The following is a 115,343-nucleotide window of genomic DNA, read 5'->3' on the forward strand; positions in this document are numbered from 1 at the left end:
ATAGCTAACTCCAGCAGTTGTTCTGCTAGTGTATCCTGTGACAAATTTTCAGAACCCATGACCCTCGGTGAATTGTGGATTTTGGATCGTGAACCGCACATCAACGCAGATCATTATCCCAAATCATTAGCTATATATCCGCGTAAATTAGCATTTGCCAAATTCGCAATGCACACGGACGCAGATAATTATCCCAAATGATTGGTGTTTCTCAGCATTTATTAGGGAATAGGGTGCAGGGGGCAGGGGGGCAGGGGGGGGCAGGGGGCAGGGGAGCAGGGGGCAGGGGGCAGGGGGCAAGGGGAGACAAGGGGGACAAGGGAGACAAGGGAGATTTTTACCCCAATGCCCAATGCCCAATGCCCAATTCCCCATGCCCGCATTAAACCACATTCATCTCTTGTAAAAGCCAAAATCCAGCGAAAGCTTCCGCTTCAGGATCAGATTGCACCCCTAGAAAATGTACTCCATTAGCTTGTTGCTTGGCGGCTTCAAAACCTTTGGCTTCCGCGAGGGTGGTGGGATTTTTGATATTGGCTAAAATCCAACTTTCTGTAGTACCAGTTTCTAAAACTAATCTCGTGCCTTGCTTGCTATCAATCCTCAAAAATGCTAACTCTAAACCAGACATCCAACCAGCCAAGGGTAAGGCTCTCGGTGAAAAAATCAAGATGCCAGGAATGCGGGTTTCTGGTGATAATTGTGCCAACTCTAAAGGAAAGGCTTCACCAAAACCAATCTCCCACTCTGGCATCTCAGCTAACTCCCCAGCAGATAAGGAGACAAATACCCATTGTTGCCCTTCTAAAGCATCAGGTAATCTTTGAGGTAAAGGATTTTCCAAACGCACTGAAGGATTTGTTCCTCCTTGATAGCCAGGCTCTTGGGGATAAACCTCATCCATACGCTGTTGCAGCCATTGGTTCAGTATCAAAGTCCGACGGCTAGACAGGGCAGGAACACCCAAATCTTCGCAAGCTTTGATAATCATATTATTCATTTGGCGGCGGAAAAAGCGAATTTTGATAGGTGCTTCCCCAGCTTTATCTATTGCCTCCTGTAATGCTGTCCGTAACCAACCTGAGTTCACCTGTGTACTAGGACAATATTTTGCATACCGGAATAAAGAATCTAAGTTTGTGCGGATATCTAAAGGGCTTTCACAAACCAAGACTTCCCAAACTTTTTTTTGATTTTCGTCCAAAATCGGACGCGAGTAAAAATCTATTTCCCAAATACTACCCATGTTTTGCCGTAAAAATCTGGCGAGTTGATATTTTGCTTATACTCCCACTCTACCCCTTTGGGGCAATTCAAAATTCAAAATTCAAAATTCAAAATTCAAAATTCAAAATTCAAAATGGGCATTGGGCATTGGGGTAAAAATCTCCCCTGTCTCCCTTGTCTCCCCTGTCTCCCTTGTCTCCCCTGTCTCCCCTGTCTCCCTTGTCTCCCTTGTCTCCCTTGTCTCCCCTGCCCCCTGCCCCCTGCCCCCTGCCCCTACGTATTCTCCGAACTGAGTAATTAAGCGTACATAGTTAAAAACTAGTGACATTTAATATAAGTGATGTAAAATTAGCGCAATTATCATTCATTACAAAAAGGAAAAAAATATTGTTAATCGTATTGCAGTTAACACTTCCAATCCCGACAGCCAAAAGAATCTTCTAGAATTAAAAAGAGTGATTAAGTACATATACCAAGGGAGGATAGAATAGCTCATGGCTGGTGGCGAGTCTCAGACCCCTGTTAGTCTGTCAGACAGAGAACTGCAAATTATCGACTTAGTGGCCGCTGGCTTAACTAACCAAGAAATTGCAGCAAAACTGGAAATTAGCAAACGCACAGTTGATAACCATATCAGCAACATTCTCGACAAAACCCGAACTGAAAACCGAGTGGCTCTTGTTCGCTGGGCTTTACAGTGGGGTAAGGTTTGCCTGAATGATGTTAATTGTTGTCCTCTACCTAACCCAGACGAATAACCTACTTGTAGACGCTTTCAAGTGCATCTAGCATGGCAATGAATTTCGTCTGGCATCCAGCATCGCTGATTTTGACAGATCATTAGATCATTGTTTTCTCCTCACCCATTTTTTGTGAATCTCTAGCGCAAGTCTCACAAAGGTCAAAATCCAGCAGAACGTAAAACTTCTCTGTTTAGTTATTTTGGGTTGCTATTTTCCCCCGTTGGTACAGTTCCTTACAAAACTGTGCCAACGGGTAATTTTGCTGTATGTCAATATGGGGTGTGGGGAGTGTGGGGAGTGTGGGGAGTGTGGGGAGACAAGGGAGACAAGGGAGACAAGGTAGACAAGGTAGACAAGGGAGAACTTGTTTTAGGAGTTAACTGTTAAATGTCAACAGACATCAATCAACATCACAGGATATAATTTGCTAGTCCATAATCAGCTAACAACAAAAATTAGCAACAATTCTCTGCCTCAGACGCTACATTGGTAAGAAATCTATTTTGCTCCATAACTTGGGAAGCGATGTTTCTATGAATACTTCTGCTGATTTTATTGATAACTCATCTCCCTTTGATTTTTTGAGTTTTGATTTTATAGCACCTCAACCAACACAAGATACTGACTTACTTAACCAGTTGTCTTTTATACCTGGTTTAAAAGAGATTTTAATGGTGCGCCAAGTTCACGCTTTGGAACACGCTACTGTTTGGATGTTAAGTGAAGTGAAAAACACTCTGTCCCCTACAGCAAGACCAAGTAAAATTCAAATTGATGACGAATTATTAGGTGGCTTGTCTACAGATCAGGGGTTTTATCTCTATGGAGAAGTAAATATCAGTGATTTGCGGCGCGCCGTTACTGTGGCTCTACACCGCCTTACTCATGGCGAATGGGATTTGGCTCTACATCCTCGTTGTGGTACAAATTTATCAGTAGCTATGTTATTAACTGCTGGCCTAGCTGTAGGTGTAAATCTGATTTTACCACTGCGGCCTGTTGAGCAATTGATTGGTTTGGGATTGGCAGCTACTACAGCCTCAGAACTTGCACCAGATTTAGGTTTAATTGCTCAACGATATATTACCACTGCTATTCCCTTTAACTTGGTGGTAGAAAATATTACTGTTTCTCGTGATGTTTGGGGTCGTCAGGCGCATTTTATCAAGGTAAACTGGCAGGAAAATAATTTGTAATTCGTAATTCGTAATTCGTAATTCGTAATTCGTAATTCGTAATTCGTAATTGGTAATGCGAAAACTTTACTTTTTAGTTCCAGGCACTACTGGTAAATTTGCTTGTGGTGGTTTGTGGGCAGAGTTGAAAGCTGTTAAACTTGCTCAACGGGTTTGTAGTGCTGAGGTGGTGACTTATCGGCAACGGGAAACAGATAAGTTATTTTTAGATGATCTGTTGCAAGATTCTAGTTTAGATGATGTAATTTTTGTCATTAGCTGGGGATTTGATATAGCTAAATTAGCGAAAAAACTCCAGTCATATAATGTTGTTTATCATGCCCACAGTGCTGGTTATAAGTTTAGTTTACCTGCAAGTATTCCTATAATCACTGTTAGCCGTAATACAATGGGTTATTGGGGACAAAAAGCACCCAATTCTATAATTTATTATTTGCCTAATGAAATTAGTGATGAATTTAAAAATTTATATTTAGAACGAGATATTGACGTACTGGTGCAGGCGCGAAAATCTTCTGAATATTTGCTAAAACAACTAATTCCCACTTTGCAACAAAAATGTAAAGTTGAGGTAGTTAATTCTTATGTAGAAGATTTACCTGGATTATTTAATCGAGCCAAGGTTTATCTTTATGACTCGGCTGAATATTGGGCGCAACAGAATGTAAGTGAAGGTTTTGGGCTACAACCAATGGAAGCTATGGCTTGTGGTTGTCAGGTTTTTTCTAGTATCAATGGTGGACTTTCAGATTATTTAGATCCTGGATTTAATTGCTATAAGATTGCTGGATATTCAACAGAGTACGATGTTGACAGGATTTTAAAGGTGATCAATTCTCCTATATCACCTACTGTATCTGAATATTTTTTTAGTGAGTATCGACAGGAAAATATTATTAAGCGTCTGCAAATAATTATTGCAGAAGTAAATCAATTCTTTGACCATAAAAAAAATTATCAGAGTAACATTCCCAGTTTGAGTAGATGGCGTTTATTTAAGCTGTTGATACAGAGAGTAAATAGCAAGTTTCGTAAAAAATATTTTCAGGGTTTATGAACTTAAGATAGTGATGGAATTAGGCTATTTAACTGGAGTATCAAACCCAATACTCGATTTTATTCCACCTCCCACGCAGCAAATCAACAGCGAGATTTTTCGTAATGCTGGGGTGGAAGTATCTGTATTGCGTCTTGATTTAATGCACCCTTGGGTAAATGGTAATAAATGGTTCAAGTTGAAATATAACTTGTTAGCAGCTAAAGCACAAAATTACACCACAATTCTCACTTTTGGTGGTGCTTATTCTAATCACATCTATGCAACGGCGGCGGCTGGTAATCTTTTGGGTTTTCGGACTATTGGTGTAATTCGGGGTGAAGAAAGGCTACCGTTAAACCCCACTTTAAGTTTTGCTGTGGCACAAGGGATGCAGTTAGTCTATGTTGATAGGGAAACTTACCGTCAACGAAACACACCAGAATTATACGCAGACTTACGCCAGCGTTTTGGGGAAGTTTTTATCATTCCTGAAGGGGGTTGTAACCTGAATGGTGTGCGGGGATGTACAGAGATATTGTCTGATGTTATGGCAAACTTTGATACTATTTGTTTAGCTTGTGGGACTGCTACTACTTTAGCTGGGTTGATACTTTCGCTACAACCAAAACAGCGATCGCTTGGTTTCCCTGTGTTAAAAAATGGTGAGTTCCTTAAACATGATATCACTAAACTACTTACCCAATACCTCGCTTCTGGACTACCTACACCATCTAAAAATCCTGGTTCTTGGGAATTAGTCTGTGATTATCACTTTGGGGGTTATGCCAAGGTAAATCATGCTCTTGTATCATTTAGTCACGAATTTACCGAAATTCACGGTGTCCCTCTTGATTACGTATATACCGCAAAAATGCTTTATGGTGTGATGGATTTGATACGTAATGGACAGATGAAGGGCGATCGCTTGTTACTAATCCATACAGGCGGTTTACAGGGAAATCAAGGTATTACAGCACGGTTACAAAGGTAATTTACATTAGAGTAGCCACTTTGCTCAATATTAGGTTAACTTGGTATGGAATTTTACTACCAATAACGTAAAATTAACCAACTTTATTCAACATTGAGCAAAGGTAAACTTCATGTCTACATACACTGATCGTATTAATCCCAATGATCTCAGTATAGGTCACTATTTGGAAAATCTCCTAGACAGAAAGTATCAAATCCCTACTTTTCAAAGAGATGTTGTTTGGGAAAAAGATAATGTTAAAAAGCTATGGGATAGTATTTATAAATTTTATCCTTTAGGCAGTATATTAATTTGGAAAACGAAGACCAAATTGGAAAGTCATCGAGAAATTGGTGGTCTTCAACTGACTGATAATTATTATTCTAAAGAGTACCAATATATTTTAGATGGACAACAAAGAACAACCGCCCTATTAACTTCAATATATGGAGGAAAAATTGCTGATAAAGAAAATTTTGATCCGACTTTATATATAGATTTAACGATTGAACTCACAGATGTAACTGATGATATAAGTTATACGAAAAGATTTTTATTTTGGGATGAAATAGATGATAAGGATGGTCAATGGAGAGTTAATTCTGGTAAAAAGAAAGTCTATGAGCAAGGATTAATTATCAAACTTCAAGATATTAAACACAAGTATGATAGTATAGACAAACGTCTTTATGAAAATGGTTTTATTGAATTTGACCATCCATATAGACAACAATTGAGAAGAATTAGGCAAATTTTTGATAATTACAGACTTTCTTTTATTGAATTACGAGGTATTGAAGTCGCTGAAGTTTGCCAAATATTTGAAAGAATTAATCAAGCTGGAAAGCCATTAAATATATTCGATATTGTAGTCGCTAAAACTTTTCGCCCCAGTGTCCCAGAAAATAAAAACTCTGGTTTTTATCTACGAGAGTTGATTACTAGTTTTAGAGAATCTATTGCTGCAAGTCAATATACCAGTATCGATGATTGGACAATACTACAAATGTTAGCTGTAGTAGTAAAAATTTCATTTCCTGAAGCGGGAGTACAAAATATTACAGACAGATATCTCAATGAGTTAAAAACAGAAAATATTGAAGCTGTGTGGAGTAATTTTCAAACAGCTATGACAAAAACTTTTGATTTTTTTGATAACTGTTTACATCTCAAGGGTACAAAGTTAATTCCTTATCGATATTTATATTTGACGATAACAGCATATTTTTATCGTAACAGTAACCCCAACTATAATTTTTTAGAAAAATATTTTTGGTATTACAGCTTCCACAATGATGATTTATTGACTAATACAACTCATCTGTGGCAGCATATCGCATTTCTTAACCATGAAAAAACATATCATGATTTTTCATTTAATCCCTTTCAAATTGATAAAAATCGTCTACGACAATCTACATATAGTTCTAGAGGTAGGTTATCAAGGGCAATATTATCACTGTATGCTAACCAGAGGCCAAAAGATTGGTCAAAACCTCACAAAGATGTTTTATATGATGTTTATTACCTGTTAACAGATAAGCCAAACTTACATCATATATTTCCTATGAATTTTATGAAACAAAGTGGTCTAGCAACTTCAATAGAATGTGATAGTTTGATGAATATTGCCTATCTTTCACAAATTACTAATTTGAAAATCAGTGATAAAAATCCCTTAGATTATCTCAAAGAATACGATTGCCTAGGTTTAGAAGTCGTGCTGTCTTCACATCTCATACCTAATATTATTCTTGAATGGTCAAGAAGTGATAAATTACCTGAAGCAGCCTTAAGTATCTTTATTGAAGAAAGAATCAATATTGTATTAGACACGTTAAGGCAAAAATTAGACAGTATCATATTTAACGTTTTTGACCTAGTAAACCACTGAAATGAAGTGATACCATTTCTGCATGAAGCAACAATCACAGGATGCTTAAAAAATGCAGCTTCATAAAGGATTGGTATTACCCTATAAAATCACATAAAATCCTATAGCTAAATAGATTTTGGGATGACATGATACATACATATCAACCTTGAACAAGTCAGTTAAAACCAAATAATTAATTCATCGATGATAACTTAAAACATTGGTTTTCAAGGAAAGATATTTACTTTGTTCTCTACTTATTTATAGAGGTAATAGACAATGATGAATACTTTCGTTCGTAGAACTATTAGTACAAAATTAGCTGTTATTAGTGCGATCGCACCATTTTTCTTCGCTACATCTCCTACATCTGCTCAACAAAGCAACCGAGGCAGAAATTGTCGAGGAGTTTATGTCAAAGCTAACAACAATACAGGTAAACAAATTAAGATTATTGGCTTACGATATTCCAATATTAACGCTTATACCAAATTGGGTGAATGGAAAGTAGAATTTACCCGCAATCAGGTGATTCCTAATGGACAACCGTGGCAAACTACCAGAAATTTAGAAGGCGTAAATAACCTGCCTACCCAAATCAAAATACGATATCGGACTCTCAAAAGAACGACTAGAAGAGGCGCACCCGTGTGGGGTTTAAAAGTTCATGAAGTGTTATCTTCAACAAAAGTTTGTACCAGAGGTCAGCAGTATGAGATAAATATTTAGATAAAGCAAAGCATCATTAATCCTGATTTTTCTGTCGAATGATGAGCATATTATGACCTGACTTTTCACGGGATATGGAAAACCCCTCTCCATAGAGCAAAGCTCTTCTCGTAGAGTATCTCTCCTCTGCAACTGTAGAGACGTTGCATGCAACGTCTCTACTTTGATTCTTGCTCCCCTTCCCTGGTAGGGAAGGGGTTGGGGGTTAGGTTTCATATTAACTTTTGCACATAGCAAGAAAAGTCAGATTATGACACATTGAACTCAACTATCATTTCTATTTCATTTTACTGAAAATAGGGATGATAGTTCATTTTAGTTAAACAAATAAACCTATGTCATTTCCTCACTCTCCCTATCATCATCTTGGCGGTAGTCTTCCTGCTGAAGATCCTACTTATGTAGTGAGAAATGCAGATCAAAAACTATATGATTCACTCCGTCAAGGAGAATTTTGCTATGTGTTAAATTCTCGACAAATGGGTAAATCAAGCCTTCGGGTTCGAGTCATGCAGAGATTACAGGCTGAAGGATTTGCTTGTGGTGTAATTGATTTATCGGCAATGGGTACAGAAAGTACCGCAAATGCTTGGTATAAGGGAATTACTTATCGTATTTTACGCAATTTTCCTGCTACTCGTTCTTTTAATTGGCGACAATGGTGGGAAGATCATAATTTTCTTTCCCCTGTTCAGCAGTTGGGAGAGTTAATTAGTGAAGTATTATTGACAATGGTTGAAGAGAAGATTGTCATTTTTATTGATGAAATTGATAGTGTTTTAAGTTTAAATTTTCCCACTGATGATTTTTTTAGTTGGATTCGTTCTTGTTATAATCATCGAGCAGATAATCCAGACTATAACAGACTGATTTTTTGTTTATTAGGGGTTGCTACTCCATCTGATTTAATTCAAGATAAAAAAAGGACTCCTTTTAATCTAGGACGAGGGATTGAACTTAATGGTTTTGAGTTTAAACAGGCTCAAAATTCTCTAGAGAATGGACTGATTCAAGCTTCAATTAATAATCCTGCCCAAGTGTTAAAAGAAATTTTAACTTGGACAGGGGGGCAACCTTTTTTGACTCAAAAACTCTGTCAATTAGTGGTGACTTACGGAAAAGATTTAACGGTAGCAGAAATTGTTAATACCTATATTATTAAGAATTGGCAGAGTCAAGATGAACCAGAACATTTACGGACAATTTGCGATCGCATTTTTAGCCATCCTGGGCGCACCAGTCGTTTACTAGGTCTATATCAGCAGATTTTATTGCACAATGCCATTGATAGTGATGATAGTCCCGAACAACAAGATTTGCGTCTAACGGGACTGGTTGTTAAACAAAATCATCAACTCCGAGTATTTAATTCTATCTACAGCACAATTTTTAATCAAGAATGGGTTAGCCAAGCTCTCTCACAACTCCGCCCCTATGCACCACTGCTGAATGAATGGAGTAAGTCGGAGGGTAAAGATACAACTCAACTTTTGACAGGAATTGCTCTGCAAACAGCTTTAGCATGGGCTAGGGGCAAAAGTCTGAGCGATTTAGATTACAAATATCTTGGTGCTTGTCAAGAAGCAGAAAAACAACAAATATCAGAGGCTTTGCAGATAGAAGCTCAAACCAAACAGGTTTTACAAGTCGCAAATCACAAAGCCAATCAGCGAATTAAATTGGGTATGGGTATTTTGACATTAGCTGGGGTGGTTTTGGCTAGTTCCTTGATTTTTGCTAGTCAAACTATTCAATCAGCACAGTCGGAAGCTATAGAAGAACGCAATAAAACTCAACAAGCCCAACTAGAAGCAAAGAAAGCTGAATCTGCAATTAAACTAGCTCAAATAGAACTAAAAAGAAGTCAAGATGTTGTCAAAAAAGAACGCCAGAAAGCAAAACTAGCTCAAAATGAAGTAGCCACAGCCCTCAAAGAAATTGCAGAGGCGAATCAGGTAATTAAACAAGCCCAATTAGAAGCTAAACAGGCAAAATTAACTACTCAGAAAGCTAGATTAGAAACAGAAAATGCGATCGCACAGCGTCAACAAGCCGAATCACAAATAATCATAGCTCAAAAAACCCTCAGCGAAGCTAGAAAAAAAATCACCCAGGCTGATAGAGAACTTCATTTACTTACCGTTGGTACTCGGTTAGAAAAATCAGCTTTAGCCCTACTCAGAAATTTTCCCCATCCTAAATTAGACAATTTAGTCAAGGCAATTGCTTTAGCAAAAGAACTGCAATCTTTAGTTTCAGAAAAAACTCCCTTAATCGACTATCCAGCCATAACTCCCTTATTGGTATTACAAACTTATTTAAATCAAATGCCTGCACGCGGAGTTTTTCCTAGTTCATTCCCCATTGATATCACCTTAGAACCATTAAACGGAATTTGGTTTAGTGCTGATGGAAAAAGATATATCACCTTACATAATTATGATGGTGCAAGAAAATTATATTGGCAAATTTGGGGTAGTGACGGAAATCCCGTAGGCGAACCTGTGGAAATTCATGATTCTTATTCCCCATTCCCCGAATCTATATATTTGAAGTCTGCAACTCCTAATACTGGACAAAAAGATAAGGATTTATTGGCTTTTCATTGTGGTGATTACAAAACTATTTGTATTAAAGATTTTACTAACAGTAAAGTGGAACAAGTGCAGGGTATGAAAGCCGCATTTAATCCTGAAAGAAAAGAATTAATTACCATTGATTCCCAGTTAGTATTGAGAAGGTGGAGTTTGTTTGAAGGAGATAAATGGCTAGGAACAAAAATCGCAGAAACTCAGTTACCATTTGATAAACAAAGAATGCTCCTTCATGAAACAGTAACAGAAGTTTACTTCACTACATCAGGTGAGCTTTTGTTGATGGTAAATAAAGGTAATAACACTATTGAAGTGTTTGATTTAGAGGGAAATTCAGTAAATGTATTTAATCAATCTCAAGATATTAGTATATACGATCAACCGTTCCCGTTTGTGAGTACATCGGGAAATACTATCAAAAAGGTTGAGTTACAAAATTTAGTAGGACAGGGAAGTCAAAAGTTTTCCTTACCGTTGAATAATCCTCAAACTGTGGGCTTATTTGCTAAGGGCGATCGCATAGCAACTATTCATCAAAATCCTAACACAAAAACAAACATTTTTCGGATTCTCAGCAGAGATGGACGATTAATCCATGAATATCAAAGTAATACCAAATCGCCATCTATGGAAGTCTTATTTCAACCCAATGGCAATCATTTAGTAACGGTAGAATGTTTATTATTACCAAAAAGAGAATGTATTGCTAAAATTTGGAATCATCAGGGAAAACAAATTAAAGAAATTATATTTAGTAATCAAGCGAGAATTGAATGGACTCCTGATGGTCAATATCTAGCCCTGTCTGATTTACGAGTTCTTCGTTTGATATCCTTAAAGGATTTAAACACCAGAACTTATAGAACTAATGGACAGGTAATTTCTTTTCAACCATCCCAGAAAAATAGCCCAGAAATTTATTTTTGGACTCGTTATGGGGGAGGTGCAAAGCTTTGGCATAGCTCAAAACAATCTCCTATTGCTCAAGTTTATCCTCCGGGAATGAACTCTCTAGTAACAAATGCTTGGTATGCTCAACAGGAGCAAAAAATTACCGTCACAACTCTGCATCCAGAGTTAGGAAATTATATCTATCAATGGAATTTGGATCAAATTGATGAATTTCCCACTACTTTGTTAAATGCTCAACGTTGGAGCAGTAGTTGGTTTAGTCCTGATGGTAGTAGTGTGCTTCTCGTTCAATTCAATGGAGATATGGAGTTACGCAGTAAAACAGGAGAATATTTAACCAGTTTTATCGGTCATAAATATGTGGTTAATATAGTTAAATTTAATCCTGATAAATCTCAAATTATGACCTATAGCCAAGAAGAACAAATCGCCAGAATCTGGGATATGCAGGGTCGCCAAATAGCTCAATACAACAGTATTCAGACTCCTTCAATGAATGGTGATTGGACTGAGATTATGACTTTAGAGCCTGTGCCGAAACTTGTTTCTAGTCTTCCTGATGCTCAAATTAAAATTTGGTCTATTGATAGTTTAGATACTTTGCTTACTAAAGCTTGTAAACGTCTGCAAGTTTATCAAAACTTTTACGAATTTGATCGCAAATTATGTGACGATAAATTATATATTAAAAACGGCTGAGAGCTTTACTTTTAAACGCAGAGGGTCGCTGAGGTAAACGCAAAGTTACGCAGAGGGTTTATTCTGGGAAGTCGAAAGATTAACTGTTTCTAGTATAATTGATAATGGGTTCAAGCTTTTACATACTATAATTTTTTAGTGTAAAAGTTATGAGAATTGTTGATGGATGTAAATAGTGAATTAACTTGGACGCTTGCCAAGACTACGGTAGATCAGCTATTGGTGGCTGAGACTGGGAAACATTTAACTGATATTGAAACTCAGGTATTACAAGGAGCATGGGAAGGCAAAAGTTATAGCGCGATCGCTGAGGAACTAGGTTATACTATTGAATATATTAATGGTGATGTGGGTAATCTCCTTTGGCATAAACTTTCTCAAGCCGTTGGTGAAAAAGTAACTAAGCGCAACTTTCGTGGAGCATTAGAAAGATATTTACTCTCCTCACAATTTCACCCTGCTACTCCAGAAACAAAAAATTTCAGTATTAACGAAACTGATAGCAAGTACATTGAGCGTCCTCCCATCGAAAAACGCTGCTTTGATGCTATTGTTCAACCTGGAGCATTAATCAGAATTAAAGCCCCCAAAAAAATGGGTAAAACTTGGCTAGTTGATCGCATACTTGACTATGCCCAACAACAAAATTATCTCATTGTCCCCATTAATTTACTGAAAATTGAGTCAGAAGTAATTAGTGATTTAGGACGGTTTTTAAAATACTTTTGTAGTCGTGTAACTCGCAAGTTAAATATAGAAAATCAACTCAATAGTTATTGGGATGAAGATTTAGGAAATAATACCAGTTGCACAGAATATTTTGAAGACTATATTTTTAGAAATTGTGATGCTCAAATCTTAGATAATCATCCTCGTCCCATTGTCTTAGCTCTCGATAATGTTGATAGACTTTTTCCCTTCACCGAAGTAGCGGCTAATTTTTTTAGTTTGTTGAGAGCGTGGTATGAAGATGCTCGTATCTTACCTGATTGGCAACGATTGAGGTTAATTGTTGCCCATTCAACGGATATTTATCCTACCTTAAATGTTAATCGTTCCCCTTTTAATGTTGGTTTACCTGTAGAACTCACAGAATTTACTTCAGAACAAATGCTTCAGTTAGCCCAAAAAGTTGGAATTGCATCAGATTTAAGTCATGCTCAACTCCAAAAACTTTTTGAATTAATGGGGGGACATCCTTATTTATTACATGAAGGATTAGAAAAATTACGTTTAGATTACAGCCTTGATATTGAACAATTTTTGGCAATAGCACCGACAGAAGCAGGAATCTATGCCCAATATTTCCGCAGTTTATTAACTCATCTGCAAGATAACCACGAGTTAGGCACTGCCATGAAAACTGTACTTGAGGCTTCAGCACCAGTTAAAATCAAGTCTGAACTCGGCTTTATGCTCCACAGTTTAGGGTTGGTGAAGTTTCAGGGAAATGAGGTGGAAGTTTCTTGTCCACTTTATCAACGTTATTTGTGCGATCGCCTTGAAGATTTTTAAGTCAAAGTTTTAACCCCATCTTTAGAATAGTCCTCTTTTTTGAGAAATATATGAGACTGTCGGTAATATTACCAAAATTCCTATTTCTTCTGTGGCCGAGGGCGAGTAAAATTAGAAGGTCGCTTGAAGTTCTCAACTGGTACATTTTTAAGTGCATTTCGCATAAAATCACGCCATATAGGAGCAACTGTGCCACCACCTGTTGCACCGTAACCTAGTCTTCTGTTGTCGTCTCTTCCTACCCAAATCGCAGTGGTCAACTGTGGTACACTACCCACAAACCAAACATCCCTTTCTGATGAAGTTGTTCCTGTCTTACCAGCAGCCGGACGACCTATAGCCGCCGCTCTACCTGTACCATTATTAATTACAGACTGCATCACATCAATCACAGATGCAGAAGCCCAAGGATTTAAAACTAAACGGGGTTGAGGTGTATTGTCTATCACGACATTGCCATTGCTATCACTGACACGGATGATTAATGTAGTCGGTGATTGCCAGCCATAGTTAGCCAAAGTAGCGTAGGCACTAGCCATTTCTACAGGCGTTAAACCGATTGCACCTAAAGGCAAAGACGTTACAGGTTGCATCGGACTCGTAATACCCAAAGTCCGAGAAGTTTCAATAACTTTATTTAAACCTACAGCTTTGCCAAGTTTGATTGCCGGAATATTCCGAGATAGTGATAAAGCTGTACGAATTGGTATTGCTCCCATGAAACTATTGTCATAGTTGCGTGGAGAGTACCAACCATTGCCATCACGATATCTGACTGGAGTATCCTGCACTATTGTATTGGGTGTGAACTTGCCGCTAGCAAAGGCAGTATAGTAAACAAACGGCTTAAAAGCAGATCCTGGTTGACGACGTGCTTGGGTTGCTCGGTTGAACTCGCTAGTTTTAGCATCTACACCACCGACTAAAGCTTTAATAAAATGGGTGCGCGGATCAATAGCTACTAAAGCTATTTGATTATTTCTTAGCCCTTGCCGTTTTAGCCTTTGATGCCAGCGTTTGACTGTTTTGTTAGCCATCATTTGGAATTTAGCATCAACAGTTGTTTGCACCCGCAGTCCACCTTTAAGCAGTGCATCACGTCCAAACTTTCTCACTAATTCTTGCGCTACGGTATTAGTTATATAAGGTGCAGCACTACCTTCTAAAGTTCTCTTTTTATTTAGTTGAATCTTTTGCTTGAGAGCCTGATTATAATCTTGCTGGCTAATCCAGTTTAATTCCAGCATTCTTAACAGCACTTCTTTTTGTTTTTGTTTTGCTAATTCCAGGTTAATAAACGGACTAAAATTTTCTGGTGCTGGAAGTAATCCTGCCATCATAGCTGATTCCGCTAAGTTTAAATTTGCGGCTGACTTATTAAAGTAATAACGTGCAGCCATTTGGATACCATAGTTGTTATCACCCCAATAAACTTGATTGAGATACAGATCCAATATCTCATCCTTACTGAGAACTTGTTCTAACCGAATTGCCAGCACAGCTTCTGCTATTTTGCGTGTAAAAGTACGCTCTTGATATAGAAATAAGTTTTTCACTAATTGCATGGTGAGAGTAGAGCCACCTTCTTGCACTTCTCCAGCTTCCAAGTTAACCACTAAAGCACGCCCTACTCCCACAGGATCGATACCGTGATGGTTGTAGAAAGAACTATCCTCGCTGGCTAATACTGCTCGTTTCAGGTGAGGAGAAATTTTCTTTAAAGGAACTACTTCACGATTAACTTGCCCATGAATACTTGCTAATAACCTGCCTTTAATGTCATAGATATAAGTTGTTTCAGCAGGTACAAAATTCCTGATTCTTCTAACACTTGGTAAATCACGGAAGCTAATAGCTAAACCAAGCAATCCCCCAGCTAGTACAGAACTTGTCAGGATGGTGATTGATAAAAGAGTAAAACCAGTAACTTTACCCACCCCTTTCCAAAACTCTAAACTAGGCGAAGTCGAGATTTGCGGCTCTTTATCTTCAAAAGTTCTTAATGAAGACATGGTAATTTTATTTCCTCATTGAACTGCAACTTATTCAGCAAGCCAAGCAAATAATTTTTGGCTAGTGATAATAGTTTGATAGTTATGAAGAATTTACAGCAGATTCGATGTTTATGAGGTAAAGCAAATGATTGAAAAAAAGTAATGAGTAATGAGTAATAAATTTACTTACTACTTAATACTCATGGTGTACCTCATACCGTTTCTTGATGTAGCTTGCCTGGCGTAGCCATAGATGCACTTTATTCTGTACTGTAGAGACGTTGCATGCAACGTCTCTACATCATTTATTTGGCGCAACTTCATAGAGAATTGGTATCACTTACTTCAAAAGTGCTGTATATATTCCTAGGTAACATAACTCAATCAACTTTTAGATTATAAAGATTACTGAGTAGCATATCTTCTACTTAGAGGTAGAATTGTCTTATACCGTAAGCTTTGATTAAATACAAAATATCCTTCAGCAGAATTTACCTGAGTGATGCGTGAAGACGGTTAATACTTGTTTTTATCCCACAAAGCCTATATAAGTATATTTCTATACTATGTTTAAAGAGTTTCAATAATCTCAAGGAATAATTGGTCAATGCCCAAGTTCTATCAAAAACCTTCAGGCATGACTATAAAATATAAAATTAAGCGTGTAGGTTAGCTTGTTCTTGTAACCAAGGATCTACAGCTTGTCCATCTTTACGGCGCAACTCAATTTCTATTACCATGACTTCCTTTGAACCGGGAGGAGCAGGTTTTTGATGGAAAATAATGTCATAATCTAAAGGATTTTGATTACGTTCTTTTAACCATTCTTGTACTTTAGTGGTAGCAAAGAATGATTGTCCTTGATCAAACATTCGTGTAATCTGCATTTGCAAGGTGTAGGGATTAATTCGGCTCATATTTTGCTCCCTTTGTTAAGATATTTTAAAATTAATCAAGATAGTTGTACTTATTGGTAATAGCCTGGGGCTAGGCTAAAGGGTACGTAATTGAGAAAGTCAGATATGATCTAGGTTTCAGGGTTTGAATGTGTGAGCAGATTTTAGCGAGTTGGTATTACTTAGTAGAACAAAATCCAAAGTCTAATTATGACATAAATTTATGGATGCGGTAGTAATATCTAAGGATTTTGGACTATGAGCAAATCATGTTTAGCCGTAACGCACCACCGTCATAAGGTGCGTTACGCGTTATCTCTAAGGTATGTTAATTATTTCAGGGGTTCGGTAAACCTCATCGTCTAAATTGTAATATTTAGTAGCGATCGCTAATCTATGACTAGAAAAAGCCTATTTTCTACTTAAGTACGGTAAATAGCCATACAAAACCGATGAATATCCTTTAAAATTGAAGCTAAAAGATAGATGAGGAGTTATCAGAATGACAGAAGCTTACAATTCCGATAAACGCAAATTGCTATCATCTCTCTGTCATGGGGCGATTTTCTTTAGTACAACATTGTTTTCTATCGGAGTTCCTATTGTTATTAACATAATTTCCGATGACCCAGTTGTCAAAAGTAACGCTAAAGAATCAATTAATTTCCACTTTAATGTTTGGTTTTGGGCAACAGTTATAGGTGTACCCCTAGGGGTTATCTCTTGGCTAACTTTTGGTTTAGGTGGTATTTTGTTTTTCCCAGTGGTGGCTTTTGGCTTCTTGTTACATTGGGGATTAACAATTTGGGCTTTATTTCATTGTCTGACTCAGCCTGATGAACCTTTCCGTTATCCGTTTATTTTTCGAGTTATTTAAAATGGATGAAAGTTATTAGTCAATTCTTCAACAATTGGTTGAATGATGAATTGGTACTATAGGACAAATTTGCAATCCTACGGGAGTGTTTAAGATGGCTACTTCTACCCCTAAAACTTCGGCTAAGTTTTCTGGGGTGAGGACAATTTCTGGTTCTCCTACAGCAAAGATATTACCTTGATATAGCAAGGCGATGCGAGAACTATACCTGGCAGCTAAATTGATTTCATGTAAAACTGTGAGAATAGTTATGCCAGATGTTTGATTGAGTTGCTGTAAGAGTTCTAATAATTCTAACTGATAGCGAATATCTAAATAAGTTGTGGGTTCATCTAATAATAAAACTTGGGGATTTTGTGCTAAGGCTAAGGCTAAAAAAGCTCTTTGTCTTTCACCTCCAGAAAGTTGCTCTACGAGGCGTTCTTGATAAGTTTCCATTTGGGTTAAATGCAAGGCTTCTGTAACTTTTTCTCTATCTTCTCCATTTAAATCCCATTGCCACCAAGGTTGGTGGGGAGTACGTCCTAATGATACCAATTGGCGGACTGTTAGTCCAGGGGGAATTGGTTGTTGTTGGGGTAATAAAGCTAATTTTTGGGCAACAACGGCGGCGGGTTGAGTATGAATGGCTTTACCATCTAATAAGACAATTCCTGTTTGGGGAAGTAGTAGACGGCTCATCAGTTTTAGCAGCGTAGATTTGCCAGAACCATTTGCACCTACTAAACTCAACCATTCTCCTTTTTCAATAGCTAAAGATATGTTTTTAACTACTGTTTTGGTTGTATATCCACCAGTTAGGTTTTGTGTTTCTAAGGGCATGATAAAATAATTCGTAATTCGTAATTTGTAATTTGTAATTTGTAATTAAGAGATTTAAATTCTGGTTTGACGGCGATAAAGTAACCAAATAAATAGGGGTGAACCTAATAAGGCGGTGACTGAACCTACAGGAAGTTCTACTGCACCTAAGCGGGATAGTAAGTCTGCAATAGTCATGACTACTGCGCCTCCTAATGCGCTGAGTGGTAAGACGGCGCGGTAGTCTGTTCCTACGAGGAGGCGGATACCGTGGGGTACGATTAAACCAACAAAACCAATTAAGCCGCCGATGCTGACAGCACCTGCGGCTAATAGTGTAGCAATTCCACCGATAAAAATGCGCGATCGCGTTAGTGAAACTCCCAAACTTACGGCTAATTCATCACCTAAATTTAATAAATTCACCGATCGCGCTAACAAACATCCCAATACTAATGCCACACTAATATAAGAGCCGGCTGTAGTTATTTCTGTCCATCCCCGACCATTTAAACTACCGATAAGCCAATTGAGAGCAGTTTGGATACGTCCATCCTCTGCTAAAAGTAGTAATACAGATTGTATTGCCCCGAACATCGCGCTTACTGCCACGCCACCTAAAATTAACCTTTCAACAGCAACACCATCCCCAGTTCTGGCTAAAAAATACACAACTACTGTTGTTAATACACCCCCTAACCAAGCCGCTAAAGGAATCCAAGCTACGAATACTCCTAGGCTAAACATGGCAATTGCCACTAAACCAGCCCCCGCAGAAATACCTAATAAAAACGGGTCGGCTAGTCCGTTACGTAACATTCCTTGCAGTAGTGAACCCGCCATACCCAAGGCTGCACCCACCAAAATCGCTGCTACAGTTCTCGGTAAGCGTAAATCCCAAAGTATAGTTTGATAAAGTGATTCTCCCTGTCGCCAAATAGCTTGCCACAATTGTTCAGGAGTCATGGCGACAGCACCAAAAGATAAGGAAAATCCAACTGCCAATACTAGAAGAATCACTAAAAATAAACTTGCTAAAATTACCCGCGCTTCATTTTTAGAAGCAGCGTTAAAACTTCTAAATTGCTGCTTGAGTTTCATGTGATTGCTATAAATGGGTGATTTGAGCTAAAGTTTGGGCAATTGTGGGATTGTGGGGTGTGAGCTTCCTTAAATATGACACGAATTAATCGGATTTATGCTGCATGGTTGCCCATCCTTTCACCGCTTATGGCGATCGCTTCTGCCCTGATGGTAGGTGCTATCCTTATATTAATAGCTGGGGCAAATCCGATTACAGCCTACACAGCCTTATTACAAGAATCCTGTTTTAGTTACTTTGGGTTTGGCAATACCCTGACAAAGATGACACCCCTATTATTCACCAGTTTAGGGGTATTAATCGCCTTGCGGGCGGGTCAATTTAACATTGGTGGGGAAGGACAAATTTACCTGGGGGCATTGGGCAGCACTTTAGTAGGATTATATTTACCAGAAATATCCCCATTCATTCACATTCCCCTAGCAATGGCGGCTGGCTTTCTTTTAGGTGGGGTATGGGGTGGCATTCCTGGTTATCTCAAAGCCGTGCGGGGAGTCAACGAAGTCATTTCTACATTGCTACTAAATTACATCGCCATCAATTTAGTCAGTTACTTAGTTCAACACCCCTTAAAAGCACCAGCCGCACCTAGTCCTTATTCCCCATTAATTGCCAAATCTGCCCAATTACCGATTATTTTACCCCAGAGTCTAGCCCATGCCGGGATTTTAGTAGCATTGATAGTAGCGGGGATATTGTGGGTATTGTTAGTGCGATCGCCTCTAGGATACCAAATTGCCGCCGTCGGATTTAACCCCATCGCCGCCCGTTATGCCCATATTTCCGTAGAACTTACCATTATTTTAGTCATGTTTTTAGCCGGTGGGTTAGCTGGGTTAGCGGGTGCGTCAGAAGTAATGGGGTTGAAATATCGTTTATTTGAACAAGTTTCCCCTGGTTATGGATTTGATGCCATTGCGATCGCCTTTTTAAGTCGTGGTAGTATTGGCGGTGTCATCTTAACTTCCTTATTTTTCGCCGCTTTGCGTAGTGGTGCAAACGTCATGCAGCGCAGTGCCGGAGTTCCCGTCACCGTAATTTACGCCATTCAAGGTTTAACAGTATTATTTATTGCCATTAGTCTCGCAATAGAAACAAAAACGCAAAACATCGCCAAGTAACCTCTGCGTTGCCCTTAGCGTGCCTCTGCGTTTAAAACTCAGCTTATGCTCACTGATTATCTACTTGCTAGTTTAAGTTTAGCCGTACCCTTAGCCTTTGCTGCCCTTGGGGGTATGTATTCCGAACGCTCAGGAGTCTTAAATATTGCCTTAGAAGGAATGCTCTTAACTGGTGCTTTTACTAGTGCTGTAGCTACCTTTTACAGTGGAAACCCTTGGTTCGGTGTATTTGCTGCTGTGATAGCTGGAGGATTAGTTGGTTTACTCCATGCTTTTTTATGTGTGAGTTTATACGTCAATCAATTAGTTTCAGGGTTAGCAATTAATTTAGTAGCGGCTGGAGTCACTTCATTTTTAGCGCGACTGGTATTTAATGGTGCTAGTACCCAAAGATTGCCAGGAATTGAGCCGATAGTCATTCCCGGTTTAGCGCATATACCCATACTAGGGGAGTTATTGTTTCAGCAAGATATTCTAGTTTATTTATTGTTGGTGTTGGTAGCTGGGAGTATGTATGTTTTATTTCATACTAACTTTGGTTTAACCTTACGCGCCGTTGGGCAATATTCCCAGGCGGCAGCCACCTCTGGAGTATCAGTATCCAGAGTGCGATATTTAGCAGTAATAATCAGTGGTATTCTCGCTAGCTTGGGAGGAACTTATCTAAGCCTAGTACAGATAAAATTCTTTACAGAAGGGATGAGTGCTGGTAGAGGATTTATTGCGATCGCTGCTTTAATCTTTGGTAGATGGCATCCTATTGGTAGTACCTTAGCTTGTTTGTTATTTGGCGGGACGGAAGCTTTACAGTTACGTATTCAAGCCTTGGGAGCAAATATTCCCTATCAATTTTTGGTCATGTTACCATATGCGATCGCCTTAGTCGCATTACTCGGACTAACCGGTAAATCCAAGCCTCCCCATGATATTAATTCGTAATACCGCTACGCGGAAGCAAGCTACGTAACGATGCTCCCCCCCGCTACGCTAACGTAATTAATAAGAAATACTTATACGGTTTCTTGATGAATATGCACTTTATTCTTTACTGTAGAGACGTTGCAGGCAACGTCTCTACATCATTTATTCGGCGCAACTTCATAGAGAATTGGTATTACGTATTGAGCCACTCCCCCGTTTTTAAAACGGGGGATTCAGGCATCAGACAGAGATTGCAGTCTGGGACTGTCTAACATCTCCTACGCCTAGAGTCGAACTCCCGACTCTGTAAAATCCTCTTTCCCCCTGCCCCCTGCCTTATTTCTGAGGAGCAGGCGCACTGGCGGCACACCACCCGCTATGAATGAAAGAAACACTTTTTTCTTCCCCTATACCCCTATACCCCTACACCCTTACACCCCTGTTTCTTGAAACTTCCGTGAAGAAAGGCAGATATCAACCCGGTTTTGGGGTTTGCATCTGTTGCTGAACATGGGTGAATTAGTTTAAGTACCGCTAAAAGCAAGAATACGGAGTTTGTAATTTTTTGATGAACTATTATTTACTGAATCTTTATTAAATAGCGATGGTGAGTTTGTGTTTTTCAAAGTTTTGATATTGTCCTGAGTAATTGCGGATAAGTTTATATACTTAAGTACAGAATAATAGTGTTTCTTGATACATTAAAATTCCCACAAATTGCTGAATCAAAAATTTTGTCAGTGGAATTTTTAAGATGAATTTAAAAATCAAAGCAGCAAACTTATACGAAACTTGATACCTTGATACAAGGAGACAATTACTGAAAATTGCCAAGTTTAAATTCATGGATTCTTTATCAATTAGCTCTTTACTTGAAGATTTAAAAAATCCTGATGCTTTAGTCCGGGATCAAGCAACAAAGAAACTCTGGCGTATTTGGTTTCAGCAAAAGGGAGTTTACGGGCTAGAAAAAATCGATCAAAGTCAAAAATTGCTTGATGCTGGGGAAACTACTGAAGCGGAAAAAATTCTTACCGAACTCATCAAAGAACAACCTGACTTTGCCGAGGCTTGGAATCGTCGTGCTTTTCTCTACTACAGTATAGGTGATTATCGTAAATCCCTAGGCGATTGTCAGATGGTAATGCAGATTAACTCCGTACATTTCGGCGCATTACATGGGATGGGTTTATGTTACGCCGCTTTAGGAAAATACAGTAAAGCTATCAAAGCTTTTAGACGCGCGTTAGAGATTCAGCCCTACTCTTTGGTAAATCAAAAATTAATTTTAGAATGTACACTCAGACTGAGCTAAAACATCAGCAGGGAGCAGGGAGTGGAGAGCAGGGGGCAGGGGGCAGGGAGCAGGGAGCTTTGCAAACGTAGTGGGTAGGGTGCGTGAGTATAAATAACTTCTTGGTATAGTTAGGTTTTATCAAACTGACGCATCCTAGATTTTGGATATTTTTTATTTGGGAGTCCCTTACAGCAATTCTCCAAAATTAAGCAACATATCCAACCTACGAAAGCACAGAAAAATTATTCACTATCGCCACATCCCCGATTTCTTGGAGAAGTTGGGGATATTGTTTTTAAAGCATAAAATCACCCCAAAAATATCCAAAATCACAATTCTTAATTACGTAAAGCCTGCGGCATAGCTGCGCTTAGAGCGTAGCGGGGGGGAGCATCGTTACGTAAAGCCTGCGCCCCACTACACTCTCAGGGTAGCCAATTACGAATTACGAATTACTTAACCATTTGCTAGTAATTCCTTAATGTAGCTGGGATAATTTGAAATTTAACAATCCGAATAAATACTGAATTAAGGTTTATTGCTGTTTTTTTGGCGATCGCCTTAATTTTCTGTGTGAGTGTTCCTACGTAAAAACTAATTAATGCAGATATCCAGCAATTAACTATCACTCTTTGCTGCACTCATGCCTGTTACTCCCAATCCAGCCATAGATGAAAAATTAAACTTCTTGCGGCAAAAAGCTCTCTAAAGTGGGAATTTTTAATTAATATTATGACGACTAAACCAACAATCCGCATTTCCCAGTTCAACGCTTCTCTCAACCGTAATAGCGAAGGCCAGTTAGTCAGTGATTTATCTACGCCTAACAACGCTCAAGCTCAGGCTGTGGCGGAAATTATTCAGCGCAATAACCCAGATGTGTTGCTGATTAATGAATTTGATTATGTTGTTAGTAATCCACTCCAACCAGTTCAATTCTTCCAACAAAATTACCTCAGCGTTAGTCAAAATGGTGCAACTCCTGTTGAGTATCCCTACGTTTATATTGCACCTTCTAACACAGGTATACCATCAGGGTTTGATTTAGATAACAACGGCTCAGTTGGCGGCGGGAATGATGCCTTTGGTTTTGGCAATTTCCCCGGACAGTTTGGGATGTTGCTGTTGTCTAAATATCCCATAGACACCGCAAATATACGCACCTTCCAAAACTTCTTATGGAAGGATATGCCAGATTCCTTATTACCTACAATTAAAACTGCTGGCTCAGATACTCCTTGGTATTCTCCAGAAGAACAAGCAATTTTGCGGTTATCTTCCAAAAGTCACTGGGATGTACCCATCCTAGTCAATGGTGAAACAATCCATGTATTGGCCAGTCATCCTACACCCCCAGTATTTGATGGTGCAGAAGACCGCAACGGTAAACGCAACCATGATGAAATTCGCTTTTGGGCAGACTATATCACCGCCGATAAAGGTGATTATATCTATGATGATGCAGGTAATATAGGGGGTTTAAAGTCTGGGTCAAGTTTTGTAATTATGGGGGATCAAAATGCTGATCCTTATGATGGTGATAGTTTTGACAACGCTATTAGGCAACTGTTACAAAACCCCAATATTAATACCAACTTCATCCCCAGCAGTCCCGGCGCACCCCAGCAAGCGGCTTTACAAGGTGGTGCAAACGCGAACCATCGGGGTAATCCCTACTTTGACACAGCAGATTTTGCTGATGGAAGTCCAGGGAATTTGCGGAGTGATTATGTTCTACCCTCTACAGATTTGCAAATTACTAACTCAGCCGTATTTTGGCCTGTAAATACTGACCCAGAATTTGCTCCTGTAGGAACTTTTCCCTTTCCTAGTTCCGACCATCGTTTGGTGTGGGTAGACGTAGAAGTAGGGGCAACACCAGCCGGAAAAACCGTTCCTGATGCGGAATTTGTCGAACAAACCACCTTTCCTACAGGGTTGATTCCTGGAGGTGCAGCCGGGACTGTAGATGGTGTACCGACTCAGGTAGGGGGGTTATCTGGTGTCACCTATGATGCTACTAATAATGTGTATTATGCGATTTCTGACGATCGCTCTCAAATCGCCCCAGCCCGTTTTTATACCTTCACAGACAATGGCGATGTAGAATTTACCAACGTCACCACCCTCAAAGACACTAATGGTAATACCTTTCCTATTTTCAGCCTTGACCCGGAAGGTATCGCTTTAACCAAAAATGGCACGGTATTTATCTCGTCAGAAGGGGAAGCCAATATTAACGCTGGTCGTGTTAGCAATCCTTGGATTAAAGAATTTGACTTAGCTACTGGTCAAGAATTACGCTCTTTACCCGTACCTGTGAAGTTTTCCCCCACTGTAGAAGATACCAACGGTAATAGTGTTATTGATACAGGTGATACCCAAACATCAGGGGTGCGGAATAACTTAGCCTTTGAAAGTCTGACTATTTCCCCCGACCAAAAAACCCTCTACACAGCTACCGAAAACGCCCTCTTTCAAGATGGGGAAAGAGCCTCTTTAACTAGTGGTAGTCCTTCCCGCATCCTGCAATACAACTTACTTAGCGGTCAACCAGAAAAAGAATATCTCTATATTACCGATGCGATCGCAGATGTTCCCAATCCCTCTACAGGTTTTGCAGATAATGGCTTAGTTGATTTATTAGCAATTGATAACCGGGGTACTCTCCTCGCTGTCGAACGCTCCTTTGCTCTTGGGGTAGGTAATACCATCAAAATCTATGAGGTGTCTTTGCAAGGTGCAACGGATATCAGCACTATTGACTCCCTGAATAACTTGAGTGAGGCAGAATTAGCAGCCCTCAGACCTGCTAGTAAACGCCTGGTGTTGAATTTAAATGACCTGAATTTACCCACCGGTACAGATAACATCGAAGGTATTACCTTCGACCCCAAATTAGCTGATGGTCGTCAATCAATTGTCTTGGTGAGTGATAACAACTTCAGCACAGCCCAATTTACCCAAATTCTGACCTTGAGTGCAGAGGTAATCCCCACAGTTACCCCCACCGTAGAAACTCGTCCCGATTTATTGGATGATGACGATGCTAGCATCCCAGTAGTTGACCAAGATGCCGATGCTGATGACCCTGCAATTTATGTCAATGCTAGCGACCCTTCAGCCAGCTTGGTATTGACAGCAGTGAAAAATGCCGGAGTTAGGGTTTATGACTTATCTGGGAATTTACTCCAAACCGTTAACCCTGGAGATGTTCGTTACAACAACATAGATTTGCAATACGGATTTAACTTGGGTGGTGAATCTGTAGATATTGCCGTGGCGAGCGATCGCAATAACGATAAACTGGTATTCTTTAAAATTAACCCCAACCCTACTACCCCCGGTGAATATCTCCAAGACATCACCGACAGCAGTATCGGGACTCTGTTCCAGGATGCACCCTTTGAGCCACCTTACTCATCCGATGAACGCAGTGCTTACGGGGTGGCTTTATATCGTAGTCCTGTTAGCAATGATTATTATGTCTTTGTCAATCGTCGGGAAACGGGTGATGTAGCGCAATTCCGGCTGATAGACCAAGGTAACGGTAAAATTGGCGCGGAACGGGTGCGAGAGTTCACCATCCCCACCGATGCAGGCATTGACCCCCAAACCGAGGGGATGGTTGCAGACCAAGAATTGGGATACCTCTACATCGGTCAAGAAAATGTGGGGATTTGGAAATTTGACGCTGAACCCAACGGCCAAAACACTGGCAAGTTAATAGATAAAATCAAAGATTTGGGTGGCTCTAATCTTACCCAAGATGTAGAAGGCTTGACGATTTACTACGGTAAAGATGGTACAGGTTACTTGTTGGTATCTAGCCAAGGTGACAACACCTTTGCTGTCTACAGTCGTGAAGGTAATAACGAATATTTAGGTAGGTTCGCTGTTGGGAATAACGGCTCAATTGACAGCGTCCAGGAATCTGACGGTGCAGATGTGGTCAACGTCCCCCTCGGAGCAAATTTCCCCTTCGGTTTATTTGTCACTCAAGACGGTTCTAACGACCCCGCCAGACTTGTAGAAGATGACGGGGAACTCGAAAACGTCAACACCAATTTTAAATTTATTCCTTGGGAAAACATCGCCCATGCTTTCCCCCAACCCCTAGCAATTGATACAACGAGTTACAATCCCCGGACTCCAATGGCACAACCAAAGCTGACTGTCTACGAATTTAATGATCTACCAAAGTTAGGGACAACTACCTCTGGTGAAGATATTTTCCTTGGTGGTTTCTCTGGACTTTACTTCCAAGGCATTGCTGCTAACGGTAACTTAAAGTTTGTCACCCACACCGATAGAGGCCCCAACGGCGAAAACGTCAACGGTAACAGACCTTTCCCCCTGCCAGACTTTCAACCAGAAGTAGTTAGCTTTGAATTGAACCGCAGCACCGGAGAAATTACCATCACCAAGAGAACAGGCTTATTGCGTCCCGATGGTATCACACCCTTAACTGGACTACCTAACCTGCAAGCTGGTGCTAGCGGTACAGCCTACACCGATGAAAATCCTGTAGATTTGAATAGCCAGCCCCTACCGAATGACCCCTTGGGGGCAGATTTAGAGGGTATTGTCGTTGCACCCAACGGTGATTTGTGGATGGTGGATGAATATCGTCCCGCAATTTACCACTTTGACAGTAACGGAGTATTGCGCGATCGCTTCATCCCTATTGGTGATGCTACGGACTCCAGCCAAAACGGTGGTACTTTTTTTGGCACACCTGTATTCCCGGCAGTTTACGCCCAAAGACGCAGCAATCGGGGCTTTGAAGCTATAGCACTGGAAGGTAATAAACTATATGCCTTTATTCAAAGTGCCATTGATAACCCAGATGTCGGTAATGATGCCACCTCTAGAAGTTCTGTAAATCTGCGGATTTTGGAATTTGACGTTATTTCTAAACAGGTTACAGGTGAATATCTCTATCTCCTAGAAGATATTTCCGGTAGTGGTAACGCCAGAACCGACAAAATCGGTGATGCTGTCTCTCTAGGTAACGGTAAATTCGCCGTTGTTGAGCGAGATGATTTAGAAGACAACACCTCCAACAAGCTGATTTTCCAGATTGATTTGGCAGGGGCAACCAATATTAATGATCCTGCTAACTTGGCAAACTTGCCTCCTGGTAAAACTATTGAACAGTTAACGGTGGCTGAGTTAGCGGCGGCGAATATTATGCCTGTTAATAAAAGCCTGATTGCCAATGCGGCTGAACTCGGTTACACGGGAGTTAGCAAACTCGAAGGCTTGGCTTTAGTAGACTCCAAAACTCTAGCTTTAGTCAACGACAACGATTTTAGTATTGTCGGGACTCAGACAAATTCTGATGGTACGATTGGCGTTACCGTTAATTCCCCCAGTTTGCCCTCAAAACTCGGCTTACTAGAACTACCCTACACCTTGGATGGGTCAAAATTAACCCTCAAAGGTTTTGCATCCCTGCCGGCTGATAGCTTTGCAGAAGGGCCAACCTCTGGAACTGCAATTACAGGTAACACCAACGGTAGGGATGTACCCTTTATTGATAAACAACCCATTCAAGGCTTTAGTGCGGTACAAGTTGCTGATGATAATTCCTACTGGTTATTATCTGACAACGGTTTTGGTAGTAAGGCTAATAGTCCTGATTACCTGCTGCGGATTTACCGGGTTGACCCCAGTTTCCGGGGTACAGAACAAGGGGATGGTAGCGTTAATGTCTTGGATTTTATCCAATTATCTGACCCAGATAACAAAATTCCCTTCCAGATTGTCAATGAAAATACTAGTGACAGACTCCTAACTGGTGCAGACTTTGACATTGAATCCCTGACAATCGCCGCCGACGGTACACTGTGGATTGGTGAAGAATTTGGCCCCTACCTACTGCACTTTGATGCTACTGGTAAGTTATTATCTGCACCCATCCCTACACCCAACATTACCAATCTCAATACTCTCAATGGTCAAGCACCAATTGTCATTGGACACCGGGGCGCAAGTGGTGAACGTCCAGAACATACCCTAGAATCATACAAGTTGGCAATTGAGCGCGGTGCTGACTTCATTGAACCGGATATAGTAGTGACAAAAGACGGAGTGTTAATTGCCCGTCACGAACCCAACTTAATTAACACTACCAACGTTGCTGATCTGCCAGAATTTAGCGATCGCAAAAAGACTAAAAATGTTGATGGTAGAGATGAAGAAGGTTTCTTTGCGGAAGATTTTACCCTAGCAGAAATCAAAACCTTACGGGCAAGAATCCAGCCTGGTTTCCGTGATCAATCCTTTAATGATTTGTATAAAGTTCCCACACTAGACGAAATCATTGCTCTAGTGAAACAGGTAGAACTTGATACAGGTAAAAAAATCGGCATCTATCCCGAAACCAAGCACCCAACTTACTTTTTACAGCAAGGCTACGATATTACTCAAAAGTTAATTGATACTCTCCTAGCTAATGATTTTACTGACCCATCACGGATATTTATTCAGTCCTTTGAGACAGCGAATCTCAAGGCATTGAATGATGTAATTATGCCTGCGGCTGGGGTTGATTTACCTTTAGTGCAGTTACTAGACGCATTTGATGTCAATCTGGATGGCTCATTACAAGAGGTACAACCCTACGATTTTGTAGTCAGTGGTGATACTCGCACCTATGCAGACTTACGCACAGCCGCAGGTTTAGCGGAAATTGCCACTTACGCCGATGGGATAGGCCCCTGGAAACGGATGATTAGATCCGTGCAAGGTGTGGATGCTAACGGTGACGGAGCAGCAGATGATGTCAACGGCGACGGTTTAGTTAACGATGCTGATAAAACCCTGACTGCACCCACAACTTTAGTCCAAGATGCCCATGCAGCAGGCTTATTAGTCCATCCTTACACCTTCCGTAACGAAGGACGTTATTTAGCAGCAGACTACAACAACGCCGAAGCAGAATACAGAGATTTTATTCAGCTAGGTATTGATGGCTACTTCACAGACTTCCCAGGTACAGGCGATCGCGTTCGTGATTTGTTCGCCGGTGAATTTGTGCGATCGCCTGATCACCCCGATTTTCTCACAGAACCATCCAATCCTAACCTGTCTCGCTCCCGTGGCTTTGAGGGTATGGCTATCAGTCTCGATAAGCAAACCCTATATCCCATGTTGGAAGGGACTGTTACTGGTGATCCTGCTAACTCTATACGCATTTACAAATTTGATGTTGCATCTAAGCAGTATCAAGGTTTAGTCGGCTACTACTTCCTAGAAAATCCCAGTCATGCGATCGGCGATATCACCGTTATTAATGAGAATGAGTTTATAGTCATTGAGCGTGATAATGGGCAAGGTGCAAGCGCGCAATTCAAGAAGTTATTCAAAGTTGACTTCTCGAAACAAGATGCTAATGGATTTGTCAGCAAAGAAGAAATCGGCGATTTACTCAATATCGCTGATCCTCAAGATGTGAATGGCGATGGTAGTACTAAATTTAACTTCCCCTTCGTCACCATTGAATCTGTAGTGGTTCTAGATGAAAAAACCCTACTACTCGCCAACGATAATAACTATCCCTTCTCTATCGGCCGTCCCCCAGAGATTGATAACAACGAGTTTATCATTCTGGAACTAGACAAGCCTCTCAACTTACCTACTCCGGTAATTAGTATCACTGCTCCTACTGCTAATGCTACGGAAGACGGACAGCCCGGAGTCTTTCGCATTTCTCGCGTAGGCAATACTAGTAAGTCCCTCACCATTAACTACAGCCTTGAAGGCACTGCTAGCAGTGGTAGCGATTACGACAATCTCACAGGTATTGCTACCATCGCCGCCGGGCAAACCTCCGTTGATATCACCGTCACCCCTGTTAATGATGCCTTAGTAGAAGGGAATGAAACCGTCATTCTCAATATCATAGATGGCAGTAAATACGATTTGGGTACTAACGCTAGTGCTACCCTCACCATCCTTGATAACGATTTCAATAACTTTAATGGTACTGGCAGCCGTGATCCTATCACCGGTACTGCGGCTAACGATCGCATTGTCGGCGGTACTGGGCGCAAAACCATTACTAGTGGTGAGGGTAATGACGAATTTGTCTACACCAGCCTCAGAGAAGTAGGGCATACCATCACTGATTTTGAGGTAGGTAGCGACAAAATAGTGCTGACACAGTTACTAGATAGTTTAGTTCCTGGTGGCTACAACGGTAGCGATGCCATTGCTGATGGTTATGTGCGTTTAGTCCAAGGTAGCACTAGTAACAGTACCATTTTGCAAATTGATAGCGATGGTTCTCTAAACCCCGGCATTTTCCGCCCATTCTTAATTTTAGAAAACGTCACACCAACAGCGATGAATAATCTGCAAAACTTCGTGTTTTAACGTTAACTCTGCCGTGTACACACAAGTTGCTGCATCGACATTGCCAATGTATCGCCTGACATTGCCAATGTATCGCCTGACATTGTGAATGTATCGCCTGACATTGCCAATGTATCACCTGACATTGCTAATGTATCACCTGACATTGCTAATGTATCACCTGACATTGCCAATGTATCACCTGACATTGTGAATGTATCACCTGACATTGTGAATGTATTGCCTGACGTTGTGAATGTATCGCCTGACATTGTGAATGTATTGACTAACTCTAAAAAATTTGTGTGTACACAGTTGGTAGAAGTGGGTTTTGGGCTTACCCAATGCCCCATGCCCCATGCCCCATGCCCCATGCCCCATTATTAAATTCACCAACCATTAAAAACCCATGCTCAATTCCGTCAAAAATTCCTTTCTCACCGCCAGTCTATTAAGTATCAGTGCTATGGCAGTAGCTAGCCCCAGTTATGCTGCTAATCTAGATTTATCTACTTGGGATAGTGTTGGTGATGTCAACCTCACATCAACTCAAGCTACTCTCAATTCCGGTACTTTCAATACTGCCTTGACTGGCGGTAGTGTCGGTAGTGTAGAAGATTTTCTTGGTATCCCTGGGGGAAGTTTAGATCCTGTGGGTTCGTTCTTTGGTGCAACCCAAGGTTCTGCAATTAAAACTACTTTGGCTAGTGTGAAAGCTGGTGATATTTTTAGCTTCGACTGGAGTTTTGCAACTAGTGATAGTGACACTGCTTTTGTCACCATTAATAACTCAGTCTTATCTTTAACTGGCAACTCACCATTTAACTATGTGTTCCAAGCGGCTGGAGACTATAGCGTCGGTGTTGGTGTTGTGGATGTAGACGATAGCATTGGTGAGTCACAGTTAACCCTCAGCAATGCTAATTTTACCAAAGTTCCTGAACCTACCACTACCCTAGGTGCGATCGCAGCTTTAGGAATTGGTATGACTATCAAGCGTAAATTCCATCACAAAACACAGGCTTAATTAAAGTTTATTCCTCTAGAGAGATGTATGATTGTACATCTCTCTTTCTTTTTGTCTTCTTCACTGGAAAGGGGTGTAGGGGTGTAGGGGTGTAAGGGTGTAAGGGTGTGGGGGTGTAGGGGAAAGAGTATTTTTGATATTATGAATATAAAATTTTCTTATAGAGCAAGTAATGATAACGTGAGTTCGACGACTGGAAAAACCACTCTCCATAGCTTGCTTCTCGTAGAGTACCTCTCCCCTGCAAGGATAAGCCACTGCGTTGGGGGGGTTTCCCGACTTGTAGCAAGTGGCGTAGAGGCTTTAAAACCTTGCTTTTTCCTTGATATATCATGTTTTTACTCCCCTCTCCGCGTCGGAGAGGGGTTGGGGGAGAGGTCACAAAAGACTTGTCGAACTCACGTTAATGATAAGCGTCTCTTGATGTTGTGAGATGATGTATTTCAATACGTGAGTCTCCAACCGAGGCACACGTTTAAATAGGCTGCATCCTTTAAAGATCAAGAGAGGTATCAATGAACTGGGTTAAAGTGATTCCCGCAGATGAACTACCACCAAACGCCCGTAAAGTGGTGAAAGTAGAACAACGCAACATCTTGTTACTTCACCACAATAATCAAATCTTTGCCGTAGAAAATTCCTGTCCCCACCTCAAGTTACCCTTACAGAAAGGCAAAATTACAGATGATGGTGCAATTGTCTGCCCATTCCATCGTAGTGCTTTTGACTTATCCACAGGTAATCCTAAAGAATGGACTCCCTTTCCCCCCGGTATTGGCAAGGTAATGGGCATGATTTCCAAAGAAAAACCAATATCTGTATTTCCCACCCGCATTGAAGAAGGTAGTATTTGGGTGAGTGTCTAGCTAATACCAATTCTCCAAAATAAACCTACACATAGACGGCAGGGGGCAGGGGGCAGGGGGCAGGGGAAGACAAGGGAGACAAGGGAGACAAGGGAGGAGGGAGTGTGGGGGGAAAGATTTGTTCTCCAACATCCCACACCTCACACACCAAGCACACCAAGCACACCCTTCCCTGACGAGGTTTCAGCTTAACAAGCGTGCCATGCCCAATGCCCAATGCCCAATGCCCAATAATTAGGAATTACGAATTACGAATTACGAATTACGAATTAAAATAGTCTTTCCCCGCACCATATTTCCAACTATCAATTAAGCGATGCCAATAATATTGCTGTGGGGTTGGTAAATTTTTTATCCATGCTTCTAATATTGGGCTAACAGCAAATAAGACAGAATAAACACCTAAATTGCTGTAATGCAATAACCAATCTAACAAGTTAATGAAACCCACTTGCGGGATTATTTGAGCAACTAAACCCGGATGATTTAAACCAGTTTTTACTAATGTTTGAGTTAAAGCAGAAAACTGCACTATATCTTGTAAGAATGGCTTTAAAACTGGCATTCCTAACTGCTGCATTTCCTCAAATACCGCCGAAAGTAATTGATTGATTCGCTCTGGTGGAATTGTCTGATTCACACCAACACTCATAGCTTTTTGAAATAACCAAGTTACACTTAAATTAGGTTGATATGGTTGCAATTGCGCCAACGCTTTTGCAGATATTTGCTCAGTTTTTAATGCCTCATCAATGCCAATTGTTAATCGTTGAAGATGGCGTACCATTGCACCAAAACCACCAAAACTTAAAGGTGACTGATTTCCACTACTATCTCCCACTGGTAAAATGCGATGCCAAGGAGTTTGCAGGGGACTTTGGCGATAACTTGGGAAGAAACCAAACAAAGCACGTTGAAATTTTAGCTGTTGTAATTCCACACCCTGATATTCTGGTAATAAACGCAGATATTCACCAAACAAATCTTCTAAGCTCAAGCGTTGGGGATGGGCATCCAGATATGTAAATAAATACGTCGTTCTACCATCTCTAGCCGGGAATGCTTCCCAAAAATACTGACATTGATGCTGTAAAGATGTAAATGATAAAATTAAATCTCCAGTATTATTTTCTGGAAAACCTTGAGCGCAACTTCCTACTACTAAGCACAGGGCATCAGGTTTTTTACCTTGACGTGCTTGTTGGGTAATGGGGGAAAGATGTCCCATTGCATCAAGTAATAATTTAGCTTTGTATTGATGATTAACTATTACCCCATCTGGGTGAATTACTACATCGCTAAAGGGGGTATTTTCTAATAATACACCGCCAGAGGCGATAAATTTGGTTTTCAGGGTAGCTAATAAATAAACTGGATCTACACCAATATTCAAGACATTTTCTACCCAAACCTCTGCACCATCTTTAAATTTAACTCTAGCTGGATTGTATTGTGTTGCGATCGCACTTGCCAATTCTTCCTCACTCAGCAAGTTCAATTCCACAAATACCTCTAATTCCTGACGGGAAATATTCCACTCCTGTTCTCTCCCCTGTAAAATACCCCTTTCCAGCAACGCCACCCGTAGTCCCCGCACCGCTAAGGCGCAACCAATTAAAATCCCTAATGTACCACCACAAATAATTACATCCCAGTCTACAGCACCTAAAGACTGTTGGTTTTCTTTCACTACTAAAGGAACTGGTGCAGTATTTTCTCTGATAGATTTGAGGATACTATCAGCACGACGCAAACCGCCTAAAACATTACCAGGTAGTTGGGAGAGAATCTCTTCAGTCAGGGACATAATAATATACTCATTTATTAAATGTGCTACAGGAAATTTATCTTAAAATATATCCATAGTCAGATTATTAAATTTTTTATTGAATAATAAAAATAATTCTTTTATACTCAATTTATGTTAATGATTAAACAATCAGAGTAAATAAGATTATGCAGGTTTAATATAGATTTAGCATATGCTAAAAATCAATTGTAAAAATCACGACAGATTTCTATATTAACCAATTGTATACTAAACTTAAGACTTTTTTTGTCAAACAATCTGAAAAATACAAAGTAATAGTAAGTTGCCTTCAAACATAATAAGCTGTTACACCTATCAGTTACATCATTTCATTTGTCTAAAAAAGCTGTAAACCCTTGCCCCCTGTCCCCTGCCACCCTGCAATGTGAATATGCAAATTAAATGTCGCCCCGTCAGTCTTACTCCATACTTCCCAGTTACAGCCTAAATTACTCTCATGGAGAATACCTTTGTATAAATAAAGTATTCGCATCAAGACAGATTTAAGATGAAAGACAGAGAATTAATATGCCCAAGCAAGTTTCGATAATTATACCTTGTTTTAATGCTGAGAAATGGTTAGCTGAGGCAATTGATAGCTGCTTACAACAAACCTATTCTCATCTTGAAATCATTGTCATCGATGATGGTTCTACAGATAATTCCTTAGAAATTATTAAAAGCTACGGCGATAAAATCATTTGGCGTAGTTATCCCCATAAAGGAGGTAATTACGCTCGCAATCGAGGCTTTGATTTATCTCAAGGAGAGTACATTCAATACTTAGATGCTGATGATTATATTTTACCGGATAAGATAGAACAGCAAGTCAATTGTTTAGAAGCAACAGGAGCAGATGTTGTTTATAGTGACTGGAGACATCAGCATCATTTATCTGATGGTTCTATTTTCCTAGATAAAATAGAAATCTCCGCAGTAAAAAAAGACATTTTAGCTGCTTTATTAGCAAATTGGTGGGTAGCTTTAGCTAGTTTAATGTATAAGAGGAGCGCAGTTCAAAAGAGTGGGGGATGGGATGAAAATTTAGCTGCTGCACAAGATAGAGATTTTTTTCTATCAGTGGTAATGAATGGAGCTAAAGTTGCTTATCAACCAGGCTGTTATGCTATCTACAGAAGGCATGGTTCTGTAACAGTTTCCACGGCTTCTAAACGTCGTTGGTTAAAAAGTCACCATCTAGTATTGCAGAAAGTAGAACAGAAACTATTGCAAAGAAATCAACTATCAAGAACATATCGCCACGCATTAGCAAAATCATATTTTGAACTAGCTAGAGAAGCTTTATTCTTGGATTATGCTCAATACTTAATGTTCTTAGAAAAAGCTTTGGTAATGTTCCCAGATTTTAAAGCTAACAGTCAAAGAACATTTTATAGGTTGCTGCAAGATATTTTAGGCTTTCGGCAAACTGAACGTATTGCCTGTTGTATCTTGTTTGTCAAAAAGTTTATTTCTTCTAGCGTTGCTAATCCGAAACAAAAATTTGGAATGCTATTTTAATTCGTAATTCGTAATTCGTAATTTGTAACGATACTCCCTCCGCTACGCTCTAAGCGCAGCTATACCGCAGGCTTTACGTAATTCGTAATTACAGAAGAAGGAGAAGGAGAAACATTTTTCTCCTTTCCTAAGATACCAACAGCCAAGGTAAGTAGAACGACTTGAAAAAACCAAACTATGTAAAGTAATGTAAAAAAATTGAATTTAGTTCGTAGTGAGGACTTTAGTTTTTAAGATAGGACTAAAGTCCTTACTACAAACCTTTAATTATTTACACCGTTCTACTTAGTTATGAGGAAATAATTAACTGATCACTGATAACTGTTAATTGTTAACTGTATCTGTCACCTCTATTTCTAAAAAGTTAAGGATATAAACCCCTATCACGCAATGCTTGGGCTACTCTACCTACCCCCAGGGTATAAGCTGCTAACCGCAAGGGAACTTGCCGCATTTTTGACTGTTTCACTACCTGTTGATAGGCTTGCACCATTAAGTGTTCCATTTCGTGGTTCACACGTACTTCATCCCAAAATAGGTAAGAAAGACCTTGCACCCATTCCAGGTAACTTACCACCACACCACCAGCGTTGGCTAAGATGTCGGGTAATACAGTCACACCCTGAGCTTCTAAAATGCGGTTAGCTTCTAAAGTTACCGGGCCATTAGCGGCTTCGGCAACAATTTGCGCCCGTACTTCGTGGGCATTTTCTGCGGTGATTTGGTTTTCTAAGGCGGCTGGGATTAAAACATCACAACGCAAAGTTAATAACTCTGCATTACTAATAGCCGATGCTTTGGGGAAACCTACCAGACTTCTACGATTTTCGGCAGCATAAGCTTTTAATGCTGGAATATCTAAACCATGAGATGAGTAAACCCCACCTGTACCTGTTGAAACAGCGATAATTTTCGCTCCTGCTTGGTAAAGTAACTCGGCGGCTGCACCTCCCACATTACCAAAACCTTGAATGACTACTCGCATTCCCTCCAAAGATTTGCCCATATCTGCTAAGGCTTCCCGGACGATAATCATTACACCCCGTCCAGTAGCCATTTCCCGTCCCAGTGAACCACCGATAGACAACGGTTTACCGGTGACAACTCCCGGTACAGCATGACCGACATTCACAGAATAAGTATCCATCATCCAAGCCATTTCACGGGCTGAAGTTCCCATATCTGGCGCAGGTATATCTGTTGAAGGGCCGATATCTTTAATTAATTCACTAGTATAGCGGCGAGTAATCCGTTCTAATTCACCCACGCTATAATTTTGTGGGTCAATGGCGATACCTCCCTTAGCACCACCATAAGGTATACCCAATAGCGCACATTTCCAAGTCATCAGCATAGCTAAAGCCGAGACTTCCCGCAGCGTTACAGCCGGATGATATCGAGTTCCACCTTTGTAGGGGCCTAAAACATCAGAATGTTGTACTCGGTGTCCTGCTAGTACGCGGATGTCACCATTATCTAATTTTACGGGAATGGAAACTGTCACCACCTTACGCGGATGACTGAGAATTTCTAAAATACCTTGATCTAACCTTAACTCCTTCCCGGCTGCTTCTAAATAACTACAAGCTTGGTCAAATGGACAAATATGTGCTGGAGTAGCAGCTTCTAAGGGAGTGATAGGGGATGAAACCATAAGATTTTCTCCTAATCGCGGTTTTTAGCGAACCGGATACATATATCCCTAGCCTATCTCGCGTTTTTGCGAAAAATGAGAATTTTGTAGTTTTTGTTACATTTTTATCTTTGTCCAGTCAAGCTGGAGGTGCGAAATAGGGTAAATTAAAGACTTACAGTCAAAATTAAACCTTTCTGTGTTCGATAACATTTGTAAGTTCATCGCTGAAACTTTTTCTTCAGACTTTGCTACTTGGTTGTTAGGTGAACCTATCACTCTCACCGAGTTAAGCCCTAAAGAATTATCTTTAGAACCCATTAGAGCCGATGCTTTAATATTGCTGCAATCTGATGAAGTTGTGCTGCATCTTGAATTTCAAACTCAGCCTGATGAAAATATTCCCTTTCGGATGGCAGATTATCGCTTGCGTGTATATCGCCGCTTTCCTGAAAAACGGATGCTTCAGGTAGTTATCTACTTAAAGCCAACTACATCTGAACTGGTATATCAAACAACTTTTAATATCCAGAATTTACAACATGAATTTACAGTCATTCGTTTATGGGAGCAACCCCCAGAACTATTCCTCAGAACACCAGGCTTACTTCCCTTCGCAGTTTTAAGTAATACTGATAATAAAATCAACACACTACAAGATGTGGGAACTGTTATTGATAGCATTCCTGACCGGCGATTACAAAATAATCTTTCAGCATCAGCAGCAATATTAGCTGGGTTAGTATTAGAAAAAGAGGTAATTCAACGTTTACTCAGGAGGGACATTATGCGGGAGTCAGTGATTTATCAAATGATTGTAGAAGAAGCTCAACAGGAAGGTATAGAAAGAGGTAAGCAGCAGGGTAGACAGGAAGGTAGACAGGAAGGTAGACAGGAAGGTAGACAGGAAGGGATATATGAGGGAAGCCAGCAGAAAGCGCGCGAAATAGCCCTCAACTTGTTAGCAGAGGGCATGACAATTGATGCGATCGCTCGTATAACTACTTTACCAGTAGAAGTTGTGCAACAATTACAACAACAAGCAGCAGATTAACCGGGACTATGGGGACAAAATACCTCAGAGGTAAAGCTGCCATGCAGACCATAGGGTATATGATGTTTTAAATGTAGTCGAGCGATCGCACCTTGATTCAAATCACGAGCATCTAAAATCACTACATCTGAGCGATGATGAGCAGCATCATACACGACAGCTAGCAACCAACCATCATCTTCTGTTTCAGCATCTGGACGTGGTACAAAAATCGGTTCACCCATAAAACCACGGGGTGCAGCACTCCAAAGTTGTCTTTCTCCAGACTCTAAATCAATCTTTAGTAATGCTTGTAGTGGAGCATTCACACCTGTTGCATGACCTGCACCTATATAAATATATCTGTAGTTACGTCCTACATGATCAGGATGTATGGTAGGAAATTCACAACAACGAGCCTCAATTAATTTACGTTTTACTGTCCCATCCTGAAGATGCAGATGAAAACGCCACAATTTTCCAGGAGAACCAGCATCAAAATCTACTTGACGAAAATCACTTTCTGGTTCTACTGCTGGTAAAGAATCATAACAAATTGAGTCAATAAAAATTTCATCTCCCACAGCAAAAGCATTAACGTGATGAAACACAAAACCTGATTGTGTTTCTAGAATTTTCACTTTATTATTTTCCTCTTGAGGAAAACGCGGAATAACTATAATGCGAGTCGGTTGATTTGGCTGAAATTTAATACATTCACCAGCCGAACGCATCCCCAAAACAAAAGGTATAGGATTAAAAACAACAGGATTTTGAAAAAAGATGCAGTGATGAGGAGTAATCACAAAATCGTGAATAAAACAAAATCCCGGCACATTATGAGCGTGCTTTCTAATAATTTTACCTGTTGGGTCTAATTCAAAAATTGTAATTGTAGTAGATAGTCCCGGTTTAATCGAAAAATTCACCAGACAAGGTGCGCCATTATCTGAAATACAACTAGGATCAAAACGGGGATGTGCGCTGAAAGCTTCGCCCTCTGACAAAACCCCATTGAAATATTCTTTACCTAAAGTTTCTAAGGTGTAGGGGTCAAGACGATGAGGTTCAGCAGCTTCCCATAACGCCAATAATTTATCACCCCAATAAATAACGTTAGTATTAGCAATATTTTTAATTTTAAAGTCAAAGATATTAGCTAATAAACCGCCGGGTTTTTGTGTGCCAAATACACCACGATAGATAATTTTACCCGCTTTTTGTTCTGCTAAATAGCCTTCTGTACGCACAAAGCGATTACGAAAATGAGCGCGACCATTGATAAAAGTAATACGGCTAATCATCCCATCACCATCAAAAGGATGATGGATACTTTGCCCATTAATATCCAATAATCCCGGCCCGTTTCTGAACAATGTACCTTGCAATTGTGGTGGGATTTCTCCTTCTATATCATCAATCCAATAATCAAACTCTTCCTTAAGAGATTGATATCCCCCTTGCCAATCTTCACGAGTATAGGATTTTTCTAAAATAGCTTTTTGTGGCATTTCAAAACTTTGCATACAATGTTAATTCGTAATTCATAATTATTGGGCATTGGGCATTGGGCATTGGGCATTGGGCATTGGGCATTGGGCATATAATCTACCTTGTCCCCCTTGTCTACCTTGTCTTCCCCTGCCCCCTGCTCCCTGCCCCCTGCTCCCTGCCCCCTGCTCCCTGCCCCCTACTGCCTATGTCTCAATTTCTAAATCATGACCAGGTAGCCAGTTGAGAAAGGGTAACGGCAGTAGTGTACTGAGATTAGTGATTAGTACCAACAGCCAAAGGGAATGAAAATTTGTTTCGGTGATGCCTAGCCAGTGCATAATTACAGCCCCAAACTCGTAAGAAACCATCCCAGCTAAGTTTGACACTGACATTAACAAAGCAAATAAGCTGGCTTCTACTCCTGGAGGGCAGAGTCTTGCTGCTAAAACTAATACAGGCATATAGGCAATTTGCCCCATGACTGTGAGAACCAAGCTATCGCCAAGGCTAAACCAGTGGTCATCTATGCCTAAAGCTCGGTTTGTGTGTGTCACCAACAGTAACATTGTCATTCCCAAGGCGGCAGAAATGACTGTACTCCAACCAAAAATAACTCGGAATGGCACACTTTTTAAGAAACGCTGAAAAATCCAAACGCCAATTAGAGCGGCTAGACTTGTCACCAAGCGCACCCGTCCTAAAAATTCTGGTTCAAAGTGGAGTTCGTTGGTAGTAAAGAAGAAAAACGCTGCATCGGCGGTTGGGGTAGCTTGCCAAATAAATACAAATGCTGTTGGTAGCCAAATGCTTTTTTGGGTAATGGCTTGACGTAGTTGTCCTAATTGATACTTAAGGCTGAGATTGTTGTTTTGATGGCTAGTATCTTGACTGACTGGAGATTCAGCAATTAACCAAGCTACACCAGACACGAGTAAAGGAAATGTGGCTGTAATCCAAAATACAGTGCGGGTTGTGAAGTGTTCCAAAAGTAGCCCACTAAAATATGCTGTGATTAAGCCACCTAAAGCTGAAGCTCCCCAACATAATGATTGTAGTGAACCGGCATCAGCTTGGGATTCTACTCTGGCTCGTTCTACAACTAATGAGTCAACAATCACATCACTAACGGCTACGGAAAGAGAACCGAGAGCGATCGCAATTGTTGCTGCCCATCTATCATGAACTATAGTCGCTAAACTCACCCAAGATATTGCACCAAGTATCCCCGATAGCACCAAGTAAGGACGGCGACGGTAGCCGAATATAGGTAAACCATCTGAGATAAAACCAAATATTGGTTTGATAATCCAAGGTAAGGCGACAATTCCCAATAGTGCCGATACCTGAACAGGACTCAGTGACAATTCATCTTTGAGGAAGAAACTAACGGCTAGACGTGCCAAGCCTAAAATCCCTTGGACAAAATAAACGGTCAGGATACCGATTAACTCGGCACTAGGTTCATTACCAAAGAAGATTTTCTCTGTAACTGAGTCCTTGACCTTGGATAAGCCAGAGGAGTTAATCAGCATTTGGTGAATCTTTTTGAAGTTTTATGGACTTTTATATCATATCTATTTTTGCAAAAGGCAGTTTTGTTGACGGGTTTGGGGAAAAAGATTACAAATTTTATCTTGACAAAGACATCATTGTATGGTTAGTAAAAGTTTGATCAATGGCGATCGCTAGCAATTCATTCACAGAGATTCCCGCCGCTTTTGCCATACAGGAAATCACACTTTTCGGGGCGAAGGAACAATACAACCCAGCTTCTAAAAACCAAGGCTCTCCCTTGGGGTCGATGCGGAAATCAAATAAACTGTAATGGCGACAACCCAAAGCCTGATGACACTTTTTAGCTACTTGCTGAACTGTTTTGGTGATGGGGTCGCTAGGGTCTAGTATCCAAGCTTTAATATTATCTTTAGCAGTCAAACGCAAGTTACCATCCTCCGTTTGTTGGAGTTTATCACCATAGTTACGAATGGGTTTTTCCTTGGGGTCTACCAAATACTCCTCCAAAGGTAAACCTACTAACTCCCCTTGCTGCACAATAATACCGCATCTGACTTCTCGACCAAGTTCGATGAATGTTTCCACAATCACCTCCTCAGCATATGCAAATGCTTCCTTTAAGGCAGCATCATATTCACTCACATCTTTAACTAATACTACCCCCAGAGAATTATCAGCACTGGCAGGTTTGACGACTGCTGGAGGTGGAATTGTCGGGATGTCTCCTGGGCGCAGCAGTTCCCCACGAGGAACTTTCACTCCTGCTGCGGCAACAATTGCTTTAGCTCTAGCTTTGTGGGCAGCGATCGCCATAACATCAGGAGTATTACCAACATAAGGAATCTTCAACAAGTCAAATAAAGCCCGGTAGTGAGTCATACCAGGAATACAAAACATTTGGGGTAACACCAAGTCAATGTTTTGCTTTGTGATCAACTCCACAGCATCAAACACAGCCATCGGTTGAGCAGCAGCAATATCTCCTAAACTCAGAGAATCAGGAAATCGCCACTGAAGATCCGGTGTAACATATGCAATCTCAAATTCATAAGGCGATCGCTCTCCTGTCATAGCCCTTAAACAATCTTGAGCATAAAGCCGCGACAAATCACAGTAAAAATGACTGTATGCAGACCCAACCAATTGCAGAATACGCAGTCCTGACATAATTACATTGCTTACTTGTGTATAATTTCATTCTTGGTTCTACGTCTTACCACTAAGGCACAAAGACGAAGATACCCCTATTTAACAATTGCAAATTCTTCTCACAGACTACCCGTAGGGAATTACGAATTATTTTAGTCTCCACCTAATTCCACTAATTTGCCAATATTGAAGTCTATTTTTACCCATCCTTTGAGTTGTTGCAGATTCTTCAGTAAAAGTAAGGGTATCTGCCAATGATACAAAGTCAAAAATGGTACAGGGTCATCAAAACAATAAATCGCATCAGTACCGCGCCATAAAGTACGGATTGATGTTTGCAATTGTTTCCACGAACGGATACCAGTTAATCGCCAAATTTCGTGATATAACCAGTAAGTAGGTTTGCTACTGGCTAGGGGTTCTAGGGGTTGAGCTAGGGGAGTTTTACCAAAATAGGCATCTGCAACACCGGGATGATTGTAAAACATCGTGATTGCTGAATGAGTCCGGGGATTACATTCAATGGCGTAAACTGTCCCGTCTTCAGCTTGGATAAAGTCAAAAGAAACTTGTCCAGTCAGCCGTAAACTTTTGACGAACTTTAGCACCCATTGACGAATTTGGGGATTTTCGACGTTTTCATAGTTGATTTGAAATGCAGAAGAATTACAACAGCAATGCAATCTTAATTCTCCGTCCCGGACTGTACTATGTGTACATAACTCCTTACCTGGAATAAACTCTTGCATAATCCAAGGTGTTTCAGGACTGATGGGTAAACTGTTAACAAAGGCGGCTGTTGCTTCTGGGGTGTCGCAGGGAAGTTTGGTTAAATTTAAGCGGCGAACGGAGTCATAATTAATACTTTTGAGAATATATTTGCGGCTTTCTTGACTAAAATCAAAATTGATCACTTGTTGAGGATCTGTAATTTTAAAAGATTTGGGTACAGATAAACCGAGCGATCGCGCCTGCTCTGAGAAGGCAAATTTATCATCTAGCATCTTGGTAATATCTGCATCAAAGTGGAATACTTCACAATATTCTGATAGTGCAGGCTTGGCTAAAGAGTCGTAGTAACTAGCGACAGGACTACATACAGGTACATAAACATCAACCTTTTCTTTCTTGACTATTTCTACTAGTGCCTGAATGTAACCTTCTGGATCTGATTGTGGTGCAGGAACAGTATAAAAACGACTCACAGCTTGGGAAAATCTATGTCCAGACAACCAGTATTTATGACTTTCAATTAGAATTACTCGGTGTCCGACTGCATGGAAGCAGCGAGCTAGTTGTAATGCTTTAGTCATCTTTGCGCCACTCACCAAGATAGTCTGAGGATGAGCAACTACGGCAGGTTTTTGCCTAAATGGGCGGCACAACAAAGATATCAATACTATCAAAGCATTGAATGGTAAGGCGATGAATAATAATGTCAGAGTCCCAACAGTCTTGAATAGAGTTACTATCTTTACCCCCATACTTGTTGTAGAGGTTGTAGATTGAGGCAAAGATAAAGAGATTGATTGTGACATAAGTTTTTCCTTTGTGTTGATTCAGTTAGTAGTAAGGACTTTAGTCCTTGAGTTGAGGGCTAAAGCTTTGACTACTAACTCCGCAAAGTTGCTTGAAGAACTGTCTTCGCTACACTACGCGTCTAATTAAAGTCACACCATCTCGTATAGGAAGCAAAACTTGCTCTACACGAGGATCGGCGGCGACAATAGAGTTAAAATCAGCGATCGCTGCACCGTTGGAGGTACGTTGTTCTGATGGAAGGTAAACTTGTCCTTGCAACAAAGTGTTATCTACACACATCAACCCATCAATAGCTAGTAACTCACTCGCCAAAATAGTCTGGAAGTACTCTACATACTCTTTTTTATCGGCATCTATGAAGATAAAATCAAACGATGCTTTTTTGGCGGCTAGTTTGTGGAGTGTCTCTAAGGCTGGTGCTACTTCCACAACGATTTTATAACCGTCAGGAGATTCATCAAAACAACTTTGAGCAAATTCGGCAACATAGGAATCTACTTCACAAGCTATCAGTTCCCCATCTTTGGGTAATGCTTCTGCCATTGCCAAAGCTGAATATCCTGTAAACATTCCTACTTCTAGAATCCGCTTGGCTTTGATCATATGAACAAACATTTTTAATGTTTGTCCTTCCAGATGTCCTGAGAGCATTTCCTGTTCTAGTTGACGGACTGTTTCCCCATCACTGAAACGTTTGCTCCAATCTTCTTGGCTGGTTTTTTGTGCCAATGCTGTTAATGCCTTCGATTCTGGGGTGGTGTAATCGTCCAAGTAGGGATCTAAACCCTCTGCTAATTGCAGTGCTTCCTGCAAAGAATCTAATATCTGCGGGGGAATGTTTTGTTGTTGTGCTAATTTGAAAGTTTGCTGTAGCTGGGCTACTAAGATACTGTGTGGGGTAATTGGTCTAGCTGTGGGTAATTTGAGAACATTTGTCATGGATTTACACCCCCAATAGTCGGGCTTGTTGAGTTTCAATGTATGCGTCTATGCCTTCTCCCCCACGAGGATATTTAGCACACAAACTTTTGTGTTCAGCTAAGGCAGTCTTTAGTTCTTCACGAGTCAAATCGTTAACAAAGAAACACTCACCAATCGGACGAGGCATAGCTGCGCGTTGTTTGCCATCTCGCGTGAGGCTAATAGATTCGGTTGCATACCAGAGTAAATCTTCATCTAGTAGAGGATGATCCAGTGATAAGCCTATACGACTCATTAAATCGAGGATGCGATCGCGCTCTTGTGTAGGAATATAACCTCGTTGTGCGGCAATGGTTGCAGACAAAGCCATGTCTATATTCACGGCATGGCCATGATATAGCGGTACGTGTGGAGCTAATTCTAGGGTAGGACTCCAAGTGTGGCCATAGGCAATAACGCGATCGAGGTCGATTTCGTGGAGGTTGGGAGTTTCTAACTCCAGCATCGTTTTGATGGCTTCATAGTTAACTTTATGGGCAATCTCTTTGATCTCTGGTGTCCCATTTAGATATCCAAAGTGGGTGGAAAGCAGTTCTTTACCATGTTCGTATAGGAGTTCAAACACTTCTGAATTGGCAACTACAGCAATTTTGACTAACTCTGCCATGCCATTACGAACTTGATCTGTTGGCAATGTTTTCAAAAATGAGAAATCAAGAATCACTTTCAAAGGTGCATGATATGCTCCCAAGCGATTTTTTAACTTGCGATGATTTACTGCTACCTTAATTGCTACACCTGCATCAATTAAACCAATCAATGTCGTAGGAATGCGAATGTAGTTACTCTTGCGACGGTAAGCAGCACAAGCAAAGCCAGCTACATCAGTAATTAAACCACCACCCACTACTAATACTGGTTCTTTACGCACTAAACCGAACTCTGAAAAAGCATCAACAATTTTTTCAAAGCTGGCAAGGGTTTTAGCAGGCTCAGTAATGATGATAGAAAATACTGTCAGTTCAATGTCATAGTGCTGAAAATATGACCTCATCTGATCGCCGTAAAGTTCATAGACATTGCTATCAATTACAGTCAAACAGCGACCAAATTTTCCATAGGTATCTGCAATTTCTCTGTTTCTAATATCAAATACACCGTTCACATAGACAAGACTAAAATCAATTTTTTCGTAACCTTGTACGTGAAATGCAGTTGCTGTTGCGTCAAATTTTGCTTGGACTTTATTCATGTTGGTTGACCTTGATTGCAACTAAAAAATTGTAGTTTTTGCTGATCATTTCGATTTACTCTCATGCACACCAGCACAAGATAATGCACTTTATCTTTGCAGATACAAGGCATGATAAGATAAGCTTTCATTTAAAAAGCCTAGTGCTATTACTGTGTGGCAATCTCATTACAATAGTTACCAGTTAAGTAAGTCGGAGAGAAAAAAACAAACTACATTAATTAATGTAAAATTTAATTGAATTGGCTTGTAGTAAGGGCTTTAGCCCTTAAGAGAGGACTAAAGTCCCTACTACAAACCTTGAATTATTCACACCGTTCTACTTACTTAATTAGAGCCTATTTATAAAGTAAATATTCAGCGTGTGAGTAAATGATATATGGCCGTAATGCACCACTATCATACGGTGCGTTACACGTTGCTTTAACGCACCCTACAAATCAATTTACTTTATAAATTATCTCTAACCTTTGACTGTTGACTATTGAAAATTCAATAAAGTTCAGTTAGTGAAATTTAAACATTACAGATCACCTTAAATCCCCGTTTTTAAGGGGGAATTTGATTCTTGATCCCCCCTTTTTCAAGAGGGGTTAGGGGGGATCAAAATCTTAACTGAACCGTATTGATTTAAAATCACCATTACATTTGAGTAAATTCTGTAGGTGAATTAACCTTCTGTTCAGTAGAATCTCTTAAATAGTTCAATAATCCTATTAGTCATTCCTTCCTATTAAGCTTGTCAGACTTATTTATGCAACTAGCATATTTTTTAAGAGTCTGTGACACTGCGAAGTATTTAAACTTAGTCATGAAACTTAAAACTTACAGCGTCACGCACCAACTATCGATTATGACAAATTGCATAAGTCCTAGCTTACATTCTCTTGGAATTATTGAATTACTTTCAGAAGATTAACAACTAAATCGAGATTTATTCCCCAATATTTAATTTTAGTGGTTTACCAATTGTCAGATTTCGTAAAACTTCTGTCCTGGAGAAAATTTCGTATTTTTGTTCTCCCAGTTTTAATTTAAGATTAGCACCTTGATTAATCCCAATTTCAGTGTTGTTTAGCATTGCTATCAAACCTTATATCTCTCAATTCGCTACATCTTATTTGGCGCAGAATGACAGTAGATTTCCTCTTGCAATCAGTGAATTTAATGCTCATTCTTTAACATACTGATCTCAGTAAATCCTGAAAATGCCAAATTTGACTATCTCTGAATAAGTAGTTATTGAAACTTAAAGTTTCTTTATAAAAATTAGTTTGCAAAAATGAATTTGTTGGAATTGACCCTCCGAATTTTAGATTTTGGATTTTGGATTTTGGATTTTTTGGGTTACAAGCTCCAACGCCACTTGACGGCAGTTGCTACCCTACGGGAACGCCTCCGGCGAACAAGTCGGCAAAGCCGCCCAACGCACTGCCTCCTTTATGCCGGGAAACCCGTCCACCGCAGTGGCTTCCCCTGGTGGGTGGAAAAATCTACAATCTTCAATCTAAAATCCCCAAGCCCCGCACCCTTGTGGTCGGGGTCAATCTAAAAGACGCTCCTGCGTCGCTAACGCTACGCTATCGCAAATCTAAAATCCAAAATTGTTTGACTCTAGCTATTACTAAGCACAATTACAGCATTTTGTCCACCAAAGCCAAAACTGCAACATAATGCCTTCCGAATCTGACTATGATATGCCGTTCGGACTAAATTTAAATCAAATTCTGATTGATGTAATCCGATGTTGGGGGGTAGAATATGATGCTGCATCCCTAATAAGGTGAAAGCTACCCCTAAAGCTCCCGATGCACCAAGAGTATGACCTGTAGCCCCTTTGGTGGAACTAACTGCTATAGGATCGGTAAATAGCTTGTTTATGACAATGCTTTCCATCTGGTCATTAAGTCGGGTAGCTGTGCCGTGAGCATGAATGTAATCTAAATCATCAGCTTGGATGCGACTGTATTCTAGAGCTTGTTTGATAGCAGCGATCGCTCCTCTACCTTCCAAGTCTGGCTGATTAGGATGATATGCGTCTGCGGTGAAACCAAAACCTAAAACTTCACCATAAATTTTTGCCTGACGCTTCTGGGCTAAAGCTTTTGACTCCAAAACAAATACAGCCCCTCCTTCACCCAATACTAAACCTTCCCGGTGTAAGTCAAAGGGATACGCTCCTGTTTTGGCTAAAGCACCCATTTTTTCAAACCCAGATATAGTCAAGGGTGTAATAGGTGCTTCTGTTGCCCCAGCGATCGCCCTTTGATATTGTCCTGTTTGAATTAACCATGCTGCTTGAGCAATTGCCCAAATTCCCGTAGCACAAGCGGCCATTGGTGCTAAAACTGCCCCCGTTGCACCAATTCGCCTAGCTGATGCGATCGCATTCATGTGAGGTAAAGTCTCTAACCAATCCTCCAATCTTGCTCCCATCACATCTAAATCTTGGCTGGGAGATTTTTTATACATATCCCTAGCCAACTTTTCCCATATTGCTTGATGACTACGACTTGAGCCAATGACTACAGCACAATTTGGTAAAGGTGTCAACAAACCAGCATCTTCCAAGGCTGCATCTACAACTTGTTGTGTCAACATTCTTAAATTCGCTGGTTGTTGACTAATTAATCCTAGAGGTAGTGGTGCGAGTTCTGGAAAAGGTTGATGGAGTTTAATTCCCGATTTACCAGCAATTAAACTTTGCCAACTTTCCTCTAAGCTTGTACCCAAGGCAGAAACTAAACCAATACCAGTGACAACAACTTCAACCATTTAGTAGCCAAGAGGCAGGGGTGTAGGGGTATAGGGGTATAGGGGTATAGGGGTATAGGGGTATAGGGGTATAGGGGTATAGGGGTGTAGGGGTGTAGGGGATGTGATCTATTCCAAATCCCCAATCCCCAGTCCCCAATCCCCAATCCCCAGTCCCAAGTCCCCAATCCCCAGTTCCCAATCCCTATTGTGGAACTTTTAAATTTTCACTACCTTGAGTGACTTTAGCAGAATCAATGCGATCGCCTTGCTGAATTTTGTTAACTACATCAAAGCCGTCGGTGACATAACCGAATACGGCATAGTTACCATCTAAAAATCCTAAATCTGCCAAAGCAAAATAAAATTGAGAAGAAGCAGAATCTGGTGGCTGCGATCGCGCCATTGCTACCGCACCTTGTTTATGAGTTAACTGAGGTGCTTTAGTTATGCGAGCTTGATCAAAGGTCTTGCTGTACAGTGGGCTAGCTTCCCCTTCCGGCTTAATTTCTAAGGGTATACGACGCTCATTTTTGGTTTTGTCATCAATGTAGCCCCCTGTTCCCAGTCTTTCTACTGGAACTTTTGGATCTTTACTTTGGGGATCACCACCTTGGACTACAAAAGGCTGAGGTTGGCGCACCACTCGATGGAAAACTGTGCCATCATATACACCCTTCTGCACCAAATCCACAAAATTACCAGCCGTAATAGGGGCATTTGTACCGTCTACTTCAATGGTAATTGGCGAGCCGTTAACCGTCATCACCACCGTAGCTTTACCTTCAAGACGTGGTAAATCTTTCATTCCCGGAATACTCTCACTTATATTATCTGATACTGACGTTGTTTCAGTACTTGTTGTCGTGGTTGTCTCAGTAGCTGTTGATGCTGGCGAAGAATTAGCCTGCTCTGTAGAACAGCCACCCAACATTAAAGCACCGACTATCAAAACAGCAACCAAGAATTGTGAAACTTTGAACCGCATTACCAGTCACTGACTCAACCTGTGTATCTTAGCCTTTTTTGGGATAGGGCATATAAGAGGAATTGGGGCAGGGTGCAGGGGGCAAGGGGAGGTGAGAGAAAAAAGGTGTGGGGAGTGTGGGGAGTGTGGGGAGTGTGGAGGGTAATTTTTTGGATACTTAGCTAGAAATCCCACACAAAATTTCGTTCAGCCGGCAAGGGGTAGAAAACTTTTCCCCCTGCTCCCTGCTCCCCTGCCCCCTGCTCCCTGCTCCCCTGCTCCCCTGCTTCTTACCTTTTAGCCTACAATCCCTCTAAAGGTACTTCCAAAAAGCGCGCTAACTCTGCACCTTGGGTTTCCAACTCTGCTAAAGATAAAGGTTGCCCTACCCGTGTTAGGGGGATATCGCGGCGGCCTTTCACTCGCAAATACAAGGCACGACGAGGATTGATTCCTTCTTGAATTTCAATTCTGACAGATTGTACATCTTGAATGCGGGAATCTATTTCAATTCGGCGGTTTTTGCCAGGAAATCCCCAACGAAAGATTTTAATGTAACCAGTTTCTTTATTGAAATCGTTGTAGCCACCTCCTAAATCCCAGAGGATAGATAGCCATAGATACAACGCTAACAATAAGCCAGCCGAACCATATAAACCCATTACTAATCCCTGGGGTACAAATACCAGTTGAGTCGGATCAGTAACTATGAGTAAATTAATATGCAAGTAACTTGATAAACCCGCCAACAAAAAGCCTGTAGCTCCCATTGTGACGACAGTTGCCCACCAGTAGTTACTAAACCTACGAGAGCCGAGAACTGTTTGATGCAGAAGGCGATCGCCTTTATTAACCGTTGTTGATCCAGTCATTTCACTACCTTGGCCTGTGAGTGCTTCCCTTTAACTAAGAGTCTGCCATTTCCACAGGATGTCTTGCAAGCTTAATGTTTAGTCAAGAGGGAACAGGGAACGGGGAACAGGGAACAGATTATGGTTTATGCCCAATGCCCCATGCCCTATGCCCCATGCCCAAAATTCTTTAATTTTGAATTTTGAATTTTGAATTGATTAGCCCCATGCCCAATAATAAGATTTCTGAGAAAACTTGTGTCAAATTGTAAAAATTCTGATATTGATAGTATTTAATAGGTTCATGATCAATACTTGATTTCCCTAGGTGGGTTGAGCGAAAACCCCAAGAATGTGATAAGTTAAGAAGCATTAAGTTACCACAAGCTAGGTAACTAGCTCATGGTACGTGTAACGACATAACCCTGAGAAATGTCCGCTTGTACAAGTGAGCAAATCTCAGGAACTCAGCAATTATAAACAGCTGAGATTGTCAAAAAAAACGTTATTTCCTCGCGGCAGTCTCTTAAAAGGGAAATTTCCCCAAAAGCTCTGCTTAGAAACGTTGCAATTTTAGTAAAAGAGGATTTAGTTAAATGACCATCGCAGTAGGACGCGCCCCCAGTAGAGGGTGGTTTGACGTACTAGACGACTGGTTAAAGCGCGATCGCTTCGTATTCGTAGGTTGGTCAGGAATATTACTATTCCCCTGCGCCTTCCTAGCATTAGGCGGTTGGCTAACCGGTACAACCTTCGTCACCTCGTGGTACACCCACGGACTAGCCTCATCGTACCTAGAAGGGGCAAACTTCCTAACAGTAGCAGTATCCAGCCCCGCAGACAGCATGGGACACTCCCTGTTGTTACTGTGGGGGCCAGAAGCACAAGGGGACTTCACCCGTTGGTGTCAATTGGGAGGATTGTGGCCCTTCGTAGCCCTACATGGAGCATTTGGACTAATTGGGTTCATGCTACGTCAATTTGAAATTGCGCGGTTAGTAGGGATCAGACCATACAACGCCCTAGCATTCTCAGCCCCCATCGCGGTATTCGTCAGCGTCTTCTTGATGTACCCCTTGGGACAATCATCTTGGTTCTTCGCTCCCAGTTTTGGAGTAGCAGCCATCTTCCGGTTCTTATTATTCCTGCAAGGATTCCATAACTGGACACTCAACCCCTTCCACATGATGGGAGTAGCAGGTGTATTAGGTGGAGCATTACTGTGTGCGATTCACGGTGCAACAGTAGAAAACACCTTATTTGAAGACGGTGAAGCATCCAACACCTTCCGCGCCTTCAACCCCACCCAATCAGAAGAAACCTACTCAATGGTGACAGCAAACCGTTTCTGGTCACAGATATTCGGGATTGCTTTCTCCAACAAACGCTGGTTACACTTCTTCATGTTGTTTGTACCAGTTACCGGGCTGTGGATGAGTGCTGTCGGGATTGTCGGTTTAGCCCTCAACCTCCGCGCTTATGACTTCGTATCGCAAGAATTACGCGCTGCGGAAGACCCAGAATTTGAAACTTTCTATACCAAGAACATTTTGCTGAACGAGGGTATCCGCGCTTGGATGGCTCCTCAAGATCAGCCTCACGAAAAATTTGTATTCCCCGAAGAGGTACTACCCCGTGGTAACGCTCTCTAATAGACCTACCATAATGGGCGGCGGACGCGACCAAGAATCCACCGGTTTTGCTTGGTGGTCTGGCAATGCCCGTCTCATTAACTTATCTGGTAAACTGCTGGGCGCACACGTTGCCCACGCTGGTTTGATTGTATTCTGGGCTGGAGCGATGACCCTATTTGAAGTCGCTCACTTTGTTCCAGAAAAACCAATGTACGAACAGGGTTTAATCCTGCTACCCCACATTGCTACCCTCGGTTGGGGTGTTGGTGCTGGTGGTGAAGTTATCGATACCTTCCCTTACTTCGTAGTTGGTGTACTCCACATTATTTCCTCAGCAGTCCTGGGCTTTGGTGGTATTTATCACGCTGTGCGCGGCCCAGAAACCTTAGAAGAGTATTCCTCTTTCTTTGGTTATGACTGGAAAGATAAGAACAAGATGACCAACATCATCGGCTTCCACCTGATCATTTTGGGTTGTGGTGCGTTGCTGTTAGTGCTGAAGGCTATGTTCTTCGGCGGTGTCTACGACACCTGGGCCCCTGGTGGCGGTGATGTTCGTGTAATCACCAATCCTACCTTGAACCCTGCTGTTATCTTCGGTTATCTCATCAAAGCTCCTTTTGGTGGCGAAGGCTGGATTGTCAGCGTAGATAACATGGAAGATGTTATCGGCGGTCACATTTGGATTGCTTTAATTTGTATCTCTGGCGGTATTTGGCACATCTTCACCAAGCCTTTTGGTTGGGCGCGTCGTGCGTTTATCTGGTCTGGTGAAGCTTACCTCTCCTACAGCTTGGGTGCGTTGTCCTTAATGGGCTTCATCGCCTCTTGTATGGTTTGGTATAACAACACCGTTTACCCCAGTGAATTTTTTGGCCCTACTGGCCCTGAAGCTTCTCAAGCTCAAGCTTTAACATTCTTAATTCGTGACCAACGCTTAGGTGCTAACGTTGGTTCTGCTCAAGGCCCTACAGGTCTAGGTAAATACTTGATGCGCTCTCCTACAGGTGAAATCATCTTCGGTGGTGAAACCATGCGCTTCTGGGATTTCCGTGGCCCTTGGTTAGAGCCTCTACGTGGGCCTAACGGTCTTGACTTAGAAAAAATCAAGAACGATATTCAGCCTTGGCAAGCTCGTCGTGCTGCTGAATACATGACTCACGCTCCTCTGGGTTCTTTGAACTCTGTAGGTGGTGTGGCTACTGAAATTAACTCCTTCAACTACGTATCTCCTCGTGCGTGGTTGGCAACTTCTCACTTCGTCTTAGGTTTCTTCTTCCTCATCGGTCACTTGTGGCACGCTGGTCGCGCTCGTGCTGCTGCTGGTGGTTTCGAGAAAGGTATTGACCGTGAGAATGAACCAGCAATGTCAATGACTGAACTTGACTAGGTTCTAAAGTTTTATTTCATCACTGACAATTAAACGCTTTTGCGGCTCTTGTGTAACAGCAAGAGCCTTTTTTTGGTAATTCGTAATTCGTAATCGGATTGGTATATCAGCTTTCACCTACATTCATTGCTGCTAACATTGCTTTTTGACTAACTTGTTGGTAAATTGTCTGCAAATATTTCATTACTACATCACTGGCAGTTAAATTAACTGCACTTTCCTCATTTTGTCCTAGAGGAATAGCACCCAACACATCTAATAAAGTTTCGTTACTTGATGGTGTAATTACTACCAAAGAAGAATCTAGTGGCTCATTATATTGCCAGAGATTGTCAATTTTAATTTGATATTGATGGTGATTAATTGTTGGTTGATTCTCTGGGCTTGCAGTTGTATGCACTGCTAACTTTTCACCTCTTAGGTAACGTAAATCACTAATGATTTCTTCTTTAGTTCTTCCCCGTAATTGGAATAACACAAAGGGATCTTCGCTGAATCTGTCACCTAATTGATAGTATACTGCGCCAACGTGTTTACAGGGGTTGGCTTTATCGGGACAGGAGCATTTACTATGAACATCGCTGAGGGTGAAGGGAAACAAAGAAAGTCCATTAGCGGTGAATACTTCTTCAATATTTTGGGGCATTTCTCCCGCTAATAATTTGGCAGCAAATAATGCTTTTTTAGACATAGTTTCAATAATATATCCCCATTCTTCATCACTAAAAGAATTGAGGGAGAGGGAAACTTTATAAGGTTCTACTTCACTACCTTGGACTTTGGCTAATACCTTTGCACCTTTAAATTCAATGCTGAGAACGTTACCTTGGCGTGCATAGTTTCTGGCGCGTTCTAAGCGTTTTTTAAAGCGGTAGGAATCGAGTAGTTCTAGCCATCTTTGTGACCACCATTCGCGGCTGGCTTGCAATGTTGTGTTTGTCATCATCAATTAGGAATTATTAGGGGATTTATTAAACGCAGAGGGGCGCAAAGGTAAACGCAGAGAGAAGTCTGAGCGGAGGCTTCCTCCGATGGCTTCGCCAACGCCAAGGGCGAACAGAACTTCGGTAGGGGCGCAAAGGTAAACGCAGAGAAGCGCAGAGAGGAGAATATGATTTTTGTTGTTTATTCTGTATCTTCTTCTATGACTGCATTGCGGTCTAATATTAGTAGGTTGCGGAGTTGGTTGGTGTCTAGTTCTGTTAACCATTCTTCGCCTGCACCAACTACTTGTTCTGCTAGTTGTTTTTTGCTTTCAATCATGTCATGAATTTTTTCTTCTAATGTGCCGGTGCAAACGAATTTATGTACTTGCACGTTACGGGTTTGACCAATACGAAATACGCGGTCTGTGGCTTGATTTTCTACGGCTGGATTCCACCATCTATCAAAGTGAAATACATGATTGGCTCTGGTTAAATTTAATCCGACACCTCCAGCTTTGAGGGATAAAATCATGATTGGTGGCCCTTGGGGATCGTGTTGGAAACGGTCAATCATTTCTTCACGTTGTTTTTTGCTGCTACTACCATATAAAAAGAAGATTTCCCGTCCTAGATACTTTTCTAGGTGGGGTTTGAGGAGTTTACCCCATTCGGCAAATTGGGTAAAAATGAGGGCGCGATCGCCTTCTTCTAACGCTACTTCTAACATTTCTTCTAGCCGTTGCAATTTGGCTGAATTATGTTGTGCTAAACTCGCTTCTTTTAAATACTGGGCTGGATGATTACAGATTTGTTTGAGCTTAATTAATAAGGCTAAAATCATGCCTCGACGTTGCAATCCTTCGGCTGATTCAATTTCAGCTAATGATGCTTCTACTACTTGTTGATATAGTGCAGCTTGTTCTGGAGTTAAGCCACAAAAGACTGTCATTTCTTGCTTTTCTGGTAAGTCTTGAATAATTTCACGGTCTGTTTTTAAACGACGTAAAATAAAAGGCTGAACTAAAGCACGTAATTGATTTAAAGAAGCTGCATCACCGTATTTTTCAATGGGCATGGCAAACCGTCTTTGAAAGAATTGCTTATTACCTAAATAACCAGGGTTGAGAAAATCTAAAATTGACCATAATTCTTGCAGTCTATTTTCTACTGGTGTACCCGTTAAAGCAATCCGAAATGTTGACTCTAATTGTCTGACTGCTTGGGATTGTTTTGCTTCAGCATTTTTTACGTTTTGGGCTTCATCTAGGACAATTATTTGCCAATCAACAGTCTGTAAAGATTTTAAATCACGGTGAATTAATGAATAACTAGTAATCACTAAATCATGTTTATTTGCGGCTGTTGTAAATGTCTTACCTTTGGGACGTTTATCACCGTGATATTGTAAAATTTTGAGTGTGGGAGCAAATTTTTTAACTTCTCGTTCCCAGTTTCCTAACACAGAAGTTGGGCAAACAAGTAATGTGGGTTTTTCTAATATATCTTGTTCTTTTAGATACAAAAGAAAGGCTATGAACTCGACAGTTTTACCGAGTCCCATGTCGTCTGCGAGACACGCACCTAAACCCCAACGTTCTAGAAAAGCTAACCAAGCTGCGCCTCTTTCTTGATAAGGCCGTAACTGTCCTTGGAAGTCTTTTGGTGCGGGTAAAGGTGCAACCGCTTGATTGTTAGTTAGTGCGCCAATTAACTCTTGTAAAGCCCCAGATGCTTCAAAGCTAACGACTGGTAACTTTTCAATTACTTGGGTATCTCCCGTACTCAAACGTAAAGCATCTTCTAAAGATAAAGACATTTGTTCTTTACGAGATGCAAAGAAATTTTGCGCTGTCTTAATATCTTGGGGACGCAATTCCACCCATTCACCGTTAATTTCTACGAGTGGACTATTTAAAGCGACTAAGCGATCAAATTCGGCTTTAGAAATTGTCTGTCCACCGATCGCCAATTGCCACTGAAAGTTTAATAAACTTTGTAATCCCAAGCGTCCCTGCTTTTTCTTGGAAGTTTCGGCGGAAATCTTTAACCCCAAGCGGTTCGCCCAGCCTTCGCGGTTTGCCAAACTCGGGGGTAAAATCACACCCAAGCCACTATCTTCAAACCGCCAAGCGACTGATTTAATAAATTCATAGGCTTGGATGGGGGTGAGGTGACAAGATTGGGGTGCTTCCGTTTCTAAACTAGGTGCGATCGCTGGATATAATCGAGAAGCTAAACCTAAACCTCGTAATAATGTTTCTTGGGGTTGATTAATGGTGCGATTTTGCTCAACTAACTGCTCAACTGGATGTTGCCAAATCGTCGCTGCATCTACTAAATATTCTGGATTATCAGCCGCTTGCAAAAAATATGCCAATGTCCAATCGGTTTTTTCCTCATCAGGCGCAAGCAACTGAAAACAGGCGCGAAATTGATTTTTACTAGCCAATTGAGATTGTAGGGGCATCGTCCAAGCTTTTAGGGCTGCTTCTAACCTTTCTACCCCAATTACATCTGCATTCACTGCATTAGATGCACCCGTTAAAGCCTGTAACCACTGACGCACAGGTAATGGTAAAGAAGCCATCACCCTAGGTTCAACTAGAGTTTGATTCCCCACCATCTCCCGCACTTGAGCATCAATGACACTATTAAGAAACGATAAAATTAATTCCTGCGGTTGACGAGGAAAATCCACATACATCGGTGACTGATGACTCAATTCCTCCCCAGTCCCCAGTCCCCAGTCCCCAGTCCCCAGTCCCCGATAAATCCGACAAACCAAGGGCATTTTCGACGCAAACTTTTCTAGACGAGTGCCATCGATAGCACTGTCTACAACGACTTGCCATTTCGTATCAAAATTGCCGTTAGCGTCTCTTTCAATAGTTGGTAAAAACTTAGATCGGGAAATTAAATCTAAACTCCAACGGGCAACTTGTGACCAAAATCGTAAATCCCCACCTAAAAAGGTATTGTTTTCATTGACAATATTTAATGGTAGAGAAGTCAGAAATTTAATTGCTGCTAAGGGATGAAGACAAAAACCTTCTACTAACCAAGGCTGTAAGCATCTGGGATCATTCGTTTCAGATGTCAAAGACCCAGAATGAACCGGAGAAACTAAGGCTATTTCTGTTTGATTTATTTCTAAAATATCAGTTGGTAGGTTAACTACTTGAGAATGAATTGGTAAATTAATTTTTGTAGAAGTGGCAGATTTAGTAGATGATTTTTGAGCAGGCTGAGTTATGAAGTTGGTAATCTTGATGTTTTCACTAGACAGCCATGCAGTTAACTCAGATGCTGTCATGGCTAAGGGATTTAATGCTAACTCACTAAAATTAACCTGAATGCGTGGCGATCGCCAAGTTTCTCCCCAAATAAATAAACAATCTTCCTGCTCTTTTGATAACCAACTACCGTGTAAAATTGCCATTTGTTAACTACTCAAACTTACATCAATTCAAAAATATTAAGTATTGCTGATTACATCATAGCTATATTTATTTTCATGGCTTGATTAAAATCAAAATTCAATATAATCAAATATTTTTAATTTAATAAAATTCAATAATATCTATACATTAATTAACCTTGATGATAGTAAAAATATTGCTGTCCAATGGTTTCTTTCCTACACCCTACACCTTCTATTTTTTAGATACTAGCTTGATTTTTGTAACTCTGGATAAGCGAACACCACAAAATAAGTTATCCCAGGTTGACAGGTTGGTAGGGTACGTCAGTTTCAGAAAAGCTAACTATACCCAGAAGTTATTCATACTGACGCACCCTACATTTCTGATGACTGCCAGCCCCATGCCCCATGCCCCATGACCCATGCCCAATTCCCAATGCCCCATGCCCAATTGCCAATCCCTTGATATCATTGTAAGCACTCCACAAGCGGCAAAACTAGCTGATGAACAGATGGTAACGCTAAGTTATGTATCGCGCTTGGCGTTGAGGAACTTGTTGCTGTTTGTATGTAACAGAAGTCAGCCAGAGGGCATCAATGTTAGGATTGCCACAGAGAGCGAATAAAGAAAGAGAAGGAAAAAAAGCTGAATGGCAGAATTTGAGAAGTCAATATCCTTCGATGGCAGGGATATTCGACTGAAAGTAGGCCTACTAGCACCGCAAGCAGGTGGGTCTGTGTTGATAGAATCAGGGGATACAGCTGTTTTGGTAACAGCTACGCGATCAGCAGCCAGAGAGGGCATCGATTTCCTTCCCCTGACAGTAGATTACGAAGAAAGACTATACGCGGCTGGGAGAATACCTGGTGGAATAATGCGCCGTGAAGGTCGTCCACCAGAAAAGGCCATTCTTACTAGTCGTTTAATTGACCGTCCTTTGCGTCCTTTATTCCCTTCATGGTTGCGGGATGACTTGCAAGTTGTGGCATTTACAATGTCAATGGATGAGCTAGTACCACCGGACGTATTGGCGGTGACGGGTGCTTCAATTGCCACGCTGATTGCTCAAATTCCCTTTAACGGGCCAATGGCAGCAGTCCGAGTAGGCTTGGTAGGTGATGACTTTATCATTAACCCCACCTATGCAGAAATTGAGGCGGGAGATTTAGATTTAGTGGTAGCTGGTTCACCAGATGGCGTAATCATGGTGGAAGCAGGTGCAAATCAACTGTCAGAGCGAGATATTATTGAAGCAATTGATTTTGGCTACGAAGCGGTGCGCGATTTAATCAAGGCACAGCAAGATTTAGTAGCAGAACTGGGTTTGGAAATTGTGCAGGAAGCAGCACCAGAAGTAGACCAAACCTTGGCAGATTATATCCGCGATCGCGCTAGCGATGAAATTAAGAAAATTCTGGCTCAGTTTGATTTAGGCAAAACGGAACGGGACACCGCCTTAGATGCCGTTAAAGAAAATATTGCCACAGCGATCGCCGAACTCCCAGAAGAAGACCCAATTCGGGTTGCTGCTACTGCCAATAGCAAAGCCTTGGGGAACACTTTTAAAGACATTACTAAGTACTTCATGCGCCGTCAAATCGTCGAAGATAACGTGCGTGTTGATGGTCGTAAACTTGATGAAGTCCGTCCTGTGTCTTGTCAAGTTGATGTCTTACCCAAACGTGTCCACGGTAGCGGCTTATTTAACCGGGGACTAACTCAGGTATTATCTGCCTGTACCCTCGGTACTCCCGGAGATGCTCAAAATCTCAACGACGACTTACAAACTGACCAATCTAAACGCTACCTACATCATTACAACTTCCCGCCCTTCTCTGTCGGCGAAACTAAACCTTTACGCGCCCCAGGTAGACGGGAAATCGGTCACGGTGCATTGGCAGAACGCGCCATCCTGCCTGTACTACCACCGAAAGAGCAATTCCCCTATGTAATTCGGGTTGTTTCTGAGGTGTTATCTTCTAATGGTTCTACCTCAATGGGTTCTGTGTGCGGCTCTACCCTAGCTTTAATGGATGCTGGCGTACCAATTCTCAAACCAGTGAGCGGGGCAGCTATGGGTTTGATTAAAGAAGGGGATGAAGTCCGAGTACTCACAGATATTCAAGGCATTGAAGACTTTTTAGGTGACATGGACTTTAAAGTCGCCGGGACAGATACAGGGATTACAGCCTTGCAAATGGACATGAAAATCTCTGGTTTGTCTTTGGAAGTGATTGCCCAAGCCATTCACCAAGCCAAAGCCGCTAGGTTGCACATTCTTGATAAAATGTTGCAAGCTATTGAGCAACCCCGTACTGAAACTTCACCTTATGCGCCCCGTCTGTTAACGATCAAAATTGATCCTGACATGATTGGTCTAGTTATTGGCCCCGGTGGTAAGACCATTAAGGGAATCACTGAAGAAACTGGTGCGAAAATAGACATCGAAGATGATGGCACAGTCACTATTTCTGCGGTAGATGAGAATAAGGCCAAGAGGGCGCGGAATATTGTTCAAGGCATGACTCGCAAGCTAAATGAAGGCGATGTCTATGCAGGACGTGTGACTCGAATTATACCAATTGGTGCTTTTGTGGAATTTCTCCCCGGTAAGGAAGGAATGATCCATATTTCCCAACTGGCTGATTATCGTGTAGGCAAGGTGGAAGATGAAGTAGCTGTGGGTGATGAAGTAATTGTCAAGGTACGCGAAATTGACAATAAAGGACGGATTAACCTCACACGCTTAGGCATCCACCCAGATCAGGCAGCTGCGGCACGGGAAGCTGCGGCGGTGAATCGTTAATTATCGATTTGGATTTTAGATTTTATCTAAAATCCGCGATGCCTTTTAGGTAGGCATCGCCGTAAATTTTTTCATTATTGATAATCATAGATTTTTAACAGTGAACGCTGTCAGGACTGATATAGCCATAGCCAGATAGATGATGAAAATAAAAGGCTTTCAAGTCTGTCAACTGTCAACTGTCAACTCCTATACCTAATAACTGATGCAAAAATACTCAGGTTGCTAGTTTGTCGATCGCGGCGAAGTTTGGTAAATAGAATATAGCCTAAATTAACACCAAGCATTGTGAGTGCTAAACGTTTACCAGAAACTACAGCGCACGTCAAAATTACTCGCCAATCCTGGCAACACGGGTTTCTAGAAGGTGAAGTCAGTGCAGGGGATTTTGAGTGGCATTTCCAATGGAATTTTCGCCAGGGAGAGCTTTCTGTCAAGCCTTCTCAGGGGCGTGCTTTAATTAAAGAACCTCTTGGTCGTTTTTTAGAACAGCAAGATTATCAACTAGAACCAGGAGGAGATTATGCTTTTAAAATTCGCGCCCAATTCTAACTATTAACTGATTCGGTAAGTCGGCTTAAATATCTTTCAATTAACAGAATAGCCACAATATCATCTATGGGGCGTGGTGGTTGGCGCATTCCCTGGGGCAGTAGTTTGGTGAGTCCCTTGGGGGGATACATCTGCCAATAGCGATCGCGGGCTTCTAAGGTACTATAACGCTCGTCTACTAAGATAATATTTAATGGTTCTACTAGTTCTTGCTGTAACTGCTGTTTCCAGCGTTTGGCTGTGGTTTGGTTGCCCATCACCAACAAAGAAACAGGAAAGCTTTGACGTAGGATATTAATAGTAGCGATCGCTTCCTGAGAAACTACAACTTGATGGTAGTGTAATTTTCGGTCTAATCCCATCACGGCTAAACCACATTTATCTTTACCGGGATCGAAACCTAAAATAACTGGTTGGGTTGGGGAAAATTCACTAAAATCCATAATGAATCAATTCAAAAGAATTAAGTAGTTAAAACAACCTTGCCATTTTGAATTGCTATGAGTTTGACTCTCAATGGCCCAGCCGTATAAGTATCTTCTGCTGCTATGGCTTTAATTTCTATTGGTTGCTCAAACTGTCTCAATAGAGAAACAAAGCGAATAAATGTACCATCGATTTGTACACTTTCCACAATGCCGGCATTTCTGGCGCGGAATTGGGATGCTGAAATTAATAAGTCTAATCTTTGTCTTAACTGATATGAGGTCATAGTTTTAGAGTCGGCGGTAGTTGTGGCCAAGACCTCACCTTCAGAAAATACTAAAACATTTCTAGCTGTATCAGCGAAAAATTCTATGTGCTTTTCACCCCTGACATAATTACCAGCTGAGAAAATTCTAACTACGTATTCTCGACCATCGCTAATCTGTTTGATCAGCTGCTCAACCCTATCTGGAGTCACACGCAGCAGTTCTGTATTAGTCGCAGTTCCTGGTTCAGCTAATTCGATGCTAGCATTGCGGTTGGCTTCTTGGAGTAGTTGTATGATAATTTGCTTGGCGGTATTGGGTTGGTTCACACGCACTACAGCAGCAGCCAGAACTTGACCCCTGACTAAAGCCAATTTACCTAAGCGTAAGTCACGATATGATTGGTAATATTTTTCTAGTCTTGCTACTTCCTGTTCTAGATAATCTTGTTGTTTTTCCAATTCTTTGAGTAGAGATTCTCGTTTAGCAATTATCTGTTCTCTGTTGTTAATCTCTAGATTACGATTTTGAATGAGTTTATCTAGTTGGGCAATTTTTTGATCCCGTTGTTGTATTGCTTGTTGACGGTTAGTCAATTCCCGATCGCGTTGTTCTATGGCTTGTTGGCGTTTAGCGATTTCCCGATCGCGCTGGGCAATAGCTTGTTGGGCTTCAGCATACAATCGTCTACGCTCTGCCTCTAGTTTAGAAACGGCTATCTGTAGTGCTTTTCTTTGATTGTAAACACTTTGGAGTTCAGTTATGGCTTTTTGATATTGGTTTTGGGTGCGCTGAAGTTTAGTTTGGGTTTGCGCTAAATCTTGTTGGGCTTTAAATTTTTCTTGTTTGGTGGTTTCTAATTCTTGATTGGCTTTGTTGCGTTCAGCCTCTACCTGGCTTTTTTGTTGTTCAGCAACTTTAAGTTGTTCTCGTTTTTGTCTGAGGTCTTGTTGAATATCTTCTAACTCAAACACCCCTTTCCGCAAGCCTTCATCCGCCAGAAATAGAATAGCTAGGGTGGTGGCCGCTGTTAGTACACCACTGACAATAGTGACTACTACGGCGGTATTTTTGGGGCGAAGCTTAAAGAGTGAGAGGCGTGCTTTGCCAACTCTTGTGCCGATGCGATCGCCAACTGTGGCAATTACGCCTCCCAAAATTAAAATTGCTGCAATGAGGATGTAGCCGGTGGTCATCTTCAGCTACCGAATTGTTTCCAGATACAGCCTACTACTTTCAGTCATTATCTGTGGAGGATGGGGGGTTGGCAATAGCTGATCTTACTCAATATTTGAGATTTATTGCCAACTATGAGTGTTATCTACCAAAATATAACACGCCTCATCTCTCCTGACTGCTGTGAATTTTATGTGAACTGTCTGCTGAGAGTCACAGGTTTATGCACAGTAATCTTTTTCTTGTGGATAGAAATCATTTTTTTCTCGCGCAGATCCCCTAGTAATCTGGTGACTGTGACGCGGGTAGAACCAATTGCTTCTGCGATCGCTTGATGAGATAATTTCAAATCAATTGTGATCCCGTCTGCACAAGGAATCCCAAAATCACGGCAGAGAATCAACAGAAAACTGATCAATCTCGAACCCATATCTCTATGGGCTAAGGTTTCAATCATCATCTCTGTTTGCAAAATCCGCGAAGATAAACCCCGCAGCATCAACATAGATAGTTCAGGATTTTCTTTGAGGGCTTGCTCGACTTGTTCAATGGGTGCAGACAGCAATTCTACCGGGGTAAATGCCACCGCATGGTAAAACCGATCAGACTTATTACCTGTTAACAGAGACAGCACACCAAAAACGCTATTTTCCCGCAGTAGTGCGACTGTAATTTCTTCTCCTGCCTCATACACCCTGGAAAGTTTGACTGCGCCTTTCAAAAGAAAATAAACTCGTTCAGCAGGATCGCCCGGAAAAAAGATCGTTTTATTGCGTTCAAACGTTTCGACAACTGGCGGAAAAGCTCCAGTTGCCATCTGGCGAAAAACATTTGCTAGGGCCTTATCTTGTGTCACGATCATCTCCCTTCCCCTACCCAATGCCGGAATAAAAAAAAGTAAAAACTAATTACCTAAGAATACAGCTGAAAAATCAATAAAGCACCGTTAATCCGGCTGTACTTTCCTATACTCAAACCCATAACTTCATAGCTATTTGTTTATAATGATACCTAATTTTGGCAATTTTTAGCCAGCAATTCTTGATAGATACTTCTACTTAATAGAACTATCAGGTTTTTCATCTAAAAACTTAAGTAATCTTGAAAATATCTTAAGGAATAATATGTATTTTAAATCTCAAAAACGCCATTCCTAATCATCATTTTTGCTCATCCTGTATAAAAACAAGACAAACACGCCCCAGATTCTAGTATGCTCATGAAGACAGGAGACAGGGCGCAGGAGACAGAAGGTAAAGGGGAAAAGGAAAATCAAAAATCATACCCAGTCCCCAATCCCCAGTCCCCAGTCCCTCATTTCATCAATCGTTCACATCAAAGGTTTCTATGCTGAATCTGAATGGAAAAAACGCTCTGGTGACAGGTATTGCCAATAATCGCTCTATTGCTTGGGGGATTGCCCAACAACTACACGCCGCCGGAGCAAATCTCGGCATTACCTATCTACCAGACGACAAGGGGAAAATGGAGAAGAAGGTTGCTGAACTAGTAGAACCTCTCAACCCCAGCTTATTTCTTCCCTGTAATGTCCAAAACGACGAACAGATTCAATCTACCTTTGAGACTATCCGCGATAAATGGGGCAGGCTAGATATTTTGATTCATTGTCTAGCTTTTGCTAACAAAGATGATTTAAGTGGAGGTTTTAGCCAAACTTCCCGTACTGGCTTTGCTACAGCTTTAGAAATTAGCACCTATTCACTTGTACAACTAAGTGGTGCAGCTAAACCCTTAATGACGGAAGGCGGAAGTATCATTACCTTGACATATTTGGGTGGTGTGAGGGCAGTTCCCAACTATAACGTTATGGGTGTGGCGAAGGCTGGGTTAGAAGCTAGTGTACGTTATTTAGCATCGGAACTCGGCCCCGAAAATATTCGTGTCAATGCCATTTCTGCCGGGCCAATTCGCACTTTAGCCTCTAGTGCCGTGGGTGGTATTTTAGATATGATTCACCATGTTGAAGCAGTTGCGCCATTGCGTCGTACTGTCACTCAATTAGAAGTAGGTAACACAGCAGCTTTCTTGGCTAGTGACTTGTCAAGTGGTATTACCGGACAAGTGATTTACGTTGATTCAGGATATGAAATTATGGGAATGTAAAAAAAGTCAAAGGTAAAAAGTAAAAAAACAAAAGAAAATAAAAGAATCTTTTAATTTTTACTTTTTGCATCCGCAACCCCCAATCCCCAGTCCCCAGTCCCTACATCTCTATGAAAATCAACGATTATCCCCAAGTTAATTTCTCCTCAACTGCTCGCATTGCCTCAGTACATCGCACTACTGGTGAAACTGATGTGCAAGTTACCATCAATTTAGATGGTAGTGGTGTTTGCCATGCCGAAACGGGTATTCCGTTTTTGAATCATATGCTGCATCAAATTGCTTCCCACGGCTTGATTGATTTGGATGTCAAAGCCACAGGAGACTGGGAGATTGATGATCACCACACTAATGAAGATGTGGGTATTACCCTCGGTCAAGCTTTACACAAAGCCTTGGGTGATAGAAAAGGTATTGTTCGCTTTGGTAATTTTTTAGCTCCTTTAGATGAAGCTTTAGTACAAGTAGCACTAGACTTTTCTGGTCGTCCTCATCTCAGTTATGGTTTAACAATTCCTACTGAACGGGTGGGTACTTATGACACGCAATTAGTACGGGAATTTTTTGTGGCGTTAGTCAACCATAGTCAAATGACGCTGCACATTCGCCAGTTAGATGGGATAAATTCTCACCATATTATTGAGGCGACGTTTAAAGCCTTCGCCAGAGCAGTACGCATGGCTGTCGAAGTTGATTCTCGTCGTGCTGGAACTATTCCCAGTTCTAAGGGTGTGCTTTGAACTCTCCTGGAGTTATCAGTTAACTCCTTTGCCAAAATTTGCAACAATTAACACATTTGTAGGCGATCGCGGTTATCCTATTGGGTAACTTGTAACCAATGCTGTGTTAATTAAACTGAGATGAAGTCTGTTCAAGACAATGCTGATGCTCAACTGGCTACAACAGATACCCCTGCGGTCATTATTACTTCTGAGTTACGAAAGGTCTATCGTACTGGCTTTTGGATGAATCAAAAAGTTGTCTCCCTCAAAGGCTGTTCGTTAACGGTTTATCAGGGGGAAACTTTTGGGTTATTGGGGCCGAATGGTGCAGGTAAAACTACTCTGTTAAAGTTATTACTAGGGATTATTCGCCCTACATCTGGGAAAGGTTTATTATTAGGTGAACCTTTAGGCGATCGCTCCATTAAGCAACGCATTGGCTACTTAAGTGAAAACCCTTACTTGTATGAGTATCTTACGGGTTGGGAGTTTTTGCAGTTAGCTGCGGGTTTATTCCAAATTCCCGTTCGTGTGCAACGCCAAAGGATTCCCGAACTACTAGATTTAGTGGGGTTATCCCTAGCTGATGCACGCAAAAAACAAATGCGTCGTTACTCCAAAGGGATGTTACAACGTGTGGGAATGGCACAGGCATTAATTAACGATCCCGAATTAATCTTTCTCGATGAACCGATGTCGGGACTCGATCCCCTGGGACGCTATCGGATGCGGGAAATAATCCTATCATTAAAAGCTGCCGGCAAGACAATTTTTTTTAATAGCCATATTCTCAGTGAAGTAGAACAAATTTGCGATCGCATCGCCATTCTTGCCCAAGGCGAATTAATCTGCATCGGTTCGCTAACAGAATTATTAGGCAGAGATGAAATATATCATATCAAAGGTGAAGGGGGTGATTTGGCAATCCTCAAAAAATGGCTACCAAGTATAGTGTTTGAACCGGACGGTACTTGGCACGGTACACTACAAGCTGATTACTATGATTTTCTAGGTAGTTTGCGGTTGATGGGGGGCAAAGTTATTTCTATACATTTATCTCGGCAATCTTTAGAAGAATTTTTTATTCAACAGATCAGTCAACTAAATCACTTTGTTAACTAGTAAATATTCACCCACTTTAAGATACTGTTTTGAATCCATCGCAATCCGAGAAAACAAGGTTTATTATTTTCTTGAATTGTACTACCATGCTCTATATTTATTTTCCAGATTCATGGAAATATATAACTTTAGATAGGTTAACAATTGAGTAATTAACCATATGATGTTTCTCACTTTATTATTAGGGATTTCAGTAATTTTAGATACCACTTTTAGTACCACATAAAATCTAGCCACATTGCCGATAAAATCTAGTATTTCCAGCAGGTTATCTGGCAGCTAAGTTTACTATAAATTAGTAAATCACACCAAATATTTTCCGGGAAAGATAGATTTTTCAGGAAAATAAGATTGTCGGGAAACCTAAATACTTAAGTATAGTCAAGATTAAAATGTTTAGACAATACTTTACCACTTGTAGTCTCAGAGTTTAAGGTAAATATGGTTAACAGAGGTTCGCTGAAATTTATAACCCAGTCAGCTGTGGGTGCAGCTTTATTAACAGCTGTTCATCTCATTTTGCCGTCTGCTAGTTTAGCTCAGGGACAATCAGTATCTCCTAATTCACAAACAGTACCTGCAACCAGAGCGCAAGTATTTCCTAATTCCCAACCAGTATCTCCGCCAGTACAACAACCAGATACTAATTATTTATTGGGAGGCGGAGACCTGATTCGTGTCAATGTTTTTGAAGTACCAGAATATACTGGAGAATACCAAATTCCTCCCGGTGGAGCTATTAACCTGCCTTTAATTGGTAGTGTTTCTGTTCAGGGATTGAGTACTGAACAAGCTGCTGATATCATCACCGAAAAATATCGCAAGTTTCTCAAACGTCCTCAAATTTCTATTAATCTTTTATCTCCCCGTCCTATTAATATTCTGGTGGCTGGGGAAGTAACCCGTCCCGGTGCTTACACTTTAAGTTTGCAAGGCGGTGCAGGTAATAATCCGGGGGTACAATACCCAACTGTTTTAGCTGCATTAACTACAGCACAAGGGGTAACTTTAGCCGCCGATGTCACCCAAGTCAAACTCAGACGGAAAATAGGACGCTCTGGTGAGCAAGTGGTAACTCTCAATCTCAAGGATCTGATCGAAACAGGGAATACTGCTCAAGATATTACTTTACGGGATGGCGATGTCATTGTTGTGCCAACAGCCACCTCCTTTAATGTGGCAGAAGCGCGGAATCTGTTTGCTGCTAACTTTGCTGCTAGCCAAACCGCACCCCGCACAGTGGCAATTATTGGTGAAGTCTATCGTCCCGGTTCTTACCTAGTTTCCGCAGGCTCAACCGATGCACAAAATGGCGGTGCAGCAGGCTCTGGCTTACCTAATGTGACACGAGCCATTCAATTAGCGGGGGGGATTACATCCCAAGCCGATATTCGCAATATTAAGCTACGCCGACCCACCAGAACAGGTTCAGAACAAACTGTAGATATTAATCTCTGGGAATTGTTAAAAAATGGTGATGTCAATCAAGACATCATTGTCCAGGATGGAGACACAATTGTTGTGCCGACGGCTACAGAACTGACTCCAGCAGAAGCTACGCAATTAGCAACTACAACTTTGTCTCCTGCTAGAATCCAAGTTGGGGTAGTAGGTGAAGTTAAACAACCAGGAGCAGTACAACTGCAACCGAATAGTTCATTAAACCAAGCTCTGTTGGCGGCTGGTGGGTTTAATGACGCTAGAGCGCGGACAGGGAGTGTAGAGTTAATTCGTTTGAATCCTAATGGCTCAGTCACCAAGCGCGAGATTAAAGTTGATTTCAGTCAAGGAATTAACGATAAAACTAATCCCATTCTCCACAATAATGATGTTGTAGTGGTTAATCGCTCTGGTATTGCCAGAACTACTGATAGTCTGAGCATCGTAGCCGGGCCTTTAGGTATTATCGTGAATATGTTGAGATTGTTTGGATTGTAAGTTTAGATACAATTACTCCTTGGGGACGCAAGTTAATTCTTGTTGTCCCCAAATTTTTTTGGAACTAATCCGAGTGCGATCGCTGATCATTAAATATATAAGTAGGGTGTGTGACGCTGGGAAAGTATTGGAACGTAGTCATGAGACTTATCGCGTCACGCACCAACCATCCATTGTAATAATTAAATAGGCTTTGCTGAAAAAGTTCTTTGGTGGAGGTAGGGTTGGAGGAAGAATTTCACCCCTATTTTTGCCGTTTTTTTGGATTCCCATAAATTGGATACTCACAGATATATGCCAAGGTAAACAAAAATCTCTCGACATCGAGTTTAATTGTGCTTTACTGTGATTACGTTAATATAACTATAATTATTGACTACTGAGTTGATAAAGTTACAAGTTACAAACTGAAAACATTAGACTCAAATGTAAAACATGGTAGTACCATGTGCTTTAAACTAAAATCTCCTTAAAAGCCAGTAGGAGCATATATGGAGCCAATTATTGCTGTAGTCTTAGCACTTATAGCCTATGCTTTGGGATCTGCCAAAATTATCAACGAAGGGAATGCCGCCTTGGTTGAACGGTTGGGACGAAAACATCGTACTTTGACACCAGGGTTAAACTTTGTTGTCCCTCTGGTTGATCAAATTGTCATGGAAGATACTACGCGCGAACAGTTCATAGATATTAAGCCACAAAACGTCATCACTAAGGATAATATCTACTTAGAAGTTGATGCTGTAGTGTTCTGGCGCATCAAAGACATTGAGAAAAGCTTTTATGCGATTGAAGATTTACAAGGGTCACTTACACAGTTAGCAACGACTACACTACGAGAAATTATTGCTCAGAATACTGTAGAAGAAACGAATATCTCAAGGGCAGAGATGGATAAAGCCATCTTAGACCAGTTGAACAGGACAACACTAGACTGGGGAGTTGAGATTATCCGCTTAGATATCCAAAGAATTACACCACCGGACAGTGTACTTAAGTCAATGGAAGAGGAGCGAGCGGCGGAAATTAAAAAACGCGCCTTGATTACTGAAGCAGAAGCTGAGAGAGAAGCCTCCATTAAGAAAGCAGAAGGAACTATGAGTTCCATACAGATAATTGCTGAAGGATTACGTAACAATCCTGAAACCAAGGAAATTTTGCGGTATTTAGTGGCGCAAGATTATATTAATGCTAGCTATAGGTTGGGAGAAAGTCCAAATGCCAAAGTTGTGTTTGTAGATCCCGGTAAATCAGGGGAGTTAATGAAAGAGGTGATTGCTGAGGCAGTTACTACTGAGGGTAATGGTAAAAATACTGAACATGGGTAAGTTGCTTTAGGAATAGGGATTGGTGATGTGTCTAATATCCTGTTCGGTGAAAGACTTATAATTAGAAGCTCAAGGGAACAGGGAGAAAGAAATAGTTTGTCTGTTTCTGCACAGTTCAGAGAATTATTACTAATTATCCGAACTAGATATTAAGATAGATGGTCTGGTGTTGCTTGATACTAGCCACGCTGAAGATACAACACCCTTTTATTCCCTATCCCCTTTCTCACCTCGATATATAGCATCAGCAACTAAAGATACATCGCGCATGGCTTGAATATCGTGAACTCGGAGGATATCAGCACCATTGCAAATAGCTGCACAACAGGCCGCAGCCGTTCCCCAAACTCTGGCCTTTGGGTCTGGTTGGTTTAAAATCCGACCAATAAAACTTTTGCGAGATACTCCCACCAAGATAGGACAATTTAGCGATCGCAATGAACCCAAGCGGCGCAAAATTTCTAGATTTTGTTCATAATTCTTAGCAAAACCAATACCAGGGTCAATGATAATTTTTTCTGGCTCAAGACCCAAATCTGTGGCTAATGCAATTTGTTGAGCTAAAAAACTAGAAATTTCTCCGATTAAATCTTGATACTCTGTCATTTGTTGCATCGTTTGGGGTGTTCCTCGGATGTGCATCAACACAATTGGCACACCTAAACTAGCTACTGTGGGCAACATTTGGGGGTCAAATATGCCACCAGAAATATCATTAATGATATCTGCGCCAGCTTGTATGGCAGCTTTAGCAACAGTTGCTCTAGTTGTATCTACTGAAATGGGTACAGAAATTTTTGGTCTTAAAACCTCTAAGATGGGCAGTACCCGATTTAGTTCTACTTCTAGGCTGATTTGCTCTGCGCCTGGTCTAGTTGATTGCCCACCGACATCAATGATATCCGCACCAGCCGCTACCAAGTCCTCCGCTTGAGATAGAGCGGCCGCAGTACTATTAAATTGACCACCATCACTAAAACTATCAGGGGTTACATTTAGTACACCCATTAAATAAGTACGCTGTCCCCAATCGAAACAGCGATCGCGTATTATTAAACTCATAACTCAATAGTCAAAAAAGTCCACAGTCAACAGTGATTTAAACACAAACTATTGACTATAGACTGTTGATTTTTTAATGATAGTTAACAATCCGGGCGAAACTCTCAGCTTCTAGACTTGCCCCTCCTACTAGTACACCATCAATTTCTGGTTGAGCCATAATCTCATCGATGTTATTTGGCTTCACTGAACCACCATATTGAATTGGGACATCAGGATTTTTTAATTGGCTGCGAATCAAGCCAATAACTCGGTTGGCTTCTTTGGCTTCGCAAGTGTCGCCAGTACCAATTGCCCAAATTGGTTCATAAGCTATCACTAAGTTATGCTGATCAACATCTACTAAGTCTTTTTCTAGTTGGCTAGTAATGAGTGATTCAGTTTCCTTGTTGTCTCGTTGCTGCTTAGTTTCCCCTACACAAAGAATCGGGGTTAAACCATACTTTTGGGCAGCTTTCAGGCGCAAGTTTACAGTTTCGTCGGTTTCACCAAAGAATTGCCGTCTTTCACTATGACCGACAATTACATAACGTACACCCAACTCTACCAACATGGGGCCAGAAATTTCACCAGTGTACGCGCCACTTTCCTCCCAGTGGACATTTTGCGCTCCCAATTGTACAAGGCTACCATGTAAACTCTTAGATAAAACGCTCAGGTCAGTGAACGGAGGACATAAAACTACTTCCCTTGCGGAAGGTGTTTCTTGTAAGGACGGCAGAAACCCTGTCAAAAACTCTTGTGTTTCTGCCTGGGTTTTGAACATTTTCCAGTTACCGGCAATAACGATTTTTCGCACAGGTGATTTAGTCAAGTTCTTAACGCTACTAGATGCACTTTTCACTGTACTACTTTTTATGACCCACCCTGTCTATAAATTCTGAAAACTAGACTATTGAGATTCAGAAGGGGGTAGGGTGTGGGGTGTAGATAGTGAAAGCTGTTTGAAATCTCCCTCAGTCCCCTACCTGCATAGACTAGGATCAAAGAAGATTTAATTGTGAATTTTTCAATTCGGAGTGCAGTAACGTGACTTCCATATTGCCCGAACCGCATCACAGCGACTCACCTAACTGGGAGGAAGAACTAGATAGTGCCATTTTTAGCTTTGAAGATATTCAAGCGGAATTAAACTATAAGCAAGCACAAACTGCACTACGTAACTTAGTCACTAATCTTGACCTCCGACCCCAAGAAAAAGCCGGTTTAGAGTCAGAAATCACCGATTTGGAAACCATGCTGGGGAAATTAGACCGTATGGTAGTCCAGATTGCCGCTTTTGGCATGGTGGGACGGGGTAAATCTTCCTTGTTAAATGCTTTGGTGGGTCAATCAGTATTTGAAACTGGCCCTTTGCATGGTGTCACCCGTGCGGCGCAAAGTGTGAATTGGAGTATTAGCGAGGAAGCCATTGGAGAAACAGAACGTGCCTTCAGGGTGACTTTACCTGCTGTTGGTAAATCACAGGTGGAATTAATCGACACCCCAGGTTTAGACGAAATCGATGGGGAAACTCGGACAGTCTTAGCCGAACAAATTGCCAAACAGGCGGATTTGATTCTATTTGTGATTGCAGGTGACATGACCAAGGTGGAGCATGAAGCGTTATCTCAATTGCGGGAAGCTGGTAAACCTATCATCCTGGTATTCAATAAAGTAGACCAATATCCAGAAACCGATCGCCTAGCAATTTACCACAAAATCCGGGATGAAAGGGTGCGGGAGTTACTCACACCCCTAGAAATTGTCATGGCGGCTGCATCTCCACTGGTGAAAACAGCAGTCTATCGTGCTGATGGCAGCAGGGGTATACAATTGCGTGCAGGTACGGCTCAAGTGGAAGAGTTGAAGCTGAAAATTTTAGAGATTTTGCAGCGTGAGGGCAAAGCTTTAGTGGCACTGAACACGATGCTGTATGCCGATACGGTAAATGAGCAATTAGTGCAGCGTAAGTTAATGATTCGAGAGGTGAGTGCGAATCAGTTAATTTGGAAGGCTGTCATGACGAAAGCTTTGGCGATCGCTCTCAATCCGGTTACAGTAGTGGATATATTGAGTAGTATTGTGATTGATATTACTCTAATTTTAGGTTTATCTAAACTTTACGGCATCCCCATGACCGAAGCAGGGGCGGTACAATTACTCCAAAAAATCGCTATCAGTATGGGTGGTATCGGTGTCAGTGAATTATTAGCCAATTTGGGCTTGAGTGGTCTAAAAACTTTATTAGGTATCTCTACATCAGCCACAGGAGGTATTGCCCTTGGCCCCTATATCTCGGTTGCACTCACTCAAGCTGGAGTAGCTGGTGTCTCCTCCTATGGTATTGGACAAGTGACTAAGGTTTATTTAGCTAATGGCGCAACTTGGGGGCCTGATGGGCCAAAAGCTGTCATCAATCGCATTTTGTCCACCCTTGATGAAACTTCAATTCTCAACCGTATCAAAGATGAATTACTACACAAAGTCAAGTTCAAAAATTAAGGTACTTCCAGATAAAACAATATCGAAACTGTAGGGTGTGTCAGTGCGATAGAACCTAACTATACTCAGAAGTTATTCATACTGACGCACCCTACCCGACCATTAATTTTGCATAATTTATTGTTTGGTGTTTCTTAAGCAGTTAAGTAGAACGACTTGAAAAAATCAAACTATGTAAAGTAATGTAAAAAAGTTGCATTTAGTTCGTAGTAAGGACTTTAGTCCTCTCATAAGGACTAAAGTCCTTACTACGAACCTTTCTGATTTGTGATTTATATTTATCGTTCACAAAACTTCCTTTTTAACTACTACCCAAACAATAAAAGAGAGGTAAAATTATCTACCTCTCTTTTGATGAATTATTTAAACCAAATCAGCTTTTAGTATCTGCTGGGTTTGTGAACGATAAAGCTGAGAACTTGGCACTGCTTAATGTTGTCAAAACCTACAACACGGATGTAGCAGTTACCGTACTGAGAACGGCAAGATTGAACTTCGCCGAGAACTTCTTGGGTAGATTTTGCACCGAACAAAGGCAATTTCCACATTGTCCAGAAAAGTTCGGTAGGCTCAGAAGTTTCGTTAAATTCAACGGCTGGAATGTAACCTTGATTCAGAATGTACTGAACCTGTTTAGCGATTTGAGCGTCGGTGAGGGGGGGAAGATAAGACAGGGTTTCGTAACGACGCTCTTTTGGTAAAGTTTGCATGGCTGTTGATAATAGGTGGCGATTTTTTAAACTACTTTGACCAACTAAGTGGATAAGTTATCCAAATTCGGATCTGAGTTGGTGGGCTGTTCTGCTTGTGGACTGGGTTGGTATGTGTCTATGCGTGTGATGCGCTCTAGATGCTGGCGACGTTTTTCGATGTTGGCTTTTTGAATGCCAGTCAGAACCATTTCCGGTAAAAATTCTGTAACTTCCTCAGCAATATGTTCTCTGACAGTCATAATTCGTAATGCCAAATCTGGCTGTTCACGAAAAAGCTGTTCAATGTATGCTTCTCCGTCCTGAATTTTACCTGCGGAAAAGTTTTGCAGCCAATGAGCCAACGGAGGATTAGTTTCGCTCAGCTGTGCCAAAACAGTCCTTAGTGCCTGATATGTCAGGTAACTTTGGAGAGTCTTGGCTGTGTCTTTCGCAATTTGCTTGAGATCCATGCTTGACCCAGCCCAAATTTAAGTAAAAAGTCAAAAGTAAAAAGTTAGCCACTACGTTGGTGAGGTAGTGCGATCTTGGGGGTTTCCCCCATGAGCAACTACCGCAAGGGTTTCCCGGCTTTTAGCAAGTGGCAAACCCCGAAGGGGTAAAAAGAAGGATTGAAAATTTTCTTTTACCTTTTCACTTTTTACCTTTTACTCGATGATCAGACGGTATCCATTGCCTCAAACTCGAACTTGATTTCTTTCCACAGTTCGCAAGCAACGGCTAGTTCAGGAGACCATTTAGCAGCTTCACGGATAACGTCGTTACCTTCACGAGCCAAGTTACGGCCTTCGTTACGAGCTTGGATACAAGCTTCTAAGGCTACGCGGTTAGCGGTTGCACCAGGAGCGTTACCCCAGGGGTGTCCGAGTGTACCACCACCGAATTGTAATACGGAGTCGTCACCGAAGATTTCTACTAGTGCGGGCATATGCCATACGTGGATACCACCGGAAGCCACAGCCATTACACCAGGCATGGAAGCCCAATCTTGGGTGAAGTAGATACCACGAGATTTGTCTTGCTCAACGTAGTTTTCACGCAACAGGTCAACGAAGCCCATTGTGATACCGCGTTCACCTTCGAGTTTACCAACGACTGTACCGGTGTGGATGTGGTCACCACCAGACATCCGTAGGGTTTTAGCCAATACGCGGAAGTGGATACCGTGGTTCTTTTGACGGTCGATAACGGCGTGCATCGCGCGGTGGATGTGGAGCAACAAACCGTTGTCACGACACCAACGAGCCAAGGTTGTGTTCGCGGTGAAACCTGCGGTGAGGTAGTCGTGCATGATGATGGGCATATTGAGTTCTTTAGCGTACTCAGCCCGTTTGAGCATTTCTTCACAGGTAGGAGCGGTTACGTTCAGGTAGTGACCTTTGATTTCACCGGTTTCTGCTTGTGCTTTGTGGATGGCTTCTGCTACAAACAAGAAGCGATCGCGCCAACGTTGGAAAGGTGCAGAGTTAATGTTTTCGTCGTCTTTGGTGAAGTCCAAACCACCACGTAAACATTCGTATACAGCACGTCCGTAGTTCTTAGCAGACAAACCTAGTTTGGGTTTGATTGTACAACCCAACAAAGGACGACCGTATTTGTTTAATTTGTCACGCTCAACTTGGATACCGTGGGGAGGGCCTTGGAAGGTCTTCAGGTATGCTACAGGAATCCGTAAGTCTTCTAGACGCAATGCCCGCAACGCTTTAAAGCCGAATACGTTACCTACAATAGAGGTCAACATATTGGTTACAGATCCTTCTTCAAACAAATCCAAAGGATATGCAACGTAAGCAATATATTGGTTGTCTTCGCCTGGAACTGCTTCGATATCGTAGCAACGACCTTTGTAGCGATCTAGGTCAGTCAATAAGTCTGTCCATACAGTTGTCCAAGTACCAGTGGAAGACTCAGCCGCTACAGCAGCACCTGCTTCTTCTGGTGGCACTCCGGGCTGAGGAGTCATTCGGAAGGCAGCAAGAATATCTGTATCTTTAGGTGTGTAATCAGGTGTGTAATAAGTTAGTCTGTAATCTTTAACCCCGGCTTGATACCCAGACTTTGCCTGAGTCTTCGTTTGAGCGTACGACATATTTATCCTTCCAAGATGTCACTCTTTTTACTTATCAAATCACGTTTTGTGTAGATTTTGCTCACCTTCGCTCTATCTCACTATCAGCAAGGACAAAAACAGGAAAATTTTTTTCGCTAATCGCTACCTTCGCGCTAGGCCGAAAGTATCAGTCATATCCCTGAATCCCAGATTACTTAGGAAATTGGGCTAGTTTTCACGATTTTCCGCCCATAGTTTCCTGATGTCTTCCTGATTTATGGGAAACATTGAACAGGAGAGGGTTTGCTGGATGTAATATCCAGTAGAGTGATGAGCGAACGATCAAAATTGCACACCGCGTAATTTGTAACTTGTTTCACAATATATCAAGAAATTGCATAAGTTAAACTTTGAAAGTTTTTAACTTATTTATTTGAATTTGTTATTACATAAATATTTAAACCTTTTGTTACAATCACTTTACAAAAGTATTCTTTAGTTGTAGAGAGTGCTGTTAGCAGTAGCGGGGCGTTTAGTTGCTACTGACTATTGACTTTATCTCTCCCTACACCCCTATACCCCTATACCCCTATACCCCTACACTAGGCTGTTGACTCTGTACCTTTTTTGGGATTTTGTCCATGCAAAAAATGTGCGTAGTTACGATGGCTGAAACTGTGTTTTGAGAAGGCTTTGAGGCACAAATTAAACATCGCGTACAAAATTACTAAAAACCGCCCAAATTTCAACAAAGTCAACAGCCTACCCCTACACCCCTATACCCCTACACCCCTACACCCCTATACCCCTACACCCCTACACCCCTACACTAGGCTGTTGACTCTGTACTTTTTTTAGGGGTAAAAGTTCATGCAGTTTCTGTGTCTTCGTAATCAGGAGAAAATAATATTTTTCGTTTCGAGAGCGAAGACTGACCAAAAACCTGAAGAAACCATGCTTCAACATCAGCAAAGCTAATATTTAAAAGTGCATTTTTAACAACAGTAGTTGTTAAATCCATAGTCGATAGACATATGGTTAGTAGCATTTGACTGATTTCTTTAAATGGACAGCGAGCAGAAAATTGCTTGTATTTTCCAAAGAGTGATTCAATAACATCAGAAGTAGCCAAAAAAGTACCTTCATGCTTGATTTTGTTACATTGAACAGCTAGATAACCCAAAATATCTTGCTGAAGCTTCTGGAGACAATTATCATCATAATTATCTTGATTATTTGCGAAATGCACAAGAGAATCATGATTGATTCCTGATTGTTTAAGCTCAGTTTCGATACGGCGTGTTAGCAATACCATTTGATTCCATTTAATTAAATCTGATTGATAATCATTTAACCACCCCAACTTATCTCTGACTTTTTGATAAATCACTGTGGGGGCAATATCTGGAATCAGGCTAATTAGAGTTTCCACTGATGAGTTTAATAACTTAATTCCCCAATTAGTTAGCCTTTCAATATTAAAATAACGACATTGAGAACGCTGTGATGGCGGAGCTAAAAAAGATAATTCTGTTTGCTGTAATTGCTGCCTACATATGCTACACTTTTGGATAAATGATTGATATCTCTTATCTGATTCTAATTGATATTTTAATAGTAATGCCATTGCGTGAGTCACATCATGCGTATAAATTACCTCTGGATTATTTTCTTGATATAGCTTGATTCCACGCGCTAGGTCACTACTATTATCTGCAACGATTTGTCTTGGTACTCCCACCCTTTGGCTAATTTTATCTAATTGCTTTTCTATGATTTCTCCTTTGGTAGACTCCATTATTTCTATTGCTAGTATTTCTACGTCTTTATGTGATAATCCCCTCTTTTCCTCAATTACATTTGATAATAAGTATTCCTGTGACACCCCTAGCACAACTAAAGCTTTATGTTTTCCCAATGCTAAAGTAAAATCCACAATGTAAATCCAATCCCTGCGATACTCTTTTTCTCTTTTTAACTCATATATTGCTATTCTTCCTAACCATTTTCTAATACAGCTAAAGCTAGGAGTTGCCTGTGATTCACAATCATTAAATAATTCAAAAACTTTCTCTACACCTCTAAAACTAATCCCACTGTTGATTAACAAATGTATCGCTTGCTGAATTGTTTTTACATCATAATAGTGACCCTTAATCTTTAAGTCTGTTTCACCCATCTCCGATTCTATGTCGGCTGATTGGTTTTCGATTTCTGCTTTTTTTCGCTCTCCTCCTCCAACTTCAGTTTTTTTAACCTTGCTTCTGCCGCCATCGCACGCTTTTTCCACTTCTCTCTCGAATCCGTTAAGTCTCTCACTTTTATTTCTAAAGCTCTGATTTGCTTCTGTTTTACGACCGCCTTCTCTTTCCAGTTTTCTCTACCTTTCTTGAACAATCTCGCTAATCTACTCACTGGGCTTTTAAACTCTTGCATAGACTTTGACTTTGCTGGATTTTTCCGACACAATTATTGTATGAACTAATTCTGCCTTAAAACCGACAAAGTCAACAGCCTACCCCTACACCCCTACACCTGATTTTCTTACTCTTATTCTGTTGCAAAACTACCAACTGCGGGAAAACTGAGATTAATTGTTAGCCAGTCTAGGTGATGGCTATAAATAGTGTCTTAGAGGAAATTTCGCCGTGGTATTACGTTACAAAGGGACTCAGTTACTAATTACTGCTATATTTTTCAGTTTGATGGTTGTGCCGAACATTGGGGTGAAAGCACAAACGACTCCTCAAGTTGATGCTTCTGAATTGTCCCCCGCTTATCCTGCAACTGCCCCACCCTCACGAGTAGCCCCCTTACCTGATGAACGGGAAATACAAGAGGGTTTGTTAGAAATTGACTATCGTGTCAGCAACTTACTAGCAGATTTTGGGGGTAATCTTTGGGTAGGTTCTTGGCGAGGACTATCTCACATTGACTCGAAAACAGGGAAAATTTTAGCGCGTGTTAGCCTACCGAATACGGCTATTGGTGCTTTAGCCCAAGATAAAGTAGGAAGATTATGGGTAGGAACTTATGAAGGATTAATCCGAGTAGAACCACGCACCAATAAAATTACAGCACAGAATTTATTTTTGCCTTCCAAACGGGTTTTGTCATTGCTTGTTGACAAGCGGGGTTATTTGTGGACGGGGACTGACAATGGTTTAGCTTTAATTAGTCCCGACCAAGGTTTAATTATGACTACGGTGAAGAATTTGCCTGGTGTAAGTGCTAACACTCTGACTTTAGATGCTGATGGTCAATTGTGGGTGGGGACGTTGGATGGTTTGGTTAGAGTTAATACTGCCAGTGCGTTGATTATGAAGCGCATCAACGATTTACCAGGTACGACAGTACAAGCTTTAGCTATTAGTCCACAAGGTTTAATTTGGGCGGGAATGCCCAATAATTTACTAGTAATTAACCCGAAAAATGGCATCGTTTTACGTTCTGTAACTCGTTTACGAGGCAGGAATGTAACTGCAATTCGTTTTGCCAAAGATGGTAGTGTGTGGGTAGGGACTCACAATGGTTTGTTACGATTAAATCCAAATACAGGGGCGGTTTTAGATGAGGTAGCGGGACTTCCCTCTAGTCGAGTGCTAGCAATTGTACCCGATGTTGCCAATAAATTATGGATTGGGACAACTGAAGGACTAGCTTGGTTAATGCCGACAATGCAAACTGCCAAACCTCATCTAGCTTTCAGTCGTGCTGTTAAATAATCCAAAATGATCATAAGTGAGCTAGGGCGTTAGCGACTGGCGAACCCGAAAGGTGACAGGTGATACTTTTCTCCTGTAACCTACAACCTGTAGCCTATAACCTGTAACCTGTCACCTCTATGGCAATTACTACCCAGCAGTTAATTCAATTCAAACAACAGGGACGTACAATTGTGGCGTTGACAGCATGGGATTGTGCGATCGCTCACATCCTGGATGGGGCTGGTGTAGACTTAATCCTAGTAGGGGATTCAATGGCGGCAGTTTTAGGCTATAAAAATACTCTGCCAATTACCTTAGACCAAATGCTACACCATGCCCAAGCTGTTTGTCGTGGTGTAAAACGGGCTTTGGTAGTGGTAGATTTACCGTTTTTGACCTATCAAGAAAGCATCTCACAAGCTATACACTCGGCTGGGCGGGTATTAAAGGAAACAGGCGCGCCAGCAGTTAAATTAGAAGGTGGCTATCCCGCAATGGTGGAAACTGTAGCGCGGTTAGTACAGGCGGGTATTCCGGTGATGGGTCATGTGGGTTTGACACCGCAGTCAGTACATCAATTAGGTTTACGACAACAGGGGAAGACCGAGGAAACAGCCAAGAGAATTTTAACTGAAGCGATCGCTCTAGAGCAAGCGGGTGTATTTTCTATTGTTTTAGAGCATATACCCGCAGATTTGGCAATGCAGATTACACAAAAACTTACCATTCCCACAATTGGTATTGGTGCAGGTTCTCATTGTGATGGTCAAGTTTTAGTTACCTCAGATATCCTAGGATTATCAGAAAAACAACCACCATTTGCCAAAGTCTATACAAATTTGCGGGAGACAATCACTAAAGCTGTACAAGATTACGCTACAGAAGTACGCGATCGCAAGTTTCCATAATATTAAACTATTGGGCATAGGCGATCGTTTCTCTTGTCTCATTCCTTGAGAATATAGGCAAGTCGGTGAGAAAAAATCTAACTATCTTAAGAAAGGTAAACTAGGCTAAAACCCTCTTTCCCCCTGCTCCCTGCCCCCTTACCCCCTGCCTAATCAGAACTACAAATATTTACCCTGTTCTACTTATATTTATGGTTCTACAAATCAGCCCTACTCAAAAAAAATTAAATGTTACTTGGGAAGCACTCCCCAGTGACTTTATCTTACCTGATGACCCAGTGGAAAATATTCAGCAACCCCCTCTTGCAGCAGCACTTACAGATGCTTTAGGTTCTAACGGACGCATTCAACCTCAAATGCTCATTGGTTCTAATTTTGGATTAGTAGCGACAGTTAATAAAAAAATTGTTGTTAAAGCACCTGATTGGTTTTATGTACCCCAAGTGCAGCCTGTAGCGGCTGATGTGATTCGTCGTAGTTACACACCGCATTTAGAAGGCGCGGCTGTGTCTGTGGTGATGGAATTTCTTTCCGATACAGAAAATGGAGAACTATCAGTCCGCTCTAGTCCCCCATACGGTAAACTCTATTTTTATGAAAAAATTCTGCAAGTTCCCACCTACGTCACCTACGACCCCTACGAACCCATTGTAGAAGTACGGTGCTTGCAGGATGAAAAATATGTTTTACAGTCACCAGATACTAATGGGCATTTTTGGATTCCTGAGTTGGAATTATCTTTGGGAATTTGGCCGGGTGAAAGACTTTGCCAAACCATGAATTGGCTGCGTTGGTGGGATAGGGAAGGAAATTTATTATTGTGGAGTAGTGAACAAGCACAGGAAGAACGTCAACGCGCTGAACAGGAACGTCAACGCGCTGAACAAGAACGTCAACGTGCTGAGATATTAGCTGCTAAACTGCGTGAACTAGGTGTTGACCCGGATGCGATCGCCTAATGTCATCAGGGAATAATTAATTATAGACTCCCTGTGCGATCGCTCGTGAAATCAACACCAAATTGCATGAAGCAGCCAAAAAATCAATTTAGCCATCTCACGGCAATTGAAAGAAGTTATCTGTCATTTCCTGCACAGTTTTTATTAAATCAAAATCTGCTCCAAGGTAAAATATTAGATTTTGGTTGTGGCTTTGGTAATGATGTGAAATTATTACAACAAAAAGGTTTTGATATTACAGGTTATGACCCTTACTATTTTCCCCAATTTCCTCAGCATAAATTTGATACCATACTTTGCTTTTATGTTTTAAACGTTTTATCTCCTGACGAACAAACAAATGCCATCATGGAAATATCCCATTTATTAAAACCAGGAGGTAAGGCTTATTTTGCAGTTAGACGAGATATAAAAAAAGAAGGTTTTAGAGAACATTATGTTCATAAAAAGCCTACATATCAATGTATTGTGAAACTACCTTTTAATTCTATTTATTTAGATGATATGCGGGAATTATATGAATATAATCATTACAACTATCAGAGAAATTCACCTAATTATTGTATATTCTGCAATCCCCATAAACATCTTAAATTAGTAACTGAATCAACTACAGCATATGCAATTTTTGATGGTTATCCTATCAGCCAAGGACACGTTTTAGTCATTCCTAAACGTCATGTCAGCAATTATTTTGAATTACCACTTTCCGAGCAATCTGCCTGTTGGTTAATGGTTAATAAAGTTCAAGAAATCCTCAAACATCAATTTTCACCTGATGGTTTTAACATAGGCATGAATATCAATCGTGCCGCAGGTCAAAATATTATGCACTGCGGTATTCATATCATCCCCCGTTACCAAGGTGATAGTGTTGGTTTGAAAAGTGGTATCAGAAATGTCATTCCTCAAAGGAAATAGTTCGTTAACCGTTCTGTTCACATTAATCAAAACAAATCTTTCAAGCGTCAATTGCTATGTAACTTTTTCTTTACCCAATAACCTCTGGGTGGTTTCTCTATACCATAAGCTTGACACCACTTTTCTACAGCCTTATCAGACACACCAAAGTCTTTACCAATTTGGACTGTAGGTTTTTCCCATACAAGTTTTTCTAACTCTTGTTTTGATGGTCTTTCTACTTTTCTAGTAGAAATTCTAGCCTCTACATTAACCTTTCTAGTTGTTAAATCAATTCCAAATTCCTTGTAAGTTCGCTTAGGTGCGTCTTCAGTAAATTCTGTAAAATCTTCCCACCAATAAAAAGGTGTTGCTGATAATGGTAATTGAGTAGTTATATAACAACCACCAAAGTTAACTGATGGATAAACTACTTTGTCTATATCAGGTAAGTAGACAGCATAAAAATCAAAATCTTCAGCTTGATACTTTTTTTGATGCGTACCGTTTCTATCTACCCAAATAGTTTTTTTCACTACTCGGTTGTCTGCTGCATATTTAGCTTGTATTTTGTAAAATTTGTTGTCTTTATATGCAACAAAATCAAAAGGTGAATGCTCACAAACAACAGGTGCAAGAATCAAGTAACCTTTAAGGGTAAGATCAGCGATCGCTTTTGTAGCTGCGATATCCCCTTTATTCTTGGTATGATGCAACACAAACAAACATTTTTAGGCAAAACTAGATATTATTTTACAGTGTTTAAACTTTAATATCTACTGAGAACAGGCGCGGCAGGGCTCGAACCTGCGACAGTCCGCTTAGAAGGCGGATACTCTATCCAACTGAGTTACGCGCCCAAGTCAAAACTTAGGCTTTTTTTAGAGCCATATATAAAATTATATCGTTACCTCTACGAATAAGCAATCAAAAAATTGCGGATTCACAGATGATCAGGCTAAGATGCTAGGCGCAAGTTAGTCAATCTAGCGTAAAAATGCACCAGATTGGCTACTAATCAGCTATATTATGTGGTCGATGGGTGGTTATTTGCCTGTTGATGTGGCTCGCCTGAGAATAGGCTATTCTTGCACACCACGTAAGTAATCGCACTCTTGGCGATGTCGCCAAATCAGATTATAAATCGCATATCTACAAAGCCCCTGTGAGGAGTAATTTGCTAGTGCCATGTTTATTTTGAAACGGCAGGATGTTGAAATATCAAGCATTCAGCACCCAAAAAAGGATCAGCAAGTGCCGATTCTCCATTATCAGGGGCAGACGTTTCGCTTGATTAGTGTGTTCAAAGCTGGCCAAGAAGAAGAAGCAAGAACCTTGTGGAGAGAATTAACCGATAATCGGGGTAAGGCTTGCGTGTTGCTGGAAGAACCGGAACGCTTTAGCGTCTGGGGTAAAGTCCGCTTAGACCAAATAGATAATGATACTGGCGGACACAATAAAAACGGTATTTTCGTGCAAGCGAGTATTTTGCTATTGCAAGCCGTTCACATGGATATTGAAGAGTTTTTGGGAGCAAAACAGGCTTCATTATTTGAAAAAGATATTGCAGAAGTGATGAAACAGCAACAGCTACCTGAGATGGGTTCAATTGAAGCGGTGAAGTACTGGGTAGCTAATAACCCTCTAGAGTCTGCCAAACTTCCCCCCTGGAAAGAAAATCATGTAGTGAGCTTTTTACAAGAACTACATAAATTAGGCAAGACTTATTTTGGTAATGCCAATTTTGCCAATCAAGTAGCCAATTACTTAGAGGATATGGCAGAAGGAGAGCGATCGCTATTTCTATCTTGGCTAAATCAATCTTCACTGAGTAAACTGTGGCAATAGCATAGAACTTGTCACAAAAAAACAACTATTGACGGTTGCTATTTACTTACAGTTGTGCATATAGAAGTTCTTGCTGACCACAATTTTGCCAGAGTGCATTTAGTCACATCCTATGAATAGTTCTTACAAAAATTCACCCCTCCCTACTAAATCGCTGTTAACTACCCAAAACATAGTCTTGGCTAGTATTGGCTGGGGTGTACTGGCACTGCTATACTTTTTATTGTTTAGTGCCAAAGTCCCTGGAGCTGATGGTGTAGAAACCCGTGCCGAGTGGTACGTAATTGGTACAAATATTTTTGAAGCATTAGCTTATCTGGGTGCTGGAATTTTATGCTTAAGGAATTGGCGTAGTCAACAGATTGTGAGTAGTCGAAATGTCTGGCTAGCCATTGCCATAGGTATGATTTCTTATTTCCTAGGAGGGATATTTTTTGGTTACACAGAAATAGTTTTAAAAGATGAACCGGATGTATCCATTGGCGACGTGTTTTTTGTACTAACGTACATATCTTTGGGCATAGGCATGATTTTAGCTGTGGCTGCTAGGCGAATAAATCTAGAAAAATGGCAATGGTTAGTTGTCTTAGGAATTGGAGTCTTTGGTAGTGTGTTGGCATGGTGGATTTCTATGCAGCAAGCAAAAGGCTCTAGAGACGTATTAGCCACAATTTTGAACTCATTTTACATAGTCAGCGACGTATTGCTATTAATTATCGCCACCACCCTGCTATTAGCCTTTTGGGGAGGACGAGTTGCTCAATCCTGGAGAATGATTGCAGCGGCCGCGTTTTCGCTCTACATTGCAGATATGTGGTTTCAATACGCCCAGGGCCCAAATTATCAAAGTGGAGAACTTTTAGAAGTGTTTTGGGTATTTAGTGGAGTGTTATTTGGTATGGGGGCAGCCCTAGAATATGACGCATCATTAAGCCGAACTAGGCGGGAGCGCACAAGAAAACGAGCATAGAAAATTGGTGTCTACCGTGAGAAAACTAACAAATTCTGACAAACAAGAAATTCTCAAATTGTATCGAGAGACTGCGGAAACAACCTCAACTTTAGCAGAACGCTATGACGTGAGTAACTCCACCATTAGCCGTCTGCTCAAGAGTACCTTGCCAGAAGATGAGTACGAATACCTCGTTTCATTAAAACGTGCGGCAAGGACTCCTGAAGGTAGAGCGCAAGTCAGCTATGAACAAATACCGGTTTTTACTCAACCAGAGCCAGAAGTAGCAGCTAAAAGCCAGGAGAAACCCCGTTTAAAATCTGCTGTCATTGAGCCGCCAAGGCAGGTAGAAGAACCTGTAACTTCACCAGAGCTAGAAGAGGAAGAAAAACCAACCCAGCCTGTGAGAAGGGTGCGAAAACGTGCTGTGACAGAAGCAGAGGTAACACCAAAGCCAAAGCCAGCAGTTGCCAAGCAGTTAGAAATCCCAGTTGAACGAGTGGAGGAAACAGGCGATATTTCAACTCCTTTACTAGAGGATGACAAATCGGATGTAACTGCTATTGCCAGAATGCTGGGAGAAGATTTACTAGACGAGTCCGAAGATTTAGAAGATGAGGAGGATTTAGAAGACGAAGAAGATTATGAAGAGGAAGAAGAAGATTTTGAACACCCAAGACCCCTTGTAAGTAGAAGGAGGCTAGGAGAAATACCAGTTCAAGTCTTACCATTATCAGTAGCTAGCTTGCCTAAAACTTGCTATTTGGTAATTGACCGCTCCTCAGAATTAATTACCAGACCCCTGAAAGATTTTGGTGATTTAGGGCAAATTCCCAGCCTGGAAACCCAGCAAAGAACTTTACCTGTGTTTGATAATCACCGTGTCGCCAAGCGGTTTTCGACCAAGCGCGATCGCGTGATTAAAGTTCCTGATAGTAAAATGCTGCATAAGGCTCGCACTCATTTGCAAGCTAAAGGCATTACCAGACTATTAATTGATGGTCAGGTTTATTCCCTATCTCTGGTTTAAAATTCAAGATTTCCAGGTTTTTAGAGACGTTGTATGGCAGCGTCTCTATTTTTTCAACTAATCGGCAGATTAATGATAAAAGTTGTCCCCTGATTAGGGATAGATGAACAAGTAATCTGTCCATGATGTTTATTGACAATAATTTCGTGACTAATAGCCAATCCTAATCCCGTCCCCTTACCTACAGGCTTAGTGGTAAAAGATTGCTCAAAAATTCGGGCTTGCACTTCTGGAGGCATACCACAGCCGTTATCTTGAATGCAAATTGTGACATTTTCTCGCTGAGAATCAACGGATGTACTAATTTTAATAGTAGGAGAACTATCCATTACCTGCTGAGAATCCTTAAGCTGGTGTTCCTCAAAAGCATCAATAGCATTAGCAATAATATTCATGAATACTTGGTTAAGTTGTCCAGGATAGCAACTAATTGGAGGTAAATCAACATATTCTGTAATCACCGTGATTGCAGGATGATTGTTAATTCCTTTCAAGCGATGCTTTAACAACATCAAAGCACTATTAATTCCTTCGTGAATTTGAAACTCTACTTGTGAGGAAATATCAGCACGGGCAAAAGTTCTCAAAGATAAACTAATATCTTTGAGGCGATCAATTCCCTGGTTCATTGAGTTGAGTAATTTCGGTAAATCCTCATGAATATATTCCAAATCGATTTCTTCAACTAAATCTTCAATTTCCGGGTCTAAATTTGGTAACTTCTCCTGTTGAAGATTAACTAAACGACACAGACCACTTGTATATTCTTCAATATGGGATAAACTACCAGCAATAAACCCAATTGGGTTATTAATCTCATGACCAATACCTGCCACAAGTTGTCCCAGAACAGACATTTTCTCACTTTGAATTAGTTGTAATTGCGTTTGCTGTAAATCCTGTAGAGATTGAGTTAATTCTGCGGTACGCTCTTTTACAGATGCTTCTAATGTTTGGGTGAGATGGGAGATTTTTAAATGTAATTTTAATCGCGCAATTACTTCTTCCTGTTGAAAGGGTTTGGTAATGTAATCAACTGCACCAATTTCTAATCCTTTTACCTTGTCTGTAGCATCAGCAAGAGCAGTCATAAAAATCACCGGAATATTCTGGGTGATGGGATTAATTTTCAGCCGACGACAAGTTTCAAAGCCGTCAATTCCTGGCATCATCACATCCAGAAGAATTAAATCAGGATTAGCATATTCTGTTTGCTCAATTGCGGATTCTCCATCTGTCGCCATGAGAGCTTTCCAACCATGTCCTTGAATGCACTCAGATAGCACCTTGAGATTATTAGGATTATCATCCACCAAGAGGATATGTATTGGCTTTGAGTCAGCAGTAGTTATCATTGTCGTAACTCCGTTGTAATCAACGATTTGAGGAATTTACGGATTTTTGCAGTTTGAAAATTGGCAGTTAGTTTGCTCAATTCATCTGCAAACACACTCAGTTGGGTATTTTGTTGAGTGAGTTCTTTCATCATTCCCTCAATTGCAGGAATATCTCCCATCATTGCTAGGTGATATATTTGTTGCAAAATCTCCTGAGATGGCAAAACCAATTCACTATCCGGTAATGTCACAGATGGGGGAGGTGATGTTTGTGGTGGGGATGGCTCATAAATCCAGCCAAATTTCAACACTGAATTTATGCCATTGAGTAGCTCATCTTTTTGGAAAGGTTTGGGAACAAATGCCGTTGCGCCTGCTTGTAAACTGCGCTCACGATTTTCTTCAAAGACGTTAGCCGTACAAACAATTATGGGAATATTATCCGTTTGTGGACTTCCTTGTAGATGAACTATTAACTCAAACCCATTCATATTTGGCATCGATAAATCCAACAAAATTAGATCGGGTTGATGTTCAATAGCCAGAGCTAACCCATTTTTGCCATCGTTAGCTTCTAAGGTGTGACAACCAACTTCTTGCAGCAGACTACTTAACATAGAACAATGATTTTGATCATCATCAATAATCAAAATCCGGGGTGCATTACCCTCAATACCAATGATTTTTTGATGGGTTGCAGAATAGGAATAATTGGTATTTCCCCAGTCATGGGCAAGGGGAATTGGTACTTGTAAATCTAACCAAAATACACTGCCATTTCCTAATTGACTTTGTACCTGAATTTCGCTCCCCATCAAGGCGGTAATTCTTTGACTAATAGCCAATCCCAAGCCTGTACCTTCGGAACGCTGTTGTGCTGAACCCACTTGCTCAAAGGGTAAAAAGATTTGTTCTAGTTGTGGTGGGGACATTCCCACACCAGTATCCTCAATTTGGAAGCGAATTTTGGCACTGGGGGATTCCCCTTCTACAATCTCCAGTAGCTCTACTTTCAAAGTTACGCCACCTTGGTTGGTGAACTTAATAGCGTTCCCCAACAAATTAATTAACACCTGGCGTAGACGCTTTTGATCTGTTTCAATATTGGACGGTAGGCGATCGCTCACTATCACCTGAAAATTAATTCCTTTATGCTTGGCGCGGATGCCACAAATTTCAGTAATTCCATGTAGGAACTCTGGTAAATATACAACTGCCGTGACTAATTCCAATTTCCTGGCTTCTATTTTTGACAGATCCAGAATGTCATTAATCAGCATCAACAGATGCGAACCACTTTGATAAATAATCTTGACTCCTTCCAGGTTTTTCTCTGTCATATCTGATGCTGTTTCTAGCAGTTGAGCAAAACCCAGAATGGCATTCAGTGGTGTGCGTAATTCATGACTCATATTAGCCAGAAACTCACTCTTGGCTTGGTTAGCCGCATCAGCAGCTTGCTTGGCTTCCATCAGTTCATGAGTGCGTTCTTCAACTTTTAACTCCAGGGTTTTGGAATAATCTAAAAGTTGACCATTGGCAATTTCTAGTTGTTGATTTGCTGCTTCTAACTTTTGCTGTTTATAGGTATTGGTGGTGGCGATGACAGTACCTAGGAATGCTGCTAGGGCAGGTGTGATTGGGATCAAAACGCCATTTAAAAATAGCCCATAGCCACCCCCCAGTAATACCCCACTCATCCCCAAACTAGCCCAAAAGATGTTACCACCAGGAATCCGGCGTTTCTGACAGATACTACCTAAGCACCAACTACCTGCACTACCAATCACAGCCCACAAAACAATCCAGGATGAAGTAGCCAGCCCAGAAATACCGTTGAGGTTAGTTTTGCCAGTTTTTGCACCTCGCACCAGTTGCAGAGCAATATTGGCATGAATGACAACACCGGGAGTGGGTTTTTGAGCAGATAACCCAGCCGAAAAGGGGGTGCTAAAAAAGTCATTGGTGCTGGAGGCGACTGAGCCAATAAATACCATGCGATCGCGCATCAAATTGGCGGGAATTTTACCCGCTAAGACATCGCGCATAGCCACTGTATGAAAGGCTGTTTCTGAACCATGCCAATTGAGGAGAATTTGATAGCCGCCTAAATCTTCATGAGGATAACCAGCTTCCTGATTTTTCAGGGGGACGTAGATGGCTTTACCTAGGCGAAACTTTTGCTTTTGTGCATCAACGGATTCTAGGGTGATATTTTCGGCTGCTAGATATTTAAGTGCCACCAAAGTTGCTAATCCAGCTTTGATATTACCCTGCTCCTTTGCATCCTCTGCCGTCAGCAAAGCACGACGCACAAAGCGATCGCCATCTAGCACCAAATCAGCTAATCCCACCTGATCAAGTTTTTTCAGTGCTGGAGGCGGATTGACGCGTTCACCAGTCATTTTCTCAACTCCAATCAAATTAGGAGTAGTAGTAAAAACCTGCTGTAGTTGTTGGTGTCCACTACCTTCTGGTAAATCCCGATATAGATCCAAACCGATGGCACGGGGTTGCTGGGCGCGGATTTTGGTGAGTAATTCAGCCAATGACCAATCTGGAATCGGCCATTTACCCACAGTTTGAATATCCCGTTCATCAATTGTGACAATGACAACTTCATCCGCGATCGCCATAGATGTTCGCTGACGCACCCATTGATCGCGTAATTTCCATTCCGGTAAATTAAAAAGTCCCAATGATTGTCCAACAATTACTGTCAGAGCCACACTGGGAGTAATCATCAAAATGCTGCGAGTGTTTTGCAAAAAAACTTGGAGTTTGCGCCACATACTTGTTTGCGCCATGCGGTAAATTTTTCTAATTAAAAACCAGATGGTATCTGATTAAGAAGCAGGGGGCAGGGGGCAGGGGGAACTAAAGGTACAAACCGAACTCCTGTCCGTTCGCGGAGCGTGTCGTAGACAGACGCTCTTGCTAGCTTGCTTCCCAGGAGGGGTAAGTTCTGCGCCGCTAACACCCCTTGCTATGCCCTGAGCTTGCCATTGGCGGAGCTTCTCGGAGAGAAGGGAGGGTGATTTTCCCCCTACTCCCTGCTCCCTGCTCCCCTGCTCCCTGCTCCCTTGCTCCCTGCTCCCCTGCTTTAGTTAGCTGATGCCACTACAGGAGCAGTAACAATATCCTTCAAGCTAACTGAGGAAAGAAGTTCTTCCCATTGCTTGTTGATGGTGGCATTATTGGGTTGTGCAGATTGAATGGTAGCTAATGTAGCTACACAGTCATACCACACCCCGTTTTTACCGAAAGCAGTTGCTAGCTGGAGAGCATCTTTTTGCTGCATCGCCGTAGACAATTCCACGCTCGGCTGGATACGTTGAATCCAACCATCTACGTAAGGTGTACTGGGGCTAAGTTGTCCATTCACTTTCAAAGCTAGAAACCATTGGTAATTTTTGCCCACAGCCAAAGCCGGTGCATCGGCAGGCAATTGGACAGCAATCACCCCTGTTTTCCCAGCCACAGGAATAGTCATTTTGTGGTGCATATTACCAACTTCATCTTTGATGCTGAATACAGCCGTTTCTGCATTGGAAGCAGGGATATACACCATCACCGTGGGACGCTCTAAGACTGTTGTGCCATAGAAACTTTGAGGTAGCAAAGCAATCAAGGCGGCTGGAGTACCTGTGTCTACATTGCCAGGATTTAATTCGTAAGTCCCTACGCGAGAAGCTCCGGCAGAGGCTTGTCTGGGCGCACGGTTGTCTTTGTCTGGGGTAAATAAATTACCGCGAGAAGCTCCGGCAGAGGCTTGTCTGGGCGCACGGTTGTCTTTGTCTGGGGTAAACAAATTACCGCGAGAAGCTCCGGCAGAAGCTTGTCTAGGCGCACGGTTGTCTTTGGCTGGGGTAAATAAATTACCGCGAGAAGCACCGCCAGAAGCTTGTCTGGGCGCACGGTTGCCTTTGTCTGGAATAAAAATGCTGCTACGCGAAGCACCACCAGAAGCTTGCTTGGGCGCGCGGTTATTGATAGGTGGTGTAAATTTCACTGCATAGGCAGTAGTCCACATACTACTAGCCACTAGAGCAGCGACACTTAAAATACTGGCTAAGTAACGTTGTTTCATGGTGTTTCATTATGATTTTGATTGTCATATCAAATACATGGTTTATTATTTGATTAAAAAACTCATGGATTAGTTGGCAATCAAGTCATCAAAGGGTATACATATTAGCAGTTATATCCAAAATTTAAGCAAACTTCCATGAAGTAAATGACTATTTTATTGCATATTAATTAAGTGCTAATACTTAGGCAGGGTTGGCTGAGAAAGTTCTTTGGCGGGGGTAGGCAACAGGGGGAGAAGGAGCAACCGAAGTAAGGTTTAAAGCCGTACTTCTCTCCCCGCCCAAGCCACTCCCCTTAGTTTTCCCTGTTGCCCGTTCCCTGTTCGCTGTTCCCTTTCACAGCCAATTCCCAACTAAAACAAAAGCCGACCAGAAAAATGGTTCGTGGAAATCAGTTTGGCGAATCAGGTTAATTTGTGCCTGTCGTAGTGCCTCAGCTTTAGTGATGTTGGGTTGTCGTAGTTGGTGATAGAAGCGAGTCATCAGCATTTCAGCTGCCTTGTCTTTAACTGGCCAAAGAGTAGCAATAGTAGAACGTGCGCCAGATTTAACAGCTAAACCCGCTAATCCTAGGACAGCGCGATCGTCTCCTGTGGCTGTATCACAAGCACTGAGTACCAATAACTCAATTGCCTGAGAGGAATTACCACCATGATTTTTTAAGAGTTCGGATAATTCCTTAATATTGACTTGTCCATCCCAGGTAAGTAAGTATGTATCTTCGAGGCGGGAACTAAATTGTCCGTGGGTGGCTAGGTGGACAACATTGGCCTGATTAAATTTCATCCGCTCTGCCAGGGCTTGATTAGTAAATTTCTGGTTAAGTAACATCAAAGATGGTACTGTCTGGGAAATTTGCTTGACTTCTGATTCCACAGCAGGCAAGGCACTAAAACCAGCACGAGATTGACTGATACCAGCAACGATCGCATTAATTTTGTCTTGTTGTAATGATTTGGCTCTCATCAGTTGCAATCCCGGTGATAGGGCGACGGCATATTTCTCAATCAGATATTGCTTACCGTCATACAGGGCTGCCATCGGAATATTACGTAATTTACCATCCAAAACAAATACCAAAGTTTTACTATCTTTAAAGGCTTGATCAGTTTCCGCCGGACGAATGAGCCAATCATAAATTTGTTGGGAAAATCGCTGTCTGTCTTTGCTATCTGAAACTGGATTTAGCCCAACCAGCAAATTATCCAAAGTTTGCTCAATTTCTGCCTGAGATGCTTGAGCGAGATAATACCGCAGGGGTTTTCCAGCTTGAGAGAGAATCACCGCTAGGCGATCGCGTAAGATAATCGGATAGATGACTGTGGCAGTAGGATCAACTTGATCAATCTGCGTGGTTTTATCTAAACAAGCTTCACGAAAAAAGTTATCCAGTTCTGCAACTTGCAGAGATTCAATTAATTCACGAGCTTGCATCAGTTCAGCCTGACTCGGTTGATTCGCTAACAGTAAACCCACCAGTTCCCGATATACAGGCTCTACACTTTCCCGAAAAGAAAACTGCACATCAGAGTTAATGGCAGCTAAATCAGAACGCAGTGCTTTTAACGCTTTGACGGCTTCAGTATAAGCAGCAATGGCTTGGGAGCGATCGCTCTTTTGTTGATACAATTTTCCTAACTGCCATGCCGATTGAGCAATAATATCGTCGGCTGCTAGTTGACGGGCAATATTCAAAGATTGCTCTGTTAGTTTCTTGGCTTCAGACCACTGTTGGGTGCGACTATAGATTTGTCCCCACTGATGTAAAGCATAAGCCGTGGCGGTTGTATCTTGGATTTGCTGTGCAGACTTGACTGTAGCCGCCATGAGTTCTGCCTGCTGTGCGATTGGCAGCATTGATTGAGAATTAGAGTGACGATTAATAAGGGCAACAAAATTAATAGCTGCGTAGAGAGAATTGTGACTGGGGGGTAGTTCTTGTAGTTCTTGCCAGATTTGCGGTGCAAGGGATGCGGCATATTCTGGTTTATTGTAGTCGAGTAATAGGTGAAAACGAGCCAACCGCCCTTGCAAACGCTCATTGGGATTAGTGGCTAATTGTTCAGCTTGTTCAAAGTAATTGAAGGCGGCTTCTGGGTCTTGCCAATAACTGGCATTTTTGCCTAAATTAATTAAAATCGAACTCAATTGCGGTTTAGAGTCAATTTTTTGGGCTATGGCTAAACTTTGCTCCAGAACCTTTTGACTTTGGCGATCGCCAATCATTTGCAGAGCTAAACCGAGCGATCGCAAACTACTAACTTTCACTTCTGAATCTGGCATGGTTGCCAATTTTGATGTTAACGCCTGCAATTTTTGTTGCGATTGGCGGTAAAATCCCAGACTTTGTAAGGCTTGTGCTTGATTAATTTGAACCCCCAAACTACCTGTTATATCCCCTGCCTGTTCATAGAATTTTTGTGCTTGCTGCCAACTCAACAGGGCAGTTTCAGCTTTGCCAGTAGATAATTGCAACTTGGCTTGAGTGTTGAGTAATTGCGCCCAAATAATCGCATCGGCGGGTTGAGCAGTTTGCACCAGTTGTAAGCTTTGCTCAATTGACTGCTTGGCAGTGTCCCATTGATGAAGTTCCTGTTGGGCTAGGGAGAGGTAATTTAAACTGAGGGCTTCATTCAGGCGATCGCCTTGGCTACGGTAATACTGTACAGCCATTTGCCAAGCTGTTGCAGCTTCTGCAAATCGCCCTGAATAGTAGAGGTTGCGCCCCTGTTCTAAGGAGTTGGCAGGTAGCAAAGTTGATACTGAAGCCTTCAGGGGAGAAACTATCGGTGATTGCACAGATGCTTTTGCTGGTGTCATCGTCACAGCTAAACATAAGCTGAAAATACTTAAGCTTACGTATAGCCAACGGCGTTTTTTTAACAGGAAATTCATAAAATCTTCAATCTTGCTCGGCTACTCAATTTATTGATTTTTCAGTCTCCAATGCTTAGAATGCCCTAAATATCAAGGGTTATAACATGATTACTTGGCGATCGCTGTGGTGGTACAGGTGTTGGGAGTGAGATGGGAAAAGTAACTGCTGTGTGGTGTAGCGAAAAGTTCTACTTTGCCATTTGCATTGCGATGCCAACCGCTAGCTTGAACCGGAGTTGCAGGAGAGGCAGGAATTTGGGCTTTTACCGCTCTGGTGGTTTGGTATGCAGAGATATTGCGGGTATCAGACCAAATGCGATCGCTCGTCACTTCTTGACTAGGATTTTGTGGTACACCACCCCTTCCTGTAGCGATAAAACTACTACCTTGAGTTTCAACACAACCTGTAGTAATTTGCTGGGATGGATCAGTAACATTAGCAGGGAGTTCAACTAACCCCGAATTGGGATCAACGCCAAAATTCTTGATATCTACAGTACCGTTCACACCTAATTGGGAACTGGCTGTGATGTCACTCTCAGGAGTCAGTTGGTTGCTTAACTGGAAGCCAAAGATCCCTTGAGTGGTAATTTCAATGTTTCCACCACGACCTGTGAAGGCATTAGCCATAATATCACTGTTCTTTAATCCGACAATAACTGGCGAATTAATCATAATATTGCCGCCATCTCCTGAACCTAAAGCAGTTGTTATAATTAGGCTCTGATTTTGCAGAATTAGGGAGTCTGTGCGGATATGGATATCACCACCTTGTCCTGAAGCTGTAAAACTCGCTAAAAAGCCCTGATTTAAATCCACCATTTCGGTATTGATGTTCAGTGCGCCTGCATTCCCAATCCCATAGTTACCAGTATTAATTCTGGCTTCATCACTAATTTTGAGGATAGGAGTATTGACCGTCACTTGTCCTGATGAGCCTCTAGGAATTTCGCTCACATTTGATAATTGGGTATAATAATCAGCCGTCAAAGAGCCAACAGTTGATGAAATATTACTACCATAAGGAACACTTGGTGATCGTCCATTTATATTAATGGATTCCGTCGCATTAACAGTCAAATCACCTGCATTACCTACCCCAAGACTGGCAGTGGTTACACTACCACTTTCCTTGATTGTGAGTGTGCGAGTATTTAGTCTCAGTTTTCCAGCATTACCACCACGACCAATAGTCGTGTTAGAAATAATGCTAGGAATACTGATGGGCGTTGCTCCAATGACATTCACATGATCGGCATCAATTGTAACTGTACCACTTGTACCAAGTCCAAAGGTTGTCGAGCCGAGATAACCACCATCTAACACAGACAAATTCTGTGTTGTGACTTTCAGATCACCAGCTTTTCCTGTAGAGAATGTGAGTGTTCCAATTGCTGCATAGACTGAAGGGTCAGTAGAAATATAACCATTGACATTGAAATTAGAGGTTGCAATGCTGATATAACCACTATCGGCAGATTTATAATTACGGTTCGCAACTATTGCACCGTTGTTAACGCTTAAATTTGGTGTGACAACGCTAATATTACCACTCGCACCACTGCCAACTGTTTCGTTGATGATACTGGTGCGGATTTTTAAGTCAGCAGTTGCACCTGATAATTTTAAACTCTCGGTAGCGAAAACGTTGATATCTCCACCCCTCTGAATACCTCGATTTTGCACCCATAATACTGAACCGTCTGTGAGGTTGATATTGCGCCCTTGTACCTGAATCGAACCTCCATTGATGCCATTGACATCCACCAGCGATCGCCCTGTAAAATTAATGTCACTAAATCTAGAAACCTTGTCATAATCTAAGTAAAAGCCTTGATTGACGGTATGTATTCTCACCTCACCTTCTGCCACACTGCCTAGTTCCGCTCGTCCTTCCGGCACACGTAAAATACCACCATTTAAATCCATCCCAGAACCTACAAGTGCTAGTGTGCGTCCCAATTTCACAGTCAGATTAGCTTCCGTAACACTGGAAATATAGGGGGTAATCAGAGAATTTTGAGCCGTGAGAAGTTGTCCATATCCTTGCCCTTGAACGCTGATTGGGGCGGAATTGTTGCCCATTTGTAATCCGATGGGAACGTTGATGCTTAATAATGCCTGTTGTGGCAGATTAACAGCACTAAATTCAATTCCATCAGCAAATTTGATGCTATTGGCTGTTGTAGCGATAAAAGAACCACCAATATCTAATTTGGCATTTGCCCCAAAGATGATGCCACTGGGATTAAGTAAAAACAGATTCGCATGGCCATTAGCTTTAATTAAACCGTCAATATGGGAAATATTACCCCCAGTGACACGACTGAAGATATTATCCACATCTGAGGCATTATTAAAGAATACAGAGCCGTTGCTGGGAACTGAAAATTGACTAAAACTGTGAAATAAATTACTGCCTGCATGACTACCATTGGTAATTGTGAAATGATTCTCGTTTGAGGAGACAGTGGTATGAAGACTGCCATCGGAGGTAATCTCAGCCTTGGCACAGCTATGGGACAGCAAAATAATTCCCATGACACCTGCTGAGATTTCAGTCATCCAACCTAAGCAAACGAAAGGTTTCCACATTAATATAGTCTCCATTTATACCATTTTTATTATTCCCATAATGGTATAGTTATGAACGCTAGTTAGGTAGGGCAGCACAGTTTAACTGTGGCTGTAGTTGGCTGGAAAATGGTGTTGCAACTAACTGAACTTGCCCTTGGTCGTTGCGATGCCAGGAAGTAGCTTGGACGGGAATCTGTCGTTGTGCGGGTGTTTGGGCTGTAACTTTGCTAGTTGTGCTGTATGCAGAAATATTACGGGTATCAGACCAAATGCGATCGCTCGTCACTTCTTGACTAGGATTTTGTGGTACACCACCCCGTCCTGTAGCGATAAAACTACTACCTTGAGTTTCAACACAGCCTGTAGCAATTTGCTGGGATGGATCAGTAACATTAGCAGGTAGTTCAACTAACCCGGAATTGGGATCAACGCCAATCGTATTGACTTGCACCGTACCATTTACCCCAAATTCTGAACTAGCGGTGATGTCACTCTCAGCAGTCAGTTGGTTGCGGAACTGCAAGCCAAAGATACCTTGAGTAGTGATTTGGATTTTGCCACCGCTTCCTAGGACGGCATTAGCTGAAATATCGCTGTTTTCTTTAGGAATAGCGACAATAGACGCAGTACGAATATCGATGTTGCCTCCTGTGGAAGCACCACGAGCATTAGTGATGATGTTACTTCCATGTCGCAACAAAATAAAATCTCTTGCCCGAAGAATAATATTACCTTTACTACCTCCATTCACCTCCGCACGCAAACTAGCAGCATTGTCCAGGAAAATACTATTGGCTTTAATATTTAGGTTGCCTGCATCTCCAGTTCCAGTATTGCTAACAGTAATTTCTCCTTGTTCACGAATACTGATAGTTTGGGAATTAATTATTACTGACCCAGCAGTAAATGCAGTGGTATTAGATGCTGTAATACTGCTATGTAAAATTTTACCGTTAGATAAGACTGAAGATATACCCTCTACATCTATATGATTAACTCGTAAGTCAAGATTTCCTGCATTGCCCTGACCTAAGCTAGATGAGGTGATCTGTCCACCATTAAATACACGCAAGCTATCAGCTGTTAAGTTAATGTTCCCACCATGACCGACCGCATTTTCACCCACCGCCACGGTAATACCACTGACTGTCTGACTAAAACTATCAATTACTGGATCACTGACTTGGACATTTTGAGCATTAATTTTTATATTTCCAGCTTGACCACGACCTGATAATGCACTAGAAATAGCCCCACCATTTTTTATTTGCAAATCTCCTGCATTGACAGTAACGTTACCGCCTTGACCATCTGCAAAAGGTTGAATCGAGCTGATAATAGCACTGGTCAATCCCACAGGTGTAGTTCCCTTAATTTCCAGACGTTCGCTAGCTTTAACGGAGATATCGCCAGCATTACCAGTGGTGATAGACTCAAAACCAGGAAACTGAGAACCAAGTATATCTGTACTAATGCGTCCACCGTTTAACAGACTAACTTGATTAGCTTCAACGGTGATACTGCCGCTATTATTTCTACTACCACCCATAACCAAGGTAGTAATAGCACTGGGCTGAAAATTGGCAACCCCAGTAGCAGGATCAGCAAATGGGTTATATCCACTTATTTCCACATTTTTGGCACGGACGGTAATGTTGCCAGTGCTAGTGTTTTGGATGGGAGTAGATGTGAAATCGAAGGTAGAGCCATAGTTGAGAGATTGCAACCAAGCTCCATTAGCAATCCGTAAACTTTCAGTCTCTACAGTAATATCTCCTGCTTTTGCTCCACTTCCAAAGACAATTGTAGATAATCCAGGGTTGGGATAGTTTTCTGGGGCAGATGCTCCTAACAAGTCTACAAATTCCGTGGTTTTGATGGTGATTCCTTGTCCTTGTCCAAATACTCCTGTTCCAGAATTAATTCCCGAACCTTCCTTAATTGTCAAACCGCGTCCACGGATATTAATTGCTCCCCCATTCACCCCACTGGTATCAATGAGTGAGGATTGTCTGAGGGAAATTGTTCCCCAGTCAGCTATTGTGGGGCTAGTTAGTTGTAATCCTGCTTGATGATTCAATCCCACCTCACCATTTCGCAATGCCCATAATTCAACTCTGCCGTCTGGGTTACTCAGACTAGTTTGATTGATATCAATTTCACCACCCACCAAAGCTAAGGTTTGAGCCTGAAAAAGTTGTGAGGGGCGATACAAGAAGTTGAGTGATGGTGTGCCTTGGGTGCGAATTGCTCCAGCATTATTTCCCAGTTGCAAACCCACAGGAACACTGATGGTTAATAAGGATGGTGGGGTTGTTTCGTTGGCGTTAAATTTGTAGCCATCGGCAAATACGATGCTGTGGGCTGTTGTAGCTACAAATGAACCTTTAATATCAAGATTGGCTTTGGGGCCAAATACTATACCACGGGGATTGAGCAGAAACAGACTGACAGGATTGCCATTTGGGGTAATCTTGATTGTGCCATCAATCTGAGAAATGCTGCCACCAGTCACACGACTAAAGATTGTCGAAATGTTGGAGTTGTTACCTAAATCAAATGTGGCTGAACCATTAGTGGGAACAGAAAACTGTTCAAAACTATGAAATAGATTTTTCCCAGCGATATTACCATTGGTGATTGTATAATCTTTGCCTTGGTTCGATACAGTTACATTGGTTGTAAGACTATTATCTGAAGTGATCTGAGCCTTGGCACAGCTATGCCACAGGACAATGATTCCTATGATACCTGTTGATATTCGAGTCACCCAACCTAAGCCAATATAAGGCTTTGTCATTGCAGAGTCTCCATTTATACCCTATGTTATTATTCCCATAACGGTATATTGATCAACACGGGTAATGAAGAAACTATACTGCTCATATTTGATTTTTGAACAGATACGTATGTAACGCACCACTAATTCCTTTGGTGCGTTACGGCTTACGCCTAACACAACGGCAATATTGCAGGAGGAAAATCCACACTGCAATTTGCCTCCCCTACACATACTACATATATTTAGATTTTTTCAGAAATCAAATTGTATTCTTATGTATGTATTAAAAATAATCATGTAACTTTTGAGAGCCAATTACTTTTGAGACAGGGCAGCACAGTTTAATTGTGGCTTTAGTTGACTGGAAAATGGTCTTGCAACTAGCTCAACTTGTCCTTGGTCGTTCCGATGCCAGGCAGTAGCTTGGACGGGAATCTGTCGTTGTGGGGGTGTTTGGGCTGTAACTTTGCTAGTGGTGTTGTATGCAGAAATATCACGGATATCAGACCAAATGCGATCGCTCCTCATTTCCTGTGTCGGATTTTGTGGTACGCCACCCCTGCCTGTAGCAATAAAACTACTACCTTGAGTGTCAACACAGCCTGTAGCAATTTGCTGCGACGGATCAGTAACATTAGCAGGGAGTTCAACTAACCCCGAATTAGGATCAACGCCAATCGTATTCACTTGCACCGTACCACTCACCCCAAACTGTGAACTGGCAGTAATATCATTTTCAGCAGTAATTTGAGGACGATACTCTAAGCCAATAATTCCCTGTGTGGTAATTTGAATATTGCCTCCACGTCCTCTAACTGCATTGGCAATAATATCGCTGTTTTCCCATCCGATCATGATGGGTGCATTAATGTTGATATTACCACCGTCTCCTAAACCACTAGCTGTGGCAGAAATTTTGCTATCTTGACGCAGAAATAACAACTCTCCTACTTGTAAACTGATATTGCCACCATGACCAGATTCTGTCTGTGCTTGAATGGAAGCTTGATTTTTTAACTCGATGCGATCGCTGGTAATCTTGAGATTGCCAGCATTGCCAGTACCTTCACTAGTAACACTCACGTTCCCACCGTCTGAGAGTGTCAGCTTAGGTGTAGTTATAGTCACATTTCCTGCATTCGCTGTCAGTATATCTGGCAAATTAAATAATTGACGCACTTGTGAACTCAAACGCACAGCAGAGGAATTAATGTTACTTTGATTGTTGGGACTGCTACCACTAATTGCGATCGCTTCGGTGGCATTGACTTGGACATTACCACCATTACCTATAAAGAATGCCGATGAACCAATCGTTCCGCCATTCAATATTTCCAAGTTACCAGTATCTAATCTCAAATCTTTGGCATTGCCATTGGCAAATGTAGTCATAGTGATATTGCTATATAATCCAGAAGGACTTTCACCTGTGACGGTGGTGTTTTGATTGTGGACTATCACCTGACCACTAGAACCACTACCAAACGTCACCGATGATAAGGAAGCTCCCCCAGAGAGTAATAAATTATTCCCATTCACCAAAAGATCACCAGCTGCACCTTTTCCATAGGTACTAGTGGTTATGGATGTTACTCCAGTAGGATTGAGGGGTGAAAAACCGGATAGTTCTATATCTCCTGCTTGAATCTGGATGTTACCACCGTTAGCAGTTCCATAGGTTAAAGTATTAATTCCTGAACCTTTTTGGAGTGTTAGGCGGGGAGTTATAATACTGATATTGGCACTAGATCCAGTTCCCAAGGCTTCGGCACGAATCCAACTGCGAATTTTTCCATCGGGTGTAGTCCCAATCATAGCGATCGCTGCTGATGCTTGCAAATTAATATTTCCACTGGGAAGACTGCCGTAATTCTGAGAGAAAATCACCGAACCATCAGTAAATTCTATATTTCTTGCCTGGAGTTGAACTGCACCGGAGTTAAACCCACTCACATCTAATAGTGACTTTTGCGCCAGTTTAATATCAGCAAAACTTTGTCTCTGCTCATACTCTAATTTATAACCCTGATTAGTCGGTACTAAACTAACTAATCCTGAGCCTCCCAGACTTCCTAATTCTATTTGACCCGTCTCGGCACTCAGCGTAGCACCATCCAAAGTGATATTTCCACCCACCAATGCTAAGGTTTTTCCTGACTGTATTTGTAGTTTGGTAGAGCTAGGATTGCGAATTACAGGAGAAAAACTACTGTTGGTATTGAGGCTATGTCCTGTCCCTTGGACTTGTATGGGTGCGGGATGATTGCCGATTTGCAAGCCAATGGGTACAGTCATTGTTAATAAGGGTTTAGCGGCGGTATTTACCGCACTAAATTCAATTCCATCAGCAAATTTGATGCTATTGGCTGTTGTAGCGATAAAAGAACCACCAATATCTAATTTGGCATTTGCCCCAAAGATGATGCCACTAGGATTGAGCAAAAACAAATTCGCATGGCCATTAGCTTTAATTAAACCCTCAATACGGGAAATCTGACCCCCAGTGACACGACTGAAGATATTATCCACATCTGAGGCATTATTAAAGAATACAGAGCCGTTGCTGGGAACAGAAAATTGACTAAAACTGTGAAATAGATTCTTACCGATGCGATCGCCATTGTTAATGGTAAAGTCATTACCACTTTGAGAAAAAGTAGTGCTAAGGGTAGGATCGGGCGTGACTTGAGCCTTGGCAAGATCACAGCAGCCTAGCATCCCAGCTATCAAGATAACTTTAGCCAAATCCCACATACAGGATGCTTTCATGGTTTAGTTCTCAACTATGTAATCACATATACAAGAGTTCCCAAAATCACATAGTGGTGAAACATAAGATTAAAACGGCGAATATTGTATAGAGAAATACAAGCCATTTTCTTGCAAACTACTTTTGTCACCCTCTACAGATGTCAACGGAATACCCCAATCAAGCCTGGCAGAAAAGCTATCGCCTTGTTTCCACAGCAGTCCTAATCCTGTTCCTACTAAGGTACTGGGTGATGGATTCTTATTTTCCGTATTCCAGCCTGTACCCACATCAATGAAAGGTGTTAGTTGCAGTAAACCATTGATTTTTTTAGCTTGGAGAATAGGCAACCGCAATTCTGCTGATATTAGCAACCCATTATCTGTAAGTAATGTATCTTGACGATAGCCTCTTACACTGACTTGTCCCCCCAAACCAAATTGTTCTAAGGGGACTAAAGAGTCATTGGCTAGTTGTAAATCACCCCTGGCGAAAAATAAAGTATTTGGAGCTAACTGGCGTACCCATTGCATTTGTCCTCGCCAAGCAAAAAAGCGGCTATCTGGCTGCTGTTGGCTAATATTGGCATCAAACCAACCTACTCCCAAACTAAATTGCGATCGCGCCGCAAAAACGTGCTGATTACTACGTTGGGTGTATTCTTGAAAAAAGCGCAGAGCGGAAATATTGGTTTTACCGTTGGCATCTGCACCAGGGGATAGAGCAAATCCGCCAATATTATCAATACCTAACTCTGTTTGACTTGACTGGCGTGAGAAGGATAATCCTATAGCCAATTCCTGGGTTGGTTTCTGGATGAGAGGTTGTCGATAGCCTAATTCGTAAGCTTGAGTATTTGACTGGATATCCAGAACGCTAAATGGTTCTTCAATAACGTGATTCCAACCTTGATTAACACCAAAGAATACAGTCCCATTACGGGCATTAATTGGTAATGTGTAATTCAGGTTGATGGTGTTACTGCCATCAGTATTGGTGTAACCGACCCTGAGGGTATCACCCAAACCGAGTAAATTAGCTTCTTGGATATCTACACCCCGGCGAAAACTCCCGACACTTGGCGATCGCCCATTATCCAAAGTTGTGGTTAACTGGAAAGTATCTGCTTCTTGCACTTCGACTTGCAATATATTTGTGCCTGGAGTCACACCAGACTGCAACTCAGCTGACAAGTTTTGAATACGGGGATTGAGACGTAGCAGTTGTAAGCTTTCTAGTAAGCGTGGTATGTTTAGTGGTTTAGCTGCACCTAATCGAAGGCGATCGCTAATGTATTGACTTTGCAATCGCCGATTACCAGTAACCTTGATTTCTGCTAAAGTGCCTTCAATTACTTCAATTTTCACCACTCCCGCCTCTAATACCTGTGGTGCAATCAATGCTCCCGTTGTCACATAACCCTTATCTGTGTAGAGTTTTGTAATCGCATCTCGGATTTGCAACAACTCCGCAAAGGTGATTTCTCGCCCTACAAACGGAGTTGTAATTGCTGCAAACTGTTCTGGTGTAAACACTGTGCTACCAACAACTTCAATCCGATCAACCTGAAATTTGGCATTAGGATCATCTTGTCCCGGAATTGGCTGTTCTGGAAGTTGAGGTGTAGGCAGTAATTGATCCTGGTTGGAAGGCGGTGGTACTATTTCCGATGGTAAGGGATCAACAGGAATATCATTGAAGCGTTCTGGTGGTAAATCACGGGGATTAGGAGTTTGGGCAATAACTTTAGTAGGAGATTCTGCACAGAATGCGGATTGATAATTGAGTAATAATACTGTTAAGAAAAAACCCAATCTAAAAGTCTTCCAGCCACAAGAAATATTTAACGACCTATTCATTTTGTAGATATATAAATCAGAATTGTTAATAATATTGAGATATTTATAAAAATAAAAATTTTACCTACAACCAAATTGGCATAGGTAGTATTGTTTAGAGCTTCTGGAATAGCGCATGAATGTAGGCTTTAAATCCAAAATCCTGGCTACATACTACTGATACGGGAATGTGATTGAAATCGGCTAATATACTGTTATTTCTGGCAGCAATCAAAAGATTTCTCAGTAATTACCGTTGGTAATTACTGAGATGGCACGAAAATCAATGGTATAGGAATAATATTTGATTATTGAACAGATACGTAGGGTGTGTTAGGCGTAAGCCGTAACGCACCTTAAATATACTTTAATGATCAAATCGGGTCGCTAGGTTTGTAGTGAGAACTTTAGTTCTCAAATATAGCCTTTACTAGTTTCCTGAAGTGCAAATTTATCTGTGTGTATCTGCATTTAATTATTTTTGCTTGTACCTCACTATAGCAAGAAAATCTCTAAGGACTAAAGTCCTTACTACTAACTCAATCTTAATTTTTTTTACATTGCTTAATATAGTTGTTTTTTTCAACTTGTTCTATTTATTAATCAATTACTGCTAACACAGACTTGGGTAATAATTTATCTTTAAACCACACAATTCTAGCTGGAACATTATCTAATTTAATTCCCGCTTTTTCTAAATTCAATCTTTCAGAAATTGCTAAAATTAAATTATCACAACCAGAACGGCGCACTTGAGAAAATTTCTTTTGTAAATATTCTGGTCGCCAATAACCAACTATTTCTAATAAAAATTCCCGTCCATCAGGATGCACTAGGCGAAAATCAGGAATCATTACACTCCCAGGAATGGGAATTAAATCTACTTCTCGCTCTAATACCCAGTCGGTTTTCATTGCATCCCATTTATCAGCAAAGGATGCTTCTAACATACTATCGTAGGGTTTTCCTTTGGAGTAATGGGAAACTAAACCACATTCAGAATTAAGAGTAAATCTGCCAGTTCGCCAAGCATCTGTGTAAACGTCACGGGTTTGTAAGGTGGCGGCGAGACTCCATTTGGTAACATGAAGTAAGGCAGGAATTAATTTAGCGATCGCTAACCCATATCTTGTGCTAGGAGTAAATAAACTCGTCGGCCCGTCTACGGTAATTGTAAAGCCGTGGTCAGCATCACCTTCGATATAAGCCATTAATTGAAACAATTTTAAATAGCGAAATAACAGCTTATATTCTCCTGGCACATTGCGATGGGCGTTTAATATTAATTTACTGGCTTTATAAAATATCCCCTGCACTTGAGATAAATTATATCTATTAATTAAATCTACACCTGTAGGTGTGTCAAAGTTGGTGAGGATTCTATTTTCAACTAAGTCAGCATAGATACCATCACGGACTTGCTCAGGTAAAATTTCTCGTTCTAATTCTTGAGTTAATTCATCAGCAATTTTCACCAATGTCATTTGAGTTGATTCCCGACTAGGTGGAGATTTCGCTGCTAAGGCAAACACCCTTTCTCTTAACATGGGTGGTTCTAGGGGACTGACTACTTCAAAAGTACAAAAATTGCTTTTAATAATGTAAGCTAAACCTCTTTTGACTCGATAATCTGTAGCATCACCTTCTAAATCTAAAAGTTGACGCTCAAGTTCACCTTGAGTTTTACCCAAAGCCGACTGAAAACAATTAATTAAGTCGTTAGCTAACTCTAAATTTTTTGTATCAATTTTCAGTCTCTTGGGAATGATTTCTTCGCCGTTTAGACGATGGCTTAGTAGTTCTGTAGGTAGCATTTCCCTGTTTATTATCTGGTGATTTATCGACTACATAATTAATTTCTAATTGTTCGGCAGCTTTAGCAACTTCTCCCTTACCACTGCCATAAACTACTTTTAAGTTGGCTTTTTTATCCTCACCCCGTCGCCTAGCTGATGTATTTTCTTCGCTGGTATCTTCGGCGATAACTTCGTAGAGAATTGCTTGTTTATCCGCAATATTTCCCTTACGTAAAACTCTGCCCAAGCGTTGAATATATTCTCTAGTTGAACCAGTCCCCGATAAAATAATCGCTACAGAAGCGGCGGGAACGTCAACACCTTCATTCAAAACATGGGAAGCAACTAAAGTATTATATTCACCTTCCCGAAATTTAGTTAAAATTTCATGGCGTTCTTTGACTGCGGTTTGATGGGTAATGGCAGGAATTAATAAGTCTTGGGAAATTTTATAAACTGTGGCATTATCAGCCGTGAAAATTAATATTCTTTCTGGATAATGTTTGGCGAGTAAATTAGCTAAAATGCGTAACTTACCATCAGTGCCGAGGGCGATTTCTTTGGCTTGGCGGTGTGCTAACATAGCTCTACGTCCAGATTGCGATCGCGCGCTCATCTGCACAAACATTTGCCACCCTTGAATACTCCCCAAAGAAATTTTTGATTGTCGCAAGAAATCATTGCGAGTTTGAATTAAATTGTTGTATCTTTCTCGCTCATGCTGGGATAATTTCACCTTAATTTGCACTATTTCGTGTTCTGCTAACGCCTTCCCTGCTAAATCTTCGGCACGCTTGCGATAAACTTCTTGACCAATCAAAATATTTAAATCGGCGTGTTTGCCATCGGTGCGTTCTGGTGTGGCTGATAGTCCTAAACGATAGGGTGCGATCGCATATTCGGCAATCACGCGGTTAAAATCGGTAGGTAAGTGATGGCACTCATCAAACACAATCAAAGCATACTTATTCCCCAAGGCTTCGGCATGAATGGCGGCACTGTCGTAGGTGGCGACTAAAATCGGCGTTTTATCTCTTGAACCACCCCCCAATAAACCCACCTCCGCATCTGGAAAAGCCGAGACTAAATGAGCATACCACTGGTGCATTAAATCTAGAGTCGGCACAACAATTAAGGTAGTCCGGGGTGTAGACTGCATTGCCATTTGCGCCAAATAAGTCTTTCCCGCCGCCGTAGGTAAAACAACTACCCCCTGTCTTCCCGCCAGTTTCCAAGCTGCTAAAGCTTCACTTTGATGGGGATAGGGTTGCATTTCTAAACTTGCTACCAAGTCTACGGGGTAAAATTCTTTAGCTTCATCGATAAAATCCACGTCTTCGGCTTGCAGTGCTTCCACCACAGCACGATATTTCATCCCTGGAATGCGGAATTTTTCCACCCTATCATCCCAGGTAGCATAGTCCATCCAACCTTTACCCCGTGGTGGCGGATGTAATATTATTGTGCCACGGTCAAATGTCAAGGTGGGAATACGAGCCATTGGGAACTGGGGGAGATGAGCAACTGAGGACTGGGGAAATTGTACCAAATTCAGTTACTCAATAAAAAAACGTGCGCCTCCATTGGAGACTCACGTAAAAAAACAGTAAATAAATATGCTAAGTTATAAAGTTTCTAAATAACTCAAAAGGTCTGCCATTTCTTGAGTATTAGGCTGGAATTTCGGCATTGGTGGGGTTTTACCACTAATAACTTGATGAATCAGTCCATACTTAGACTTGTGTTTAGAAACACCTTGTAAACTAGGGCCGACTCTGCCGTCTGCTTCTAAACCATGACAGCCAGCACAATTGATTTGAAAGATAGCGTGTCCTTGTACTTGGTTGCCTTCTAACGCCAGAACACTCTTGACGTATGGATCAGAGGCTTGTATCATCTGAACACCAAAAAAGCCCAAAAAGACTGCTAACAGTATCGCCAGAGCCATTAAGGCGCACTGCTTCATCAGAGTTTCAGGTTTAGTAATCTGGTTTTCCAAAAGTTGTGCTGTCAAAATCTAGTTGTTTTCAAAAATTTTCATTTCCTACACATAGCTTAAAAGTTCTTGATGCTGACTGCAAGCATATCTGGGACTTTTCTCTCGAATAGCTATTGTCTAAAATCTTTATATCAAGCGGGATTCATCCCCAATTTGGTAAAATCATAAGCGGGAAATGAATGTTGAAAATCGTAAACAGGAGACTTAAAGTGGTTGAACCCCTGCTTTCAGGTATTGTGCTTGGTTTAATTGTCGTTACCCTCGCTGGGTTGTTTTACGCTGCCTACAAGCAATACAAACGCCCCAATGAGTTGGGTGGTTAATTAGAGGTAGGGGGCAGGGGGCAGGGAGCAGGGGGAGAGTTTTTCTTTTTCTTTCCCTACACCCTACACCCTACTCCCTCATCCTGTAGAAAGTGAGTGCAGTGTTACCGTAAACTTTTTCACGGCAGATTTCCCAATCAGGAATTACTATATCTGTCCATCCTTGGGGGTTATGCTCAACGGCAATTTCACCGTTGGCATCTAATAATTGATGATGTGCGATCGCTTCCAATACCGCTTGATATAATCCACTAGCATAGGGTGGATCAAAATAAATTTTGTCAAACTGCTGCCCTGATAAGTGTTTTAGCTGCTGGATGACATCGCCCCGCAACACTTGCCATTTTTGATTTGCCTGTGCTACTGTTTCCCAGTTTTGTTGAATTACAGCACAAGCGCGACTTGATTTTTCAATTCCAACCACCAAACTGGCTTCTCTACACAAAGCTTCTGCACCCATCGAACCTGTACCGGTGCATAAGTCCAGCCAGCGACAACCTGTAATTTCTCCCTGCCAAATATTAAAAACTGCCTCCCTAACCCGCGCACTCGTGGGTCGGGTTTCTTGCCCTGGTAAAGTTTTAATTTGGCGATTCCCGTAAATTCTTAGACTCATTAGTCAATCGTCAACAGTCAATAGTCCATACTCAATAGTATGTAGCAAAATCATAATGACTGAGAACAAATGACGAAGCTCTAAGTTTTAATGTCATTATTAAGCAGCGATTTTTTCCCGTACTTGCGAAACAAAATTAGACAAGATTTGCAAGCCAATATTAGATGATTTTTCTGGGTGAAATTGGACTGCCATCAGGTTTTCATGGGCAATGGCCGCTGTGATAGTTTGCGTACCGTGGGTAACAGTTGCAGCCCGGATTTGCGGTTCAATGGGGTCAACATAGTAGGAATGCACAAAATATACCCAAGGTTGAGGAGGCAAATGCTCCCATAAAATACTTTTTGGTTGAGTTAATTGCAGCTGATTCCATCCCATGTGAGGAATTGTAATTCCCGGTTCATGGACAAACCGCTTGACTTTTCCCCGCACAATTCCTAGCCCTGGTTGAGTCCCTTCCGCACTCGATTCAAACAGAATTTGTAGTCCTAAACAGATGCCTAAGAAGGGTTTGCCAGATGCGATTATATCCTTAATGGGTTGTTCTAAATCTCGTTGGCGGATATGTTGAACTGCGGGATCAAATGCTCCCACTCCGGGTAAGACAACCGCATCAGCCTTAGCTAAATCCTTGGGTGAATCAGTTACTTTTGGAGTTGCCCCGGCTTTTTCTAATCCTTTGCAAACAGAATGCAAATTACCCATGTCGTAGTCTATAACCGCAATGACTGGCATCGACTTATTCCTTGTAAATTATTTATGGAAGGTGTTTCTATTCTAAATAATATTTTCCATGAAGAAAAGAATACTATTAACTTCTTTTGACACTTGGCTAGAAAATCAACCGTCAAATTCTTCTGATGATTTATTATTTGAAGTCGCTAAACTCGACTCACTCCCCTATGATTTAAATTTTTTGCGACTGTTACCTGTAGATATCGAGCTTGCTAGTTATCGGGTGATAGCAAAAATAAAGACATACCAACCAGATTACATAGTCTGTTGTGGCATGGCTGCAAGTCGGCAAAAATTAAGTCTAGAACTTGGTGCTAGCCGTGGAGAAAGCTTTTTACAGACAACTATCGATGTCAAAAAATTAGTCTCAGGTGCAAAGGTAACTGATATTAGTGATGACTGCGGTAAATTTGTTTGTGAGGGACTTTACTATTCTGTACTGAACTACTTAGGACAAAATCAACTGTCAGCCCATTGTATATTTGTTCATGTTCCAGTTTTAAATCAAGAAAATTTGATAGAAATTTTGAGAGATTTCTTATTAATTATTAACAATTTGGCACTTTTATAAGTGGCTAGCGTCGGGGTGTGGGGGTGTAGGGGTGTAGGGGTGTAGGGGAGACAAGGGAGACAAGGGAGACAAGGTAGATTATATTGACAATGCCCGATGCCCCAAAATTCCTTAATTTTGAATTTTGAATTTTGAATTTTGAATTGATTAGCCCCATTCCCCATTCCTTTCAAATAGAGAGATAAATATTTTCAGGCTATGTTGGATTTATTACTAAGCTTACTCGTTGCTCAATCAACTCCTGCTGCACCACCGGAAGAAGTGGTACAACCTCAACAAGTGCGTCCGTTACCAGGACAGTTGGATACAGTTCCAACTTTTAATAGCAATAGTCCTGAATTAGTGTTAAAAGAAGGGGTTTTACTTTCGACTTTTCCACCGGAGGGGAAAAAAGTCCCATCGGCACATTTGAATTTTCCCTTTCGGGGTAGGTTTGATGTGTTTGCTCACCATGTTGCCAAGGCTGAACCCCCGGAGGATTTACGCTCATTATATTTAGGGATAATTTTACATAACCCTACTGCTGAATCAGTAACAGTGAATGTGTTGCAAGGGGCAAGTTATTTAAGTCAACCGGATGCACCGTTTATTCAGTTACCTGCCGTGAGTCCGAATTTATTAGGTAATGTGTTTGCTGGCCCTGGCGATCGCGTGATGTCTGATATCTTAAGAGGAAGACGACAAGATATTTTCCCCCCGCAAATCGTAATTCCAGCCGGGGAAAGTCGAATGTTACTCAATCAACCTATTCCCGTCAAAGGACTTACACCACCCCTGAATGGTAGGTCAACTTTAGCCAGATTGCGAAGTAATGGTACAGTTTATGCAGCTAGTTTGGCTATGTTTGCTCGTACTAATACTGATGGCAGTGAACGTGCGCCGACACTGGAAGAATGGCAAAACTTATTAAATACTAGTGACGTATCAAGTCCCAGGGATAAAGTTCCCACACCTTTAGAAGAAACGGGTAAACCCCGCATTTATGGACGAGTCGCAGGGGTTGCACGGGGGACACAATGGCGAGCTTTTATAGTTGATAGTCCCAAAGCTAAGTATTTAAGTATTCCGCAAGCCGGACAAGCATTTTCTTACGCCCTTAGTACTTTGCATGGTGGTACATTAGGAACAGAGCAAATTCAAAGTGCGCCGCTTTTGGTACGTTATCCTGACACCGCTTACCGCGCACACGGGAATTATGCTATTCAATATAGTTTAAAATTACCACTGTATAACAATACACCCACCTCCCAAACTGTGAGTATATCTATACAAACGCCACTGAAAGAAGACAAACTCACACAACCGGGACTGAGATTTTTTACGAATTTAGCCCGTCAAGTCTTCTTTAGAGGTAGCGTGAGAATCCGCCATAGAGACGATAATGGCCAGCCTATAACTAATTTTATCCACCTAGTGCAGAGGAGAGGACAACCAGGCGAAGCATTAGCTGTATTAAACATGAAAACAGGCGATCGCAGATTAGTAGAAGTAGACTTTCTCTATCCCCCCGATGCGACACCCCCCCAGGTGTTAACCGTTTCTACCCAGGGGAAATAGGCAGGGGAGCAGGGAGCAGGGGAGCAGGGAGCAGGGAGCAGAGGGAGCAAGGGGAGCAGGGCGGGGTTAAGACTCACCAAGAAGTACAATGATTGTGAATGCGTTACTGGCCTCGCCCTGGTTTACAATCTGTAAAACCCAACGCTTCCGAATCAAGAAAACTTGCGATCGCCATTTCAACCACAGCTTCGATTGGATATTCAATTTCAGCAGCACGGGCAATTAAAGCTACGCGGATTCGCTCAGGTAATCTTCCTAAAATCACCTCAGCATCAGCACTTGTAAGTTGCTCTTGAAGTTTGGCCTGCATAACTTTAAATCTCCGTTGGGATTTGAACGTTATAAGGTGGTTCGGTAGCTCTGAGAATGATGGCTTCTAGCTCCAATAGTAACGCAGGGTTTTCCCAATACGAAATGATCTGCACTGCGATCCGAACGTCTTCATCGTCATATTTATCGAGCCATGCCCAAAGAAAAGCTTTGTGTCCACCACTGAAACGCCCCCGCAGACTCTTGGTTTTACCAATGTAGAGCAATCCGTCAGTTCTGTGTCTGACTGCATAGATACCAGGACGAGCAGGAAGGCTTTTAAAGTCGCGGGTTAATGGTTGACATTGCTCGAAGGGGATAAAGGCGATTTCATCAAGAATACGTCGAGCTTGGGCTTGTAGATCAGAATCATGTGTTGGCATGAAGACAGGAATACTACTTGCATTGGCGCGTGGCAATTATTTTATCACCATAGGCTTGGTGTATTACTGCCAAATTCGTGATTGCTGATGTGTCGTTAATGACAATCATAATCGCTCTTGTTATGCGGTTATACCAATTCTCCAAAATTAGGCAACAGATGCAAAGCTTGAAACCCAGATGGTATCTCACTTTCTGAATTACGTAGCTTGCTTCCCGCTTTGCGGGTATTGCGTAAAGCCTGCGGCATAGCTGCGCTTAGAGCGGAGCGGGGCGTTAGCCCATTGCGAATTGCGAATTGGTATTACGCCATCACGTCCACAGTTACAGTATGTTCTCTGAATCTCTGGCTACACAATTTCAACGGATGAGATTCTCAACTCACCAAGAAGTACAATGATTGTGAATACCATTAATTAGTTAGGGTTGGCGATCACCATCATGAGCAAAGCCAGGATTCTCGACCCATCTGAGAGCTATACTTTCAGCAAATACGCCGAATTAGCTTACGATAGTGCTGATATCCTAGCTGAATTTGGTGTTAGCCTTAACAATACCTCACTTCAACTCCCACAGCAGTTACCAATAGATCCTGAACCACTGAAAATAGAATTACAAGAAAATCTCACTTTGGTAGATCCTGTTTCTGAAATAGCTAGACGTGAAGCACTGATATTTCCGATTCTCAAAACAATTTGTAAATTTGTTCAAGTACCACTCAAAATTGAATATCCTGTACGAGTAAATAATTGGCTCAAAGGCAGTTTTGATTATTTCATTCCTACTGCACAAAACTTATTAGTGATTGAAGCCAAAAATGCTGATTTAGCCAGAGGTTTTACTCAGTTAGCGGTAGAATTAATTGCCCTCGATCAATGGACTGATTCTACAGTTCCAATGCTCTATGGTACTGTGACAACAGGCGATACATGGAAATTTGGAATTTTTCAGCGTCAAGAAAAAATAGTTCACAAAGATATCAATACATACGCTGTTCCTAGCGATTTGAATTTGGTGCTTTCTGCTCTATTTGGTATCAGTTTGAGTTAGGAGCATCCAATAATAACATAGGATACAAATCGCTAATTTACTTGCACTAGGAATTACGAATTACCAAACCCTTTTACTGACTTTTGTTTCCCCTTTCCCTTGGGT

The 115,343-nt window shown here is 41.4% G+C and carries 89 protein-coding genes and 1 tRNA gene (2 of these 90 only partly in view); 42 read left to right on the top strand and 48 right to left on the bottom strand.

Annotation, left to right across the window (positions count from 1 at the left end; translation table 11 throughout):
- Window positions 1-59 carry the 5' portion of a TldD/PmbA family protein gene (locus ACPZ3T_RS28165; protein WP_490272722.1) on the bottom strand. 1,252 nt of this gene lie to the left of the window's left edge, so 59 of the gene's 1,311 nt are visible here — the first part of the coding sequence; its start codon is at window positions 57-59; its stop codon lies off the left edge, out of view.
- 138 nt (window positions 60-197) lie between these two features.
- Here ACPZ3T_RS28165 and ACPZ3T_RS28170 point away from each other — a divergent pair, with 138 nt between their 5' ends.
- Window positions 198-386, top strand: coding sequence for a hypothetical protein (locus ACPZ3T_RS28170; protein ID WP_490272723.1), 189 nt, complete (start codon window positions 198-200; stop codon window positions 384-386).
- On the opposite strand, the gene ACPZ3T_RS28175 is transcribed toward ACPZ3T_RS28170, so the two are convergent.
- Both ACPZ3T_RS28175 and ACPZ3T_RS28180 read right to left on the bottom strand, forming a co-directional pair.
- Complete coding sequence (locus tag ACPZ3T_RS28175) at window positions 383-1,246, bottom strand: Tab2/Atab2 family RNA-binding protein (RefSeq protein ID WP_490272724.1); 864 nt, start codon at window positions 1,244-1,246, stop codon at window positions 383-385. The two genes, ACPZ3T_RS28170 and ACPZ3T_RS28175, sit on opposite strands and share 4 nt — an antisense overlap.
- Window positions 1,247-1,348: 102 nt before the next feature.
- Window positions 1,349-1,555: a hypothetical protein gene (locus ACPZ3T_RS28180; protein WP_490272725.1), complete on the bottom strand. Its 207-nt coding sequence runs from the start codon at window positions 1,553-1,555 to the stop codon at window positions 1,349-1,351.
- A gap of 166 nt (window positions 1,556-1,721) precedes the next feature.
- On the opposite strand from ACPZ3T_RS28180, the gene pedR reads away from it, so the two are divergent.
- The 9 genes from pedR (at window position 1,722) to ACPZ3T_RS28225 (ending at window position 13,503) form a co-directional block, all read left to right on the top strand.
- Window positions 1,722-1,985 (top strand): photosynthetic electron transport-dependent transcriptional regulator PedR, encoded by a 264-nt coding sequence (gene pedR, locus ACPZ3T_RS28185; RefSeq protein ID WP_490272726.1) that lies wholly within the window; start codon window positions 1,722-1,724, stop codon window positions 1,983-1,985.
- A 189-nt stretch (window positions 1,986-2,174) separates the two neighbouring features.
- Entirely contained in the window at window positions 2,175-2,357 is a 183-nt protein-coding gene (locus ACPZ3T_RS28190; protein ID WP_490272727.1) for a hypothetical protein, read from the top strand.
- 146 nt (window positions 2,358-2,503) lie between these two features.
- The gene (locus ACPZ3T_RS28195; protein WP_490272728.1) at window positions 2,504-3,166 is read left to right on the top strand and encodes a DUF6391 domain-containing protein; all 663 of its coding nucleotides are present in this window, start codon (window positions 2,504-2,506) and stop codon (window positions 3,164-3,166) included.
- Between the two features lie 55 nt (window positions 3,167-3,221).
- On the top strand, window positions 3,222-4,223 hold the full coding sequence (locus ACPZ3T_RS28200) for a glycosyltransferase (RefSeq protein WP_490272729.1): 1,002 nt from the start codon (window positions 3,222-3,224) through the stop codon (window positions 4,221-4,223).
- Between the two features lie 13 nt (window positions 4,224-4,236).
- Window positions 4,237-5,196: a 1-aminocyclopropane-1-carboxylate deaminase/D-cysteine desulfhydrase gene (locus ACPZ3T_RS28205; protein WP_490272730.1), complete on the top strand. Its 960-nt coding sequence runs from the start codon at window positions 4,237-4,239 to the stop codon at window positions 5,194-5,196.
- Window positions 5,197-5,308: 112 nt separating this feature from the next.
- Complete coding sequence (locus tag ACPZ3T_RS28210; protein WP_490272731.1) at window positions 5,309-7,072, top strand: GmrSD restriction endonuclease domain-containing protein; 1,764 nt, start codon at window positions 5,309-5,311, stop codon at window positions 7,070-7,072.
- A gap of 261 nt (window positions 7,073-7,333) precedes the next feature.
- On the top strand, window positions 7,334-7,783 hold the full coding sequence (locus ACPZ3T_RS28215) for a hypothetical protein (protein ID WP_490272732.1): 450 nt from the start codon (window positions 7,334-7,336) through the stop codon (window positions 7,781-7,783).
- A gap of 335 nt (window positions 7,784-8,118) precedes the next feature.
- On the top strand, window positions 8,119-11,988 hold the full coding sequence (locus tag ACPZ3T_RS28220; RefSeq protein WP_490272733.1) for an AAA-like domain-containing protein: 3,870 nt from the start codon (window positions 8,119-8,121) through the stop codon (window positions 11,986-11,988).
- Window positions 11,989-12,150: 162 nt separating this feature from the next.
- Window positions 12,151-13,503, top strand: a complete 1,353-nt coding sequence (locus tag ACPZ3T_RS28225; protein WP_490272734.1) for an AAA-like domain-containing protein — start codon at window positions 12,151-12,153, stop codon at window positions 13,501-13,503.
- Window positions 13,504-13,583: 80 nt separating this feature from the next.
- On the opposite strand, the gene ACPZ3T_RS28230 is transcribed toward ACPZ3T_RS28225, so the two are convergent.
- Window positions 13,584-15,515: a transglycosylase domain-containing protein gene (locus ACPZ3T_RS28230; RefSeq protein ID WP_490272735.1), complete on the bottom strand. Its 1,932-nt coding sequence runs from the start codon at window positions 15,513-15,515 to the stop codon at window positions 13,584-13,586.
- A 638-nt stretch (window positions 15,516-16,153) separates the two neighbouring features.
- Window positions 16,154-16,414, bottom strand: coding sequence for a hypothetical protein (locus ACPZ3T_RS28235; RefSeq protein WP_490272736.1), 261 nt, complete (start codon window positions 16,412-16,414; stop codon window positions 16,154-16,156).
- 481 nt (window positions 16,415-16,895) lie between these two features.
- Here ACPZ3T_RS28235 and ACPZ3T_RS28240 point away from each other — a divergent pair, with 481 nt between their 5' ends.
- Window positions 16,896-17,270 (top strand): DUF4870 domain-containing protein, encoded by a 375-nt coding sequence (locus ACPZ3T_RS28240; RefSeq protein ID WP_490272737.1) that lies wholly within the window; start codon window positions 16,896-16,898, stop codon window positions 17,268-17,270.
- 27 nt (window positions 17,271-17,297) lie between these two features.
- Here ACPZ3T_RS28240 and ACPZ3T_RS28245 read toward each other — a convergent pair whose 3' ends face one another.
- A complete protein-coding gene (locus ACPZ3T_RS28245; protein WP_490272738.1) occupies window positions 17,298-18,092 on the bottom strand; it encodes an ABC transporter ATP-binding protein in 795 nt (264 codons plus the stop codon).
- A 54-nt stretch (window positions 18,093-18,146) separates the two neighbouring features.
- The gene (locus tag ACPZ3T_RS28250; RefSeq protein ID WP_490272739.1) at window positions 18,147-19,172 is read right to left on the bottom strand and encodes a FecCD family ABC transporter permease; all 1,026 of its coding nucleotides are present in this window, start codon (window positions 19,170-19,172) and stop codon (window positions 18,147-18,149) included.
- A 75-nt stretch (window positions 19,173-19,247) separates the two neighbouring features.
- On the opposite strand from ACPZ3T_RS28250, the gene ACPZ3T_RS28255 reads away from it, so the two are divergent.
- The 7 genes from ACPZ3T_RS28255 to ACPZ3T_RS28285 all read left to right on the top strand — a co-directional run bounded on the left by ACPZ3T_RS28255 (window position 19,248) and on the right by ACPZ3T_RS28285 (window position 32,766).
- Window positions 19,248-20,294 carry an ABC transporter permease gene (locus ACPZ3T_RS28255; protein WP_490272740.1) on the top strand — a complete coding sequence of 349 codons (1,047 nt, stop codon included), beginning with the start codon at window positions 19,248-19,250 and terminating at the stop codon, window positions 20,292-20,294.
- A 45-nt stretch (window positions 20,295-20,339) separates the two neighbouring features.
- Window positions 20,340-21,233: an ABC transporter permease gene (locus ACPZ3T_RS28260; RefSeq protein WP_490272741.1), complete on the top strand. Its 894-nt coding sequence runs from the start codon at window positions 20,340-20,342 to the stop codon at window positions 21,231-21,233.
- A gap of 826 nt (window positions 21,234-22,059) precedes the next feature.
- On the top strand, window positions 22,060-22,530 hold the full coding sequence (locus ACPZ3T_RS28265) for a tetratricopeptide repeat protein (RefSeq protein ID WP_490272742.1): 471 nt from the start codon (window positions 22,060-22,062) through the stop codon (window positions 22,528-22,530).
- Between the two features lie 714 nt (window positions 22,531-23,244).
- On the top strand, window positions 23,245-30,894 hold the full coding sequence (locus tag ACPZ3T_RS28270) for a phytase (protein WP_490272743.1): 7,650 nt from the start codon (window positions 23,245-23,247) through the stop codon (window positions 30,892-30,894).
- Window positions 30,895-30,978: 84 nt separating this feature from the next.
- Window positions 30,979-31,260: a hypothetical protein gene (locus tag ACPZ3T_RS28275; RefSeq protein WP_490272744.1), complete on the top strand. Its 282-nt coding sequence runs from the start codon at window positions 30,979-30,981 to the stop codon at window positions 31,258-31,260.
- 22 nt (window positions 31,261-31,282) lie between these two features.
- On the top strand, window positions 31,283-31,900 hold the full coding sequence (locus tag ACPZ3T_RS28280; RefSeq protein ID WP_490272745.1) for a PEP-CTERM sorting domain-containing protein: 618 nt from the start codon (window positions 31,283-31,285) through the stop codon (window positions 31,898-31,900).
- A gap of 515 nt (window positions 31,901-32,415) precedes the next feature.
- A complete protein-coding gene (locus ACPZ3T_RS28285) occupies window positions 32,416-32,766 on the top strand; it encodes a Rieske (2Fe-2S) protein (protein WP_490272746.1) in 351 nt (116 codons plus the stop codon).
- A gap of 262 nt (window positions 32,767-33,028) precedes the next feature.
- Here ACPZ3T_RS28285 and ACPZ3T_RS28290 read toward each other — a convergent pair whose 3' ends face one another.
- A complete protein-coding gene (locus ACPZ3T_RS28290) occupies window positions 33,029-34,573 on the bottom strand; it encodes an NAD(P)/FAD-dependent oxidoreductase (protein ID WP_490272747.1) in 1,545 nt (514 codons plus the stop codon).
- 531 nt (window positions 34,574-35,104) lie between these two features.
- Here ACPZ3T_RS28290 and ACPZ3T_RS28295 point away from each other — a divergent pair.
- Window positions 35,105-36,097: a glycosyltransferase gene (locus ACPZ3T_RS28295; RefSeq protein WP_490272748.1), complete on the top strand. Its 993-nt coding sequence runs from the start codon at window positions 35,105-35,107 to the stop codon at window positions 36,095-36,097.
- Window positions 36,098-36,461: 364 nt separating this feature from the next.
- Here ACPZ3T_RS28295 and ACPZ3T_RS28300 read toward each other — a convergent pair whose 3' ends face one another.
- Complete coding sequence (locus ACPZ3T_RS28300) at window positions 36,462-37,751, bottom strand: Glu/Leu/Phe/Val family dehydrogenase (RefSeq protein WP_490272749.1); 1,290 nt, start codon at window positions 37,749-37,751, stop codon at window positions 36,462-36,464.
- A gap of 178 nt (window positions 37,752-37,929) precedes the next feature.
- On the opposite strand from ACPZ3T_RS28300, the gene ACPZ3T_RS28305 reads away from it, so the two are divergent.
- Window positions 37,930-38,784, top strand: a complete 855-nt coding sequence (locus tag ACPZ3T_RS28305; RefSeq protein WP_490272750.1) for an Rpn family recombination-promoting nuclease/putative transposase — start codon at window positions 37,930-37,932, stop codon at window positions 38,782-38,784.
- Here ACPZ3T_RS28305 and ACPZ3T_RS28310 read toward each other — a convergent pair.
- From ACPZ3T_RS28310 to ACPZ3T_RS28355, 10 genes are all read right to left on the bottom strand, one after another.
- Window positions 38,781-40,289 (bottom strand): carotenoid oxygenase family protein, encoded by a 1,509-nt coding sequence (locus tag ACPZ3T_RS28310; protein ID WP_490272751.1) that lies wholly within the window; start codon window positions 40,287-40,289, stop codon window positions 38,781-38,783. The genes ACPZ3T_RS28305 and ACPZ3T_RS28310 overlap by 4 nt on opposite strands.
- A 171-nt stretch (window positions 40,290-40,460) precedes the next feature.
- Window positions 40,461-41,789 (bottom strand): folate/biopterin family MFS transporter, encoded by a 1,329-nt coding sequence (locus ACPZ3T_RS28315; RefSeq protein WP_490272752.1) that lies wholly within the window; start codon window positions 41,787-41,789, stop codon window positions 40,461-40,463.
- A 97-nt stretch (window positions 41,790-41,886) separates the two neighbouring features.
- On the bottom strand, window positions 41,887-42,939 hold the full coding sequence (locus ACPZ3T_RS28320; RefSeq protein ID WP_490272753.1) for a D-alanine--D-alanine ligase family protein: 1,053 nt from the start codon (window positions 42,937-42,939) through the stop codon (window positions 41,887-41,889).
- A 134-nt stretch (window positions 42,940-43,073) separates the two neighbouring features.
- Entirely contained in the window at window positions 43,074-44,459 is a 1,386-nt protein-coding gene (locus ACPZ3T_RS28325) for an ATP-grasp domain-containing protein (RefSeq protein WP_490272754.1), read from the bottom strand.
- Window positions 44,460-44,568: 109 nt separating this feature from the next.
- Window positions 44,569-45,402: an O-methyltransferase gene (locus tag ACPZ3T_RS28330; protein ID WP_490272755.1), complete on the bottom strand. Its 834-nt coding sequence runs from the start codon at window positions 45,400-45,402 to the stop codon at window positions 44,569-44,571.
- 4 nt (window positions 45,403-45,406) lie between these two features.
- Window positions 45,407-46,636, bottom strand: a complete 1,230-nt coding sequence (locus ACPZ3T_RS28335; protein WP_490272756.1) for a sedoheptulose 7-phosphate cyclase — start codon at window positions 46,634-46,636, stop codon at window positions 45,407-45,409.
- A 934-nt stretch (window positions 46,637-47,570) separates the two neighbouring features.
- Window positions 47,571-47,717 carry a hypothetical protein gene (locus ACPZ3T_RS28340; RefSeq protein WP_490272757.1) on the bottom strand — a complete coding sequence of 49 codons (147 nt, stop codon included), beginning with the start codon at window positions 47,715-47,717 and terminating at the stop codon, window positions 47,571-47,573.
- Between the two features lie 533 nt (window positions 47,718-48,250).
- Entirely contained in the window at window positions 48,251-49,411 is a 1,161-nt protein-coding gene (locus ACPZ3T_RS28345) for a beta-ketoacyl-ACP synthase (protein ID WP_490272758.1), read from the bottom strand.
- A gap of 184 nt (window positions 49,412-49,595) precedes the next feature.
- The gene (locus tag ACPZ3T_RS28350; protein ID WP_490272759.1) at window positions 49,596-50,378 is read right to left on the bottom strand and encodes a peptidylprolyl isomerase; all 783 of its coding nucleotides are present in this window, start codon (window positions 50,376-50,378) and stop codon (window positions 49,596-49,598) included.
- Window positions 50,379-50,659: 281 nt separating this feature from the next.
- Window positions 50,660-51,229, bottom strand: coding sequence for a photosystem I assembly protein Ycf4 (locus ACPZ3T_RS28355; protein ID WP_490272760.1), 570 nt, complete (start codon window positions 51,227-51,229; stop codon window positions 50,660-50,662).
- Between the two features lie 575 nt (window positions 51,230-51,804).
- Here ACPZ3T_RS28355 and psbD point away from each other — a divergent pair.
- Both psbD and psbC read left to right on the top strand, forming a co-directional pair.
- The gene (gene psbD, locus ACPZ3T_RS28360) at window positions 51,805-52,860 is read left to right on the top strand and encodes a photosystem II D2 protein (photosystem q(a) protein) (protein WP_490272761.1); all 1,056 of its coding nucleotides are present in this window, start codon (window positions 51,805-51,807) and stop codon (window positions 52,858-52,860) included.
- Entirely contained in the window at window positions 52,844-54,232 is a 1,389-nt protein-coding gene (psbC, locus tag ACPZ3T_RS28365; protein WP_490272762.1) for a photosystem II reaction center protein CP43, read from the top strand. The genes psbD and psbC overlap by 17 nt, the downstream gene beginning before the upstream one ends.
- Before the next feature lie 106 nt (window positions 54,233-54,338).
- Here psbC and ACPZ3T_RS28370 read toward each other — a convergent pair whose 3' ends face one another.
- Together ACPZ3T_RS28370 and ACPZ3T_RS28375 are read right to left on the bottom strand one after the other, a co-directional pair.
- Entirely contained in the window at window positions 54,339-55,175 is an 837-nt protein-coding gene (locus ACPZ3T_RS28370) for an SWIM zinc finger family protein (protein ID WP_490277398.1), read from the bottom strand.
- Window positions 55,176-55,357: 182 nt separating this feature from the next.
- Window positions 55,358-58,597, bottom strand: a complete 3,240-nt coding sequence (locus ACPZ3T_RS28375) for a DEAD/DEAH box helicase (RefSeq protein WP_490272763.1) — start codon at window positions 58,595-58,597, stop codon at window positions 55,358-55,360.
- A gap of 404 nt (window positions 58,598-59,001) precedes the next feature.
- On the opposite strand from ACPZ3T_RS28375, the gene ACPZ3T_RS28380 reads away from it, so the two are divergent.
- The 3 genes from ACPZ3T_RS28380 (at window position 59,002) to ACPZ3T_RS28390 (ending at window position 61,938) form a co-directional block, all read left to right on the top strand.
- Window positions 59,002-59,205, top strand: coding sequence for a hypothetical protein (locus ACPZ3T_RS28380; protein ID WP_490272764.1), 204 nt, complete (start codon window positions 59,002-59,004; stop codon window positions 59,203-59,205).
- 24 nt (window positions 59,206-59,229) lie between these two features.
- On the top strand, window positions 59,230-61,386 hold the full coding sequence (locus ACPZ3T_RS28385; RefSeq protein ID WP_490272765.1) for a polyribonucleotide nucleotidyltransferase: 2,157 nt from the start codon (window positions 59,230-59,232) through the stop codon (window positions 61,384-61,386).
- 288 nt (window positions 61,387-61,674) lie between these two features.
- Window positions 61,675-61,938 (top strand): DUF3146 family protein, encoded by a 264-nt coding sequence (locus tag ACPZ3T_RS28390; RefSeq protein ID WP_490272766.1) that lies wholly within the window; start codon window positions 61,675-61,677, stop codon window positions 61,936-61,938.
- On the opposite strand, the gene ACPZ3T_RS28395 is transcribed toward ACPZ3T_RS28390, so the two are convergent.
- The 3 genes from ACPZ3T_RS28395 to ntcA form a co-directional block, all read right to left on the bottom strand.
- Window positions 61,935-62,381 carry a pre-16S rRNA-processing nuclease YqgF gene (locus tag ACPZ3T_RS28395; RefSeq protein ID WP_490272767.1) on the bottom strand — a complete coding sequence of 149 codons (447 nt, stop codon included), beginning with the start codon at window positions 62,379-62,381 and terminating at the stop codon, window positions 61,935-61,937. The genes ACPZ3T_RS28390 and ACPZ3T_RS28395 overlap by 4 nt on opposite strands.
- Window positions 62,382-62,401: 20 nt before the next feature.
- A complete protein-coding gene (locus ACPZ3T_RS28400; protein WP_490272768.1) occupies window positions 62,402-63,826 on the bottom strand; it encodes a DUF3084 family protein in 1,425 nt (474 codons plus the stop codon).
- 170 nt (window positions 63,827-63,996) lie between these two features.
- Window positions 63,997-64,668, bottom strand: coding sequence for a global nitrogen regulator NtcA (gene ntcA, locus ACPZ3T_RS28405; RefSeq protein WP_017321409.1), 672 nt, complete (start codon window positions 64,666-64,668; stop codon window positions 63,997-63,999).
- Between the two features lie 485 nt (window positions 64,669-65,153).
- On the opposite strand from ntcA, the gene fabI reads away from it, so the two are divergent.
- The 5 genes from fabI (at window position 65,154) to ACPZ3T_RS28430 (ending at window position 71,040) form a co-directional block, all read left to right on the top strand.
- Entirely contained in the window at window positions 65,154-65,930 is a 777-nt protein-coding gene (gene fabI / locus ACPZ3T_RS28410; protein ID WP_490272769.1) for an enoyl-ACP reductase FabI, read from the top strand.
- A 110-nt stretch (window positions 65,931-66,040) separates the two neighbouring features.
- Window positions 66,041-66,670, top strand: coding sequence for an imidazoleglycerol-phosphate dehydratase HisB (hisB, locus tag ACPZ3T_RS28415; protein ID WP_490272770.1), 630 nt, complete (start codon window positions 66,041-66,043; stop codon window positions 66,668-66,670).
- Window positions 66,671-66,790: 120 nt separating this feature from the next.
- Window positions 66,791-67,774: an ABC transporter ATP-binding protein gene (locus ACPZ3T_RS28420; protein WP_490272771.1), complete on the top strand. Its 984-nt coding sequence runs from the start codon at window positions 66,791-66,793 to the stop codon at window positions 67,772-67,774.
- A 441-nt stretch (window positions 67,775-68,215) separates the two neighbouring features.
- Window positions 68,216-69,712 (top strand): SLBB domain-containing protein, encoded by a 1,497-nt coding sequence (locus tag ACPZ3T_RS28425; protein WP_490272772.1) that lies wholly within the window; start codon window positions 68,216-68,218, stop codon window positions 69,710-69,712.
- Between the two features lie 491 nt (window positions 69,713-70,203).
- Window positions 70,204-71,040 (top strand): SPFH domain-containing protein, encoded by an 837-nt coding sequence (locus ACPZ3T_RS28430; protein WP_490272773.1) that lies wholly within the window; start codon window positions 70,204-70,206, stop codon window positions 71,038-71,040.
- A gap of 207 nt (window positions 71,041-71,247) precedes the next feature.
- On the opposite strand, the gene folP is transcribed toward ACPZ3T_RS28430, so the two are convergent.
- Together folP and tpiA are read right to left on the bottom strand one after the other, a co-directional pair.
- Window positions 71,248-72,102 carry a dihydropteroate synthase gene (gene folP / locus ACPZ3T_RS28435; RefSeq protein WP_490272774.1) on the bottom strand — a complete coding sequence of 285 codons (855 nt, stop codon included), beginning with the start codon at window positions 72,100-72,102 and terminating at the stop codon, window positions 71,248-71,250.
- Between the two features lie 73 nt (window positions 72,103-72,175).
- On the bottom strand, window positions 72,176-72,901 hold the full coding sequence (tpiA, locus tag ACPZ3T_RS28440; protein ID WP_490277399.1) for a triose-phosphate isomerase: 726 nt from the start codon (window positions 72,899-72,901) through the stop codon (window positions 72,176-72,178).
- Between the two features lie 230 nt (window positions 72,902-73,131).
- Between tpiA and ACPZ3T_RS28445 the strand changes: the two genes are divergently transcribed.
- Window positions 73,132-74,586: a GTP-binding protein gene (locus ACPZ3T_RS28445; RefSeq protein ID WP_490272775.1), complete on the top strand. Its 1,455-nt coding sequence runs from the start codon at window positions 73,132-73,134 to the stop codon at window positions 74,584-74,586.
- A 380-nt stretch (window positions 74,587-74,966) separates the two neighbouring features.
- Here the strand turns inward: ACPZ3T_RS28445 and ACPZ3T_RS28450 are convergent, their stop codons facing one another.
- The 4 genes from ACPZ3T_RS28450 to ACPZ3T_RS28465 all read right to left on the bottom strand — a co-directional run bounded on the left by ACPZ3T_RS28450 (window position 74,967) and on the right by ACPZ3T_RS28465 (window position 79,636).
- The gene (locus ACPZ3T_RS28450; protein ID WP_490272776.1) at window positions 74,967-75,296 is read right to left on the bottom strand and encodes a ribulose bisphosphate carboxylase small subunit; all 330 of its coding nucleotides are present in this window, start codon (window positions 75,294-75,296) and stop codon (window positions 74,967-74,969) included.
- Window positions 75,297-75,340: 44 nt separating this feature from the next.
- Window positions 75,341-75,748, bottom strand: coding sequence for a RuBisCO chaperone RbcX (gene rcbX, locus ACPZ3T_RS28455; protein WP_490272777.1), 408 nt, complete (start codon window positions 75,746-75,748; stop codon window positions 75,341-75,343).
- 206 nt (window positions 75,749-75,954) lie between these two features.
- Window positions 75,955-77,385 carry a form I ribulose bisphosphate carboxylase large subunit gene (locus ACPZ3T_RS28460; protein WP_490272778.1) on the bottom strand — a complete coding sequence of 477 codons (1,431 nt, stop codon included), beginning with the start codon at window positions 77,383-77,385 and terminating at the stop codon, window positions 75,955-75,957.
- Between the two features lie 829 nt (window positions 77,386-78,214).
- Window positions 78,215-79,636 (bottom strand): hypothetical protein, encoded by a 1,422-nt coding sequence (locus ACPZ3T_RS28465; protein WP_490270384.1) that lies wholly within the window; start codon window positions 79,634-79,636, stop codon window positions 78,215-78,217.
- A gap of 358 nt (window positions 79,637-79,994) precedes the next feature.
- Between ACPZ3T_RS28465 and ACPZ3T_RS28470 the strand changes: the two genes are divergently transcribed.
- The 4 genes from ACPZ3T_RS28470 (at window position 79,995) to ACPZ3T_RS28485 (ending at window position 83,841) form a co-directional block, all read left to right on the top strand.
- Complete coding sequence (locus tag ACPZ3T_RS28470; protein ID WP_490272779.1) at window positions 79,995-81,071, top strand: ligand-binding sensor domain-containing protein; 1,077 nt, start codon at window positions 79,995-79,997, stop codon at window positions 81,069-81,071.
- 119 nt (window positions 81,072-81,190) lie between these two features.
- Entirely contained in the window at window positions 81,191-81,961 is a 771-nt protein-coding gene (gene panB, locus ACPZ3T_RS28475) for a 3-methyl-2-oxobutanoate hydroxymethyltransferase (protein WP_490272780.1), read from the top strand.
- 191 nt (window positions 81,962-82,152) lie between these two features.
- Complete coding sequence (locus ACPZ3T_RS28480) at window positions 82,153-82,920, top strand: Uma2 family endonuclease (protein ID WP_490272781.1); 768 nt, start codon at window positions 82,153-82,155, stop codon at window positions 82,918-82,920.
- 66 nt (window positions 82,921-82,986) lie between these two features.
- Window positions 82,987-83,841 carry an HIT family protein gene (locus tag ACPZ3T_RS28485; RefSeq protein ID WP_490272782.1) on the top strand — a complete coding sequence of 285 codons (855 nt, stop codon included), beginning with the start codon at window positions 82,987-82,989 and terminating at the stop codon, window positions 83,839-83,841.
- 47 nt (window positions 83,842-83,888) lie between these two features.
- Here the strand turns inward: ACPZ3T_RS28485 and ACPZ3T_RS28490 are convergent, their stop codons facing one another.
- Window positions 83,889-84,539: a group I intron-associated PD-(D/E)XK endonuclease gene (locus ACPZ3T_RS28490; RefSeq protein WP_490272783.1), complete on the bottom strand. Its 651-nt coding sequence runs from the start codon at window positions 84,537-84,539 to the stop codon at window positions 83,889-83,891.
- Window positions 84,540-84,606: 67 nt separating this feature from the next.
- Window positions 84,607-84,680 (bottom strand) — tRNA-Arg (locus tag ACPZ3T_RS28495).
- A gap of 328 nt (window positions 84,681-85,008) precedes the next feature.
- Between ACPZ3T_RS28495 and ACPZ3T_RS28500 the strand changes: the two genes are divergently transcribed.
- The 3 genes from ACPZ3T_RS28500 to ACPZ3T_RS28510 all read left to right on the top strand — a co-directional run bounded on the left by ACPZ3T_RS28500 (window position 85,009) and on the right by ACPZ3T_RS28510 (window position 87,650).
- Window positions 85,009-85,668: an Npun_F0813 family protein gene (locus tag ACPZ3T_RS28500; RefSeq protein ID WP_490272784.1), complete on the top strand. Its 660-nt coding sequence runs from the start codon at window positions 85,009-85,011 to the stop codon at window positions 85,666-85,668.
- Window positions 85,669-85,780: 112 nt separating this feature from the next.
- Window positions 85,781-86,638, top strand: a complete 858-nt coding sequence (locus ACPZ3T_RS28505; protein WP_490272785.1) for a hypothetical protein — start codon at window positions 85,781-85,783, stop codon at window positions 86,636-86,638.
- A 16-nt stretch (window positions 86,639-86,654) separates the two neighbouring features.
- Window positions 86,655-87,650 (top strand): transposase, encoded by a 996-nt coding sequence (locus ACPZ3T_RS28510; RefSeq protein ID WP_490272786.1) that lies wholly within the window; start codon window positions 86,655-86,657, stop codon window positions 87,648-87,650.
- A 53-nt stretch (window positions 87,651-87,703) separates the two neighbouring features.
- Here the strand turns inward: ACPZ3T_RS28510 and ACPZ3T_RS28515 are convergent, their stop codons facing one another.
- The 11 genes from ACPZ3T_RS28515 to ACPZ3T_RS28565 all read right to left on the bottom strand — a co-directional run bounded on the left by ACPZ3T_RS28515 (window position 87,704) and on the right by ACPZ3T_RS28565 (window position 109,696).
- Complete coding sequence (locus tag ACPZ3T_RS28515; RefSeq protein WP_490272787.1) at window positions 87,704-89,005, bottom strand: hybrid sensor histidine kinase/response regulator; 1,302 nt, start codon at window positions 89,003-89,005, stop codon at window positions 87,704-87,706.
- Entirely contained in the window at window positions 89,002-91,779 is a 2,778-nt protein-coding gene (locus ACPZ3T_RS28520) for a CHASE2 domain-containing protein (RefSeq protein ID WP_490277400.1), read from the bottom strand. The genes ACPZ3T_RS28515 and ACPZ3T_RS28520 overlap by 4 nt, the downstream gene beginning before the upstream one ends.
- A 311-nt stretch (window positions 91,780-92,090) precedes the next feature.
- Window positions 92,091-93,077: a DUF928 domain-containing protein gene (locus ACPZ3T_RS28525; protein ID WP_490272788.1), complete on the bottom strand. Its 987-nt coding sequence runs from the start codon at window positions 93,075-93,077 to the stop codon at window positions 92,091-92,093.
- Window positions 93,078-93,414: 337 nt separating this feature from the next.
- Window positions 93,415-95,973 carry a CHAT domain-containing protein gene (locus ACPZ3T_RS28530; RefSeq protein ID WP_490272789.1) on the bottom strand — a complete coding sequence of 853 codons (2,559 nt, stop codon included), beginning with the start codon at window positions 95,971-95,973 and terminating at the stop codon, window positions 93,415-93,417.
- A gap of 90 nt (window positions 95,974-96,063) precedes the next feature.
- Window positions 96,064-98,550, bottom strand: a complete 2,487-nt coding sequence (locus ACPZ3T_RS28535) for a two-partner secretion domain-containing protein (protein WP_490272790.1) — start codon at window positions 98,548-98,550, stop codon at window positions 96,064-96,066.
- A gap of 58 nt (window positions 98,551-98,608) precedes the next feature.
- Window positions 98,609-101,332 (bottom strand): two-partner secretion domain-containing protein, encoded by a 2,724-nt coding sequence (locus ACPZ3T_RS28540; protein ID WP_490272791.1) that lies wholly within the window; start codon window positions 101,330-101,332, stop codon window positions 98,609-98,611.
- A 297-nt stretch (window positions 101,333-101,629) separates the two neighbouring features.
- A complete protein-coding gene (locus tag ACPZ3T_RS28545; protein WP_490272792.1) occupies window positions 101,630-104,083 on the bottom strand; it encodes a two-partner secretion domain-containing protein in 2,454 nt (817 codons plus the stop codon).
- A gap of 69 nt (window positions 104,084-104,152) precedes the next feature.
- On the bottom strand, window positions 104,153-105,922 hold the full coding sequence (locus ACPZ3T_RS28550; protein ID WP_490272793.1) for a ShlB/FhaC/HecB family hemolysin secretion/activation protein: 1,770 nt from the start codon (window positions 105,920-105,922) through the stop codon (window positions 104,153-104,155).
- 578 nt (window positions 105,923-106,500) lie between these two features.
- Window positions 106,501-107,715 carry a DUF790 family protein gene (locus ACPZ3T_RS28555; RefSeq protein ID WP_490272794.1) on the bottom strand — a complete coding sequence of 405 codons (1,215 nt, stop codon included), beginning with the start codon at window positions 107,713-107,715 and terminating at the stop codon, window positions 106,501-106,503.
- Window positions 107,645-109,198 carry a DEAD/DEAH box helicase family protein gene (locus ACPZ3T_RS28560; protein WP_490272795.1) on the bottom strand — a complete coding sequence of 518 codons (1,554 nt, stop codon included), beginning with the start codon at window positions 109,196-109,198 and terminating at the stop codon, window positions 107,645-107,647. The genes ACPZ3T_RS28555 and ACPZ3T_RS28560 overlap by 71 nt, the downstream gene beginning before the upstream one ends.
- A 123-nt stretch (window positions 109,199-109,321) precedes the next feature.
- Window positions 109,322-109,696 (bottom strand): c-type cytochrome, encoded by a 375-nt coding sequence (locus tag ACPZ3T_RS28565; protein WP_490277401.1) that lies wholly within the window; start codon window positions 109,694-109,696, stop codon window positions 109,322-109,324.
- A 209-nt stretch (window positions 109,697-109,905) separates the two neighbouring features.
- On the opposite strand from ACPZ3T_RS28565, the gene petG reads away from it, so the two are divergent.
- Complete coding sequence (gene petG / locus ACPZ3T_RS28570) at window positions 109,906-110,019, top strand: cytochrome b6-f complex subunit V (protein ID WP_010995538.1); 114 nt, start codon at window positions 109,906-109,908, stop codon at window positions 110,017-110,019.
- A 70-nt stretch (window positions 110,020-110,089) separates the two neighbouring features.
- Here the strand turns inward: petG and rsmD are convergent, their stop codons facing one another.
- Together rsmD and hisH are read right to left on the bottom strand one after the other, a co-directional pair.
- Window positions 110,090-110,635, bottom strand: a complete 546-nt coding sequence (gene rsmD / locus ACPZ3T_RS28575) for a 16S rRNA (guanine(966)-N(2))-methyltransferase RsmD (protein ID WP_490272796.1) — start codon at window positions 110,633-110,635, stop codon at window positions 110,090-110,092.
- Window positions 110,636-110,734: 99 nt separating this feature from the next.
- On the bottom strand, window positions 110,735-111,370 hold the full coding sequence (gene hisH, locus ACPZ3T_RS28580) for an imidazole glycerol phosphate synthase subunit HisH (RefSeq protein WP_490272797.1): 636 nt from the start codon (window positions 111,368-111,370) through the stop codon (window positions 110,735-110,737).
- Window positions 111,371-111,428: 58 nt separating this feature from the next.
- Between hisH and ACPZ3T_RS28585 the strand changes: the two genes are divergently transcribed.
- Together ACPZ3T_RS28585 and ACPZ3T_RS28590 are read left to right on the top strand one after the other, a co-directional pair.
- A complete protein-coding gene (locus ACPZ3T_RS28585) occupies window positions 111,429-111,941 on the top strand; it encodes a pyroglutamyl-peptidase I family protein (RefSeq protein WP_490272798.1) in 513 nt (170 codons plus the stop codon).
- A gap of 198 nt (window positions 111,942-112,139) precedes the next feature.
- Window positions 112,140-113,498, top strand: coding sequence for a DUF3370 domain-containing protein (locus ACPZ3T_RS28590; protein WP_490272799.1), 1,359 nt, complete (start codon window positions 112,140-112,142; stop codon window positions 113,496-113,498).
- Between the two features lie 103 nt (window positions 113,499-113,601).
- Here the strand turns inward: ACPZ3T_RS28590 and ACPZ3T_RS28595 are convergent, their stop codons facing one another.
- Window positions 113,602-113,808: a hypothetical protein gene (locus tag ACPZ3T_RS28595; protein ID WP_490272800.1), complete on the bottom strand. Its 207-nt coding sequence runs from the start codon at window positions 113,806-113,808 to the stop codon at window positions 113,602-113,604.
- 4 nt (window positions 113,809-113,812) lie between these two features.
- A complete protein-coding gene (locus ACPZ3T_RS28600; protein WP_490277402.1) occupies window positions 113,813-114,190 on the bottom strand; it encodes a GIY-YIG nuclease family protein in 378 nt (125 codons plus the stop codon).
- A 439-nt stretch (window positions 114,191-114,629) separates the two neighbouring features.
- Here ACPZ3T_RS28600 and ACPZ3T_RS28605 point away from each other — a divergent pair, with 439 nt between their 5' ends.
- Complete coding sequence (locus ACPZ3T_RS28605; protein ID WP_490272801.1) at window positions 114,630-115,238, top strand: hypothetical protein; 609 nt, start codon at window positions 114,630-114,632, stop codon at window positions 115,236-115,238.
- A gap of 53 nt (window positions 115,239-115,291) precedes the next feature.
- On the opposite strand, the gene ACPZ3T_RS28610 is transcribed toward ACPZ3T_RS28605, so the two are convergent.
- Window positions 115,292-115,343 carry the 3' portion of a DUF7986 domain-containing protein gene (locus tag ACPZ3T_RS28610; protein WP_490272802.1) on the bottom strand. 1,283 nt of this gene lie beyond the right edge of the window, so only the last 52 of its 1,335 coding nucleotides appear in the window; its start codon lies off the right edge, out of view — the gene reads right to left on this strand; its stop codon occupies window positions 115,292-115,294.

The sequence above is a fragment of the Aliinostoc maniaoense genome (genome assembly GCF_058172895.1).

Bases quoted from the DNA above. Each gene is read 5' to 3' on its own strand.
- ACPZ3T_RS28340 (WP_490272757.1), bottom strand. From the start codon at position 47,717: ATGCTAAACAACACTGAAATTGGGATTAATCAAGGTGCTAATCTTAAA.
- folP (WP_490272774.1), bottom strand. From the start codon at position 72,102: ATGAGTTTAATAATACGCGATCGCTGTTTCGATTGGGGACAGCGTACT.
- ACPZ3T_RS28590 (WP_490272799.1), top strand. From the start codon at position 112,140: ATGTTGGATTTATTACTAAGCTTACTCGTTGCTCAATCAACTCCTGCT.
- ACPZ3T_RS28430 (WP_490272773.1), top strand. From the start codon at position 70,204: ATGGAGCCAATTATTGCTGTAGTCTTAGCACTTATAGCCTATGCTTTG.
- ACPZ3T_RS28350 (WP_490272759.1), bottom strand. From the start codon at position 50,378: ATGCGGTTCAAAGTTTCACAATTCTTGGTTGCTGTTTTGATAGTCGGT.
- ACPZ3T_RS28555 (WP_490272794.1), bottom strand. From the start codon at position 107,715: ATGCTACCTACAGAACTACTAAGCCATCGTCTAAACGGCGAAGAAATC.
- ACPZ3T_RS28460 (WP_490272778.1), bottom strand. From the start codon at position 77,385: ATGTCGTACGCTCAAACGAAGACTCAGGCAAAGTCTGGGTATCAAGCC.
- ACPZ3T_RS28240 (WP_490272737.1), top strand. From the start codon at position 16,896: ATGACAGAAGCTTACAATTCCGATAAACGCAAATTGCTATCATCTCTC.
- ACPZ3T_RS28450 (WP_490272776.1), bottom strand. From the start codon at position 75,296: ATGCAAACTTTACCAAAAGAGCGTCGTTACGAAACCCTGTCTTATCTT.
- ACPZ3T_RS28425 (WP_490272772.1), top strand. From the start codon at position 68,216: ATGGTTAACAGAGGTTCGCTGAAATTTATAACCCAGTCAGCTGTGGGT.
- rcbX (WP_490272777.1), bottom strand. From the start codon at position 75,748: ATGGATCTCAAGCAAATTGCGAAAGACACAGCCAAGACTCTCCAAAGT.
- ACPZ3T_RS28345 (WP_490272758.1), bottom strand. From the start codon at position 49,411: ATGGTTGAAGTTGTTGTCACTGGTATTGGTTTAGTTTCTGCCTTGGGT.
- ACPZ3T_RS28370 (WP_490277398.1), bottom strand. From the start codon at position 55,175: ATGACAAACACAACATTGCAAGCCAGCCGCGAATGGTGGTCACAAAGA.
- ACPZ3T_RS28560 (WP_490272795.1), bottom strand. From the start codon at position 109,198: ATGGCTCGTATTCCCACCTTGACATTTGACCGTGGCACAATAATATTA.
- ACPZ3T_RS28320 (WP_490272753.1), bottom strand. From the start codon at position 42,939: ATGTCAGGACTGCGTATTCTGCAATTGGTTGGGTCTGCATACAGTCAT.
- ACPZ3T_RS28175 (WP_490272724.1), bottom strand. From the start codon at position 1,246: ATGGGTAGTATTTGGGAAATAGATTTTTACTCGCGTCCGATTTTGGAC.
- panB (WP_490272780.1), top strand. From the start codon at position 81,191: ATGGCAATTACTACCCAGCAGTTAATTCAATTCAAACAACAGGGACGT.
- ACPZ3T_RS28300 (WP_490272749.1), bottom strand. From the start codon at position 37,751: ATGGTTTCATCCCCTATCACTCCCTTAGAAGCTGCTACTCCAGCACAT.
- ACPZ3T_RS28535 (WP_490272790.1), bottom strand. From the start codon at position 98,550: ATGTGGAAACCTTTCGTTTGCTTAGGTTGGATGACTGAAATCTCAGCA.
- ACPZ3T_RS28265 (WP_490272742.1), top strand. From the start codon at position 22,060: ATGGATTCTTTATCAATTAGCTCTTTACTTGAAGATTTAAAAAATCCT.
- ACPZ3T_RS28285 (WP_490272746.1), top strand. From the start codon at position 32,416: ATGAACTGGGTTAAAGTGATTCCCGCAGATGAACTACCACCAAACGCC.
- fabI (WP_490272769.1), top strand. From the start codon at position 65,154: ATGCTGAATCTGAATGGAAAAAACGCTCTGGTGACAGGTATTGCCAAT.
- ACPZ3T_RS28485 (WP_490272782.1), top strand. From the start codon at position 82,987: ATGAAGCAGCCAAAAAATCAATTTAGCCATCTCACGGCAATTGAAAGA.
- ACPZ3T_RS28315 (WP_490272752.1), bottom strand. From the start codon at position 41,789: ATGCTGATTAACTCCTCTGGCTTATCCAAGGTCAAGGACTCAGTTACA.
- ACPZ3T_RS28210 (WP_490272731.1), top strand. From the start codon at position 5,309: ATGTCTACATACACTGATCGTATTAATCCCAATGATCTCAGTATAGGT.
- ACPZ3T_RS28220 (WP_490272733.1), top strand. From the start codon at position 8,119: ATGTCATTTCCTCACTCTCCCTATCATCATCTTGGCGGTAGTCTTCCT.
- ACPZ3T_RS28250 (WP_490272739.1), bottom strand. From the start codon at position 19,172: ATGAAACTCAAGCAGCAATTTAGAAGTTTTAACGCTGCTTCTAAAAAT.
- ACPZ3T_RS28260 (WP_490272741.1), top strand. From the start codon at position 20,340: ATGCTCACTGATTATCTACTTGCTAGTTTAAGTTTAGCCGTACCCTTA.
- ACPZ3T_RS28530 (WP_490272789.1), bottom strand. From the start codon at position 95,973: ATGAATTTCCTGTTAAAAAAACGCCGTTGGCTATACGTAAGCTTAAGT.
- ACPZ3T_RS28280 (WP_490272745.1), top strand. From the start codon at position 31,283: ATGCTCAATTCCGTCAAAAATTCCTTTCTCACCGCCAGTCTATTAAGT.
- psbD (WP_490272761.1), top strand. From the start codon at position 51,805: ATGACCATCGCAGTAGGACGCGCCCCCAGTAGAGGGTGGTTTGACGTA.
- ACPZ3T_RS28225 (WP_490272734.1), top strand. From the start codon at position 12,151: ATGGATGTAAATAGTGAATTAACTTGGACGCTTGCCAAGACTACGGTA.
- ACPZ3T_RS28595 (WP_490272800.1), bottom strand. From the start codon at position 113,808: ATGCAGGCCAAACTTCAAGAGCAACTTACAAGTGCTGATGCTGAGGTG.
- ntcA (WP_017321409.1), bottom strand. From the start codon at position 64,668: ATGATCGTGACACAAGATAAGGCCCTAGCAAATGTTTTTCGCCAGATG.
- rsmD (WP_490272796.1), bottom strand. From the start codon at position 110,635: ATGAGTCTAAGAATTTACGGGAATCGCCAAATTAAAACTTTACCAGGG.
- ACPZ3T_RS28480 (WP_490272781.1), top strand. From the start codon at position 82,153: ATGGTTCTACAAATCAGCCCTACTCAAAAAAAATTAAATGTTACTTGG.
- ACPZ3T_RS28180 (WP_490272725.1), bottom strand. From the start codon at position 1,555: ATGTCACTAGTTTTTAACTATGTACGCTTAATTACTCAGTTCGGAGAA.
- ACPZ3T_RS28600 (WP_490277402.1), bottom strand. From the start codon at position 114,190: ATGCCAACACATGATTCTGATCTACAAGCCCAAGCTCGACGTATTCTT.
- ACPZ3T_RS28375 (WP_490272763.1), bottom strand. From the start codon at position 58,597: ATGGCAATTTTACACGGTAGTTGGTTATCAAAAGAGCAGGAAGATTGT.
- ACPZ3T_RS28290 (WP_490272747.1), bottom strand. From the start codon at position 34,573: ATGTCCCTGACTGAAGAGATTCTCTCCCAACTACCTGGTAATGTTTTA.
- ACPZ3T_RS28545 (WP_490272792.1), bottom strand. From the start codon at position 104,083: ATGAAAGCATCCTGTATGTGGGATTTGGCTAAAGTTATCTTGATAGCT.
- ACPZ3T_RS28270 (WP_490272743.1), top strand. From the start codon at position 23,245: ATGACGACTAAACCAACAATCCGCATTTCCCAGTTCAACGCTTCTCTC.
- ACPZ3T_RS28235 (WP_490272736.1), bottom strand. From the start codon at position 16,414: ATGAGCCGAATTAATCCCTACACCTTGCAAATGCAGATTACACGAATG.
- ACPZ3T_RS28325 (WP_490272754.1), bottom strand. From the start codon at position 44,459: ATGTCACAATCAATCTCTTTATCTTTGCCTCAATCTACAACCTCTACA.
- pedR (WP_490272726.1), top strand. From the start codon at position 1,722: ATGGCTGGTGGCGAGTCTCAGACCCCTGTTAGTCTGTCAGACAGAGAA.
- ACPZ3T_RS28170 (WP_490272723.1), top strand. From the start codon at position 198: ATGATTGGTGTTTCTCAGCATTTATTAGGGAATAGGGTGCAGGGGGCA.
- ACPZ3T_RS28245 (WP_490272738.1), bottom strand. From the start codon at position 18,092: ATGCCCTTAGAAACACAAAACCTAACTGGTGGATATACAACCAAAACA.
- ACPZ3T_RS28385 (WP_490272765.1), top strand. From the start codon at position 59,230: ATGGCAGAATTTGAGAAGTCAATATCCTTCGATGGCAGGGATATTCGA.
- ACPZ3T_RS28525 (WP_490272788.1), bottom strand. From the start codon at position 93,077: ATGAAACAACGTTACTTAGCCAGTATTTTAAGTGTCGCTGCTCTAGTG.
- ACPZ3T_RS28400 (WP_490272768.1), bottom strand. From the start codon at position 63,826: ATGACCACCGGCTACATCCTCATTGCAGCAATTTTAATTTTGGGAGGC.
- ACPZ3T_RS28395 (WP_490272767.1), bottom strand. From the start codon at position 62,381: ATGGATTTTAGTGAATTTTCCCCAACCCAACCAGTTATTTTAGGTTTC.
- ACPZ3T_RS28505 (WP_490272785.1), top strand. From the start codon at position 85,781: ATGAATAGTTCTTACAAAAATTCACCCCTCCCTACTAAATCGCTGTTA.
- ACPZ3T_RS28380 (WP_490272764.1), top strand. From the start codon at position 59,002: ATGCCCAATTCCCAATGCCCCATGCCCAATTGCCAATCCCTTGATATC.
- hisH (WP_490272797.1), bottom strand. From the start codon at position 111,370: ATGCCAGTCATTGCGGTTATAGACTACGACATGGGTAATTTGCATTCT.
- ACPZ3T_RS28550 (WP_490272793.1), bottom strand. From the start codon at position 105,922: ATGAATAGGTCGTTAAATATTTCTTGTGGCTGGAAGACTTTTAGATTG.
- ACPZ3T_RS28515 (WP_490272787.1), bottom strand. From the start codon at position 89,005: ATGATAACTACTGCTGACTCAAAGCCAATACATATCCTCTTGGTGGAT.
- ACPZ3T_RS28335 (WP_490272756.1), bottom strand. From the start codon at position 46,636: ATGAATAAAGTCCAAGCAAAATTTGACGCAACAGCAACTGCATTTCAC.
- ACPZ3T_RS28605 (WP_490272801.1), top strand. From the start codon at position 114,630: ATGAGCAAAGCCAGGATTCTCGACCCATCTGAGAGCTATACTTTCAGC.
- ACPZ3T_RS28195 (WP_490272728.1), top strand. From the start codon at position 2,504: ATGAATACTTCTGCTGATTTTATTGATAACTCATCTCCCTTTGATTTT.
- ACPZ3T_RS28520 (WP_490277400.1), bottom strand. From the start codon at position 91,779: ATGTGGCGCAAACTCCAAGTTTTTTTGCAAAACACTCGCAGCATTTTG.
- ACPZ3T_RS28310 (WP_490272751.1), bottom strand. From the start codon at position 40,289: ATGCAAAGTTTTGAAATGCCACAAAAAGCTATTTTAGAAAAATCCTAT.
- ACPZ3T_RS28330 (WP_490272755.1), bottom strand. From the start codon at position 45,402: ATGACAAATGTTCTCAAATTACCCACAGCTAGACCAATTACCCCACAC.
- ACPZ3T_RS28295 (WP_490272748.1), top strand. From the start codon at position 35,105: ATGCCCAAGCAAGTTTCGATAATTATACCTTGTTTTAATGCTGAGAAA.
- hisB (WP_490272770.1), top strand. From the start codon at position 66,041: ATGAAAATCAACGATTATCCCCAAGTTAATTTCTCCTCAACTGCTCGC.
- ACPZ3T_RS28585 (WP_490272798.1), top strand. From the start codon at position 111,429: ATGAAGAAAAGAATACTATTAACTTCTTTTGACACTTGGCTAGAAAAT.
- ACPZ3T_RS28500 (WP_490272784.1), top strand. From the start codon at position 85,009: ATGTTTATTTTGAAACGGCAGGATGTTGAAATATCAAGCATTCAGCAC.
- ACPZ3T_RS28200 (WP_490272729.1), top strand. From the start codon at position 3,222: ATGCGAAAACTTTACTTTTTAGTTCCAGGCACTACTGGTAAATTTGCT.
- ACPZ3T_RS28540 (WP_490272791.1), bottom strand. From the start codon at position 101,332: ATGACAAAGCCTTATATTGGCTTAGGTTGGGTGACTCGAATATCAACA.
- ACPZ3T_RS28420 (WP_490272771.1), top strand. From the start codon at position 66,791: ATGAAGTCTGTTCAAGACAATGCTGATGCTCAACTGGCTACAACAGAT.
- ACPZ3T_RS28205 (WP_490272730.1), top strand. From the start codon at position 4,237: ATGGAATTAGGCTATTTAACTGGAGTATCAAACCCAATACTCGATTTT.
- ACPZ3T_RS28255 (WP_490272740.1), top strand. From the start codon at position 19,248: ATGACACGAATTAATCGGATTTATGCTGCATGGTTGCCCATCCTTTCA.
- ACPZ3T_RS28355 (WP_490272760.1), bottom strand. From the start codon at position 51,229: ATGACTGGATCAACAACGGTTAATAAAGGCGATCGCCTTCTGCATCAA.
- ACPZ3T_RS28215 (WP_490272732.1), top strand. From the start codon at position 7,334: ATGATGAATACTTTCGTTCGTAGAACTATTAGTACAAAATTAGCTGTT.
- ACPZ3T_RS28230 (WP_490272735.1), bottom strand. From the start codon at position 15,515: ATGTCTTCATTAAGAACTTTTGAAGATAAAGAGCCGCAAATCTCGACT.